The sequence below is a fragment of the Oceanobacillus sp. FSL K6-0127 genome (assembly GCF_037983385.1).
GTDB lineage: Bacteria > Bacillota > Bacilli > Bacillales > Amphibacillaceae > Oceanobacillus > Oceanobacillus profundus.
Genome location: NZ_CP150287.1, coordinates 3,517,958 through 3,633,300 on the forward strand (window position 1 = coordinate 3,517,958; position 115,343 = coordinate 3,633,300).

Below are 115,343 nucleotides of genomic sequence, written 5' to 3' on the forward strand. Positions count from 1 at the left end.
ACGCGATTACTTATAACAATCAATACATAAGCATATTTTACTATATATTTAGCATTAATTGGGTGACTTGTTTTGTCATATAGACACTAGTTTTGTAGTATAAGAAATTAAAATTGTTACTTATTTCGCACGCTATCCGTACACCTTTCCCACCTGATAAATAAGTACTATAATGCTCTTTTTCTATTGTAAAAATAGATTATCGTACCTGCTAATAACAGAATCAGCCCGATAAGAAGAAAGTTAAAAATGTCGGTTGCTGTACTTGGAAGTGGAGAACCGTCGTGAGGCGAGTTTCCTCCACTGCTAACCGCGCCAGCAATAGATTGTTCATCTCGGTCATCGCTTTCCCCTTCGGCTGTAAACAGCAGATAAAAATTTGCATTCAATCCTTGAAAATCGTTACCCAAATGTTCTGGAAATCGCACTGTGAATTCCAACGTCTCTTCACGGGAACTCTCTAACGTACGAGCGGCTAATCCATTAAAATCTTGCAGCTTACCATTGTATAGGATTTCATCCGAGTCGCTGATTTCCAGTAATAATTCATTATAAAGTTTCATTGAATCCCCATATGGTCTAACGGATACGAAATAATCAAAATCCAATATACCGTTATTTTGTACAACAACAGATCTTGGAGCCCAATCTCCAGGTTTCATGTTATCAATGTTAAGTAGTACTTCTTCTGGTAAAATATCAATTGTTATTTCATCAGCAGCAGAAACCGATGATGGATTTGTTATATTCATAGAGAAAGCACTTAGTACAATTAATAGTAACGGAATTATTTTTGGGAGTTTCATAAGCACCTTCCTCGTATCATTGACATGTATGCCTATTTTGCATCTGCAACATTCTCTTTTTCTTCTAATTTTCTTAACGCTCGCCATATCGTAAATCCAGAATAGCCTAGCATCAATATTCCCGGAACGATCATAAATACAATACTTCCATTAGGTGATTGAGCAAAACTACCGACGTATCCAACGTAAGGAATAGTGAATCCCTCATATGCACCTACAACATTATCTGCCAAAACTGGATTGCTATCTACAGCATTATTATTATCACCTTTTGTCGTATAAAGAACACCGCTTCCTGTTTCTTTTACCTCTGTAATCCTATGCGTAATCAGTTTATTATCTTCTTCCATAAACGTAATGACATCGCCTTTTACGAAATTGCTTTTTTCTTCTTCTGTAATAGAACGTACAGCAATTATTGATCCTGTTTGAATATCAGGTTCCATTGACCCAGAAAGCACCGTCTTCAATTGATAGCCAAATACCTCTGGTTCCCCACCTGTCAACTTAGTTGATAGTACAAGAGCTGCTACACAAATCAGTAAAATCACAAGAACATTTGAAACAATTCGATTTATCCACTTTAAGACTTTCCTTGCTTTCATTCTTTCTCACCTTCCTGTTCGTTTGTTATTTCTTCTTTATTCTCTGCTTCTTTAAGATTTTGTTCTTTGCTTTTCACTGACGCGTTTGCCTCTTCTTTAACTTCTTCAACTTCCGTTTCGACTTCTTCTTCAATTACCTTTTCTTCTTTATCTTTGTCTTCTTTACTTTTATCTTCCTTTTTTTCTTCCGTACTTTCGGTTTCCTCTACAGTTGATTCGGATTCAACTTGCTTCTCACCATTATCTTTCGTTTCATTCGTTTGCGGTTTTGACTCTTTTTCTTCTGTATTCTCAGTACTTTTATCTAGAGGATTTTCTTCTTTATCAGCCGTTTTCGAGGAAGGACAATTTATCTTTATCCACTTACTCCAAATCGTTTTACTACTAGAATCCCCAGCAATCTCTTTTGTCGTAAATACATAGACTCCAGGTGAACTTGCTTGGAAATTAAGTTTGGTTGATTTTCCTTTATCAAGCGGAGGGATTACCCCTTCACCTTTACCTAATTTTAGTTTCTTTCCGTGTTTTTCTGGATTTCCATTTTCAATATAATACACGTGATAAGAACTGCTTTCTTTCATATCTCCAGGTCCAGTGTTTTTTATATCTGTAGAAATTTTTACGGCCTTACAAGCTTTTATGTTGTCATTTCCTTTGGAGGTAAAACGTAAATAGCTATCCGGGTCTTCCCAAGTGCCAATCGTTACATCACCTGATGTTTCTTTCGAATTCGTAAAGTGTGCTGCTGTATCGGAAGTTACATAGTTAATTGAAAATAGAAGAACATACCAAATTAACGAAACTTTTAATAGCAGGAATAGCAATTGATTCTTTTGTTTAAATTTATTTAAACGACTCATTCGCAAACCTATCTCCGCCTTTCAAAATATCTACCTTTTATACATATTCATTAGCATGTAACTTTACGTTTTATGCTAATGAATATGTATAAATTTAATTTAGAAGGAGAATGAAAATACAATCTCCCTCTACATGCAATTACTTCATTCATTATTTATTGAAAATTAGGTTTCCCATCCCTTTGAATCGCCTCAAACTCCCATTTCAGTTTTAGGGAATCTTGTTGAAAATGATTTTGGTTCTTGTCATTTTCTACAAAACTGAATCGTACAGTAAATTTTTTAGGATTACTTTTCACCGTGAAATCTTCTAAAATCGTTTTTGGGTTATCAGTCAAATCCGCAAGCGTTTCTTTAAATACTACGTTCTCTTTTCCATTCACATGATATAAATATTCTACAAGTATGTGATCACCTAAATCGTCTCCATTATTTTTTTCGCCCTTGTCAATAACTTCGTAGGAGGAATTCAAGATAACTTCCTTCATGTCTACTGTTCCGTCATTTGTAAGTTCAAAATTTCCATTAATGGTGTCACCAGGGACGATGTTTTCTATCTTAATGATGGATTCCTTGTTTATCCCTAAGTCCAAGAGTCCCGCTGCAAACGTATTTGCAGTTTCCTCTGTATCTTTAAAGTAGGCAAATGTTCCACCCGTGACCAAACTGATACCTAGTGCAGCAGTAATGAAGCTGACGGTTAAACTTTTTTTTATGTTCAATAAGATTCTCCTCTCATGGGTTTATTGATTAGCTTATGATTATGGTATTTTTAATTTGATACTTATGTAGGAGGAGAAATACTCTCCTCCGGTTTCAACTTATCTAAGTTCGCCTTCTGTTTGATGAGCTGTAAATGTCCATTCAAGCTCTAATTTATCCCCTTGGAATTCATTTTGGTCTTCACCATTATCAACAAATTCGAATGCTACGTACATATTGTCACTTGTACCAGCTGATAAGCCACTATCTTCACCATTCAATCCAAAGAAATGAGTCACCCAACTTTGGACGTTTTCTACGCCATCAGGAGTCTGATTTTGAAGATCATATAAAGTTGTTTCAGAAATTACATCATTATAATCTCCAATAACCCAGCCATCGCCAGTTTTATCCGCATTTTCTAGGAATAGTACTTTAATATGTTTAGCAAAATCATCAGTATTGTCACCCTTCGCATCAATAACATTAGTTACTGTAGATATATCAACTGTTGAAATATCAAGTGATCCTTCATTTCCTAATACAAATTCACGAACCATTATATCTCCAGGTTTTAAATTATCTACATCAATAATTACAGTTGGATCTACTGATAAATCTAAAGTACCTGCTGCAAACGTATTATTCGTAGTTTCCGAGTCACTAAAATAAGCAAATACGCCCCCACCGATTAATCCTAATCCTAATACCGCTGTTGCTACCCCTGCACCTAATTTTTTCTTTAAACTCATTGTAAAATTCCTCCTTTAATTTTATAAAATGATTTCTTAAAAACTTGGCATGTGAAAAGATTCCTAAATGGAAACCTAAGCAACATGATGCAAAATGGGAATTTTTATATCCCACGTAGCTAACACTCAATTGTCGCTGTTCGCTCATAAGCTACTACTTTTACTGCTAAAACGAATACTATTTAACGAACGAAGCTGGATACAGCAACAACCCTCCTTTCATATGTAACCTGACAAACCGCTATCGTTCTTTATTAGCTGTTTTTAATTCTTAATAACGAACGATTTAATTGGAGTATAATTTATTTTCCTCAAATAAGAAACACTCAAATTCGTTCATTTATCCGTTATAAAGAACTATTTACTTTTAAATTCTTCCGTTTTCTTAAATATACTGACATTTTTAATTTTTTTAATTATTTAACGACCTTTATAATGAACAACAGTTTTTTTCTTTCAAACACCCTACTCTTTTTTGATAATTCGTTTAAAAATTTAGCCTTTAAAGTATCGTTTAAATTGGCTATACTTAATGTAAGCCTAATCATAAGGAGCATGTCCTATGAAGAAAATTTCGTTGTTTATTATTGTTATCGGTTTTGCATTCCTTGCTTTTGGTGGATTTCAATGGTATCAAACGGAAACAGCGCAAAAAGAAAGCATCGCTGAAGCACAAGCTTTGCTTGATGATAAAGCATCTTTCATTTCTGCCCCATCCAAAGATCAATCTGAACTAGCTAAGGATTTCTCGCCAGATACTGGGGAAACAGTTGGTATCCTACATATTCCAAAATTGGAGGCAGACCTTCCAATCGTTGAAGGTACACATGAGGACGAGCTTGCTAAAGGTGTCGGACATTATCAAGGGACTGCCTATCCTCTGCAAAACGACCAAATTGTATTATCTGGACACCGGGATACAGTGTTTCGTCGAATGGGAGAACTAGAGATTGGTGATATATTAACAATTCAATTACCTTATGAAGAATTTTCCTATGAAATTACAGATACCAAAATAGTGGATGCTGATGATCGTACAATTATTGTTCCGCATGATGAGGAAGTGTTAACATTAACAACCTGCTACCCTTTTTCATTTATAGGTAGTGCACCAGACCGGTATATTATTACTGCGCTTCCAGTTTCTAATGACATAAATGAGTAGACTTGCAATTTTCTATTAGAAACCTAAGGCAATCGCACGCCTTTAGCGAATGTCTTAGTTGCGCTGATGTGGAAAGAAATATGCAATCACTTTCTTTTCTGCCAAAAAAAATCTATACAGCACTTATGAAATCTTCATACATTTTTCATAGACTAAATTCACTATTTCGTTTATAATTTATCCAAGATTTGATATTTTTTTACATCATTCATCATTAAGAAGTCCTATAATTTTTACATTTTAATAAAGAGGAGAATACACGTGGTATCAAGATCTGACAAAAAACAAAATAAGAAAAAACGGAAATGGCTGCGATGGGTCGTAGGAATCGTAGTTGGATTATTTTTGCTAATTGGGGGATTTGTATTTTATTTATGGAATGAAGTGGGGGCAACGATTGAAACGATGCATAATCCATTAGCGAGAGACGAAGATCCGGATCGCCAAAAGCAAATCGATTCGATTTTTTCAAATAAAGACTCGCTAAATGCTTTACTTTTAGGTGTAGATGAACGTTCAGGAGATAAAGGTCGTTCTGATACAATGATTCTAATGTCCATAAATCCAAAAACAAATGAAATCATCATGCTTAGTATTCCGAGAGATACATATGTAAATATCCCGGGACGCGGTATGGATAAAATCAATCACGCGTATGCATTTGGTGGAGTTGATTTATCTGTTCAAACAGTAGAAGAAGCTTTTAATTTACCTGTTCATGTTTATGCGAGAGTGAATATGGAAGGATTTCAACAAGGAATTGACGCTTTAGGCGGAGTTACAGTTAACAACAGCTTGGCGTTTTCAAGTGGTGGACACACGTTCCCTGAAGGCCAAATTAGCCTGAATGGCGAAGAAGCACTTGACTATATTCGTATGCGTTATGAAGACCCGCGTGGCGATATGGGGAGAAATGAACGGCAACGTAATGTTATTGCTGCAGCAATGAATGAAGCAGCTAGTTTTTCCAGCATTACAAAGGTCGGAGAGATTCTTACCATTTTAGGCGATAATGTACAAACAGATTTAGATATGAAGAAAATTCAAACGTTATTTACAGACTATGCTGGTGCTAGACGAAGCATCACTACAATGGAGATAAATGGATCGGGACAAACTATTGGTGGTGTTTGGTATTATATGGTTCCAGATGAAGAGTTTAGCCGAATCACATCAGACATAACAGCTCATATGGAAGCAAAATAACAATACCCGTAATTACTAGAAAAGTCACCTGTATCTTGAAATAAACAGTGTGGCTTTTCTTCTCTGGACAAACTAATAAACTTATTTAACTAACATCTTTTCAGTTAAATAAGACTTGGGGGAATTGGTATGAAACGAATTATTATTTTATTTGCATTTCTACTCATTCTAGGTGCATGCTCTGAAAAAGATCAAGCAACACCGAATGATCGCTTTCAAGACTATGTAACACACTGGAACGAACTTAAATTTGATGAAATGTATGATTTATTTTCTGTAAATGCAGCTAATACATACTCTGAAGAACAGTCTGTATTACGCACACAAACTATCTATGAAGATATAGGTGTATCTGACCTTGAAGTGAGTTTTGAGGAATTAACGGAAGAACAGTTGGACGTAGCTATGGAAGAAGGAACGGCAACTATTCCATTTTCTGTCCAATTAGAAACACTTGCTGGACCGGTTAGTTTTGAACATGAAGCAACCCTTATTCAGCAAGATGATGAAACAGAAGATGAAGATTCAAAGAATTGGTATATTGAATGGGAAACTGGCTTTATCTTTCCTGATTTAAAAGAAAATGGTCAAATTCGTATACAGACAACGAATCCAAAACGCGGAGAAATTCTTGACCGTAATCAAATGCCACTAGCGATTAATGATACGATTTATGAGATTGGTATTGTTCCAGGCAATCTGGGTGACAATCCTGAACAATCAAAACAGAAGGTTGCGGATCTTCTAGGAATGAGCACTGAAACAATCGATACGGCTTTGAACGCGGGATGGGTTGAGGATAATTTATTTGTCCCACTAAAAAGTGTACTTCCAGAAGAATCTTTTCTGTCCGAATTGTTAGCCATTGAAGGTGTCCAATCACAGGAAATTACTGGTCGTGTTTATCCTGCAGGTGAAGCAGCAACTCATCTTGTCGGTTATATCCGTAATGTAACATCCGATGATTTAGAAACACTTGACGCTGATCAGTACAGTGCAAACGACAAAATAGGGTCACGTGGGTTGGAACAGCTTTATGAAGAACAGCTAAAAGGAAAAAAAGGTGTAAGTATTCTTATTGCAAATGAGAATGAAGAGGATATTGTTCTTGCTGAGATTCCTGTTGAAGATGGAAAGACTATTACGACGACCATTGACATTAATATACAAGAAAAAATATTCAATACGTTTGAAGAAGATGCTGGTACAGCTGCTGCAGTTGATCCAAAGACTGGCGAAACGTTAGCGCTTGTAAGCAGTCCTTCCTTCGATCCGAATGAAGTTTTATATGGTACATCTGGTAACCTTTGGGGCGAATTAGAGGAAGACGAACGAAACCCTGTACTCAACAGATTTTCCGCTACCTTCGCACCTGGTTCTGTAATTAAACCAATTACAGGATCAATTGGATTGTCAAATGGTTCCATTGTGCTTGGTGAAGGTATAGAGATTAACGGCCTAACATGGAGTAATGGAGAAGGCTGGGGAGATTATGAAGTTCGTCGAGTTTCTACTTCTAACGGTCCTGTTGATCTTGCCGATGCATTAATACGCTCCGATAATATCTTTTTTGCGAGAAAAGCAGTTGAAATGGGTGCCGAAGCATACACAACTGGATTAAAAGACTTTGGCTTTGAAGAGGACTTCCCTTTTGAATACCCAATAACCGCATCAACTATTTCATCAAGCGGCAAATTAGATGATGAAGTCTTGCTAGCAAACGCTAGTTATGGACAAGGTGAGCTGGAAATGAATGTCCTTCATTTAGCAATGACGTATGCACCATTCTTAAATGATGGAAAAATGGTGAAACCAACCTTGCTTACAAGTGAAGAAACTGGACAAGTGTGGAAAGATGAGTTAGTTACTTCTGAACATGCAAATGCGATAAAGGATGCACTAAGAAAAGTTGTTACAGATGGTACTGCTCGAAACGCACAGGATGCAGATTTTCCGATTTCGGGGAAAACCGGTACTGCTGAGTTGAAATTAACGAATGATTCATCTGGTGATGAAAATGGTTGGTTTGTTGGCTACCCTACAGATGATCAAGATATGATTATTGCAATGATGGTTGAACAGGTACAAGATAAAGAAAGTGGTCTCGCTACGAAAAAGGTTACAGATGCATTTAAGGCAATTAAATAAAGCTATTCGTATTGAACCTTTCAACCACCAAAAATCTACTTCTCAATATGTGAGAAGTAGATTTTTTTGTAAGAGAATAACCTATTTAGAATTAGTTCATTACAGTAAGCGCTTACTTTAAATCGATTTATAATAGCTTTGTCAGTTTATAAAATGCATCTTCATCATATTTATCTAAAGCAATGTCAATTAATCTTTTAACATTTTCTCTTTCCATTTCACGAATAAAAAGAAGGGTCATTTTTTCTTGCTCTGTTTTAATTATGTTAGCGTCATCGTTTTGGTAATACGTTTCCGCGATAGAATGTAGCTGCTGAAGGAAATCAGGAATGGAGATGAGCTTGGACATTGTTACATTTACAACGTCTTTTCCGTTTTGAAAAGCAAAAACCGCATCTAGATTCTCCACTTTTTTCGTTTTACGGTTAATTCGAATCTCATTAGCTTCTACAGGAATAAATTGATAAACTTTTTTATTAATCACTACCGAAAAATATTGATATGCAAGTATAACTCGGACGTATTCCTCTTCTGTTTTAATGTAATACGGCTTTAGCATTTTAACAGTTACCATAGTTTCCACCTCCTAGTTTTATAAACCTGTCAATCTAAATTTTCAGTTAATTAATTTTACACGAAATTATAGAATTATACAAGTGAAAATTTCATGGCACATACATAGATGTGCTGTACCTACTTCCCATAATTGAATACATAGTTAAAAGAAAAACCCAATCAACCTGACTGGGATTTTCTATGCTGAAACTTATACAACTGCCTGAGATACTATTTCCTACTTCATTTCCGGTATTACTCGAACTTCCCGGTCCATTGTTGAGTTACATAATGGACATGTTGGTTCTTCAGCAAAACTGAATGACTCTCTCATCCAGCCTTGACAGTCATCACTAGTACATGACCATACGTTTGTTTCCACCTCTGGAACCGGTTCTCTTGGTCCGCGAGAAAATGACATGATAGCATCCCCTTTCCTTCTACACTACTTATTATACTCCTTTTTCAGCATCAATGTAAGGGTATCTGAAATGAATAACTATGCTTCTTGCTTTACCAGGTTTTCAAATACCTGCAGTGCTTTTGGCTGGAACTCATGGTAATTTTTAATGATAGAGAACTTTCGCTTTATTGGTGTACCCTCAACAAAGATTCTCTGGATTTTTTTAAGCTTTTGTTCCTTTTTAAATGTTAGATTGGAAAGCAAGCTTATCCCAAGGCCGGATTCAACCCCTTCTTTGATCGTTTGTGTGCTTCCAAATGTTAAAATTCTTTTTGGCTCTAAATTACTTCGTTGAAAAAAATCCTCAAGCATTTTTCTCGTTCCAGAACCTTCCTCGCGAATAATCCATGTTTCATTTTCTAAATCTTTTATAGAAATACATGCTTCCTCTTTAAAGGATTGGCCTGTCCCAGCAATTATATACATTTCATCTGTCGCAAATTGCCGGGTGGAAACCTGATGATGTGTAAAATTTCCCTCAACTAATCCAATATCGATTTCATGCTGTACAAGTTTTGCTCCAATGTCTTCTGTATTCCCTATTGTTACAGTTGGAATGATATTAGGAAATTCTTCTTGCAATTTAGCTAAAAACCTCGGAAGAACATACTCGCCAATTGTGTAGCTGGCTCCAATTTTCAATTGACCGCTTGGTTCATTTTCTAAATCAGAAACAAGAATTCGCATCTGATCATAGTTACGTAAAATTTTCTGGGCATATTGATAAACAATTTCTCCAGCTCTATTCAGTTCTACAAATTTATTACTTCTTTCTAGTAGTCGAACACCAAGCTCTTTTTCTAAAGCTGCAATATATTGACTGACTGCCGGTTGTGACATGTGTAATTCCTTGGCAGCTCTTGAAAAGTTTTTCCGCTGTGCTACTTCCTTAAAAACAATCAAATGCTGATCCACTAAAATATCCACCTCTTTCAATAGTATGAATCAATGCTAGGCTAAAGAACCATTATTCTCATTACGAATGAAAGATATTCTGACCGACTCTATTAACCCTTAGGAAAGTTTAATAATAAGGTTTACTTATTATTGTTATTCTAATAATTTATTTTCCTTATTATACAACTGGATCTATAATTGTGTATAGAATAATGAAATGAGGAATGAGAATGAGTACATTAACGAACAAATCCAATCATTGGAAAAGTCTTCTGTTAGGTATTGGATTTACATTTATTTTTGCTTTGGCTGGCTATTTACTATCCTTAATTCCCGGTTTAAACCGAGTTGGTCCATTAGCTTGTGCAATCCTTTTGGCAATCGTTTATCGTCAAGCTTTTGGTTATCCGGAATTTTTTCGAAAGGGTATTGAGTTTTCATCAAAATATTTATTACGTTTAGCAATTATTTTATATGGATTAAAATTGAATATCGATGTAATTTTCCAGGATGGAATTGGTCTTCTTGTAAAAGGAGCAATAACCATTATCTTCGCTATTTTAGTCACTGTGTATTTGGCAAAATTATTTAAAGGGAACACTCAGATTGCACTGTTACTCGGTGTTGGAACTGGAATTTGTGGTGCAGCTGCAATTGCGGCAGTAGCACCTATTGTAAAGGCCAAAGCAGAGGATACAGCAATCAGCGTCGGGATTATCGCATTAGTCGGTACTGTTTTCTCCATTATTTACGCTTTATTGTTGCCGATTCTTCCAATCTCTGATGTGCAATACGGCATTTGGTCTGGTCTAAGCTTACATGAGCTAGCACACGTAGCATTGGCTGCAGATCCTGCAGGTGAAGAAGCACTCGCTATGGCGCTTTTAGCTAAGCTTGGGCGTGTATTCTTATTAGTACCGTTATGCTTTGTCATGATTCTTTGGATAAGGAGCCGTAAATCACAAGCCGGGGCTGATCATGCAAAAGTTAAATTCCCTATGTTTTTATTAGGCTTTATCGCAATGAGTATTATTGGAAGCTATGTTCTTGGAAATGCGATTCCAGTAACAGACAGTGTTATGAATGGTATTAGTATTGCTACGACCTTCATCTTAACCTCCGCAATGGTTGGATTGGGGCTAAACGTCAGCTTAAAGGATGTGAAAAGTAAAGCACTTCGTCCGTTCTATGCAATGTTAATCACATCTGTGCTCGTATCAGTATTGATGTATTGGATTGCAGGTATTTAAAATAACTCACTATCACAGAGATTGAAAAAAGTGAGCTGCATTTCATCTTGCAGCTCACTTTCATTAGCTTATTTTGATAACGCAAATTTCTCAATCGCTTTAGCAACACCATCATTATTATTCGTATCTGTCTCGTGATTTGCTACTTTTTTAATCGCTTCTTGTGCATTTCCCATTGCAACACCAATACCGGCTTCTTGAATCATCTTGATGTCGTTTAGACTATCGCCAACAGCCATTACTTCATCCATCGTTATACCGATCTTATTACAAAGGAATTGTAGTGCTCTCGCTTTACTTACACCTTTCGGATTGACTTCCACATTTATTGGCAGGGAATTCGTTAACTCCAGCTCCTCATACTTGGAAAGCTCCGAAATCATAATATCTAATTTCTGCTTTTCTTCAGATTGGCAGCCAAACTTCAACCATTCATAGTCATTGAAATTACCTGGAGTTTCTTCTCGAAATACACCGCTTGTAGAGATCATCCACATCTCTACCCCGACTTGTGTACCAAGATTATACATTTTCTCGATTAACGCCGCATCCAAAAGATGCTGATCCAATAGTTCTTTTTCTACTGTCCATATTTGTCCACCATTTGCAGTTATTAAATAAGATTGAAGCTGCAGCTGTTCTGCGTATGGGTAGCACGTATGAATCCCACGCCCTGTACTTAGGACTACATGAATCCCTTCTTCCAAAGCCTGCTTTATCGCCATTTGTGTACGATGAGATACTTCGAGATCACTTGTTAACAATGTTCCATCCATATCTAGTGCAATTAACTGAATAGCTTTCTTTTCTACTGTCATTTAAATGCTCCTTTTCTTTACATGGTTTGTCTTTTCATCTGATTATCCTTTTCAAAAAATTTCGTTGTAATAAAAGGAATAAACAGTAATACAATTACAATGATAAATAATAATTGAATATTGTAGAAATCAACTATAAATCCACCAAGAACAGGTCCAATCATTCTTCCTAATGCCGCAATACTATTAACGATTCCTTGATAAAATCCACTACGTCCTTTTGGAGAAAGCTTGTTTGCAAGTGTTGGAATGGCTGGCCACACAAGGACCTCACCTATTGTTAAGATGACCATTGCAACAGCGAACATTGTAAAATTCTCAGCAAACATGGCAATCGTGAAGGAAATTATCAAGATACAGGTGCCAATATGAATATGCTGTTTTGGTGAAGTTATTCTATCTGTAAACCATTTTACCAGAGGTTGCGCCAGAACGATAAGAAAACCATTTATTGCCCATAGAGAACTATATTGTTCAAGCGGGATGCCAATCGATTGTGTATGGGAAGCAATTGTTGACTGCCATTGACTATATGCAATCCATACAACCAAGAATCCACTACATAAAATTAGTAATGAAATAAAAGCAGTTTTATTGTGAATTTTTGCCCGCTGCTCAAGGACTGACGTATGCATTTGACGATCTTTTGACTGATCCATTCCTTTGAACGTAAACAGTACTAACAGGAAAAAGAGAATAAACACAAGCGCATTTGCAATAAAAATATAATCAAATGAAAAGCTTGCCACATAGCCCCCAAGTGATGCTCCAAGTGCTACACCTAAATTCTGGGCAACATATACGGCATTAAATGCTCGACGGCCACCGTCTGGCCATAGGGAACCAGCCATCGCAAACATAATTGGCCAAGTGATACCATTTCCAAACCCAATAATAATTAATAAAATGGAGTAAGCCACAATACCATGATTAAACGCTAGAATAACGGAAGCAATCATTGCTAGAAATGTTCCTGCAAGAATTGTTTTATACGCACTATACTTATCATAAAGTGCTCCGCCAAGCAAGTTTCCCACAATGGATGCGCCTTGATTGAACATTAAAATGAACCCAGCAAAAGCAAGACTTTTACCAAGCTCATTATGCATATATATCGTATTTAAAGGCCATAGAAAAGAGCCACCAGTTACGTTGATTACAGTTGCAATCACTAGCAGCCAAATATACCTAGGCATATTTATCATCTTCCTTCATTCATGATTAACTAGACCAGTTTAATCCATTTCAGGACGCAAATCAATACTTCCTAGCAGTTTATTTCATCCAGAGCAAGTTAAACGAATTAATTATTAAAAAGGCAGATCATAAATAGATGAATTTCCAAGAGAAACTCAGCTGTTAATAATAGATTGATTCACATGAATTCCTATCATAAACAAGCAATTGCGATTTGGATTCCTTTAATTAAATCAGCATCAGCCCAGCTTGGTATATCTCTTTCAACCGCTAGCGGATGAGATGCCGGTATATGAATAAAGCCAGAAGGCACTTTTCGACCATTCTCCTCAAAATAATGCAAACCATGATACATGACATTATTACATAGGTAAGCTCCTGCTGTGTTCGAGATTTTCGCTGGTAACCCATGCTTTTTTAACGATTCTACTATTTCATGGATTGGGAGCTTACTAAAATAACCGTCCGGACCACTTTCAAAGATTCTCTCTCCATTCGGCTTATATCCGAGATTATCAACTGGGCCATCATTACAATTAATCGCAATTCGCTCGGGCGTAATCTGATTACGCCCTGCTGCTAAACCAAGTGAAATGACAGCGTCAGGCTTATGCTTTTTCAACAATTCAATGAATTGCTTACCTGATTTATTAAATTCAACTGGTAAAACTTCACCGATAATTTGATAATCGTTTATTCTTTGACCATGCAGTTCATTAACAATCATTTCTGTTGGATTGATTGCGTTATTTAGAAAAGGTTCAAATCCAGTCAATAATAATTTCATTCTATTACTGCAACTCCCTCTTTACATTTAAATCTATTATACGATAAATTTAATAAATATTCGATTAACATATCTAATTCTTGTATCGCATCCTAATAATAAAAAAGGTGATCATTTAATAACCAGCTCAGCGTGATAAATAGTTTTCTACGAACAAAAGCGCAAGCGCCCGGTTAGCGACGTACTGACTGCGCCCCGTATTTTGGGGTGGTTCGGCTTGCCGAACATTCTTACGTAGGAGATAAAGGAAACACGGCGACCGCAGGGAGTCGATGTTGACTTATCGTACGGAGGTGAGGGAAGTCTCGCTAGTCGCTGGGCGCTGGAGCTGGACGTAGCCGTTTAGGTAACTAAGTTATCCACAGCATTCAAATTTTATAGTTTTCTACTGAAAAAAGAGATGGATTTGTACCATCTCTCGTTTTATTTCTATTATCGATTTGCATGCAACTAGGCTTATCGCACGTTTTTCTGTACGACTATTACTAAAACTAAATAAGCTACCGGTAGTATTCCTGCTATCCCCACAATTGCATTCCACCCTGCTATATTCCAGATTGGTCCGACTGCAGAACTTCCAAGCGTAACACCAACATAATATGCCACTAAATACAGGCTCGATGCTCCACCTTTATGATGTGCAGCCTCCTCTGCGACAAAGGTTGCCGTCAATGAATGTGCGGTAAAAAAACCTAAACAGGATACGCATAAGCCAATTATGATTATTGGCAAGGATAAACTGAATGTCATTAAAATACCAGTCGATAGGACAAGGATTCCTATGATACGTACGACCTTAAGCCCCATCCCACCCGCTAGCCAGCCCGCAATCGGAGCTCCTATTACTCCAAATCCATAGGCAAAAAAGGTGTAAGAAATTGCTTTTGTCGAGAGTGAAAAAGGCTCTGCTTCCAGATGAAACGGCAAATAGGTCCATATAGATGTAAACGAAAGCTGGAGTACAGCCCCCATTCCAATAATCATAATAATAGTTGGATTTTTTAAATGAAAAATCATCCCTTCCAAGTCTTTACGAAATGATAGATTGCTCGCTTTAAAGAATCGAGACTTTGGCAAAAAAATAAAAACAAGTCCTACAATTAGTAATCCACCGCCTGCAAAAATATAGAATACAGTTTCCCAGGCATATATATCTGTTAGATAGCCAGCCAAAACTCTCCCAGCCATCCCGCCAAGCGCATTGCTAGCGATGTACAACGCCGTTGCAATTCCGACACTGGAACGGTCTATCTCCTCGTTTAAATAAGCAAGAGATGCAGCAGGTAATCCAGCTAGCGCAAAACCTTGAATAAACCGTAATAACACAAAAAGGTAAAACGAATCCAACATAGGAATTAATAGAAATGGGATAACCGATCCGATTAAAGAATATTTAATAATAGCTACTCTCCCAATTCGATCGGAGAAAAAACCAAGAATGATTAAACCAATAATCAAACCTACAATCGTCGCTGATAAGGTTAACGTCGCTTCTGATACAGATACTTTGAATTCCCTAACATACAACGGTAAAAGCGGCTGTACAATGTACATGCTCGCAAAAACAAAAAAGGATGCAAATGCTAAGCTTAAAGATATTTTCCAAAAATAGTAATCATTTATATGATATTTTTGTGTATTCATTACACTACACTTCCTATGTACTTAATTATGCTAATGGTTTTAACTCTTACTATAGCACAATTTATGCAAAAATTAAAAATTATATTTCAGATTAATATGTATGGTATTTACAGTATTTCCTAGGAAATACACGGTGAAGACGGTGCAAAAGATCTACTTAAGAATCCTTGACATGAAACCGATTGGTGTTATATAGTAATTACGAAACCAAAAGGTGTTATATGGAAGGAGCAGTTAAAATAGAAAACTTACAAGATATTAAACAAACTGTTATTGTAAATGCAACGATACAAAAAGTATGGGATACTGTATCTACATCAGAAGGTATTGCATCATGGTTTATGCCGAATGATTTTGAACCAATTGTTGGACAGGAATTCCACTTACAATCCCCATTTGGTCCATCCCCATGTAAAGTACTGGAAATAGATGAGCCAAACAAAATAATATTTTCATGGGATACAGAAGGTTGGATTATTTCCTTTCTATTAAAAGACTTAGGTGAAAAAACGGAATTTACGCTTATACATAGTGGCTGGAAAACAGAGGATACCGTTATTCAAAAAGCAAACGAGAAAAGCTCTATCATTCGTGACAGGATGAGTAATGGCTGGTCGAATATTATTCATAACAAACTTCGAAAGGTTACTGAAGCATAAGTGGCAGCACTAAAATATGATGTATTCCAAGCCATTTCTGATCCAACCAGAAGAGAAATTCTTCGTTTGCTCTCGACCAAAAAACGAGCTATCTCTGAAATAGCATCTCAATTTCCCGTTAGTCGAACAGCTATTGCTAAACACCTTCACGTACTTTCTGAGGCAAGTTTGGTAAGTGGTGAAAAGATAGGCAGAGAAAAGATTTATCAATTGCAGCCAGAACCGCTCACAGAAATAAAACAATGGTTAGCTTATTATGAACAATTTTGGACTAACAAATTATCAATTCTTAAGCATGTAGTTGAAAATGATGATGAATAGCAAATAAAGGCTTATTACATGTAATAAGCCTTTTCTCACTAGATACAAAAGGTCTAATAATATCCGCCCTCCTTATTCTATGAATTCTGAACTATACTTCTTCTTTCCACTCCATTGACTATTAAAAGAAAGTTTTATACTATAAATTCATTAGTTGGTTTAGCAAACAAATTAATGATAGCGCTACATTTTGGAAGAATAGTACTTCCCTATTTCGATTTTTTTATTGTAAGCGGATTAATAAACTTAATTTTAGGAGGAAATAGCATGGATTGGATTATGAATAACATGCCGATTATCTCACTTGTACTCGGTGTTGCTTTACTCTTGTTTTTAAATATGAAAGTGAAGCTTAATAGTGTACTAGCTCTAATCATATCAGCAATATTAGTTGGACTTTTAAATGGTATGCAGCTTACCGCAATTATTGATACGATTAAAGCCGGTTTAGGAAGTACGCTTGGAAGTTTAGCATTAATCATTGGATTTGGTGCTGTACTTGGGAAATTAATGGTTGATTCAGGTGCTGCACAACGTATTGCTTCCACTCTATTAAATAAATTTGGCGTAAAAAATGTTCAATGGGCTCTCATTATTGTTGGTGCTATCTTTGGTATATCCGTATTCTATGAGGTTGCATTTATTATACTTGCCCCTCTCGTAATCAGCATTGCAATTGAAGCCAAGGTACCATATATGAAACTTGGGATTACAATGGTAGCGGCTACAACTTTATCTCATAGTCTATTCCCACCACAACCAGGACCAACAGCATTGGTTGAAGCTTATGGTGCGGATATGGGAATGGTCTACATGCTTGGAATTGTGGTGTTTATTCCAGCAGTTATTGCTGCCGGGATTATTCTACCAAGACTAATGAAAAATCTGGATCGTCCTGTTCCACCACTATTGGAAAAACCTAAGGAATTTACTGATGATGAAATGCCAGGGTTTGCTACAAGTGTTATCATTCCATTAATACCTGCAATTATGATTTCCGCAGCAACAATTATAAATATGTTTATTGATGAAGGTACTTTTTTTCATGATCTAATCAACTTCCTAGGCAGTGCGGAAACAAGTCTGCTGCTTGCTGTATTAATTGCGGTCTATGTGTTTGGTCTGCGCAGAGGACGTACAATGAATGAAGTAATGGATTCCTTCTCTGGTGCTATTAAGGGCATTGCTATGATTATCTTTATTGTTGGTGCTGGTGGGGCTTTTAAAGAAATCATTCTTGATTCAGGTGTAGGCGATTACATTGCTGGGATGATGGAAAACACGGTTGTCTCACCATTAATTATGGCGTGGTTTATTACAGCATTAATTCGTATCGCAACGGGTACTGGTGTTGTATCCGCAATTACGGCTGCTGGTATTGTAGGGCCTTTGATTACAACTTTTGATGTAAACCCTGTTTTAATGGTATTGGCAACAGCAGCTGGCAGTAACACAATTACACATGTGAATGATGCATCCTTCTGGCTATTTAAAGAGTACTTCAACCTATCCATTAAAGATACATTCAAAACATGGGGATTATTACTATTCACTACATCTATTGTCGGATTGGGTATCGTTTTATTACTAGATCTATTATTCTTCTAAAGTTAAAGAGGACTGCATTCAAACTGAACGCAGTCCTCTTACTTATATTTAGCTTTCTCTCATTATCGCTTCCCGCAGCTCATTGGATTCATTCAAATCAACTATACGCTCGAGATCAAGTAATATGAGCAGGTGATTATCAACCTTCGCAACACCCTTTAAAAACGTTTCATGAATCCCAGCAACCAGTTTTGGTGCTGCCTGAATCTGATTTTGTTCAATATCTTTTACTTCTGTCGCAGCATCAACAATTAATCCGATTTGCATATTCTCAACAGAAACAACTAAAATACGGGTATCATTTGTTGTTGCCGACTCAGTAAGCATTAGTCGTTCTTTTAAATCAATAACTGGGGTTGTTTCACCACGCAATTCGGTAACGCCTTTAATAAACTTCGAAGAACGCGGAACCGCTGTAACTTCCTGCAATCTTTCAATAGAAATAACCTGCTGCACTGCAACACCAAAGGATTGATTATTTAATTTAAACACAATAAACTTTGTTACTTCCTCAGCCATTTAACTTCCTCCACTCTACTTAGGCATCAATTCATTTGGATCAATAATTAACGCAACCTCTCCATTGCCTAGAATCGTTGCACCAGATATGGCGAAAACATCTTTCAAATAATTTCCTAGTGATTTTAATACTACTTCTTGTTGTCCAATAAAGGAATCAACAATAAGCCCGGTTAGTTTTTCTCCTTTTTTCACAATCACAACAGAGTACTCTTTACTTTCATCCTCTTTCTGTGATGGCACTTCAAAAACAGTTGCCAGTGAGACAAGCGGAACTACTTTACCACGGAAATCCATAACCTTCTTCCCATGCGCAAACATCATTTGATCTTTTTCCAGGATAACTGTTTCTATAATCGAGGAAAGCGGGATTGCATAGATTTCCTTTTGCACATTTACGAGTAGTGTTGAAATAATGGATAGCGTAAGTGGCAATTGAATCGAGAATATACTTCCTCTACCCGGTTGTGACTCGATTGCAATTTGACCACCTAACGATTCAATTTTATTTTTCACCACATCTAAACCAACACCACGACCAGAAATATCAGATACTTTATCAGCTGTACTAAAACCAGATGAAAGTATCAAGTTAGCAATTTCATCTTTTGTCAGCATGTCTGCTTCAGCTGGTGTAATAATCCCATTTTCAATTGCCTTTTTCTTAACCTTTTCATGGTTAATACCAGCGCCATCATCTTCAATTTCTATGAAAACATGGTTGCCACTATGGAAAGCTCGAAGTGTCAGTTTCCCTTCTTCCGACTTTCCTGCTTGCTTTCGTACTTCCGGCAGTTCAATGCCATGATCGACTGAATTACGAATTAAATGAACTAAAGGATCACCAATCTCATCAATTACCGTACGATCAAGCTCTGTATCGGCTCCAATAATCTCCAAATCAATATGCTTTCCTAAATCTTTTGCAAGCCCGCGAATCATTCGAGGGAAACGATTAAATACTTGGTCAATTGGCACCATTCGCATCGCTAAAATAAGACTTTGCATATCGCTTGAAACCCGACTAATGTGCTCGACCGTGTCCGTTAGTTCCTGATTCTCCATACCTTCAGCAATTACTTCCAATCTACTTCGATCAATAACAACCTCTTCAAATAAATTCAATAGATTATCAATCTTTTCCAAGTTAACACGGATCGTTTTGGAGGCATGATTCACTACAGCTGGCGCACTTTTTTCAGTAGTTGCTGCAACCTCTTCCGCCGCTGTTTGCGCATCTAGCTTTTCTTCTAAAATAGGTTCTTCTTGCTGCTCTTCAGAAACGGTTGTAGTCAAGCTCTCCATCTCTACATCTTTCACTTCTGATACTTTGCTTATAATGTCTTTTACCATCTCTGGGGCTACTGTTGATAGGAAAATCATTAAAAAGCTTTGTCCGAAATTCCCCTCCTCAATTTCTTCAACAGATGGATTGGTATGAATAATTTCTCCATGGTCCTCTAACGCTTCAAAAACCATATAAGCACGTGCACCTTTTAAAATACATTCTTCCGTCAATTCGACTGTTATTTGGTATGGTGAAAACCCTTGATCTTTTGCTTGTTCAACAATTGTAACTTGGAATTCATCAAGTCCAAGCATATCTGTTTGAACTGTGTTTACTTCTTCGGCTGTAGCAAGCCGTTCTATTTGCACATCTTGCTTGCCATTCTCGATCTGATCCAAACGATGAACTAATTCGGAAACATCTTTCTTTCCATCGTTTCCCGCTTGAATGGAACCAACCATGTCTTCCAGAGCATCAATTGCTAAGAAGATAACATCAATTATGGTCGTTGAAACATTCAATTTATGGTTGCGAATCATGTCTAGTACATTTTCCATTTTATGTGTTAGGGATGCAATATCTTCATATCCCATTGTTGCAGCCATACCCTTTAATGTATGTGCGGAACGGAAAATCTCATTCACTAAATTTAAATCTTCGGGTTGCTTTTCTAATTGAAGTATACTGTCATTAACTGCCTGTAAATGTTCTCGGCTTTCTTCCAAAAACACCTCTAAATATTGATCCGTATCCATAAAAGCATTTCCTTTCTATTTCCATTTTGTCAATTTAAGGTTGTATAAAGTGAAACTTCATGCAGTAGGGGATTCCCTTACTCCTCCACTGCATATTGGTTGAACAGAATAAGGAATTTACAGACTGTTCACCTTCACGTTTTTTGTATTTTCACAATTTGAAATTGGGGTATTACAGTCCGTTAACGCGTGATAAATTGTACCACGATTTTAAGCATAGTTAATTACTATACACAAAACCTTTATCATTATCTTATGTAGGTTAAAGTTCCTATCTTTTATATCGACAAAAAACACGATTTATAAAGGAGTATTTTAGGAATCCCGCAATTCTACCTAGAGGATAAACAGAAAATTAATATATTCTTTGACTCGTACCAATTACCATTGAAGCAATATGCATCAATCTAGTAATAAATATATATCTAATTTCCCTATTTTTTCAAATTCTACAGAGAGCTCCACTGCTTTTTCATAGCCTGATAAAGTAGTAGTTCCTTGCAAAATAGTTGGTGCTGTTATGTCTGTCTTGATACCATTTTGAACAATCGTTGTAGAAAGGTTACCAGCTAGCATATTTCCTAGCTCACCACTAAAGGAAGCAAGCATCTCCCCTTCCACAGCCATTCCAAACATCGCTTCACCTATCGCCGCAAAAACAGATGGGTCACCTGCAAGAATCAGCTTTCCTTTGGCATCTCCTGTAAATCCGATTAAAACGCCAAAAGATAGTGATAATGAGGTTCCCACCAATGTGGGCTTTGCTATTTCACATGGAATCGGAATGATTGATTTCAAAGATGTATTCATTCCATTTAATAAAAATACGACTGAACGATTACGTTCCTCTTTTGTTGATATCATTGGGTACCCCCTATTATTTATGTTTAACAAGTCAATTTGGACTGGTTAAAAAGAACTATATAATATTAATACTTTATCTATATCGGAACATACGGGAGAATTTGTAGCAAACTAGCTATATTTTTTGGAATATTTTTAGCCAGTAGTCAAGTCTTCTTTATCGTATCATGAGTCGAGTGAAGCCTCGATACGACTTTGTGGACGCTGCTGCAGCGGAATTTAAGTTATCCACAGCATTCAAATTTTATATTTTTCCACACAATAAAATGGAGCTAAACATCAGTAGTTTAGCTCCTAAGCTCGCATAAAACTCCACATTGATATAGTAGTTTTTTATTCCTTGCTGTCTTGTTAGTTTGTTAGAAATTTATTATTTAGTCTTCCACATGAATTTCATAGTTAGGTAAAATCAAAACCTCAACTCGTCTGTTTTTCGCCCTATTTTCTTTACTTGTATTGGGAACAATTGGTTTATACTCTCCAAAACCTTTTGCGCTAAAAAGCGTTGGGTCAAGCGATTCATTTTCTAAAACAAGCCGCATGAAGTTAAGTGCACGGGTAACACTCAGTTCCCAATTGGATTCAAACGGCGAGTCGCCAATTGGCACATCATCTGCATGCCCGCTAATTACAATCTGATGTGGAGGCTCTGTGTACAGTAAATTGGAAACTTCCTGTGCAATCGATATTCCTTCTTGCTTCACTTCAGCACTACCTGAATCAAAAAATACATCATTCACAATTGTAACTAATAACCCTTCTTCTGTGAGTTCTGTACCAAACGCATCGGCTAGGTTATTTTCATAAATATAGTTTTGGATTGTCGAGTTTAGTTCTTCAAGATGCAGAAGTTCACCCTCCCCATCCGAAATTGTTACATCCATTTCTTCTTCCGAATCCTCTTGATTGTCTTTTTCAAGTTCTCCAGAATCAACTGGTGTCTTGACTGGAATTTCATGATTCTCAAGAATCCCGCTGCCTCCACCAGAAAACTGATCACGAAATACACCTGAAAGCTGTTCGTACTTTTGTACGTTTATATCACTCATTGCGAACAATACAATAAATAGAGCAACTAGAAGCGTTAATAAATCAGAGTATGGGAGAAGCCAAGATTCATCAATATGTGATTGCTTCTTTTTCTTCCTTCTACTCATCTGAATTCACCTGTTTCATCGCAGCTAATTCTTTAGAAGAAAGCAGTGAACCAAGCTTCTCTCGTACAATCAGCTGGGAATCGCCAGTAGTAATAGAAAGAATTCCTTCTACCATGATTTCCTTTTGCAGTACTTCTTTTTTAGATTTCTCTCGTAACTTATTTGCAAATGGATGCCATAATACATAACCAGTAAAAATTCCTAATAATGTCGCAATAAAGGCAGCCGAAATAGCAGCACCTAATGCTTCCATATTAGACATATCACCAAGGGCCGCAATTAAACCAATAACCGCCCCCAGTACTCCAAGGGTAGGTGCATAGGTGCCAGCCTGTGTGAAAACGGCAGCCCCTTCTTCGTGTCGCTGCTCCATCGCACTAATCTTCTCCAGCATAATATCTTTAATGAAATCTGGAGATTGTCCATCAATTGCTAGTTGCAGCCCAGATGCTAGGAATGGATCCTCTACTTCATTTACCTGCTCTTCCAACGATAAGATACCTTCTCTACGTGTTTGATCTGCCCAGCTACTGAACATTTCAACTAATTCCCTCGTATTTGTTTTGTTCGTTTCCGTAAATAAAATTTTAAATAGAGTAGGTACATTTTTAAGTGTACTCGTTGGAAATGCTATTGTGACAGCAGCAACTGTCCCTAGTATAATGATTAATAGAGCAGCAGGATTTATCAGTGCTGTAACACCTACCCCTTTTAGCACCATTCCAACTCCTACTGCAATTAATCCTAATATTAATCCAATAATTGATGTTTTATCCATTGTTGACCTCCTGATAAATCTGTGTCAGATTCATATAAACTTCTATATTTAATTATCGGCAAATTTATAGAGTAATGAAGGTGTTTATTAAATGTAAAATAATAATTTATTAGGAGGGATTAAAATGAAGTTACCTGTTGAAGGATATAAAATTAAAAATAGCTTCCCTTAAAATTTAAAGGGAAGCTATTTTTATTAGTTTAGTAGGTTCTTCTCTACTTTTCCATCTTTCATTACAATCTGAATCGTATCATTGTCAGCAAGAGAGGAAATATCCTCCAGCGGGTTGCCTTTTACGATAATAATATCTGCTAATTTTCCAGCTTCAATTGTCCCAACTTTATTTTCCCATCCGAGACATTCTGCAGCAGTTTTTGTAGAAGCTACAATGGACTCCATCGGTGACATTCCAATCTCCGTCATTAAACCTAGCTCACGTAAGTTGATTCCATGTTTCACAACTCCTGCATCTGTTCCCATAGCAATTTTCACACCGGCTTGATAAGCTTTTGCAATACTTGCTTTATGAATTTCAATAACTTCCTTTGATTTTTCTACAGCAGTATCAGGCATACCTGCTTCCTCTGCTGTTTCTAAAACACCAACAGGAGCAAGTAATGTTGGTACGAGATATGTACCTTTTTCAAGCATCAACTCAATTGCCTCATCATCCAGAAAGATTCCATGCTCAATCGAATGTACTCCAGCCCTTACTGCATTTTTAATACCTTCTGCACCTTGTGCATGTGCCATTACCTTGACACCTTTTCTAAACTTTCCTTCCTCAACAATCGCTTCTAATTCTGCTTGAGAAAATTGCGTGAATTCCGGGTGGTCTGTTGCACTTGTTACACCACCAGTTGCGTGCACCTTTATAACTTCTGCACCTGCACGCAGCATTTCACGTGCTTTTTTGCGAACCTCTTCTACTCCATCACATTTTCCACTTGGCATTCCTGGATAACCCGATGGTAAAAGATCCATTTCTATACCCGAGACTGTATAACCATCCCCATGCCCGCCAGTGATCGTCAGTGCGTTAATACTTAATTGCATTCTTGGTCCTGTAATAAGCCCCTCTTCAATTGCTTTTTTCACACCTAGATCTGCTCCAAGTGCATCACGAACAGAAGTAATGCCTGCGTATAATGTTGCTTCCAGGTATTTTGCTGCTTGGTAATACATAAAAGAAAATGGAGTTGTCAGCCTTTTTGCAACCGGTGAAAACTCGAGCATCATATGAACGTGTGTATCTATTAAACCTGGCATAATCGTTCCACCCTGCGCATCCAAAACTGCTTCATTACCGTCTGCAGTATACATACTTTCGGGACCAACGTATTGTATACAATTACCTTCTACAACAACAATTGCACCTTGTTGAATTTCTCCACCATTTCCATCTATCAACAATCCATTTTTAATTATTGTTTTTCCCATTTTATTTCCCTCCAACGATTCCTATAATGTTTGAACTAATATTCCCGCGATGACTACTGATGCAATGGTAACGGTCGTAAACCCGCCAATTAGCATCGGTGTCAGCATTTCATTAAAAATGGTTTCCTCTTCCTCTTTATTCCTTGCAATACTTCTGCTTACTTCTTCACAAAGAATATAGTCAGCCGGAAACCCAAATAATGCTGTTAAAGCAACAGGCATTCCCTTATATGGGTGCCACTTCAGCAGCTTCGAAACGATAAATCCACCTAATGAAATACCGAGTGTACCAAGCAAAAGCAAAACAATGATACTAGGCAGGTTGTTTAATACATCCTGTGGACTAACATCAGCCATTGTACCAATAACAACAAATATAATTGCAATCATCGTTAAGTTAAATGAATTCGCTTTTTCCAGTGATTTATGTTCAAAGATACCGAGCTTCAATCCTGTTACACCAAATGCAAGACACCAAAGACTGTAATGGATTGGTGTTACCTCACCTAGTGCCGTACCAATTGCTGCACCTACAAATACAAAGAATAATTTTAATGTCATACTCGATTTAATTGGACTCTTCGCAGCTGTTTCCTTTGTAGCTGTAAGCTTAGTATCTTCCATCGGCTTAAATGTTCCATTATCTATCTGCTCTTGAATCGTAAACGCATATTTTCTTAGAAAATATTGCGCGAGCGGCATTCCCAATAATCCTTGAAACGCAACGATCAATGCTGGAATAACTACTAAGCTTGTCAGCCCAATCTCTGTTAACTTTTCAGAAGTAATAATTAGTGCTACAACTCCTCCACTGAGCGGCCCAATTCCCGCTACCGCAGTTGGATAGTCAAAGAGAAATGAGACAATAACCAATATGAGTACACCAGAAACTATAATCCCTCCTAATGAAATTAATACAGCTTTATACTGCGTTTTCAAGAGTGAAAAAGGAATCATTGTGCCCATGTGTAAAATAGCAGGTCCAACTAACATCGCCCCTAATGCAGCGAATTGTGATGTTGCAAGAATATCTTTAGGGAATATTCCCGTCCAAATACAAATCAAATAACCTACCATCGCGGTAAGAAGCATTGGAATTCTTGCTTTGGAGATGATCGAAAGCCACTCTCCAAGTGCAATCAATGCAAAAATAAGCGTTGTAGCTATAAGTGGATTGCTTAGCATAAAAAGACCTCCGTATCTAAGATGTAAAGTTTTATTATTATGAAAATTCACTCCATGCAAGCAGGTCCTTTATATAATAGCAACCAATGTTTAGAGCAATTTTAGATATTATAAACCCATTTCCTCTCAAAAATCAATACAATATCTGAAATTTTTGTCGAATTTCGTCATGTATTCGCTATCATTATTTAAACTCAACTCGAAATTTTCTTATATAACGAAAGTGTAGCTTAAAATAAAATGGAGAGTTACATTAAAGCGCAACTCTCCATTTACAAAGCTCTTATATAGGACTCAATAATTCACACAGATAAACGTGCTTTCATTTCTCCAGAGTCATCCTTTCGCTGTTTCTGTATATACCAAACCCCGAGAAGGAGTAATAATCCAATTAAACTAATAACCAAATCAGGTACAATAAGCATAACACCTGCAATAAACAGAATCAGACGCTCCCATGAATAGGAACTTCTTATGAAAAATCCAATCACAGCGCTACTAACTGCGGTCATTCCGATAATTGCAGTTAATAAGGAAATAATGAGTCTTATTGGTGTAATATCCTGTAACAACAATATTGGATTGTAAATGAATATATACGGTATAATGAATGCAGCTATGGCTAATTTCACAGCTGTTACCCCCGATTTAAATGGATTTGCTCGAGCGATGCCAGCCCCAGCATATGCAGCCAAGCAAACAGGTGGTGTAATATCTGCAACAATTCCGAAGTAAAAGACAAACATATGAGCTGCTATCGGTAAAACCCCAAAATCATTAATTAGAACAGGCGCTGCAATGGTCGCTGTCACGACATAGTTAGCGGTTGTTGGAAGTCCCATGCCCAAAATAATACAAGCAATCATGGTAAAAATTAAGGAGAAAAATAGTATGCCACCTGATAACGCAATGATACTTGCGGCAAATTTAGCTCCCAAGCCTGTAATACTTACAACTCCAGCAATAATCCCTGCCGTTCCAACTGCTGCAATTACCGGCAGTGCTACCCGAGCACCTTCCTCCAGAACAAGAAACACTTTTTTAACGCTCATTCGTGTGTCTTTTCGAATTAAGCTAACAAGAAAAGCAGTGAAAATCCCCATTAATGCTGCTCGTTGTGGAGTAAAACCAACCATAATCGTTCCAATAATAATGAATAGCGGCAGAAGCATGTACCCATTTTTCACCATTAACTCCTTGAAAACTGGCAGCTGAGCCTTCGGTAATCCGATAACACCTATTTTCTTTGCTTCAAAATGAGTTCCAATAAAAATACCTGTAAAATATAATACAGCAGGAACGATTGCTGCTAACATAATTGTTCCGTAGGACACACCTAAATATTCCATCATAATAAATGCCGCGGCTCCCATAATTGGTGGCATAATTTGTCCCCCAGTAGACGCAGAAGCTTCTGTCGCTGCAGCAAATTCTGGCTTAAACCCTGACTTTTTCATCATTGGAATGGTAAACGATCCAGAAGCAACTGTATTCCCAACCGAACTTCCAGATACCATACCTTGCAGTGCACTTGCTACTACAGCTGTTTTAGCAGTACCACCCGTAAATCTTCCCGTTAAAGCAAGTGCAATATCATTAAAAAACTGACCGATTTTCGTGTGCACTAAAATAACGCCAAAGAAAAGAAATAAGAAAATAAACTTGGCTGATATTTGAATCGGCGTACCAAAAATACCGATCTCCTTATACCATAAGTCTGTGGTAATCCGGTCCACGGCGAATCCTGGATGTGACAGTATTTGTGTCGGCATAAAGTTACCAAAAACAGCATACAAAATCGCAACACTCGCTACAATGACAATAGGAAGTCCTACCGTTCGACGAGTTGCTTCCAGTAATAATAAAATTCCAAGAATAGAAATAATAACATCTAACGTACCATATCCAGAAATACGACTTTGAAGAATCGATTCAAAGAAAATAATCTTATGGTACGTTACATAAATTGCAGTAAATGCTAAAAGCACATCATACCATGGAACGGTTTTTTGTTTTTTTTGTAATCCTTTTTTTGCAGGAAACAGTAAAAACATAAGACCAAGCGCTGTTCCTAAGTGAATTGCTCCTTGCTGCTGTGATGGAAGTGTACCAAAATAACCTGTATATAAATGGAATAGCGTAAGAGCTACACCTAGAAATGAAACGACCCAAGCCCACTTTCCAATGTTTACACGGTAATTGCTCTCGCGATCATATTTTTCTAAAATTTGTTTAGCATCTAGTTGGGAGTTTTCTTTCATTCGATCACACCTTTATAAAATAGTAAGAAAAGGATCCCGGTTTAATTACTAGATCCTCTTCTTTGTATTCTTATATAGCAATTAAAATATGGAACCAAGTACCTCTATATAACTTACTCTAAATCGTCCAGGCTCGTGATGTCTGTGTTTTCCCGTGTAACAATTTGAACGACTTCAGGGTAAATATGACCGATAAATGCTGCATTTGTAACTTCATTTTCTGCAAAGTCACCTTCTCCATGCACTGCATCCAGTGCCGGTACATGAACTGTCATACCAAGATCCATATTCCCATCACGTATACTGGCTAAGTTTTCAATGGAAGCACCCGTTTCTGTATTCGTCACATTTAATCCTTCAATATTCTTATTCCAAATCGTCGCTATTTCTCCACCGAGTGGATAATAGGTACCGCCCTGACTTCCCGTTCCCAAAATTAAATCATTCTTTCGTTCCGTTGCGCCTAGTACTGCAACTTCATTATCTACCGCCAACCCTTGCTCTTCGTAATAACGCTTAGCACCAGGATGAATCGGTAAGCCTTCTGCTCCTTGCAGTGCATTTTCCAACGTCATATGCACGGACTGTGCATGTGTATTTTCGTTTGCATTTTCCACCATACTTTTCGCAAGCTCATATCCAAGCTCTTCATCAATTGAATCTGTATTTGCTACTAAAACAGCAAATGCCGTAACGGTCTCAATATCTTCATCCATAAAATCATACGTATCCTGTGGAATCGTGTATCGCATGTATCCACTGTTTTCTTCCATATATGCTATCGCATCATCTGATAACCCAATCATTTTCACATCACCAACAGACGCTTGCAAACTTTCAATATTACCGGCAGGCAAACCTAGAATACCAATAGAAACATCGATGTTTCCGTCTTGTACACCATCTGCTGCGTCTCCAAAGCCTTCTTGATAGGCACTATAATCACTATCTTCAATACCATAGGCATCCAAAATTAATTTGGATACCGCATTTGTTTCACTTGCAGGCGGACCAATTGCAATATTTGCTCCTCCCCCACCACAGGCTATAAGTAAAAATAAGCATAAAATAGATGTAAGCGTTAACAAAAATATTCTTTTGAACACACCATCAACCCCTTATCATGTTTACTTTTCGGATATTCTTAAATACTATGTAGATTTCCAATGTTAGCCAATCCTTACACTAATTATATATTATTTCAGAAAAATTTCAATATTTATTCAATGGAATATCTGGACAAAATTGAAGCTAATAAACTAGTAGCCAAATCCATAGATTCGACTACTAATTATAGGGAATTTTCCAAACCGTTTGGAAGTATTCAACAATCTACTTCACATGCTAAAACTCCTTTGAGGAAAAAGGCAGAAACAATTTAATTCCCCGCTTATTAACCGGAAGAAACTTGCTATCGGCAACTAGATGGCTAATATAACCAGCTAAACAAGCATAGAAGACACCTTCGATTCCAAGAGACTCCTGTAAATGAAAAGCAATAATTCCGAAGAATATAGTACCTATAATGGAGTGTGTGTAACTCCGATGAGAAACGAAAGATGCTATTAATATGTAAACTCCAAGCAACATTAGCCATTTTTCTTGTAACGTAATACTGCCAGCAAGTATACCTATCCCCGTAATAATTAACATATGTTTTTGTTTAAGCAAAGCTGATAATGCCATCATCGCTATGCCGATCCCCATCCCAAAAAGTCGTTCTGTTGCTGTTCCTTCATAAAGACTGTACATAATCATCAATGCACCAATTAACTGAGCCGCTGATTGAATTACTTTATGGGAGAATGTTATTTTGCTTCGAAGTTTACCATCGATATCCAAATCAGGCATTAAGCCTGAAACACCTCCTAGTCCAACGAAAAGTAATGTTGTCGTAGGAGACGATGCAAATTGATTCGCAACGACAAAGCCTGCAGCCGCTCCAATTGCAACATGTGCTGTTCCATTCATATGATATATCATCTCTTTCCAAATTAATGTGGTATTTTTAGAAAACCTGGTACTTGTAAATGGGATTCGTAGAAAGCATTCTTAGTAGAACTTATACGTTAAAATGCAAGACTTTAGACGAATGCATTCGTTGCACTTATACAGATAGTAAATTTTTTATGCTTTCCTATCCTCCAAAACACCAAGCTCTATTTTACACAAAAATAACAAGTTATGTGTGTTATACAAACAAAATCGACACGTTTAACCATATTTTTGATTATCTTATCTTGCAAAATCATACTATTTCCCTAAGGACGAGCATATATTTCAGCATGATAATTTTTGTATTTATGATACTATTATTTTAAAAAATGTTTGCAAAGGGAGGAATTCTATTGAGATTTTTAACGTCATTTTTTGACAGATTAGTTCAGCGTTACTTACCAGATGCATTTTTATTTGCAATTATTTTAACCATTTTCGTCTATTTTTTAGGGGTTATCTTAACGGACAATGGTCCAATGGAAATGGTTACCCATTGGGGAAATGGTTTTTGGGATCTCCTTGCTTTTGGCATGCAAATGTCCCTCGTTGTTGTGACCGGATTTATTTTAGCAAGTACACCGGTTGTGAAACGCTTTTTAGCTAAGCTTAGTGATTTAGCAAAAACTCCAGGTCAGGCGGTTATGCTTGTTACATTTGTTGCTTTAGTAGCTTGTCTAATAAACTATGGATTTGGGCTAGTTGTAGGGGCATTATTTGCTGTTCACGTCGCAAAACGAGTTCCTGCAGTCGATTATCGGATCTTAATCGCAAGCGCATACAGTGGAATGCTTATCTGGCATGGTGGTTTTTCAGGATCGGTACCACTTCTCATAGCTACCCCTGGACACTTTTTAGAAGATACAATGGGTATAATCCCAGTCGTAGATACATTGTTTAGTCCATTTAATATATTTATTGTTATTACACTATTAATTACATTGCCATTTTTTAATCGATATTTATTAAAAGGTGCCGATCCGATAAGTCCAACAAATACGTCATTATGGAAAGAAGAATCGAAAGAAATCGTGAACGCAGCGGTTGCGCAACCAACAACACCTGCTGAACGAATGGAGAATAGCCGGGTCCTCTCACTCTTAATCGGTTTAATGGGACTGCTATTTGTAGGTTATCATTTTGTGATGAATGGATTTGACTTAAATATAAATATAGTTAATTTTATTTTTCTTTTCTTAGGGATTATTCTACACGGAACTCCCCGCCGTTTTCTCGATACAGTTAGTGATGGAGTTAAAAATGCGGGAGGTATTATCGTACAATTTCCTTTTTATGCAGGAATCATGGGAATGATGGATTCATCTGGATTATCCGAACAGATTTCATTATGGTTTGTCAGCTTTTCTACAGCAGCCACATTGCCAATTTTCACATTTATCAGCGCTGGTATTGTGAATGTTTTCGTTCCTTCTGGTGGTGGACAATGGGCTGTGCAAGGACCAATAATGATTCAAGCAGCACTTGAAATCGGTGCGGATACAGCAAAGACTGCTATGGCAGTTGCTTGGGGAGACGCATGGACAAATATGATTCAGCCATTCTGGGCTCTGCCGGTTCTTGCTATTGCAGGACTAAAAATCCGAGATATTATGGGGTTCTGTGTAATGATTTTAATGTTTAGTTTTATTCCAATTGCACTTGGCCTTTTACTATTTTAATAAGGAAACCCCGAGACGTTATACACGCCGGGGTTTCCTTATTTGTGCTACGGCAATACCAAAAATAATGAAGATAAATCCAATAATCATACTAAAACTCATCGTTTCATTTAAGAAGAAACTGCTAAACAAGAGCCCAAATAATGGGACAAGCAAGGTTGATAGTGTTGCAGTTACGATATCCACCACACTAATTATAACAAACCAAACGAAGAAACAAAGTGCGGATGCCAGTATACCTGTGAATAGAATATAATAAACACTGACTGCATTAAATTGGATAGGTTCCCCCCATTCCATAAAAAGCGTTACTATGAGAATGACGATTGCCCCAAACAGCATCTGAAATGCTGTCGCTTGTATTTTCGATAGGTGCTGGACATGAAGACGATAATAAACATTCGATACCCCCCACGATATAGCAGCAATAATTATTAATAGTTCTCCAAATATGACACCGATATCTTGCCCCATCCAAATGTCCCCACCGAGAATTGCTAACAGTCCTAGCATCCCTAGAAACAAACCAGTTAGCTTGGCCGGCGTGATTTTTTCATGCAAAAATTTTGTCGCCAGGATACTGCTCCAAATCGGCATGGAATAAAGGAGTACAGACGATTTTCCAGCATCGACAAATTTCAAAGCAAACATAACAAGCAGAAACACAATTGCTGTCTGTAATAAGCCAACTACAAGGAGATGCTTCCATGATTCTCTTGGAGGAAAACCAACTTTTAGAAAAACTACCATTAACAAGAGCGTTACAGCCCCTATCCCAAATCGAAAAGAAGAAAATGCAAAGGGTCCCATAAAATTAAGAGACTCCTTCATGAGCACCCATGCGTATCCCCAAATAACTGTTATCGTTAGTATTAAGCTCCACAAAACAAATTTATTTTCCTGTATCCGATTTAAAAATTTCCCCACCATTGTTCCCCATTTCGAATAATTCTTACAGCTTATGCTAGCAGAGACAGTGGGTAGAACCAAGGAAAATGTCCCCGCATCGTATTTTCGCAAAAAAAAATAAGCCTGCAGTTGCACGCTTTTAGCTAATTGCTTTAAAGTTTGTTGTGTTGTCTCTTGCTTTGCTCATCATACATTGAAGTACTTGAGCAAGTCTTTCATCCAGATTCTGCGCATTTTGTTCTAAGCCAAGGATTGTTATCTCAACATCATTTATATCAGATTCTAATTGATTAAATAATTGATCCATATGATAGCTATTTTCTTGTATATCTTTCAAATCCTCTAATAACAATGTGATGGCCGCTAACAACTCGTTAATCATTTCCTGGGTCAACACATCCCCCTCCTATACTGCTAGTTTACGCTTTTCGTGCACCATTTCACAAGTGTAATTAGTATGAATTTAAGATAATTAAATAGGTATTATTATCTGTACAATTTTGAGACAGTGAAGCTAAAATATGTACAGTACAGTCAAAGGAAAAAGGATTCCCCTAAAGAACATAGGAACCCCAGAGCCTTCTAAAGTAAACATTCTTCCATCATTTTATTTAAGTTATCTGCGGACCCGGAAATTGTAACTGCCGATTGTTCAATTGCTTCTATGCCCTGTTCAAATACTTCAAGATCAGTTTGAATTGTTTCATTACTGTTTTTCGTTTTATCCATAGTGTTATCAATTTTTTGGAACGCGGCTTCAGTATTTGCCATCTGCCCCTTTACATTGGTTAGAAATTGTTGAACTTCCTGTAAAGAAGAAGCACTATTAAAGATCTGTTCATTCGTTAACGTAACAAGTTCTGTCACGTTTGTAACAGAATTTCCAGTTTGCTCTGCAAGCTTCCTTACTTCTTCAGCAACAACTGCAAAGCCGCGTCCATGCTCTCCAGCTCTCGCTGCCTCTATGGACGCATTCAATGCTAAAAGATTTGTTTGGTCTGCAATCGACTTCACAATTTCAATAATGTCCTTAATCTGTGTGGATGTGTTTTCTAAGTTTGCCATATCTTCATTTACCTTTGTAGTACTCTGCTGCATATTTTCCAAAGATTGATTCATGACTGTTAAACGAGATTTTCCTTCTGCGGCTGCTTCTTTTGCTTCCTCTGCAAATTGTGTACCCGCTTTCGAATTAGAAGTAATGACATTTACTTGTGCAATCATTTCTTCAATGGAAGCTGTTGTTTCTTCAGCCAATGTTGCAAGTTCCGTAGAGTTTTCCTCTAATGTTTGAACCATGTTCATTTTTGTTTGTACATCTTGATCCTTGATTCGCATTACTTCCTCATCGTACGCCTCTAAAACAATCTGCTGTTCCAAATTCAGCAACTTATTGATAACCTTAATTGCTAAAATTTGATCTGCCGTATTTTCGAAGTTTTTTTGTACGATATCGATTAACCCATCAAAGAGCTTTTGAAAGGATGCAATATACCATTTCTGTGTAAGTCCGATTCTTACGTGGATATGGGCGATTATCTTTCTTCTCTTAATAAAGGAATCATTCATCTCACCAGAAAACATCTCAACGATATGGGTACGTAATGTTTTCTTCAGTCTTTCAATTGAGCTGTTCTTTTCAATGATTTTAATTAAATCTTGGTTGTATTCTAGATTTTTATAAAATCCCTCAACAACGAACTGATTTTCAGCCTCTATATAAGGCTTTAACACCTGTGCAATTGCAAAATCTTCCCTTGAAAAATCCAACATTTTTAATTGCTTCTCTAAATCAGACCCTGTTTCTATTTGTAGCTTAGGGTCCATTTGCTTACTCCATTCGACTAAAACAGCATCATTTCTTTGTTTTCTTTTAACAAACATGTTGCCCCCTACTTTCTACCCATGCTTTTAAACTTATCCTTTATATCGGATACAAAACCATTGATGTTTAATCTAATAATCGGAAATAAAAATCGCCTCTCACAAAGTAAGAAGCGATTGATACTGTTGTATTAAGTTTGACCGTCACCACCTAGTATCTTCCCTGCCAACGCATATAGCACGGCATACGTTACAAAGTGGGAGGAGTTATCATTTGGATCTTGCTGTGGGTAGACCTCCACATAGTCCATTCCTCTGACTCCAAGTTTGGCAAATTCATGAATGAGTTCTAATAGTTCAAAAGAAGTAAGCCCATTACCATCAACTGGACCACCAGGGTTAAAGGCAAAGTCAAGTACATCACTGCAAATACTTAAATAAACTGCATCTGTCTCCTTACTTGCAATGTCGTATGCTTGCTTTGCTAAATCGGTTAACTGATTTCCAGCCTGTCGAATTTCTCTTACAGAAATCGTTGCTGCACCGACTTCCTTTGCATATTTACCTGTCTCTGGTTGGTTTCTCGGGCCATGAATCCCCATATGAACAATACTTTCATTTCGTACACTTTCACTTTCATAAATTCGGTGAAATGGTGTACTTCTTGCATATAAGTCACCATTATAATCGGGATAATTATCATAATGCGCATCAAGATGTATGATTCCGACTTCGCCATCTACTTCCTCACTTAAAGCTTTTACAATTGGATACGTAATCCCATGGTCTCCACCAAAAACAACTGGGAACTTTTCCGTCTTCCATACCTTTTTTGCAAAACTTTCAATTCGATTCATCGTTTCTGCTGTATCTGCCGGGACAACATCTACATCACCTAAATCACCAATTTTATAATGACTTAATACATCGATATGATTCAATTCAGGTAAGTAGCCTGAATAGCGTGCTGAATTTATTCGTATCGCCTTTGGACCAAGTTCGCATCCAGTGTAATCTCCCCATGTAACCGCTCCTTCCCATGGTACACCGTAAACAAGAACATCTTTGTCTTTAAAACTATTATCCCCTAAACTAACTTTTTCTCCACCTAAATAACAAGGAGTATTCCCATAGATTTTATTATTCCTCACTCTATCTCTCCTAACCTATTTCATATCTGTGACTTTATCCTATTGGTCATAGACCTTTATCATAACCTTTACCTTAAATTCTTCATATGAAACATAAAATTTCTTATCATGTTAGGGATATGTGCAAAATCAATTAATTATGAAGTTTATTTGCAGCTTTTGGATTAGTAAGTGGGCATTTCGCTAGTTAATTAAAATGATGTGATGAATTAGATTATCTATTTGTAGGAATATGCCGGTCACGAAATGAATATATCTTTAATCGCGACCGAATATAGTTCATTATTGAAAAATAGTTATCTAATATTATATATTGGTTGATTTTTTATCATTACAGAACCTCATCAATCATGGAACATGCTTTTTCAGCAAAAGCTTCACATCGGATTAAATCGTCATCATCTGGTTCAAGCTCGACCTTTAATCGATCAGGGACAAGCTTTGCTCCAAGGTGCTCCAGATGATTTCCCATCAGTTCAATCGATTCACAAAACACATCATAAAAAGATTCTCCTGAACCGAATACTCCAATTAAACGACCGGTCAAATCGACTTCATTCAGTTCATTATAGAAGTCCTCTGCTTCATATGGAATCTGACCGTCATCTGCAGAATGTGTTCCAATCAGTACCAAATCATATTCAAGCAGCTCCTTCACGTCAATTACATCAAATTCAAATGACTTGTATACAACGTGATGTTCTTGTTTCTGTATATAATGAACAATGGCTTTTGCCATCATTTCTGTATTACCTGTACAACTAGAACAAATTACAAGAATCTTATTCATGCTACTCCCTCCATGTATTTCCTTTTTATTTCACCTTTATTATAATCGATAATGATAATCATTTTCAATTATAGTTTAAGAATACTTATCAATGTTCATATGTACTACATTTATACATTTTTTTCAAATAAAATAGAGATGCTTAGTCCAATAGGATTAAGTATCTCTATCTAAAACTGATCACTTTTTCATTGTTTACTCACCGAATCGCGATAAACAATCTGGTGCTGAATACTGATTCGTTTAATTGGTTCTGATTTATTAACGGTTTTTTCAATTAAAGCCTTAGCTGATTGGACTCCAAGTTCATGTATTTGTATATCAACTGTCGTTAGTGCTGGACGAATAATTTCAGATAAGTACACATTATTAAAACTGACTAATGAAATATCCTGCGGAACTCGGACACCAGATTCTTCTAACAAACTAAGCACCCCGACACTCATTAAATCATCTGTTACGACTATCCCTGTTGGTGGTTCGTCTAGTGATAGTAAAGTCTCCACAGCTTCTCTCCCACCAGATTTGAGGAATTCCGTATGGATTTTATAACGATCACTAACTTCTAAATCAGCTTCTTGCAATGCAGCTTTATAACCTGCTTCACGATCTATTGTAACAAATAGATCCCTTGAGCCTCCAATAAATGCAATTTTCTCATGACCGTTTTCAATTAAATGCTGTGTTATTTCCTTTCCAGCAATAAAATTGTCATTGTCTACATGTGTAATTTCGTTCATATTTTCGTATGGCTTTCCAACAATGACAAATGGAAATTTCATCTCTTTCAGGAAACTTGTTACACGGTCTTCTAATCGCGAATAAAGTAAAATCACACCATCAACATAGCTGCCGTGGACCAATCGCTGTACTTCCTCAAAAATTTCTTCCTCTGTTTGTCCGCTGGAAAGCGTCATAGAGTATTGCATACGATGTGTAACGGAACCAATGCCTCGTAAAATTTCGGGAAAGAATGGATTTTGCAACGCTTTGTCAGCAGATGATGGCATGATTACCCCGATTGCTTTCGTCGATTTGGCCACTAAGTTCCGAGCATTTATATTCGGATGGTATCCTAAATCTTTCATCGCTTTACGAACTTTTTTCTTTGTTTCTACACTTATCCTCGGATTATCAGCAATTACTCTCGATACAGTAGAGGGTGCTACTCCAGTTGCTTTTGCTACATCTTTTATCGTTACCATTATTCCCACCCTCATCTCAAAGATTGAATTTATATCATTATTATCCTTTTGTTGCCCCAGATGTCAAGCCAGATATAAGATATCGTTGCAATAATAAAAATACAAGAGCAATTGGAACTGCAATCAAAATGGATCCAGCTGCAAATCGAGTGAAGTTTGTTGAAAATTGGTCATTAATAAAGTTGTATAATCCAAGTGCCAATGTGAAATTACTTGGACTTGTTAACACAATACGCGGTAATAGAAAGTCCATAAATGGCGCCATAAAATTAAACAATGCAACCACTGCAAGTATCGGCTTCGCTAACGGCAATATAATGGTCCAAAATATTTTCAAATGACCCGCCCCATCTATCTTTGCTGCCTCATCCAGCTCTTTTGGAATGGTATCCAAATACCCTTTCACAAGCCAAGCATTAAATGGAATTTGCCCTCCCAGATAGATGATCATCAGCCCATAAAGAGAATCTGTTAACCCAATTGTATTTAATAAAATATAAAGAGCCACCATTCCCATTAATGCTGGGAACATTTGCAGTAACAAGAACATATATAAACCATATTTGCGACCAATAAATTGATAGCGTGAAAATGCATAGGCGATTAATGACGTTATAATCACCGAACCGACAGAATTCACAACTGCAATATACATACTATTTTTATACCAAAGTAGGTAATCACTATTCGGGCTTGTAAATAACCAGGCATAATGTTCCCATGTTGGATTACTTGGGAATAATTCGGTTACAAGCATATTCGACCCAGGATTCACACTCATCATTAATGCCCAAAATAATGGATAGCCTATAATAATAAACATAATTAGTAAGAACAGATAGATGAACGCTACTTCGATTTTTGATTTTTTCTTAGTAGACATAGCCATTAGTAACGTCCCTCCTCTTTAAATGCTGCTGTTTTTCTAAATTGAAAGAAGGCAAATATTGAGATAAGTAATCCCATGATAATTGTTATCGCTGCAGCCATATTATAATTATTCGTTACAAATGTCAGTTTATAAACCCATGAAATTAAAATATCCGTACCTCCAGCATTTTGACCACGAACTGCTGGTTCTCCTTCATTAAATAAGTAAATGATATTGAAATTATTAAAGTTACCCGCATATTGCATGATCAAAAGTGGAGCAGTTGCAAATAATAGATGCGGCCATGTAATATGTCGAAACTTTTGGAACCTCGTTCCCCCATCAACATCAGCGGCTTCATACATATCCTGCGGCACACTTTGTAAAACACCAGTAAACAGGGCAAATACAAATGGGAAACCTAGCCAGGTTTGAATCATAATTAAGGCAACTTTTGCCCAAAATGGGTCAGATAGCCATGGAATCATGATTTCAAATTGACTAAGTAAATCGCGGTTAATTGCCCCAAATGTCGGATTAAATAATGCAGAAAAGATTAAGATGGATACGAATGCAGGTACTGCCCAAGGTAAAATCAGTACCGTGCGAATAGTACGTTTAAATTTAACTCGTTTGTCATTAACGAGTAGTGCAAGAAATAAACCAAGACCAATTTGTAATGTCGTAGCAACAACAGTCCAAACAATTGTCCATGTGAATACACTTAAAAAAGTATCCTTCCATATATTCACACTTCCTAATGCTGCAAAATTATCTAACCCTACCCAATTCAATAGATTCCGAGGTGGTGAATTGTATTGATTATAATCGGTAAATGCCAAGCTAACCATGAATAATAATGGCAAAACTACAACAAATAATAGCATCAATAGTCCTGGCAAAATCATAAAGTACGGAAATCCATTATCATAAAAGTTTTTGATTCCTTTTAATAGTGTTGGAATTGGTTTTCCATCTGCACGGGCAATTGCATCCTTTCTAGCATCCATAATGTTATAAACATAGATTGCGATGCCGAATGCGAGTACGATTAAAGCTATTAATCCTTGGATTAACAATTGAATGGAGTGGTGTTCTCGTGGAATGGTTCCTAATGTAAACAATCCCCAAATACCTATATCAATAAGGTCCCATGTTGTGATTAAAAACGAGATAGCCACAAGTAAAAATAATATTCCTTTTAAAAAGCGCCGGTTATAGATTTGACCTAAACCTGGAATAACTATCGATAACAATGTAGCAACATTTCTACTAGTTTTGTTGGATCGACTATTCGCCATTTGTCTTCCCCCTCATGCAAAAGGCATAAATAAATATATGGGAAGAACCCTTCCCATATATTTATTTTCTAATTAATTTGCTCCAGAAGCTGCAATTTGATCTTGGATCGTTTGTACTGCTTCCTCTAACACTTCATCAACAGGCTCACCTTTAGAAATAAAACTAAGTGCATTATTAATTGGATCCCATACTTGCTGCATTGCTGGAACACTAGGCATTGGTTCTCCATATGTTGTTTGCTCAGCGAATGCAGAGAATATTGGATCATCCGCAATGATTGAGTCCTCCATGGCATCGTCACGTGCTGGAATTTCACCAGCAACATCATAGTATGTCATTGAATTATCAAAGTTTGTAATATAAGCCATCAGGTCTTCAGCCCACTCTTTATTCTCAGAGTAGTAGGAAAGCATATACGATTTTACTCCAACAAATGATTTCGGGTTTTCACCATTATCGAGTATTGGCAGTGGTGCTGCTGCTAAGTCATCACCTAAAGCCTCTGAATAATCACGAACCATCCATGGTCCATTAATTACAGATGAAACTTTTCCTTCTTGGAATAATCCATTCATAATGTCTGGTGTAAGATCTTGTGGTATATAACCATTATCAAACCAGGATTGAACTAAGTTACCACCTTCAATCGATCCTTCATTAGCTAGTCCAATATCAGCAATATCATAATTTCCTGCGTCATTTGCAAATACATATGCACCATTACCAGAGAAGAAAGGATAGACAAAATAGAAATTTGCTGCTTCCATTAAAAAACCAAATTCATCATTACTTGCATTCGTATCCCGTTCAGCAATTGCCATCAAATCTTCCATTGTTTCAATTTCTTCATCAACCAATGATTTATTATAATACATGGCATATGTCTCAATTACTGCCGGATATCCCCAATATTCTCCATCATATTGAACAGCATCCAATGCAGTTTGTGTATACTCTGTTTCTTTATCTCCTAGATTGACTGGGTCAACTAACCCGCGTAATACGAGGTCTCCAATTCGATCATGTGGCTGAAAGATAACGTCTGGTCCATTTCCAGCTGGCCCTTCCACATCAAGTTTTTCAACTTGTTCGAGCATATCAACAGGAACCATATTAACCTTTATGCCTGTCTCCTCTGTGTATTTATCAGTTATTTCTTTTACAGCTTCCTCCTGTTTTTCCTCTGCATTAACCCATAGCGTAAGCGCTTCCGGTTTTTCCGGCATTTCGCCCTCTGCTTCTGCATCCGTATTCGTCCCACCATCTGTATTTGATGGTTCTGCATCATCTGGACCACAAGCTGCTAAAATTCCCATAATAAGTAAAAATAAAACACTAATGCTCAACCACTTTTTCATCTAATTTCCCTCCCCAAAATTATAATTTGCAGCGTTTTCACCTTTTTAATGAAAACGTTTGCGCAACTATATAGTATTTATTATACATTGTTTTATGAAAATATCAATATCAAAATATAATTAATTATCGCTCTTGTTACCGGTTACAAAAATAATATGAACATATTCATAATTTTATCTGCTCACCTATTTTTTTGCTTATATTGTGCAAACGTTATTCATTAAGATTTATTGAAAGAGGACAATCATACAGATTTTTGTCCCCCTCTGGTACAAAAAGCTACAACAACCGATAAACCCTCGCCTCATATGGCCACAATACATTTTCTTCTAATTTATTATAATTACACAGAAGTAATTCTTTCTTAATAGACTTTAACTCTGCTGGAAGTTCTATTTCTACCTTTTTCGCAAATAAGTTGGTTATTACGATAACAACCTCATCATCCAATGTTCTCGTATACGCATAAACATGATCATGATTCTCTAAAATCAGTTCGTAGTTCCCATAAATAAAAACACTATTCTCTTTTCTCAACTTAATTAGTTTTTTATAATAATGATAGATTGAATCTGGATTTTGAATTTCTTGTTCCACATTTATTTCCGTATAGTTCGGATTCACTTTCATCCATGGAGTTCCATTTGTAAAACCGGCATGCTTTTCATGTGTCCACTGCATTGGAGTTCTTGAGTTATCACGACCAGTTTTCCAAATTACCTTCATGATTTTTTCAATGGGGGTTCCCTTACTCAGCTCTTCATGATAATAGTTTCTCATCCCAACATCATCATAATCATCAATGGATGGAAACTGAACATTCGTCATCCCAATTTCCTGCCCTTGATATATAAATGGCGTTCCTTGCATAAGAAAATACATTGTCGCTAAGCTTTTGGCAGATTCCACACGATATTCCCTACTATTCCCCCATGTTGAAATGGAACGAGGCTGGTCATGATTTTCTAAGAATAATGCATTCCATCCAATACCTTCCAATCCTTTTTGCCATTTAGTCAATGTTTTCTTTAAGGCATGTATATCCAAGCCTGTATCGGTATGCTTACCCCAAAGGTCTAAATGTTCAAATTGGAAAATCATATCGAATTTCCCTTTTTCCACTCCGACCCACTCTTCCGCTTCGTCCATACGTACACCATTTGCCTCCCCAACAGTCATAATGTCATAATTAGAAAAGGTTTTTTCCTTCAATTCCTCTAAAAAAACTTGAATGCCCGGTCGATTCATATGACCTTTATAGGAAGGAACATATTTCATCTTTTTCGGATTCGGCAAGTCTGGGAATCCAGCAACCTTTTTTATATGGGAAATCGCATCTACTCGAAACCCATCAATTCCTTTATTGAGCCACCAATTTACCATTGTGTACAGCTCTTCACGGACAATTGGGTTCTCCCAATTTAAGTCTGGCTGTTTTTTGGAGAACACATGTAAATAATATTCCTTTGTTTCTTTATCGTATTCCCACGCTGAACCACCAAAGATAGATTCCCAATTATTCGGCTCTTTACCATTTTTACCTGGATGCCAAATATAATAATCTCGATACGAATTACCTTTAGAAGCACGTGATTCAATAAACCAGGAATGCTCATCAGATGTATGATTAATAACCAAATCCATAATTAGCTTCATTCCACGATGATGAGCGGCTTCAAGTAGTTGATCAAAGTCTGCCATTGTCCCGAATTCATCCATGATTGCCTGATAGTCACTAATATCATAACCATTATCATCATTTGGAGATTGATAGATTGGACTTATCCAAATCACATCAATACCAAGCTCCCTCAAGTAATCAAGCTTAGAAATAACTCCCTGGATATCTCCGATGCCATCTCCGTTTGAGTCCATAAAACTTCGCGGATATACTTGGTAAGCGGTTGCTTCTTTCCACCATATCTTCTTCATTTTTATCCCCCTTTTTCTATTGCTGATTCAAATGATTTTTTAAGTTTCCACATGTCGATAAAATGCAGAAAATGGTAAACCTCTTCTATCATAGCGTATACCTTCTATTAGCTGACGTATGGTAATTTCTGATAGATTTTGCCGGGCTCTTAACCTTCAACTCAATTGACTAACGTGCTCAATGAATTCAAGTGCTTTCACATACAATATTAAAAAGCTAGTTATTGCAACTGTGCAACACCAGCGAAAACGTTTGCACTAATTGCTTCGATTACAATAGTAGCACGATAAATATAAAAGGGCAATTGTTTTTAAATAGTATCTAGATTAAATATTGCTATTTAGCAAGATTACCTAAAAAAAGATGTCATTTAAATAAGGGAGTATTACAGGAAAACGATTGCACATTTATAGAAAAATTAATCAATGGTGGGTGAAATATTGGAGGCTAGCGAAAGCTTTACGAACATTAAAATGAACTTACACTGAATAGCCCTGGACTTTAAACACACGGTCAAGTCCAAGGCTATAAGAAACGCTTATTTTACGCTGAATAATACTGCAAAAGTCGAGAGTAAACGGAACGGGCTATTCTTTTATCATGTGTTCCATGTACAATTGCACGTCCGTCCCGAAAGAAAACAATCCTAAATTCCCCAAAAACACAGGAAAGTAAGAAAGGATTGATTAATAGGTTTGTTGCATTTCCTTTTAACCTATCCATGAAGACGTTTAATTCAAACACTCTTGAAGTAGCAGGCCGAATTTGCACCGCATCTCTTCCACATAACACATCAGATTTCATTTGATTCTCAAATTTCAAGTAAGGATACGTTGGTTGCTCCCCACATGTTGGACAATGGCTATTTTTAAGACGTGTCACATCTATTTCAGCCTTTTCATCCTTCCACATATCAAGCGACCTGAGCACCGGCGATATCTGGGCTCCAGTTAAAATTTTTAAAGCATAGGTTACTTGTGTTGCAGTAACCATTTGAACAATTGGACTGATCACCCCTACCGTCTCACACGTCATGCCATCCACCGGTAAATGATTTAGTAAACAATGCAAACAAGGTGTGACATTTGGAATAACTGGAAATGTGGAACCGTAACTCGAAACACATGCCCCCATGATAAATGGAATGTCATGTTTTACAGCTGCATCATTTACGATTAGACGCGTTTCAAAATTATCCGTAGCATCGAGAATAACATCATGACCCTTTATCATTTCTTCAATATTTAAACCGTGGACATCTTCAATAAGACTGTTAATATCTATCCCACTATTGATTTGCTCAAGCCTCTTCTTTGCAGCGAATGCTTTAGGAAGCTTATCCCGGACATCCGCCTCGCTATATAATTGCTGTCGTTGTAGATTACTCCATTCAACATAATCCCTATCAACAATTGTTAGTTTACCAACACCTGCTCTTGCAAGCATTTCTGCACTGCTGGAACCCAATGCACCTGCTCCGATGATAATAACACTTCCAGATTCTACTTTCTTTTGCGATTCCTTTCCTAAAAATAATTCTTGGCGAGAGTAGCGTGTCTTCACGTTCCTACCATCCCTGTTGTCGGACTGCTTGCCACTGCATAGTCTTTTTCTTCTATTCTTCCCGCTTCATACCCCAGCCTGCCAGCTTCCAGCGCATATTTTACAGCTTTCGCCATCTTGATTGGATCTTTTGCTCCAGAAACCGCAGTATTTAAAAGCACTCCATCTGCTCCAAGCTCCATTGCATATGCCACATCCCTAGGAGATCCAATTCCCGCATCAACAATTACGGGTACATTGGATTGTTCAATAATAAATGCTAGATTTAAAGGATTAATGATTCCTTTTCCCGAACCAATAGGACTTGCACCTGGCATAACAGCATGAACTCCCAAATCTTCCAGACGTTTCGCCAAAACAACATCATCTGACGTATATGGCAGCACGATAAACCCTTCCTCAAGGAGCATTTCGGATGCTTTTAAAGTTTCTATTGGATCTGGCAAAAGCGTGCGCTTATCCCCAATGATCTCCACCTTAATCATGTCACATAAACCAGACGCTTTTGCAAGTTTCGCTATACGAACAGCCTCTTCGGCCGTACTTGCTCCAGCTGTATTCGGAAGTAACGTATATTTAGTTAAGTCCAATTGTTCCAAGAAGTTTGGCTGACTTGCTTCAAAAATATTCATCCTTCTAACAGCAAACGTTAAAATTTCTGTTTCCGATACTGCTACTGCTTCTTTTTGAACCTCAAATGATGGGTACTTCCCTGTGCCTAATAATAAACGAGATTGGAAAGTACGATTAGCAATGGTTAACATAATCATCCGCCTCCTACAAAATGAATAATTTCTACGATATCCCCATTGAAAAGCCTTTTTGTTTCGTATTCTTCCTTCATAACAATTTCCTTATTTACCTCTACGACAGCAATCCGAGATTGTAATTGATAGTGTGCCAGCAACTCTCCGACTGAATCCACTACCTCTGGAAGTTCCACCTGTTTCCCATTCAGCTGAAATTTCATTTTTATCACCTCCTAAACTACTATGCTTTGACGACGATCTACACGAAATGTCTGCATCCATCCGTTATTTATGTCTTTTCCAACAACAAAATCACGAATCATTTCCCCGGTTGCTGGAGCAAGTAAAATTCCATTTCGGTAATGCCCACAAGCAATGAGTATTCTTTCTTCCTCTGGATGCCTTCCGATAAATGGGTTGCCATCAAACGTGCCTGGTCGCAATCCTGCCTGAACGTGATCGATTTTCCATTCGATTGCAGATGGAATCATGGCTTTTGCCTTTTCAATTAAAAACTTGATTCCTTCAAGGCTTACAGTATCACTCCAATCCTTCTTGATCATGGTTGCACCAATAACAAGCTTTCCATTATTTCTAGGAACGATATAACAGCTTTCATGAAATAGGGTATACTCTAATACATGCTGTTCACTATGAACGATTAAACTTTCACCTTTAATTGGTATGAGCTCTTCATCTAATCCAATTTGCCTAAATAGCCCATTACCATATACACCTGTAGCAAAGACAACATAATTTGCTTCGACATCACCATGCATTGTTCGGACAAGATAGTTGCCATCTTTCTTTTCCACTTGATAAACACCGTTGCTTTCCATAATGGATGCACCAAGGGCTCGAGCACTTTTAGCAAAGCTTTCACAGGTTTGATCTGGTATAACACTCACATCATCCTTTATATATGCTGCTCCTAATATATTTGGAGCAATCAATGGCTCCCTTTTCTTTACTTCTTCTTTATCCAACCATTCTGCAGTTGGTTGCTTCAGAAGCGGAGTAAGCTGATGCTTATCTGTATCTGAAAATACAAGCTTTAATATTCCACCTTCTTTGTATCCAATATCAATGCCGCTTAATTGATAAAGCTCATCCTTCAACCTGAGATATGCTTGTTGACTCGATCTGGCAAACGAAAATATTGTATCCTCGCCATTGCTTTCAGAATGAGCACCGAGCATACCAGCCGCAGCACTTGTAGTCATCAAACCAATTTGTCCTTTTTCAAATAACGCAACATCAACCTTTTCTTTCGCTAAGTAGTAGGCAATCGAACAACCAATAATACCACCACCTATTACGACTACTTCATAATGCTGTTTCACTTTGAAATTGCCTCCCTATATTTTTTTATCATCACGTTTGGTGCATCGGCATGGAAAATACCGGACATGATTGCAATTCCATCTGCTTTTGTCTGTTTCATTAACGGCACCTCTTCCAATGAAATTCCTCCGATACCATAAACTGGGATGTGAATTTCTCTTTTCATTCGTTCAATTGGCAAAATTCCATTTGGAGGTATTCCCCTTTTACTGCTTGTCTCAAAACAATGACCAAATATTATATAATCCGCCCCATCCGCTTCAGCTTCTTTCGCTTTTTCGAATGAATGTACACTGCAACCAACCCTTAGATGCGGATATTGCTTCTTCACTGTTTTTACTGGTAAGCCATGTTCTGGCAGGTGAAGATTTGGGATGTCACTAAGCAGTACGATATCAAGCCGATCATTTAGAATTACTTTTTCTTTATCAACCCCATTCATTTGCAGATAATCTAGTAGCTGCAAAATTTCACGGGCTGTTTTTGACTTTTCACGAATTTGGAGAAAATCAATCTCGTCGATGATGTCAATAATGGTATCTGTTAGCTTTTCAACAGTCATGCTATCTGCGGTTACAGCAATTAGCTTCATCAAACTCCCGCCCCTTTCTTTCAGGTTTCATCAAGAATCATTACCTAATAATGCAATTACAGTTTTTATGCACACAAAAAAACCACTTTCCTGCACACAGAAAGTGGTATCGTATTTGTATAATGAAACTAACAATACAATTTGCCCTTGCCACATTCCTACGCAGGTGCTAGCCTGTTCAGGTTTTGAGGGTTTCAAAGTAACTACTTTTTTCTCAGCCCTTATCAAGGGTTCCCCTAGTGAATAACGCTACGTATTTACTTATCATTACTTTACCACAAATAGAAAAATTTGCAAAGTCTGGATTTTTCAAATAATACAGTTTAAAGACGAGTTGTAGGCTAGATTTCACACAGCTTTTTTATTTTCGAACCAAAAAAATACCATTTTCATGTATACTAAAACTAGAAAAAATAGAAAGAGGTCTCAAATAATGAAAGTAAAAATGAACGTACAGACAGCATATCATGGTGAATTGCTGCGAGCAGGCAAAGTATATGAAATTGATGAAACGACAGCAAAGCGGTGGATTGCTAGTAATTTGGCAGAAGAAGTTAAAAATGAAAAGTAAGCTATAACCTTCCGCAATTGATGCGTCCAGAACAGTTAAATTGTATGGAAAAAATGCTTACTTCTTTAGTTAAAACTGTTGGATCAGACATCGAATAACAAACTGAAGCGGGCTGGGATATCACATCGATGAAAGAAAAGAATAACACCTGGCATCATGAGGTTATAGACGCAGTAAACATTATTAGAGTAGATAACAATCTTCTTTGGGAAAAGCAATAAGCATGAGCGCGAAATAGGTATACCAGGAAGCTTAATGAGATTCAATCTTCTAAACGCAACTGTAATACAGTACAAACCTCGCATATTGCTACCCGATTTTTTCCCACTAAATACAAATGTCAACCCCGCCGGATACACTTCGTGACTCTTTACTGTGAATAGCGGGGTTGACTATTTATAATGCATATTTTTTAGCACTGCCAATCTAACAGCACTGCTAGTTGAACAAATAGACGTTTCTTCTAGAACATTTCGTCTACTATCCAATAAATCTATCTATTCGCGAAGAATTCTTCCGCCTTTTCTAAAAATACTTCTTGATCAGGAGTCAAATCGTATTCCTCCTCGATCGCTGAAACAGGACAAACTGCTTTGCACGCACCACAGTCAATGCAAATGTCAGGATCAATATAAAATTGATCTGGTCCCTCTTCTATACAATCAACCGGACAGACACTCACACATTCTGCTGCCTTTTCCGGTCCACATGGATCCAATATTACAAAAGCCATTTATGATTTACCTCCTTACATACATCACTTTCTCTCTATTAAATGATAATGCTTAAACGTCTTGAAGTAAACCATTTGACTCGAAATTCCGACAACATTATACATAAACACTTACTCCTGGGCCAAACGGAATTCCAAAGTAGAAGAAAATTAACAGAAGAATCGTAAATGTAATCAAAAAGAAAATCGTATATGGTAACATTAATGCAATCAATGTACCAATTCCTGCTTTCTTATCATACTCCTTCATAAATCCAAGCACGATAATCAAATACGGGTTCATCGGTGTGATTACGTTTGTGGATGAGTCTGCAATTCGATATGCCGCTTGAACAAATGCTGGACTGTATCCTAAAAAGTAAAACATCGGTATAAAAATAGGTGCTTCTAACGCCCATTGTGCAGATCCACTAAATATAAACAAGTTCAATAGTGTTGTTAAAAGAACAAACCCTAATATAACAGCAATTCCTGTTAAACCAATGGATTCCAGCATGTTCGCTCCACTAATAGCAATCCAAGCTCCCATGTTTGTCCATTCGAAATAGGAGATAAATTGAGCTGCCGCAAATACGAGTACGATAAATCCGGACATGTCTTTTATTGCATTTCCCATATAGGTCCCGATATCCTTCGAGCTTTTAATCTTTTTTACTGTTACCCCATAGACCGTACCAACTAGAATAAACAAAAACAAAATTAATGGCACAATTCCAGATAAAAATGGTGAAGGGATGATTCCGCCTTCCTCATTCGTCAGTGGGGAACTAGGAATAAGAATTACTGTAACAATTAATACAACATATGCAACACCCGCAAGCACAGCATTACGCAATCCCTTTATTTCCAAGGAAGTTGTTCCCTTTACTTCTTTGGCTGCTCCACCTGCATAGGTACCTAAGCGTGGCTCTACTATCTTTTCCGTAACAAATCCGCCAACAAAAGTTAAAATAAATACACATGTCAACATAAAATACCAATTATCGACAGGTGTTACATAGAGATCTGGATTTACAGTACGAATCGCTTCCGTTGAAATTCCAGATAGCAATGCATCCGTGCCAGTAATCATTAAATTAGCTGTAAAACCGGAGCCCACACCAGCAAATCCTGCAGCAAGTCCTGCGAGAGGGTGTCTGCCAATATTATAGAAAACCATTGCAGCCAGTGGTGGAATAATAACAAACGCAGCATCAGATGCGATATTTCCCAAAATACCAGTGAAAACCACTGCATATGTAACCAATGATTTTGGTGCCTTTAAAATCGTACTCTTTATTCCAGTCTCTAAAAGCCCTACCTTATCAGCCAGGCCAATTCCCAGCATCATCGCTAAAACAATCCCTAATGGTGTAAAACCAACAAAATTGTCCAGCATCGATGTTAAAATATATTGCAGCCCTTCAGCTGAGATCAAGCTTTTTATAGCGAGCACCTCAGACTCACCTGGTAATGTGAACGTGACATTAAATAGTGAGATTACCCATGATAATACGATAACGATACCTGCAAGAATGACAAACAACATAAATGGATCCGGTAATTTATTCCCCACTCTTTCAATTCCGTTCAAAAAACTTTGCATGCCAAACCTTTTTTGTCCTCTTGCCATCAAATCCATCCCTTCTATTTTCTCTTATTTCAATGCACAAAAACGAAATACTTTTTTGGGCCTGCCTCGTACATTTGATTGCACCTCTCCACATTGCTCTGTAATTGCAGCCTTTTCTAGCAGGCTGACAATCCTTCTCCCATTTCTTTCTGTGCTTTTCAGCCACCTGGCCACATCACTAGCTGTAAATTCATATCGATTATATTTTCTTGAATAAGCTCTTATCTTTGAAACGATACTTGGACTTACACCACTGTGTCTAATTTTTTCTTGCCATTCCTCATCTAACTCCATCGTTTTAAATGCAATTGTTTCATTATCTGCATTCTTTTTTGTGATTGACTGGTCTTCATCGACAATAATAATAGATGTTGATTTCTCTGTTTCCAGTTGGTGGAATCCTAGTCTTACATGGTCTTCTGCTTGGGATACTGTTTCACCAAATCCAATCGAGATAGTCAATTGAATATTCTCCTGGACTTTAACATCCTCCATTATTTCAAATATCGCCACTTCGAATTGATCATCAATTTCTCCCCGGGTTGTGAATATAAAAAATAATCCATCACCTAGCTGCATTAATGATCCATTTATTTTTTCTGTTAAAAAAAGCAATGTTTTCCGCAATTCGAGTTCTTTATGTTTCATTTTGAACGAATAATACATCGCTTCTTCATTCGTATTAAACACTACATTGCACCCGATTACAGCCAATTGGGCATTTTTATAGCGACTGGATAGCGCCCGTTGAATTAATAGTCTAAACGATTGTTCGATCGATAAATAGGATGGCATAACCCTGTAAACAGGAATTCCTTTCTCTTTCAAAGCGATATAAGTAGAACGAATAAATGTAATAGCAACTTCCGATTTACCTTTTTCATATAGTTCCTCATGAAAAGCAATTTGCTTTTCGTTATGTTCATATCCTTGGAAAGGAATATTATTATAAATCATGGAGTGTAACTGATAAAAGGATAATAACTTGTCTATTTCTTCATTTTCAATCGTATCAATGCTTATTTTTTTATAGACCTTATCCTCATTAAGCTGCGCCTCAAGCAATGTCCCTAAAAAAGCTGATCCATTCATATCTGGATAGATTGCATGATCCATTGACAAAAGCGTATGCTCCATTGCATAAGAAAAATTCATTATTCCCGAAAAGAACCATTGATCAAATTGATTTTTATTATTCTTCAATATTTCGTCTATTTCCTCGAGCGATTCATAGGTAAATGGGACAATTGATGTATCGCTAAATTCCTTTGCAACAGTCATAATTTGATTTACAGAATCAGCAGGACCGATGACCCCAATTCTTACTTTCATATTGGTTCTCCTGCTTCCTGTTGTAAAAATGTCATCATAACCTTTGTTCCTTTTTCAAGACTTTCTATCGATGCAAATTCACGTGGATGATGACTTAATCCATCTTTACACGGAATAAAAATTAAACCTGCTGGCCAGTTCGCCGCCATATTCATTACATCATGACCAGCCCCGCTATTCATTGACAATGTTTCATACCCAATTGTTTTACTTGCTTGGGTTAATTTTGCATGCATTATGTTATCCATCTTGACTGAATCATTATCTACAAGCGTCTTTACACCAATCCTAATTTGCTTTTTCACTTCAAGCTCAGAAACAAAAGTACGAATATTTTCAGCGAAATCCCGTTTTAGTCTATCGTCAACACTTCGTATATCAATACCAAGTTCAACTTCTCCAGGGATTACATTCATTGCGTTTGGATGTAAACGGATTGTACTTACTGTAGCTACAAGTGGAACTTCACTTTTTTCATTTACTTTTAGTGCTTCCTCCTGCACAAAATTTACGAGTGGTGCAATGGCTACAAAAGCATCCTGCCTTTGATGCATCCGGGTTGTACCAGTGTGATTGGCCATTCCCTTTGCAGTAATTACAAGTCTTACTGGGCACGCGATCCCCTTTACAATACCAATTTCTGCACCTGTTTCTTGCAACTCCATTCCTTGCTCAATGTGCAGCTCAATAAAGCTTTCCAATGAATCAAGTGAGAGGGCAGCCGCTTCGATAGATTCCCAGTCAAGTCCATAATCTGTCATTGCTTGTTTCATTTTAATTCCATTACGATCTTTAATTGCTTCCATTTCCTTTAGTTTTAGTTGACCCGTGATTGCTTTGCTTCCAATCGTCGACACACCAAATCGGGCAGATTCTTCAGCAATAAAACAGATGATAGCGATGTTTTTTATCGGGTGAAATCCTATGTCCTGTAATCCTTTAACAGCAGTTAATGCTGTTAACACACCTGCAACCCCATCATAGCCACCACCACAATCAACGGTGTCTAAATGCGATCCCATTGCAATTGTTGATGCAGACGGATCAACCTCCCAAACAGCCCAGCAGTTCCCTGCTTGATCTTGATATGTTTTCAAACCGAGTTCAGCAGCGATTTGTTCAAATTGGATATGCGCTGCTTTTTCTTCCTTTGTAAAGCTAAGCCTCGTAAACCCATCTGGACGTGCCATTGTATCCGTCACATTGAGGGCTAGCAGTTTGTCCTCTAGCCATTTAGTCAAATTACTCAATTCCTGACCCTCCTTCAATGATTTTGATAAATGCATCCAATGCAACAGGAAGAACTTCTTCTTGAAAATCAAAAGCTTGATGGTGATGCGGGTAATTCAACTCTGTTCCAAATAACAAATAAGTTGCTTTCCCACCCTGTTGCTGTACACGATTCATCATAAAGCTTGCATCCTCTGAACCCGAAACCTTCGCTACCGGAAGAACTTCCTTTATATAATCACTTGATTTACATGCCTCTATTATTGTTGGTATTAATGCTTCACTGCAAATCATTTCCTCTGTAATACCGACAGGAGTGATCTCACAAGTCACGTCATGCATGTCTGCTGCTGCTTTTATGATTCGGGTTGCTTCTGTTAGCATATATTCATTAATTTTTTTAGTTTCTCCTCTCGTCTCCATTTCAAGAAAGGCGTCACTAGGAATTATATTTCTACCACTACCAGCAACCATTTTCCCAACATTAATTCGAGTAATGCCATCACTATGCCTAGGAATTGTATAAAGATTTGTTGCTGATACTGCAGCAGCGAGCAAAGCATTCTTTCCTAACTCCGGGTGCATTCCTGCATGAGAAGCAACACCAGAAAATGTGACATTGAACTTTGAGGATGCTAGAAATCCATCTACCGTTGCAGCAATGGTTCCAATTGGCAAGGACTGGATGCCAATATGTCCGCTATAAAAATAATCGACATTATCTAACCACCCTTTTTCAGTCATTGCTTTAGCACCTCGTCCACCTTCTTCAGCTGGCTGAAACAATAACGTAAATTTTCCTTTTAATTTTGATTGATAGGCAGCAATGTAGGAGGCAACCCCTAGACCAATTGTCATATGGCCATCATGGCCACAAGCATGCATGGTTTGGTCGATCATAGAATGAAAACCTTCTTTTGCAGGGATATGATTCGTATCCTTTGTTTCCGTAATTGGTAAGGCATCGATATCAAATCTGAATGCCACATGGTCTCCGGGTCTTTCAGTATCCCATGTTGCTACAAGTCCTGTAAGACCTCCACGCATTTTAGCAAGCCAGGACTCTTCCACTCCTTTTGCTTTTGCTTGGAGTTCATGTTTATCCAATTCAGTTTTATTTGGAACTCCTAATCTCGCATCACGCTCTAGTGCTTCTTCTCCTAAATGAATCGTAAATCCAAGTCCCTCTAGAACTTTTCCAAGACGGTACGTTGTTACATATTCCATAAAACCAAGTTCAGGGTATGAATGAAAGGATTGTCGCCAACTAATCAACTTTGGTTCCATATGGCTTACAAAATCAGACATATACTCACTCCTCATTTAATTTTTGTAATGCATCGATTGCAAATTGGACAAATAGCTTAGTTCCCTGTGGCAAGGCACGTTCATTCAATTTAAAATTCGCATCATGAAGTGGTGTCTGCTTTTCCTTATCTTCCAATTGTGTTCCAAGCCAAATAAATGCACCAGGGTATTTATGTAGGAATCTTCCAAAATCTTCTCCTGCTAAAGACGGCTTTTGTGAAGGTGTTGCATTCTCTCCAAGGATCTTCTGTGCAGAACTTCTGGCAAGTTTAGCCCATTGTGGTGTATTAATTGTTGCTGGATACCCATCCGTGTATTCAATATATGCTTTTGTATTAAAGGCTTCCGCAATCTGGTTTGTAATCTGGTAAAAGCGTTCTTTTAATCGCTCTCTAATTTCTGAATGATACGTTCGAACAGATCCTTGCAGCGTCACTTCTCGCGGAATAATGTTCGGTACACTGCCAGCATCCAGCATACTAATTGTAACAACAGAAGACTCCATTGGATCTAGGTTTCTACTAACGATTGTCTGCAGTGCAGTAATCAAATGCCCTGCTGCTATAACAGCATCATTTGCTTGATGCGGCATGCTTGCATGACCACCTCGCCCTTCTAAAATTATTTTAAAACGATCTGATGCTCCCATTACTTCCCGGTCATGCACACCGACAGTACCCGTTCGCATATATGGCCACACATGCTGGCCAAAAATTACATCCGGCTTGTATGTATCAAATACACCATCCTCCATCATGACCTGCGCTCCACCTTTTGGTGATGCTTCTTCTGCCGGTTGAAAAACAAGCAACACTGTTCCATTAATCTCTTCCTTTAGTTGCTGAAGAACATATCCTGCACCAAGTAACATAGCTGTATGAGCATCATGTCCACATGCATGCATCACATTTGGGTGTTTAGATACAAAATCATCTTCATTTAATTCCTGTATTGGTAATGCGTCGATGTCTGCACGTAACGCAACGATGTTATCGGAATCTTTACCTTTAATAATCCCCAAAACCCCATGTTCGGCAAAGCCAGTTTTCAAGGGAATTCCATAATCTGTTAGCTTCTGTTGAATATAGTGGGATGTTTTGACCTCTTGATTACTAAGCTCTGGATATTGATGCAAATGACGTCGGTTAGCGATAATTTCCTGTTCCACTTGCTTCAAATATGTGTCTATCTTTCGTTGCATTAATCTACCTCCAAAAATATAACTCATTTACGGAAAATTACCTTTAATATTCCGTTAAAATGGATTATACAGAATTTTTAACCTGTTGTATATATTTTGTTTATATAAAGTTGATGATGTTTTAGTTTCAATACAAATGGGAAAATAAATTATATCTTAAGAAATAAAGGAGTTTTTTAATTGAAAACGTATAGTGTCACACCAAATGTAGATGCAAGTGCTTGGTTTGTAAAATTGGAGGACGTTGCACCAGAGGAAGTCTACGACACTAAGTCAGAAGCCATTGAGGCAGCAGAACAATTGGCACAGGAAAACACACCAAGCATTGTCGAAATACAAGATGAATATCATAATGTTTTGGAAGAAAAGAAGTATTAAATCACACCACACAAAAAAAGGGATAGCTTATCTACTGTAAGCTATCCCTAAACCTCTATTTCTTCAGCTTTGCCAACGCATCAGCGAGTGCATTGTTCTTAAAGCCATCATCCTGCTTTTTCAAATACTTATTTACATCTTTTTTCGATACTTTATGTTTTTTCTCTTCTTGTTTACGTGCATTAAATGTGGAAAGTTTTTCTCTGTGTCCACATTTGCATATAAACATTTGCCCTTCTCCTTCACCGCGAAGTTCCATACGTTTATGGCAGTTTGGACAGCGGGCATTCGTTTGTTTGGCAATATTTTTCTTATGCCCACAAGAGCGATCTTGGCAAACGAGTTTACGTCCATGCTTATTCTTAATTTCCAACATGAGCTTTCCACAACTAGGGCATTTCGTCCCCGTCATATTATCATGCTTGAACGTGTCCCCAGTATTTTTAATCTCCTGAACAGCTTGTTTCGTATAGGTTTTTATTTCAGAAATAAATTTATCCTTTGCAAGCTTGCCTTCTGCAATTAAGGCTAGCTTCTGCTCCCATTCCGCAGTCAAGGCCGGAGAACGCAAATCTTCTGGCACAAGATCAAGCAGCTGACGACCTGTAGGAGTTAAATAAATATATTTTCCTTTTAGCTCCATGTACATATTATTAAATAACTTCTCAATAATATCCGCTCTTGTCGCTACCGTTCCAATACCGCCTGTTTGATTAATTGTTTTCGCCAAATGTTTTTCATCCGAGCTCATATAACGAACTGGATTTTCCATCGCCTGTAATAAGGCACCCTCTGTAAATCGTTCTGGCGGCTTCGTTTCTCCTTCCGTACGAGAAATACGGATATCCGTTAGCTTATCACCTTTATGCATAACTGGTAAACGTTGGTCATCTTGAAGATCATCTTCACTTCTTCGGTTATTGTAGACTTCTTTCCAACCGAGCTTTTTAATCACTTTTCCTTTCGCAGTAAAACGCTCTGGTCCAATTTCAGCTGTAATTGTTGTTTGTTCATATTCATAGGCATCTGAAAGCACCGCTAAAAAACGTTTCACAACAAGATCATAGATTTTAATTTCCTTATCATCTAAATCCGCTAACAGAACCGGCTGTTCCGTGGGGATAATCGCGTGGTGATCCGATACCTTCGCATTATCGACAACTGCCTTGGAAAGCTTCAAATCCTTTTTTAAAATTTTCGCAGCTGATTTTGCGTACTCATCTACGCCACAAGCTTTTACGCGATCCTTTAATGTAGGAACAATATCTGAAGAAATAACGCGTGAATCGGTCCGTGGATATGTCAAAACCTTATGCTGCTCATAAAGCTTTTGCATAATCGACAACGTCTGTTTTCCAGAGAAATTAAAAATCCGATTGGCTTCTCGCTGTAATTCCGTCAAATCATAAAGCTGTGGGGCAAATTTTTTCTTATGCTGCCTATCAACTTGGACAACAGTTGCGGACTCATTTTTCAATTGATTAAGCAAAAGGTTTGCTTTATCTTCGGAAAAAATACGCGAATTATTTTTTTCATCCAGCCAAGTTAATTTAAATCCTTTGTCTGTTTTTGCTTCGATACCGTAGAATGCCCTCGGCTTAAACTCTTTGATTTCCTGCTCTCTTGCAGCAATCATCGCTAGTGTTGGCGTTTGAACTCGCCCACTGGACAATTGGGCATTATGCTTTGTCGTTAATGCACGTGTTGCATTCAGACCAACATACCAATCAGCTTCAGACCTTGCAACTGCCGATTCATACAGATGCACATACTTTGCACCAGGCTTGAGATTTTTAAAACCTTCACGTATCGCTTTATCCGTAACCGAGGAAATCCATAAACGTTTAGTCGGCTTTTTAATTCGGGCTTTCTCCAAAATCCAGCGGGCCACCAGCTCCCCTTCACGTCCGGCATCAGTAGCAATAACGACTTCACTGACGTCCTTGCGTGTTAATTGGGATTTGACAACCTGAAATTGTTTACCTGTCTTCTTAATAACGACTGGCTTTAATTTCGGCGGGAGCATTGGCAAATCTTCCATACGCCACGTTTTATATTTATCATCATAGACTTCTGGATCTGCCAATGTAACCAGATGACCAAGCGCCCATGTTACAATATACCTTGAACCTTCAAAATAACCATTCCCCTTTTTCGTACATCCAAGCACCCTTGCAATGTCACGACCAACGGATGGTTTCTCTGCTAATACAACTATTTTACTCATCAAAAAATCCTCTCTATATGAACGATCCATTCGGATTTCACTTACTTATTTCGTTATGAAATGAAGGAAACATCTAAAGATACTTTATCACAAATTAACTCTTTCGTGCAGGCATAACTGCCGCAAGCACAACGTAACCATCCTTTCCATACTATAATCTAGAACCTTGTAAAGGATATGGTTAGATGCTTTATTATACTGGATTACTCTTATTAGTTACAGCAGTTAGTTTAGATGGATTCGGCGTAGGAATCACTTATGGACTGCGAAAAATTAAAGTACCTGTGATTGCATTAATCATCATCATGCTCTGTTCAGGTATTATAGTTTATACATCCATGCTGGTTGGCGATTTGCTTAGCTTTTTTATCTCAAAAGAAGTGGCAAAGATCCTTGGAGGTATTATCTTAATCGCGATCGGTTTATTTTCATTCATTAATGTTATCCGAGCAAAATTAATAAATGCGACTTCTACTAATAAGGCTCACACGACTAGAATAGAAGATATTAAAACCGTAATGACAACACCTGATAAAGCTGATTTAGATCAATCCGGGTCCATTTCAGCCGGAGAAGCATTCCTGCTTGGCTTAGCACTTGCACTTGATGCATTTGGTGCTGGAATTGGCGCATCAATGCTTGGGTATTCCCCTGCACTGACTGCCGTTCTTACAGCGTGTATGAGTGGTTTCTTTTTATTTTTCGGTATGAAGCTAGGAATTTTTTTATCACAGCAAGAGAAACTGCAGCGCCTAACCTTTCTGCCACCCGTTATTTTAATTGCGATCGGGATTTTTAATATTTTTTAAGGGTCATTCCAAATGTCTGATAAACGTGCAATCATTAGAAAACCAAGGCATTTGCCAAGCCTTTTCATCGAATGCCTTAGTTGCGGATAAAAAAGTTTAAACTTTCTTATCTGTCAAAGATGGATCAGGCTCAATCACCTGATCCTCTTTGACGTCCATTTATAATGCTTTCACTTGTCCACCGTCAATAATGAGAGATTGTCCTGTAATGTATGTATTTGCACCAGATGCTAAGAAGACAACTGCTTTCGCAAACTCCTCTGGCTGGCCGAATCGCTTCATTGGAATCTGATTCTCCGTCTCTTCTATGATTGTTTCAACACTTACTTGACGCTTTTCCGCTCTCACCTTGTATAGCTCAAGTATCCGATCCGTTTCAACCGTTCCCGGACCAACTGTATTGACTAAAATATTATCAGCACTTAATTCCTGTGCCAATGTTTTAGAAAGCCCAACAATACCTGGACGCATTGTATTCGATAGTACTAAATTGTCTAGGCTTTGTTTAATAGATGATGATGCAAGATTTACAATATGACCACGGTTTTGTTTTTGCATGAATGGAACGACTGCTCTTATTGTTCGGACAAAGCTGAGCAGATTTAATTCAAATGCGTGATACCAATCATCATCAGACATATCCATGAATGAACCCGCTGGTGGTCCTCCTGCATTATTAATGAGCACATCAATCGTACCATTCCAGGACAATGCTTTTTCAACAAGTCGATCAATTGCCTCTGAATCCTTCATATCGCAAATAGTATAATCAACCTGTTCATTTCCTGTTTCCTGCTTAATTTCCTGAACTGCAAGATGCAATGCTTCTTCATCCCTGCTACTTAATAAAACATGAGCACCTTCCTTTGCAAACTCTTTCGCAATTGCCCTCCCAAGTCCTTTGCTTCCTGCTGTTATAATCACTGACTTTCCTTTTAATTCTAAATCCATCCGGAACAACCTCCCTATTTACCTTTTTTTCAATTATAGCAAAAATCATAATGAATACGAGTAAACTTAATCACTTAATCCTTAACATGAACACAACGCGAAAATGCCCGAGACAAATTGTCTTCGGGCAAGTCACGTGTTTATTCTTTTTTCATTAAAGCAATGAAATAATAAACCCGATTACTACTATTGCTCCAATTATCATTAGTATTGTTCGAATCATATTAATCTCCCTTTTCTGGAATGCATGAGCTTAATAAGAAGTTTCCCCTTATAATTCCATACCAAACATCTAAATTAAACAATGATATTTAACAGAATACTAAGTGTTACAATACTAACTAATGTTGCAATGAATGTAATACTTGAAACTAGGTCTGGTTCTGTATCAAACTCAATGGCGTACATTGTTGTTGTAGCAGCCGTTGGCATTGCAGAAATGATAATGATAACAGCGGCAATTACTGGATCTACATCAAGAATTGAAACAAAGATTATCCCAATTATCGGAGCAGCAATCATTTTCAATGTCACTGCAGAAATAACAACCTGCCAATTAAGTTTCAGTGCTGTTATCGAAGCTAACTGCATTCCAAGCATAATCATCATTACCGGAATAGCCGCACTTCCAACCATGTCTAATGTCGAATGAACCGAATCAGGAATTTCAACAGAAAAAAACTGGAAAACAAATGCCAAAACCGCCGCATAAGTAGTAGGCATTTTCAATACATTCTCAAACGCGCGTCGAAAACCACTTTTACTTCTGGAAGCATAATAAACACCAAAAAAGTTATTTTGTAATGCTTGAACAACCATTATGAAAATAGCATACGGTAATGCAGCGTTTCCTACTGTATACAGTACAACAGGCAAACCATAATTACCTGAATTCATAAAACCTGAAGCTAGAATCGAAGCACTTTCTGTGTTTGGATCCCATTTGAATATTTTTGCCAATATTTTATTGATGGCAACCATTATGTAAAATAATACAAGCATGTAAACTACAATCACCATATAGCCACTATTAAACTCAGTATCATATAAGGTTACAAATATAAGTGCTGGTGACAATATGTAAAGCGAAATAGCTGATACCGACCTTACATCTAGAATACGAATTCGTTGCAATATAAAACCTGAAGCAAAAACTGCCATAATCGGTACAATAATATTCAGAAATAAACTCATCCATGACATCTCCATTTTATTAGAACTATTCACTAGTTTATCACAATTTTTGGCACTTCTAGAATGAAAGACTATTTATCTTATTTTCTAGCATCTAATATTTCATTGTGTCTCCCTTTTTTTATCGTAAGCTCCTTGCCCTCTCGTTCAGGTGTAAAATTATGATTTGACAGAAGTACTCATGCATGGTATGATTACTCATCTAGTAACAAATAAGTAATTCTGGCATTCTACAATGTTTTTGAAGATGCTTATTCACACTGGCGCGACTTAGGGGTCGCAAGGACGTAGAGCAGGTAGGGCTACGTTGCTTAAGTTAGAGGACATCCAGTGGAACACGTACCGCGGTTAAGTGAAATTCTTGGCAGATAGAAAAGAATAAATGCTGCTATCTGTATATTGCAATGAATATTTGCATAGAAGACTTGGTAAATACTACGTTTTTGAAAAATAACTTTATTGAATAAAACAAGTAATACACTTTCTCACGCTATCAATTAATAGCTGATGAACAAGAATTTCCCACCCGAAACAATCGGGATAATAAAATAAAATTAAACTTATGTGTTACTTTTAAATCAAAGGGGTACTCTTAATAATGAGGGTACTCCTTTTCCAATACATACTAGGATTGCGCACATTTAGGACACTTTAGAAAAGAATGAAAGTAGGTAAATATATGCATACATTACCAATAGGCAAGGTACAAACAATGACTGTTTCTCGAAAAATTGACACCGGCTATGTATTAGAAAAAGACGGACAAGAGGCGCTTTTACATCATAATGAAGCCAATCATACTTACGACGAAGGAAGAGAAATTGATGTTTTTCTCTATAATGACAAAAAAGGAAACATTGCAGCTACAGCGACATTGCCATCCGTTCAAATGGATGTCTATGATTGGGCTGAAGTAGTAGAAGTTATTCCTAAATTAGGAGCTTTTGTTAACATTGGTATCGCAAAGGAAATGCTAGTATCTGTTGACGACCTTCCATTATTCGAAGCTGTTTGGCCAAATCCAGGAGATAAACTTTTTATTACTCTAGGTAAAGATCAAAATGGACGTCTGCTTGCAATACCTGCTACGGAGGGTGTCATTGCTAGAGAAATCGAACTAGCACCAGAAGAACTATACAATCAGCCGATAAGCGGAACCGTTTATCATACAAGCAAAGAAGGATCCGCTATTATAACCGAAGATGATTATCGCGGATTCATTCATCATACAGAACGTAAAGAAGAGCCAAGACTCGGTGAATTCGTTCATGGGCGTGTGATTGATGTGAAGGAAGATGGGACATTAAATGTTTCCCTTCGCCCATTAAAACAGGATAGTATCGGAGAAGATGCTACGAGCATTTTAGCACATTTGGAAGAAAACAATGGTGTTATTCCCTTTAACGATAAGAGTGATCCAGAAGACATCCGTGGAACATTTCGTATCAGCAAGGCAGCATTTAAACGAGCTTTAGGCAGACTTTTAAAAGAAGGTAAAGTGGAACAACGTGATGGAATGACTTATTTAAAGTAAAAAACACAGCATCTTTCAAAAGATGCTGTGTTTTTTATGCAGTTACATTTTGGTAAGCGTCAATAATTGATGTAATAATAAATCCAATTGCTGCTGAGAATAATGCTGCAATTCCCCAACCACCAAATCCTGCTCCTAGTATGTCTACTTTAGGAGCAATCGATGCTACTCCTAGTAGTAATAATCCAACAATCACTAAGAAGATATTTGGATAATAGCAAGACCTTGATTCTTTTGCGGTCATTTTAACAAGTAGAACGTTTGCAAGAAGTGTTACGATTGTTAAAATTCCCCCGATTGTAAAAACTGCCAAAATCATAACTTTCACCCCATAAATATTAAATGACATTACCTATAGTCTACAATTGAAAGAAATCAAAGTCAATTAGAATATCGCTTTTCAGGTAGATCGTGTCATCTTTTTGGAAGCGGTTCCTCTGGTTAAGTCATCCCTATTTTACATGGATTCGTCCAACTTGACCGTCCTCTAATCTAACTTTAATTCCATGTGGATGAAATTCTGATTTTGTCAAAAGATCTTTCACAACTCCTGCCGTTGTTTTTCCTGTGCGTTGATTTTGCTTCAATACGATTTCTGCTTTTTGCCCAGGATAAATATTTTTTCGATATCTTCCATCAACTATCATCTTGCTATTCCCTCCCCTAACTTCATTTCTTTAACAAAAATCTGATTTTAAGCATCTCATTTACTTCTACCGTTAGCCATAATATACTAAAATAAAGAAAAATGCACGGTTATCATTCATAGCGTGTATGACTATTTTCGTAAAACTTTCTGCTTTTAGTATACAATATAATGCACTAGAAATTGATGAAGGGAATAAACAAGACATATGGCCACTATTACACAGCTTCATATTTTTTCAAAAGTTATTGAAATCGGCAATTTCACGAAGGCAGGTCAAGCCTTAAAAATGACACAACCAGCTGTCAGTCAGGCTGTTTCCAGTCTTGAGGCTGAACTTGGTGTGTCACTATTGATCCGAGATAAATCAAGGGGACTCATTCTGACAGACATCGGTGAAAAGATTCTTCTGCAAATCCGTACGATTGAAAACAGCCTTAAAATAATTGATCAGGAGGTTGCGGCAGAAAAAGGCCTTGAAACTGGCACAATCAAAGTCGCTGGTTTTCCCGATGTATCCGCACGTTTTCTGCCTAAGATTATTCAGGCAATCCAGCAAAAATATCCGAATATAACCATCGAATTATTTGAAGGGTCTGTCGAAGAAGTTTTTAACTGGATCACATCACGTATGGTTGATATTGGATTTATTTACTCTCCACATAGCAGCCTGGATATTATTCCATTAGTGGAAGATAAATATATGGCAGTATTTCCTCCTGAACATCATTTACTTAAAAAGTCATTAATTACGTTGTCAGATCTATCAAATGAATCATTGATTGTTGGTAAGTGGGGAGATCCAAAAGCGATTGAACAACTATTTATCGATAAAGGACTTCCCTATCATCAAAAATATACCGTTTCAAACTTAAATACAATGCTCGGAATGATTCAGGAAAGGCTTGGTTTATCCATACTCCCTGAACTTGCTATAAAAGATACGGAAATGTGGAAATACGCTCGTCCAATTTTGACCGATTATCGTCGAAATATCGCATTAGCTGCTATTTCACTACAGCACGTTTCGCGAGCGACCAAGCTGTTTATTGACATTGTGAAGGAACAGGTCAATTAAGAACAAAATGCACGTTACTGAAAGAACAAGCCTCCCCCCTTCTCCACGGGGGCCTTTTTTATAGAAGTCACAATGCTTATACTTCTTCATACCTCCTCAATCCTATTAAAGGTTCAAGATGATCACCTATATGACCTAGTGTTTGTTATGAGCTTGATTAGCTGCTCATTCAGTATCTCTATCGGTGTTGTATAGTTTTGTTTATGCCACTCAATGATAATTCCGATTATTGCATTGGCGTGGTAGCTTATGAGGTAATCGAAGTCAACATCCAAATACACTGCATTATTATCTATGCTCAAGGATTCTTCCATAAATTTACGAATTGTATCAAAGACGAGATAATAATAAGTCATTGGAGATTTTCCATCAAATATAATCTGATAAAAAGCTTTATATTTTTTTACATGATTAAAAATATCAATCATATCAGGTGTCATATTATTTATATTAAAATTTGTATTCAAATATGGTTTCTCATATGCCTTTCTAAAATCTTCCACAATCACTTCAAAGTAATGACGAAACACATCATGGACATCACGATAATGCAGATAAAAGGTCCCTCGATTAATTTGCGCCAACCTACATAGCTCTGAAATGCTTATTGTTTCTAAAGTCTTTGTTTTTAATAGTGTGAGCAGTGCCTTTCGCAAGCTTTCCTCAGTCTTTATAATACGTAAATCTTTTTTCACTTTTTCTCCACCTTTAATCAACATATTTCTTAATAAGCGTATATTAATCAGCATTTCTCGATTTTCTGTTGATTGCGCTTTCTTATTAGACCATATATACTTTTATTGTACAGGTGTTCATTATCTTCATCAATATGAAGGAGGAAATTAAATGAAATTACAAGAAAAAGTTGCGATTGTAACTGGTGCTGCTTCAGGTATGGGAAAAGCAATTGCGAAGTTATATGCTAAGGAAGGTGCTAAAGTAGTTGTAGCTGACCTTAATTTTGCAGGTGCTGAAGAAGTTGTAAAAGAAATCATTGCAGATAATGGGGTTGCTGTGGCCGTTCAGGTTAATGTGGCAAACCAAGAAGATATTGATCACATGATTGATACAGCTGTTAATGAATACGGTAAATTAGATATTTTAGTAAATAATGCAGGAATTATGGATGGGTTTGAGCCAGTTGCTGACATTACGGACGAACGCTGGGATTTAATATTCGATGTAAATACGAAAGGTGTTATGCGTTCGATGCGTAAAGCAATTCCGTTATTCCTTAAGCAAGGCGCTGGTGTCATTGTGAATATCGCATCAACAGGTGGCTTAAATGGGGCACATGCGGGAGCAACCTATGGTGCTTCCAAGCATGCAGTTGTTGGTTTAACGAAGAACACAGGTTATATGTACGCACAAAAGGGTATCCGCTGCAATGCAATCGCTCCTGGTGCAGTAAATACAAATATTTCTGCTTCCATGAAAAATATTAATCCGTTTGGGATGGAGCGAACCAAAACAGTTCAAGGTGTTATTCCGAAAGTTGGGGAACCAGAAGAGATTGCAAATGCTGCACTTTTCCTTGCTACAGATGAAGCGAGCTTTGTAAATGGAACAGTTCTTACAGTTGATGGCGGCTGGACTGCTGCATTCTAATATGGATAAGGCAAAAGCACTTTCTTTTTTCACAAAAAAAGAAAGTGCTTTTAATTCTAATATATTAATACTTGCACTTCAACAGCTGTCACACAGTGAAATATTTTGGGGAATATATTCTAATGAACAATTAAACGAGTGATCCGCCACCATCTTTAAGATATTTTATAATGCCTTCTGAAGCTCTGTAAGATAGCGCACCAATCGTACCTGTCGGGTTAAATGAACTGTTATGCGGAAATGCGGAAGCACCAATAACAAATACATTCTCGGCTTCCCACATTTGTAAATAAGAGTTTACTGCCGATGTTTTCGAATCAGCCCCCATAATTACGCCACCAGTGTTATGAGTATTTGTATCCACATTCACATTAAAGGTTGCTTGTTCTTCAGTAGTTTCATAATGATCCGCGCCAATTTTCTCCGCAATTTTACGAGTTACTTTAGACATATATTTTACTAATTCTTTATCTTGTTCGGTATAGTCATATGTCATGCGTAATAATGGCATGCCATATGCATCTTTATACTCAGGATCAAGATCAAGATAATTGTCTTTATGTGGCATGCTTGCACCTTGTGATTTCACCTGTAACGTACTATTTGCGTATTTAATCGATTGCTTTTTAAACTCTGCTCCCCATGACGGTGTTCCGCTTGGTACTTGATTAATGGCAATTGGTCGGTTGCCATATTGCGTCATGCGAATCCCTGAACCATGAATAAAGTTTACATCTGAATGGTCAAAGTTATCTCCAGCGAAATCAGGAATTTCAATTCCTAAGGCCCCAGCCCCAGCATAGTTATTAAACGCTTTATCCTCATAGAATAACGTAGTAGCACCTGCACTTACTTGATAGCAATAGTTTTTGCCAATTGATCCTTCCCCAGTCTCTGGGTTATATGGTGTACCTAAGTTAGAGTTTAATAGTAAACGAACATTATTAAATACATAGCTTGTTACAATAACAACATCAGCTGGCTGTTCAAATTCTTCACCAGTAATTGTATTTACATAAACAACTCCTGTTGCTTTTGTTCCATCATTTAAAATGCGCGTTACATTGGAATGTGTTCGAAGATCGAGGTTACCTGTTTCCTTAGCAACCGGGATAACCGTAACTACTGGATCGGCCTTCGCTCCATACTCACACCCAAAGTTTTCACAGAATGCACAGTATTGACATGCTGATCGTGAGATACCATCAGGATTCGTATAGTTTTCCGATAGGTTAGCTGATGGCAACATATACGGATGATAGCCTAATTTTTTCGTTGCTTCCTCAAACAATTCAAAAGTAGGTGTCTTCACCATTGGTCCTGTTGGATAAGGATTTGAACGGTGTCCATACATTTCTACCGTTTCACCAGAAATCCCAGCCATTTTTTCGAATGTATCATAATATGGCTCAATTTCATCGTATGTAATTCCCCAGTCCTGTAATGTATACTCTGAACCTAGTTTATTTGTGCCATATTTCTCTTCAGTCAAGGATTTAATTTCAAAATCATATGGAAGAAATCGATAGGTTTGACCATTCCAGTGACTTCCTGCTCCACCAACACCATCTCCAACAATAAATGTTCCGTAACTGCGCATTGGAAGTGCACGCATATTGGGATCATTACGATGTGTAATGGTTTCTTTCGATAAGTCTTGCATTAATTCTGTTCGATGTTGAAAGCGAAGCTCATCATGTCCCATTAAATAGTCATTTGTAGTTCGCTCTTTCCCACGCTCAATGCCTACAACTTTAATTCCTGCTTTTGTCAGTTCAGAAGCAATAATGCCTCCTGCCCATCCCATTCCAACAATAACCGCAGGCACTTTAGGTAGTTTTGTGCTCATGTTTGTCAATTCCTTTCTTCAAGTCCCTCTTCAATTTAGTGCCCCATATGGCTTTGTAAACTTTCAGGTTCCAATTCAATAAATTCTTTGCTTACCACTTCATTGTTATAGTTCATTCGAGAACCCGGGAATTTGCGCATTGCCCAGCCTTCCATGTCTTTGTTCCCGCCATACATTGGATCTGCGTACGCACCTTCGATCGTTAATATACGAAGCAAGTCAAAGAAAATACTGCTCGATACACCGGAAAGTTTGTATTCCCCATTTTCAAACTCGGTCAAAATCTCATCCTGCTGTTCGCCTTCTAATGAAGTAAATTTACTGTCAAATTTATTCCCACTATAGTCATCCAGTCCCTTTAACCCCAATAAGAATAAATCTTTCCGTAAAATACGTACTTGTTCCTGTTGAGTGGCCTCTGCTTTATAAAATGCACCTAACATATAGTCCTTTGCATTAATTCCCCAAGGACTCGCCAATTGATGGTCAATATAAATAGCTACATTTAAATCAGCTGCACCTGGTCCATTCTCATCTGCAGGGAAAATCCGCTCTGTTGCAGCAATTGTAGTTTGGTACTGATCAGGTGTGAAAAACATTAATGCAGCATTTGGATTTGCTGCAGGAGCGGCATGTTCGTGCTCAGTTTTTGGTGCTTGGTGCTGTTTTTCACCACCAAAACCAATTAAGCCTCCAAGCACACTACCAACTACTACCCCGCCAGCTGCTACTCCAGAATTTCTAAGGAATTTACGCCTTGAAGACCCCTTCTCGTCAAGTCCATATTTCTCTGATTCTTCCATCATATAACCCCCAGTAAATAGACTGATAATATTTGATTTGGTTGCTTATGAAAGGAATTAATTACCCATTCAAAAGCACTACAAAGAAACTCTCACCCATTTCGGATGAGAGAGCTTCCATTTTACTATGTAGTAGAAAGCTTTTTTTAATCTCAGTTAAAAGAATTATAGCATAGTAATCCTTCTAAATAACAATGCGAATTTGGTTATATATCATAATCAAATACTTATGAAAACGTTATATATCATAATTTTAGAATTTTATGTAATCATAAATTTTAAAAAGGATTACTTAAATTTAGAGGTTTCTTTACACAAGAAGTCGAATTATTAAATGATATATATTTGAGGGGGTCCACCATGCTAAAATTTGAAGAATATGTTTATGAAAGACCTATACTCCATGAGGAACAGGCGACATTTAAAGTGCTATTAAAGAAATTTACAGATGCACAATCAGCTGAAGAAGCAATTGCTGGCACAGAAAGCATCAATGCTTTTCGTAACAGACTATCAACTTTATTTAATTTGGTCTATATACGTGCATCAATCGATACAAAAGATGAGTTTTATCAAAAGGAACGTGACTATTTCGATGAGATTCAACCAAACCTAAAAGAAATGACCACCGAATTTTATAAAGAACTGGTTAACTCTCCCTATCGCAAGAATTTAGAAAAGCAGTTCGGTTCTCAGCTCTTTCAGCTTGTCGATAACGAAATTAAAGCTTTTTCACCTGAAATAATTAGCTTATTACAAAAGGAAAACAAGCTTTCTTCAGAATACTCAAAGCTTGTAGCCTCAGCAGAAGTAGCCTTTCAAGGTGAAACCTATACATTGGCACAGCTTGCCCCATTTGCACAAAACGAAGATAGAGAAGTTCGGAGGCAAGCAGTCACTGCATATGCAGGCTTTTTCGCGAGCCATGAGGATCAATTTAATTCCATTTATGATCAGCTCGTAAAAGTGCGACATGAGATTGCCGGGAAGCTTGGTTACAAAAATTTTGTGGAAGTTGGTTACTTACGAATGCAGCGAATTGGTTATAATGCTGAAATGGTTGCCGCATTCCGTAAGCAAGTTCGGGACTACATCGTTCCACTTGCTACAAAGCTATATGAGAAACAGGCAGCACGCATCGGTGTTGATACATTAAAATTTTATGATGAAAGCTTTCAATTTAAAAGTGGAAATGCTAAACCAAAAGGTTCCCCAGAATGGATTATTGAAAACGGCCAAAAAATGTACAAGGAATTATCCAATGAAACAAATGAATTTTTCCATTTTATGCTTGATCGTAATCTGATGGATCTTGAAGCAAAAAAAGGAAAAGAAGCCGGCGGATACTGTACATTCATTGAGGATTACGAGGCTCCATTTATCTTCGCCAATTTCAATGGAACCTCTGGTGATATTGATGTGCTAACACATGAAGCAGGACATGCTTTCCAAGTTTATACTAGTCGGAATCTGAAAGTGCCAGAATACGTTTTTCCTACAAGTGAAGCTGCAGAAATTCATTCCATGAGCATGGAATTTTTAACATGGCCATGGATGGAGCTTTTCTTCAAGGAAGATACCGATAAATATAAGTACTCCCATTTAACTGATGGCCTACAATTTCTTCCTTACGGGGTTGCTGTTGATGAATTCCAGCATCTTGTATACGACAATCCAGACTGGACACCAGAACAACGTAAAGATGCTTGGAGAAAACTTGAAGAAATCTATTTACCACACCGTGATTACGACGGCAATGCATATCTAGCTTCTGGTGGGTATTGGCATCGTCAAGGACATATCTATGATATACCTTTCTATTATATTGATTACACGCTTGCTCAAATTTGCGCTTTCCAATTTTGGAAAAAGTCGCGTGAAAACCATGAGGATACATGGAAAGACTATCTAAACCTCTGTAAACAAGGCGGCTCACAGTCCTTCCTTAATCTTGTAAAGACAGCAAAACTGAATTCTCCGTTCGAGGCAGGAACAGTCCAAGCAGTTATTCAAACAATTGAAGATTGGCTCGATTCTGTGGACGATAAATCATTATAATATTATTTTAAAGCAGTATTCCGAATTGGGTACTGCTTTTTTTAGTGTATCTAAAACCCAAAAGTTAATATTATGTAAACGTAATTGGTATTAGTACAATCCAAATTTCCTTTATGCTAGAATAGACTACAAAGCATACATAAAGGAGAACATTATGAGTTATAAAGTACTTTTTCTAGATATCGACGGTACCATCCTAAAACCAGATCACACATACACAGATTCAACAAAAGATGCTATTGAACAAGCAAAGCAAAATGGGGTTGAAGTTTTTATTGCAACCGGCAGACCATATATTGAAATTCAGGATCTTGCTGAAGAATTAACTATTGATTCATTTATTGCTTATAACGGCGGATATGCAATCTATCAAGATCAAACCGTGGTCAATGAACCAATGGATCCAACGATTGTAAAAGAATTCATCGAAATCGCTAAACAGCATAATCATGAACTTGTTCTTTATACAAAGGAAAAAAACTACTTCACAGATCTTAACCATCCATTTGTTAAAAAATTCAATGACATTTTCCAGTTGAAACAAAATGCGTTATTTACTGAGGAAGTTGCAGATCAAATCATAGGTGCTACCGTATTGAATATTGAACCAGGAGATGCATCACTTTATGAAATAGAAGAAAATATTCGCTTGTCACAAGTAAATGTAGAAGGGGCAACAAAGGCCTTTGATATTATTCGAAAGAACGTCAATAAAGGAGAAGCCGTTACAAAAATTCTTCAGCGCATCGGTATACCAATGGAGCAAGCTATCGCTTTTGGAGATGGAATGAATGATTGTGAAATGCTGCAAGCTGTAGGCGAAGGATTCGCAATGGATAATGCACATCCAGAACTATTTACTTACGCAAAGCACCGTACCACATCTGTTAGTGATTCTGGTATCTATAACGGCTTAAAAAAGCTCGGGGTTATCGAGTAATGGGAATATAAAAAGCAAAACCCAACAATCAAGGGGTTTTGCTTTTTTTCATAAGTTGAGGCTTATGGAGACGATAAGGGCTAGATCTATTTATAAAAGAAAGCCACCGTAAATAAGAGCTCCGGCAATTACAAATGCAGGGTGTATTTTAAAACGCTCGATTAATAGAAAACTAACGCCAACCAGTAGTACCGTCTGCCAAATTCCAATTCCTATATAAGATTCACTGAAAAACCTCCATGCCATAACACCGAGCAATATAGCAATGACCGGCTGAACAAAAAGCGTTAACCGCTTTACTTTAGGAGAGTCCTTATATTTTAACAACAGTCCACCAAGGAATATTAATAAAATTAGAGATGGAGCCACAGTAGCAAATACGCCTACAATCGACCCAATAACCCCTCCTACTTCATAGCCTATGTACCCTGCCATCTTCGTTGCAATTGGACCTGGTAAAGAGTTTCCAAGCGCTAAAATCTCACTAAATTCCTGCACTGACATCCAACCATATCGTAATACCACTTCATTTTCAATAAGGGGAATGGAAGCAGGTCCTCCCCCATAGCCCAGAATACCCGGAATAAAAAAGGCGACAAAAATATCAATATAGATCATACATCTTCACCTTCTTTATTCTTTTTTTGCTTCTTGTGGACTGGCAGAGACAGCGCCAGGATGAGTAGAACAGCAATCAAAATTCCTGGATGCACCTGAAGAATTTGCAAAGTGATAAAGAAAATGGCAAGAAATATACATGTCTTTACCCATCCCAAGCCAATAGCAGCTTTTTGGGCAAATTGCCATGTCAAGACAGCCATCATCATCCCCACTACTGGAACGACTGCTGCCGTCATTCCTTGCACCCAATCAAATTCTTTAACTTGTGAAAGTGTAGTGAGTAAAACAATCATTAATAAAATCGTAGGTACAATCGTTGCAAGAACGGCATTTATCATTCCTAGTGTACGGGCAACCCGATAACCAATATAACCAGGTAGCTTCGTTGCAATTGGACCCGGTAATGTGTTTGCTAAAGCAAGAATATCACCAAATTCCTCGTTATCCATCCATTTATAGTGATCAACTACTTCCTTTTGAATAAGCGGTATCGAAGCAGGTCCTCCCCCAAATCCGAGTATACCAACACGAAAAAAAGCAATAAATAAATTCCAATGTGTTTTCATTTGTCACAAACCTTTTTCTATTTTTAGTATGTTGCCAGCCTATCCAGTGATGAGCTTTCGAGTAAGCCCGTGAATCCAGTAAATAGGCCCCAAATGTTGATGCTCTCTTAATGCTGGAACCCCATTCGCTTTAGATAATCAAATAACTCACTGCGCCAAGAAGCTCATAGCCTACATAACTTACAGAATGAACTTATCATTCCTTTGATTGGTAACTCATCTTTGACCAATCAAAGGAGCCTACTCTCTTCCCATTAGGACTCTCATCACTTCTATGAACGACCAAATAAACTTACTCTCTTCTCATTCGGGCACTCATCACTTCTATGAACGACCAAATAAACTTACTCTCTTCTCATTCGGGCACTCATCACTTCTATGAATGACCAAATATACTTACTCTCTTCTCATTAGGGCACTCATCCATTTATGATTTCCTTAAATATGACGTTCAAATCATTTATACCATTATACGTGAATGAAACATATTTTTAAATATTTCATTCCTTCTTCATCGACACGATATAGTTACAATTCTGACACACTTCTTTAACATTTTAAATAACTTCATCTAAAAATATGTGATATGATAAATATATAAAGAATGCTCAATGTTTCACAATATCTTTTTTAGGAGGGTTATTATGGTTGTAACTGCTCAAAACAAAATGGATTTTAAAAGTGGAAAATGGCAAGAGGAAATTAATGTTCGCGACTTTATTATGCAAAACATTACTGTCTATACTGGTGATGAAAGCTTTTTAGCAGGATCGACAAGGAACACGACAATTTTATGGGAACAAGTGATGGATTTAACAAAGCAAGAACGAGAAAATGGTGGCGTATTGGATATGGACACATCAATTGTATCAACCATTACGTCACATGGAGCAGGCTATTTAAATAAAGGTATTGAAAAAATTGTTGGTGTCCAAACAGACAAACCTTTTAAGCGCTCTCTTCAACCATTTGGTGGTATTAGAATGGCAGAAGATGCTCTACATGCATACGGATATGAGTTAGATGAAGAAGTAAAGCATGTCTTCAACAATTATCGGAAGACACATAACCAAGGTGTTTTTGATGCATACACACCTGAAATGCGAGCAGCAAGAAAAGCTGGAATTATTACAGGTCTTCCTGATGCTTATGGACGCGGACGGATCATTGGCGATTACCGAAGAGTTGCTTTATATGGTGTTGACAGGCTAATCGCAGATAAACAAAAAGAACTTGCAGCAACCGGAGTTAATGGTGTGATGTCCGAGAAAATCATTCGTGACCGCGAAGAGCTTTCTGAACAAATTCGTGCCTTACAAGAGTTAAAACAGCTCGGTTCAGATTATGGATATGATATTTCCAATCCTGCTACAAATGCAATCGAAGCGTTCCAATGGTTATATTTTGGTTATTTAGCAGCTATCAAGGAGCAAAACGGCGCAGCTATGAGTCTTGGCAGGGTTTCTACCTTCTTAGATATTTATATTGAGCGTGACATTCAAAATGGTGTCATTACAGAAGAAACAGCACAAGAGCTTGTCGATCATTTTGTAATGAAACTACGACTTGTAAAATTTGCAAGAACTCCAGATTACAATGAATTATTTAGTGGCGATCCAACTTGGGTTACAGAATCAATTGGTGGTATTGCTAAAGATGGTACACCGCTTGTGACAAAGAATTCGTTCCGATTTTTACACACATTAGACAATCTTGGGCCTGCACCCGAACCAAACTTAACGGTTTTATGGTCTGATCAATTACCACGCCCTTTTAAGGAATACTGTGCATCTATGTCCATTAAAACAAGTTCAATTCAATATGAAAATGATGACCTCATGAGGAAACAATTTGGAGATGATTATGGAATTGCATGCTGTGTTTCTGCAATGGAAATTGGCAAGCAAATGCAGTTCTTCGGTGCACGAGCTAACTTAGCCAAAGCATTGCTATATGCACTTAATGGCGGGGTAGATGAACAATCCTTCACTCAAGTAGGACCGAACTATGAACCAATTACTTCCGAATATCTACACTATGAGGAAGTAATGGAAAAATATGACCAAATGCTAGAATGGCTTGCCGGATTATATATTAATACACTAAATGTGATTCACTACATGCATGACAAATATAGCTATGAACGAATTGAAATGGCATTACATGATAGAGACATTCTCCGGACAATGGCAACTGGGATTGCAGGATTATCAGTTGCAGCTGATTCACTAAGTGCCATTAAGCACGCAAAGGTAAAAGTAATCCGCAATGAAGCTGGCTATGCCATCGACTACAAAATAGAAGGAGATTTCCCGAAATACGGAAACAATGATGACCGAGTTGACGCTATTGCAGTCGAACTTGTCACAGCCTTCATGAATAAAATCAAAAAGCATCAAACATACAGAAATTCTGTACCAACACTTTCTGTATTAACAATTACTTCCAATGTCGTTTATGGGAAGAAAACTGGAAACACACCAGATGGACGAAAAGCTGGAGAGCCCTTTGCTCCTGGAGCGAACCCATTGCATGGACGTGACGAAAAAGGAGCACTTGCATCCCTCAGCTCTGTCGCAAAATTGCCTTACGAATACGCATTAGACGGAATAAGCAACACCTTTTCCATTGTACCAAAAGCATTAGGGAGAGAAGAAAGTACACGAATTCAAAATCTAGCAGGAATGCTAGACGGATATACGATAAAAGGTGGACATCATTTAAACGTCAATGTGTTTGATCGAGAAACATTGCTCGATGCAATGGAGCATCCAGAACAATATCCACAGCTAACCATCCGTGTATCTGGATATGCGGTAAACTTTATTAAATTAACGAGAGAACAACAATTAGATGTTATTAATCGAACATTCCATAAAGGGATGTAAGCAAACCACTTGTAAGGAAAAAAGCATGCAATAGTTAGATGATATAGGTTCTCGCTTCCCTGTTTAAGGGGAGCACCCTATTACGTCAACAATTTTAATGGGGAGGTTTTTCAAGTGAAAGGTCGAATTCATTCTATCGAAACATGTGGAACCGTCGATGGTCCAGGTTTGCGCTATATAATTTTTATGCAAGGCTGCCCGCTCCGCTGCCAGTTTTGCCATAATCCAGACACATGGAAAATGGGCGATGGCAAGGAAATGACGGTAAATGAACTCGTCACGGACATCAAGGATTACCTCCCCTTTTTCCAAGCATCTGGTGGAGGCGTTACCGTAAGTGGCGGAGAACCATTGCTCCATGTTAAGTTTCTGATAGCCCTTTTTAAAGAACTAAAAGAATTAGGTATCCATACAGCAATTGATACTGCCGGTGGCTGTTTCTCCAAATCTCCTGCATTTCTGAAGCAGCTTGACGAACTCTTGGAACTAACTGATCTAGTGTTAATGGATATCAAACAGATTAATCCAGTGAAGCATAAAATACTAACTGGCATGTCTAACGATCATATTCTCCTACTTGCTCGTTATTTAGATAAAAAAAATATTCCTGTCTGGATCCGTCATGTGCTTGTTCCTGGACATAGTGATAATGAAGAGGATTTAAAGGATTTATCTCATTTTATTCATACACTAACTAATATCAAGAAAATCGAAGTATTACCTTATCATAAAATGGGCGTATATAAGTGGGAAGCACTAGGGTTAGAATATCCGCTTGACGCTGTCGAACCGCCAACAGATGCACGCGTTCAAAATGCAATACAAATTTTAAATGCATAACAAAAAGTCAGGACTCTCCTTTGAAAAAGGGCCCTGACTTTACATGTAATCTACTTTCCTGGTAAAACTGCTTCCGTAGTCATTTCCCATTCATGAATATCATACCCTCTTGCTCCATAAACAACATATGGATCGTTTTTCACAATTTCTTCAACCTCTTCAAAGCTTTCCGCGATGTAAATAACAAGTCCACCAGTACTATCCGTAAAACGACCTTTAGCAAAAACTTTCCCCTGTTCGGCTAACTTGCCTAAATAGTCTAAATGATCTTGACGATACTGCCTGCTTTTTTCAGCATTCTTCATTGGTGAAAATGCAGCATAATACTTCATATGTATCCCCCTCCTAATTGAAACTAGCATTATTATATCGCAATTTTCAAAGAGTTACATAATAAAAGGTTCTTTTAAAAGGGAGCCAATCCTTTTAAGAGAACCTTTCTATCATACTTGAATCTTCACATCATATTTACGTAGCCAATAATCAATTTGACATAAGTGTGCAATTAATTGGGGGCCGCGCATTAACTGACCATACCATGGCTCCTTAAATTCCTTGCCTTCACTGTTTACAATAGCTTCCACTTTTTCACGCTTCATAAATTCAAATAAACGAGCATTCGGATCTGCTAAAATTGTTTCCATCCACGCTATTACCTGCTTCGTATATTCTGGTTGAAAGGTCCTCGGATATGGACTCTTTTTTCGATATAAAACATCATCTGGTACAATACCTTCCAGCGCCTTGCGTAAAATTCCTTTTTCACGTCCATCGAGATTTTTCATTTCCCATGGGATATTCCAAACATATTCCACAATACGATGATCTGCATAAGGGACACGTACTTCTAGACTGGCTCCCATACTCATCCGATCCTTCCGGTCAAGCAGCTGCGCCATAAACCATTGCATATTTAAATAAAAAAGCTCTCTGCGCTTGGCTTCTTCAGGTGATTCACCATCCAGCCTTGGCGTTTCCAGAATAGTTTCCTGATAACGATTTTGAACATAGCTTTTTAAATCTAATTTCTTTTGCCATTGGGAATGAAGCAAGTCGATTCGCGCATCTAAAGAACGCATCCAAGGAAAACCATCTTGAATGGCCGACGGATCATGAAACCATGGATAGCCACCAAAGATTTCATCAGCACACTCACCGGACAATGCCACCGTTGTTCTTTCTTTAATCCGACGACAAAACCATAATAAAGATGAATCAATATCCGCTTGCCCTGGCTGATCTCGAACATCTACCGCTTCCTTCAGTAAAGCAGCAAGCTCAAGTCCAGAGATAATTTCATCATGATGATCTGTCGAAAATACATTAACCATCTGTTCAATCCAAGGCTTATCACTAGAGGGCTGGAAGGTACTTGACTGAAAATGTTGCTCATTTCCAGCATAATCTACTGAAAAAGTCGTTAATGTTCCCTTTCCTTTTTCCTTAAAATAGTCTGCAGCTATAGCTGTAATCGCGCTAGAGTCTAATCCACCAGATAACAAAGTAGATACAGGTACATCTGCTACAAGCTGCCGTTGCACTGCATCTACAACTAGTTCTCTTACCTTTTGCGCAGTATCTTCCAGTGAATCAATATGTGGCTTACTGACCATGTTCCAATAACGCCAAACTTTTAACCCATTTTTGGAAAAGATTAATGAATGCGCTGCACGAAGTTCACGTATACCTTTAAATAATCCGTGTCCAGGTGTTCTCGACGGCCCTAGACCAAAGATTTCCGATAAACCTTCATGATCTATTGCTGCATCAACAGCATCATGAGCTAGAATTGCTTTCAACTCTGAGCCAAAAATGAACTGCTCTTGTTCCTCATAAAAAAACAACGGTTTTACACCTAAACGGTCTCTCGACATAAAAAGCTGTTCTTTTTCTTCATCCCAGACACCAAATGCATAAATGCCATTGAGATAATTGACGCAATCTTCTTTCCACTCCAAGTAAGCTGTCAGCAAAACCTCTGTATCAGATGAGGTCTGGAATACATAACCTTTTTGAAGAAGCGTTTGGCGTAATTCCTCCGTATTGTAAAGCTCTCCATTATAAACAATCGTATAAGTAAAATCATTCTTTTTCTTATGCATTGGTTGTTTTCCGCCTTCTAAATCAACAACCGACAGCCGCTTATGTCCAAACCCAGTATGTTCATAGATCCAATGATTTGTTTCATCAGGTCCCCGTAATGATAACGTATCTGTCATTTTCTCCAAAACCGCTAGTCGTGTATGCGCATGCCTCTTCCAGTCAACAAATCCAGTTATTCCACACAAATGATGCCACCCTTTCCACCCACATTTTTAAGTCTACTTCTCATCGTATGCAAAAAAGTCGGATAAAGTGATAAAGTGAGACTTCATTTAGCGGGGAGACTCCTTCCAACTAAATATTAGTACCACAAGGGTATGACCTAAAGGCCCTTGAACAGAATCAGGAATTTACGGGCTGTTTTATCCCCTATCCTCAGCATTTTGATTTTCTTCAGGATTGGAGGTCGAGATATCACAGTTCGTTAATGCGTGGTAAAAACACCCAAAGAATCTCTTCTAGGGTGTCTCTTCTATTACATCATTTTACTCGACAACAGTAACCGTTTCTTTATTTCCAATAATTACTTTCGTTGTCATATCGATAAATAAGCCAGTTTCTATTACTCCAACAATTTGCTTCAATTGTTTATTTAATTGATCTGGATCTGGTATTTTATTGAACGGACAATCCAATATGTAATTCCCATTATCGGTAACTAATATTTCTCCATCAAGCGTACGCAGCTTTGGCACACAGCCAAGTTTCGAAATTTCATTTGCTGTTCGTTCCCAAGCAAATGGAAGCACTTCGACAGGCAATGGATACTCTCCCAAATGTGAAACCATTTTTGATTCATCCACAATAATAATCAGTTCCTTAGCAGCCTGTGCAATAATTTTCTCACGAAATAACGCTGCACCTCCACCTTTGATGAGTTGATGATTTTCATCTACTTCATCCGCACCATCAATTGTAATATCCAATTCCTTTACTTCCCGAAAATCAGTAAGTGGTACGCCAAATTCCTGCGCCCATTTCTCTGTTTGTTTTGATGATGGAATTCCCTCAATATTTACACCAGCATCAACAAGCTCACCTAGCTTCCGTACCATCCAATATACAGTTGATCCCGATCCAAGACCTATTTTCATACCATCTTTTACAAAAGTCGCAGCTTTTTCTCCAACTGCTTTTTTCATTTGATCTTGTTCCGTTAGCATTACTTACGCCTCCTTGATTATATATCTATTAATTATTATAGCTTATTCGACCCGTCCAGCAAAATCAGGAGAAATTTTATAAATACACTCAAATCGCAAGTTTGATAAATTTATATTAGATACGTAACCGCACAAAAAGAAGACTCACAAAACGAGCCTTCTTTTCATTTACTATTTATTCAGCTACAATTGGTTCTTCTTGCGTAACTGCAATATCATAACGATACATGTTTGTTCCATCACCGATATAGTAATTATGAACTCGATTATTTACAGGTACAAGCTCTGAACGGTATAATGTTGGGAATACAGGAACTTCATCAATCATGAATTGCTGCCACTCATTGTATACTTTTTGACGATTCTCTAGTTCAAAGGCATCCTCCGAAACTCCAGCAGCCAGTAATTCATCGTTTTTGTCACTTGAATAACGAGAGAAGTTGAAGATCGCGTCTCGGCCATACAATCCTCTAGGATCTACGTCGATTCCAACGCCCCAAGCTGCTGAGTAAATATCAACCGCTGGGTCATCATCACCATTTTGACCTACACGATCGTAGAATGAATTAAATTCTTGTAAACGTCCATCTAAAAGCTGCACATTTAAACCAACTTGTTCCCAAGCCTGGATATAGTATTGAGCTAATGGTTCTGCCACTTCTCCTCCAGACATAGAAGCAAAATTAATAACAAGCTCTTCGCCATCAGGATTTTCGCGGAAGTTATCTCCATCTACATCTACATAACCAGCCTCATCCAAAAGTTGTTTTGCTGCTTCTGGATCATATGAAACTCCAGCGTTTGAATCATCATGGAATTCTGGATGTGACGGTGGAATGAGTGTTGTTGCATTCCAACGTAGACCGTTATAGAAACGTTCACCAACAGTCGTGTTATCTACTGCATGCCACATTGCTTTACGTAGATTAACATCTGCCATTTTTGCTTCAGGATCTGTCACAACTTCACCATTTTCTTTGTCCCAAGTACCTAATTTAAATCCAATATATGAATATGACCTATCAATTCTTCCTAAATATTCAACATTGGACATTTCTGCATTGTCAGGGTATTGATCCACCTGGAATGCACTCACGGTATCAACACCACCGGATTCAAGCTCTTGTACTACCACATTCGGGTTAATTACTTTTACAGTAACACCATCTAAATTTGGCTCGCCTCTCCAGTAGTCTTCATTTTTAACCATGGTTACGGATTCCCCCGGTACAATGCTTTCTACCTTAAACGGACCAAATCCAATTGGGTTTTCACGTACTTCTGGTGATGCAGACATTTCTGCTACTTCCATATCACCAAAAATATGCTTCGCTAATGGATATGTCCAAATACTACCAGTTACTAGTGATGGTGTTGCTTGAATATAGGTGATCTCTAATGTTTTATCGTCAATCACTTTGATACCTGAAATCGTATCCGCTTCACCTGCATGGTACTCTTCCATTCCTTCAATATTAGTAAAATCTGAACCATATCGTGGGCCATCATAGTCTGGATGGCCAATTACTTCATGCGCGAACAACCAATCTTCAGCAGTGACTGGCTCACCATCATGCCAGTTTACATTATCACCAATCGTGAACGTAAAGACATGCCCATCTTCACTGATTTCATACGTAGCTGCTCCATCATTTGTATACACATAGTTTTCATCCCAAGTTAGCAAAGCCTCATCAAACCAATCTAAGATTTGAGCATCTGGGTCTCCTGAGTAGAAATTCCAGTTTAGCGTTCCTTCAAATGCAGTATCCGAAACTAAACCAAATGTAAGTGTTCCTCCATCAATTGCTTCCCCTTCATTTGTCTTAATTTGATTAAAATCTTCAATTGAATAAAGTTCACTTTCACTATCACTTTCTCCTCCATCATCAGCCTCTGCTGAATCCCCAGAATCAGAACCACTATCAGTCCCTTCACTTTGACCATCATCAGAGTCCCCGCTACAAGCAGCTAATGCAACTAAAAGAACCAACATTAGTGCTAACAGCGCCTTCATAAGTTTTGACTTACCCATAACTCTAACCTCCCCTTTTTTTAAAAGCTTTTTCTTAATTTCAGTTTTTAATGACTGAAATTATATATCTAACATTAATACGATTTGAATAAAGGTATTAATGTAGGTACCAAAGTAAGATGTGTACACAACCATCCTTTATTAACCTCTTCGCTGCCTTGCATCAGTAGCGCGTTTTAATGCCTGGCCAACATTATTTATAGCAAGCATCAAAATTAGAATGAGTATTGCTGCCGGTAGCCAAATCCACCATCTAAATTCAAGCGTTTGCGGATTTCTAGCATAACTGATAAGTGTTCCAAGGCTTGGTGTACTTTCCGGGAAGCCAAATCCAAGGAAAGAAAGACCAGATTCAATTCCAATATTCGCTGCTAAGTTTAATGTCATTGTAACAATAATTATAGAACTTAAGTTAGGCAGAACTTGTGCAAACATAATTTTAAAATTGGACGAACCCAAAGTCTTCGAAGCTTGAACATAATCGAGCTCCCTTTCCTGTAATGCTTTCGAACGAATAAGCCTAGCAATCCCCATCCATAAAAAGGCGGACATAATAAGAGAGAAAGACCAAATGCTATAATCAGATACAATGGTTACAAAAACAATAACGATCATTAATGTTGGCAAAACCATGAAAAAGTCAACTAACCGCATAGCAGCGTTATCAATATGGCCTCCAAAATACCCAGAAATTAAGCCGAGCAAAATCCCAACTGTTCCTGATATTAAAGTAACTAATATTCCAATAGATAACGAGTTTCTCGTTCCAATAATTAATTGGCCAAACACATCACGACCACCATAATCCGTACCTAATATAAATTGATCATTTGGAGGTTCATGTATTGCAAATAAATCAACTTTTACAATTTCCCCTTGATCTAAAAATAAAGAAATACCATATACAAACATGCATGTAAGTATCAACAGGATTAAAGATATTAACGCAACTTTATCTCGGACAATTTCCCTCCATAAAATTGAAAATCCGGAGGGACTTCTTACTTGATCAGACGCTTGAACGTCTGCATTAACCTTGTTCATTTCCATTTTAACTCACCTCAGTGTCTCTCGGATTCTACTTGATGCGTATCCTTGGATCAACGATACTTAAAATAATATCAGAAAGCAAAGCACCTAATATGGCAGCAATACCAAAAATTAATACAACTGAAGTTACGACACTATAATCTCGTAAAAGTACCGAATCAAGGAATAATTGCCCCATTCCCGGAAAAGAAAATATACTTTCAATAAATATAGATCCTCCGATTAACCCTGAAATTTCATAGCCAAAAAAAGCAGCAATTGGCAATAATGAATTCCTGAAAATATGTCGATTATATACTCTCGATTCAGGAGCTCCCTTAGCCCTCGCAGTTACAATAAAGTCTTTCTGTTTCGTATCAATTATTTCACTTCGCAAATATTGAACCGTAGAAACTGTGGTAATTACTGCCATTGAAAATGCAGGTAATAATAAATGTTGTAACTTACTTATAAAATACTCAAATGTTCCTGGTGTTAGTCCTGGTGCAACACTTCCACCTGTTGGAAACCAACCAAAATGAAAACCGAAAACCCAAACCATCAATAAGGCGGTAATAAACAGTGGGGCTGCAAATCCAATATAGGTATAGCCTGTAATTGCACGGTCTAACCACGTATCGTTCCAGCGTCCGCTAATAATGCCCAACGGAATCGCCATTGCATATGTAAAAATTAGTGTAAGAAGTGACAACCAAAATGTGTTAATCATCCGTTGTTCAATCAGATCAGATACGGGCATCTTATATCGAAATGATTGTCCAAGATCCCCTTGTACGACGCCTTTAACCCAGTCACTATATTGAACATACCATGGATTGTTGAGACCTAGCCGTTCACGCTGCTCTTCGATTGCAGCCGGATCAATATTTGGATCGATTAAGCCAGTAAGTGCATCTCCCGGCATCATTTGCGCTAGAATAAAAATAATAACACTAAGTATTACAATTTGAGGAAAAGTTACAAAAAGTCGTCTAACAATAAATTTCCACATAGAATCAACCTCTCTTCGGCAAAGCAACTTTATGTGTATCCGATATCGATTGCAAGCTGTACGCTAATCCTTCATGATCAAAATAATCATTATAGGAACTGTTGTATTCTTCTTGTACCTCTTGACGATATCGATATTGCTTTTCACGCATTCGCGGATTAATATCAGGAATTGCAGCAACGAGACGTTTCGAATAAATATGATGAGGTTTCGTAAAAATCTCTTCTTTTGTCCCTTCTTCCACGTAACGTCCCTTATACATAATTCCTATGTGATCACACATATGTTTAATGATACCTAAATCATGACTAATTAATAGGTATGTCAAGTTTAGCTGATCTTGAATTTCTCGCATGAAATTAAGTACCTGGGCTTGAACAGAAACATCTAATGCTGAAACAGGCTCATCAGCAATAATTAACTTTGGTTTTAAAGCTAGTGCCCTTGCAACACCAATCCGTTGCCTCTGTCCACCAGAGAATTGATGGGGATATTTCAATATACTCTCTGGACTCAATCCTACAAGTTCCAATAAGTCTTGTACTTTCTTTTTTTCCTCCTGTTTAGAATGCATTTCGAAATTTCGCAATGGTTCTGCAATAATATCGAGAACACGCTTTTTAGGATTCAAAGACGAATACGGATCTTGAAAGATCATTTGAATATCTTTTCTCAAATCTTTTGTCTTACTTTTCATTGATGTAATATCTTTACCTTCAAATAATATCTGTCCAGAAGTTACATTTTCTAAACCAATAATTGCTCTTCCAGTGGTTGACTTCCCTGAACCTGATTCTCCAACTAGCCCGTATGTTTTACCTTGTTCCAGAGAAAAAGAAACACCATCAACGGCTTTGATATGGCCAACGGTGCGATTGAAAACTCCGCCTTTAATCGGAAAATATACTTGTAAATCCTTAACCTCAAGAAATGCCATTCTTCTCAGCCTCCTTACTTTCTTCAGAGAAGTAAAAATGCGTGTGACAACTGCACCTTACAAAATGACCTGGTTTAACCTCATGCAATACAGGATTTTCTTCGTGGACAGAGGCGTCAATCCAAGGTATTCTTGATGCAAAACGGCACCCTTTACGCGGTAAATTTTTTAACGATGGGACAATCCCTTGAATGACGTGAAGCTTGTCTTGTCCTTCCGTTGGTACTGAATTCAGTAATGATTTGGTATAAGGATGTAATGGATTTTCGAACAATGTATGTACTTCAGCAATTTCTACAATTTGTCCAGCATACATAACAGCTACCCGGTCAGCCATTTCAGCAACAACACCTAGATCATGCGTAATTAGAATAATTCCGGCATTCATTTCTTCTTTTAGCTTGCGAATTAAATCCAGTATTTGCGCCTGAATCGTTACATCTAGTGCTGTAGTCGGCTCATCTGCAATTAATAATTCTGGTTTATTCGAAATTGCAATCGCTATAACAACTCGTTGTCGCATCCCCCCAGATAATTCATGCGGGAATTGCTCATATACAAATTCCGGACGTGGAATTCCTACTAAATTTAATAATTCTATAACTCTTTGCTTACGTTGTTTCTGTGTCATTCTAGGATTATGTAAAAGTAATGCTTCACTAATCTGTTCTCCAATTTCCATTAGCGGATTTAATGCTGTCAGTGGATCTTGGAAAATCATTGCCATATCGTCACCACGTAATTTATTTAAATTAGCAGCAGACATGTCTACAATATCCTGATCATTGAGCAGAATACTTCCTTCTATTTTTGCCCGATTGTGGAGTCTCATTATGGAGAATGCAAGTGCACTTTTTCCCGAACCCGATTCTCCAACAATACCTAATACTTCGTTTTTATTTAGCGTTAATGTAACATCATCCACTGCAGCATAATAATCATCACCGATGCGGAATGAGGTTGATAGGTTTTTAATTTCCAATAATTTATTACTCAAATTAATCCCCCTAAAGTATTAATTTACCTCTACTATGAAGTATGATTGATATAAAAGAGCTACATGGTACTTAAAAAAATTTGATCTACTGCACCCCCTCTAAACAGAAGGTTCTGATAATTATTAAAAAATAAAAAGTCTTCCTAACTAATAAATATAATAGACTTATAACTATTTTGTAATTATTTTTAGCATATTAGCTTTTGTGATTTTTCTAATAATTCACATCCTGAGTCAATACAAAGACAAAAAAGTTGTATTTCTTTATCGACTTATTCGGAAACTTATATTTGTTTTTTAAACATTTTGTATTATCCGAAATCAAATCGTAAATATTTCTTAATATATTAGAAGATTATAAGTGAATATTTTTATAAAAGCAATATCTTTTGATAAAATTTAACAGTAATAAATTCTGATAATTTTCGTTATTAATAAGAATTCTCTTTATAAAGTCTTTACTATTAAGGGTTTAACAAGTAAACATATAAATATTTTTTTAATTAATTTTTTTCGCATTATATGAAAATTTTAAATCTTAATAGCTAATTTTGCAGATAAATTTAATTGACTAAATCAATTTTTTTCGCCTGAAATCTGACAAACTTTGACAAATCAACGGATGTATCCGCTTACCGTTTTTCCTGAAAACAGAAAAAAAGCCTCTTGGAAAATAAATGCCAAGAAGCTTTTTCTTATAATGCCATGTAAGCTTTTTCTTTTTTTGGGGTTTTTTGTTCGGCAAGCTGCTGAATATTGGACATTGCACCAATATCCAAATTTCCTCCACTTACAATCACACCGCAGTGCCTTGATTTTATTTTATCATTATGGGCGAATAAGGCTGCCAAGGCAGCTGCTCCCGCTCCTTCCATTAGTGTTTTATTTCGTTCGAGCATATACACAATGGCTGAAGCAATTTGCTCATCTGTCACTGTAACTATATCGTCTACATACTCCCTGATAACTGGTAAGGTTAGACTTCCTGGTTCTTTAACAGCAATTCCTTCTGCTATAGTTGAAACCTTATTCGATTTCATCACCGAATTAGCATGGTAGCTCTCATATATTGCCGGGGCCCCTTCTGCTTGAACACCGATTATTCTAATATTACGGTTCACATGCTTCGCAGCAACAGCAATACCGCTAATTAATCCTCCCCCACCGATTGGGACGAGGATCGTATCCATTCTGTCTTCTTGCCGAAGCATCTCCATTGCAATGGTTCCCTGTCCTGCCATAATATCATAGTCATCAAAAGGATGGATATAAACTGCCCCAGATACCGATTGATGTTCGATGGATGCCTGATATGCTTCCTGGAAGCTCTCACCAATTAATACTACTTCAGCACCATAGTTTCGTGTAGCATTCACTTTCGCAAGTGGCGTACCTTCTGCCATAAAGATGGTTGCTTTCACGCCAAGCTTCGCTGCTGCATGCGCAACCCCTTGTGCATGATTTCCTGCAGAGGCAGTAAGCACACCTTTAGCAAGCTGTTCTTTTGACAGCTGCATCAGCTTAAAGCTTGCTCCACGAAACTTAAATGCTCCTGTTTTTTGCTGATTTTCCATTTTGCAATAGACGTGTTTTCCTACTATATTATCTGTCGTATGTGATGTTAATAATGGTGTACGATGAACAATGGGGGTCAGCCGCTTCATTGCATGGTAGACCTTATCACCGTTTAAGAAATCCCCAAGACCATTCACTCCTTCTTCTCGTTCAAAATTCATTTAATTTCTGTTGGCTTCATATGCTAATATTTTATTTTCTTGAAGCAAGGTTAATGCAATATCATCCCAGCCATTCAACAGCTTTTCCTTATGATATTCAGGGATATCAAAGGTTATGACATTCCCCTTCTCATCAGAAATTTGTTGGTTCCGTAAATCAACATGCAAAACAAATTGTGAATCTGCAGCATCTTGCATCCATTCATGAAGTTGCTCTTCTTCCATCTTAATCGGAATAATTCCATTTTTCAATGCATTATTATAGAAGATATCAGCAAAGCTTGGTGCAAGAATCACCTTAAAACCAAAGTCTGTCAGTGCCCACGGCGCGTGTTCTCTTGAAGAGCCACAGCCAAAATTCTCACCTGCTATTAAAATCGATGCGTTTTTGTATTGCTGTTGATTTAACGTAAAGTCTTCTCTTGGGTTACCGTCATCATCAAATCGCCAGTTATAAAATAAAAATTCTCCAAAACCTGTACGCTCAATTCTTTTCAAAAACTGCTTAGGAATAATTTGATCCGTATCCACATTTGAGCGATCTAATGGGTATACTAATCCTTTATGCTCTTGAATTGCTTCCATTGTTCGTCATCTCCTAGCTAAGTACTCCTGCAAAGTTACGTACATCTACAAATCGCCCTTCAATCGCTGCGGCTGCTGCCATTTCGGGACTGACAAGATGCGTACGTGCTCCATTTCCTTGCCTTCCTTCAAAATTACGATTCGAAGTGGAAGCACAACGTCCTCCAGCTGGAACAATATCATCATTCATTCCAAGACACATACTGCACCCTGATTCTCGCCATTCAAATCCTGCTTCCGTAAAAACTTTATCCAAGCCAGCTGCTTCAGCTTGTAATTTTACACTAAAGGAACCAGGAACGACGATTGCTTTAATATGATCCTTCACTTTTCTACCTTTAACAATTGCCGCTGCTTTTTCTAGGTCACTTAATCTTGAATTTGTACATGAACCAATAAACACATGATCAATTTCAATAGAAGTAATTGGCTGATTTTCTTCCAGACCCATATATTCAAGAGCTCGCTTCACATCTTCTTTATGGTCCGAATCTGCAACAACCGGTGTATTCCCACCAACAGGTACACACATTCCTGGATTTGTCCCCCATGTAACCTGTGGTTCAATTTCATCAGCTTGAATGGTCACGGTGTGATCATACGTAGCACCTTCGTCTGTTGCTAAAGCAAGCCATTCTTCTGCTGCTTTATAGAATGCTTCTCCATTAGGAACATATTCTCTTCCTTCTAAATAATCAATCGTTTTCTGATCCGGGCTGATCAATCCTGCCCTCGCACCTGCTTCAATTGACATATTACAAACAGTCATTCTTCCTTCCATGGATAAGTTACGAATTGCTTCACCTGTATATTCCATGACATACCCTGTACCAAAGCGAACTCCAAATTTCCCTATAATAGCTAGAATCAAATCCTTTGCAGTTACACCTGGACCGAGATCACCAATAACTTTAACATTCAATGATTTTGGGCGTTCTTGCCAGATCGTTTGAGTTGCAAGTACATGCTCCACCTCACTCGTGCCAATCCCAAAAGCTAACGCGCCGAATGCACCATGCGTAGAAGTATGACTATCCCCGCATACGATTGTCTTTCCTGGCTGTGTCAACCCTAGCTGTGGTCCGATTACATGAACAATACCTTGGTCTGGGTGAAACATATCTGCAAGTTTAATTCCAAAATCGGCACAATTCTGCTTTAATGTCTCCATTTGCTTTTTTGAAATCTCATCTTTGACAACTTGTCGATTTATAGTTGGCACATTGTGATCCATCGTCGCAAATGTCAAATCAGGGCGACGAACCTTTCGATTGTTCATCCGTAAACCTTCAAAGGCTTGTGGCGAAGTTACTTCATGAACAAGGTGCTGGTCAATATATAGAAGGTCTGGTTTTCCCTCTTCTTGGTGTACCACATGCTTCTTCCATATTTTATCAATGATTGTTTCCGGTTTTCCCATTTCCTAACACCTCACTCTTTAAAATACGTATGAATCTTTTACACGTACATATTGCAAATTGAATCTGAAATACTCTTCGTAGTTAAATTCTCTAGTACGATTTCTGTTATTTTCTTAGTTCCAACCTGTTTTCCGTTTTGTATCTGCAAATCAGCCGTATGGTAGCCTTGTTCAAGACATTCATTTACTGCTCTTTCAATTTCAGAAGCTTCCTCCTCCAATCCAAAAGAGAAACGCAGCATCAATGCAGCAGATAAAATCATCCCAAATGGATTCGCAATCCCCTTACCTGCAATATCAGGTGCAGATCCGTGAACTGGCTCATACATTCCAACACCATCTGTCCTGAGACTAGCAGACGGTAACATACCAAGTGATCCAGTTAATACGGATGCTTCATCACTTAAAATATCTCCAAATAGATTTTCCGTTACAAGAACATCAAATCGATTTGGTTGTGTAATCAATTTCATTGCGGCTGCATCTACTAATACGTGCTCAACCGTAACATCTGGATATTCCTGCTTTTTTTCCTCAACAATTTCTCGCCACATACGACTGGATTCTAAAACATTTGCTTTATCTACAGAGGTTAAGTGCTTATTCCTAATCCTTGCACTTTGGAAACCTTTATCAATAATTCGTTCCATCTCTGCCCGCTTATAATAGAGTGTATCGACGACTGCATTACCATTCTCTCTTCTTTCACTCGGTTCACCAAAATATAAACCACCGGTTAATTCACGTATGATCAAAATATCACTGTCTTTTATGATTTCTTCCTTTAATGGAGAAGCATGCAACAGAGGGGAAAATCCTTTTACAGGACGAATATTTGCGAATAATCCAAGGGCTTTACGGATACCTAATAAACCTTTTTCTGGCCTTAAATGAGCCGGATTAGAATCCCATTTTGGACCTCCAACAGCACCAAGCAAAACCGCATCTGCGCTCTTACAAGCCTGTATTGTATCCTCCGGTAACGGGTTATTGTGCGTATCAATCGCACTTCCACCAATTGCATGTTCCTCGAAAGTAAAATGATGGTTATACTCAGCTGCAATTGCTAGTAACACAGCCTTAGCAGAATCCATAATTTCTTTCCCAATACCATCACCAGGAAGTAATATGATTTGCTTTTCCATACTCGGGGTCCTCCTTTTTCAAAGTATTTTTAAGAAAGCTCACGCCCGATTTTATAACTAGCTCCGGGCGCTTGCGCTCTTGGTTATTTCACAAGTTCTTTCTTTTCTATTGTTTTTACTTTGATAATATAACGATTTACTGCATTCAAAAATGCTGATGCAGATGCTTGAAGCACATCTTGTGCTGAACCTCTTCCATTTACGGTTTCACCATTTACAATTAGTTGAACATGTGATTCTGCTAAAGCATCCTTCCCTCCACCAACTGAGTTCAATTGGTAGTCTACTAGCTTTACATCTTCTTCCACTAAACTATCAATGGTTTGATACAAAGCTTCAACACTACCTGGAGCAGAGCAAGAATTCTCTACAACATCTCCTGCTGGTGTTTTTAAAATGACAGTAGCTGTTGGAACATTCTCTGTTCCATACTGTACTTGGAAGTTTTCTAATTGATACTTACTCACTGCTGAAGAATCTGTCTTGACTTCCATTGCAATTGTATATAAATCATCATCTGTAACTTCTTTTTTATGATCCGTAAGCTTTTTGAATTGATCAAAGGCTTGCTTCAATTCATCCTCTGTAAATTCGATTCCAAATTCTTTTACACGATCTTTAAACGCATGGCGACCAGAGTGTTTACCTAAAAACAGATTGTTTGAGCTAACGCCAACCATTTCTGGTGTAATAATTTCATAGGTTTCAGCATTTTTCAGCACGCCATCTTGATGAATTCCAGATTCATGGGCAAATGCATTTCTTCCTACAATTGCTTTATTTGCTTGAACGTACATACCAGTAAGTTTGGAAACAAGGTCACTCGTACGCTTTATCTCATTTAATTTCAAGCCTGTTTCAAAGGAATAAAAATCCGAACGAATTTTGAATGCAACTGCAAGTTCCTCTAAGGATACATTTCCAGCACGCTCTCCAATACCATTAATTGTTCCTTCGACCTGAGTGGCCCCATTTTCAACAGCTGCAATGGAGTTTGCTACTGCCAATCCAAGATCATTATGACAATGACAGGATAATGCAACTTGATCAATGTTCGGGACGGTTTCACGGATAAATCGGAATAGTTCACCATATTCTTTTGGTGTCGTATAGCCAACCGTATCCGGTAAATTTATGACCGTTGCACCAGCATCAATAACCTTTTCAATTATTTGGGCTAGAAAGTTCCAGTCCGAACGTGTAGCATCTTCGGCAGACCATTCGACCTCAGAAAACCTTTCTTTTGCGTAGGTGACCATACTGACTGCTGTCTCCATTACTTCTTCGGGAGTCTTCTTCAATTTATAAGTCATATGAATTGGTGATGTTGCAAGAAATACATGAATCGCAGGCTTCTCCGCCCCCTTTAATGCATCCCAAGCAATGTCAATATCGGATTTAACCGCTCTTGCAAGTGCAATAACGGATGTATTTTTAATCGTATCGGCGATCGCTTTTACTGCCTCAAAGTCACCTTTGGAGGAAGCAGGAAATCCTGCTTCCATCCGATCAACTCCAAAACGTTCAAGCTGTCTTGCAATTTCCAGCTTTTCTTGCTTATTCAAGTTAACCCCTGGTGATTGTTCGCCATCTCTTAGAGTCGTGTCAAAAATCTTAATTAGTGACATGTTCCTTCACATCCTTCTGTTTTGATTTAACGGATTGTTTAACAAAAGGCATTAAGTCACGGAGCTCCCTTCCAACAGTCTCAATTTGATGTTTATTTTCTTGGTTATTGATTGCATTAAATTGTGGACGACCTGCCTGGTTCTCAAGAATCCAACCTTTTGCAAATTTACCATCTTGAATATCTGTTAGAACATCTTTCATACGTGCCTTTGTATCTTCATTTACAACACGTGGTCCAGATACGAAGTCACCCCATTGTGCTGTGTCTGAGATGGAATAACGCATGTTTTCTAGTCCACCTTCATATAGAAGATCAACGATTAATTTCATTTCATGCATACATTCGAAGTAAGCAACTTCTGGCTGGTATCCAGCTTCCACTAATGTTTCGAAGCCAGATTTGATTAAGCTTGTAACCCCGCCACATAGTACTGCTTGCTCACCGAACAAATCTGTTTCTGTTTCCTCTTGGAAAGAAGTTTCCAAAACTCCTGCTCTTGCTGCTCCAATTCCTTGTGCATATGCTAATGCAAGCTCTTTTGCATTACCTGTTACATCTTGATACACACCATATAGAGCTGGTACTCCTGCACCTTCTTCATACGTTCTTCTTACAAGGTGACCAGGTCCTTTTGGAGCTACTAGAAATACATCTACATCAGATGGAGGTACAATTTGTGAAAAGTGAATATTGAACCCGTGTGCAAAAACAAGCGCATTTCCAGCCTTAAGATTTGGTTTAATGCTTTCTTCATAAACCTTTTGCTGCATTTCATCTGGAAGAAGAATCATGACAACGTCCGATTGTTCAACAGCTTCAGCTACTGAATATACATTAAAACCATCTTCCTCTGCTTTAGCTTGAGATTTTCCTGGTCTTAAACCAATAACAACATCATAACCACTTTCACGGAGATTCAATGCATGCGCATGCCCTTGTGAACCATATCCTACTACCGCAATTTTCTTTCCTTGTAATACCTCTTTTTGGATGTCTTTTTCATAAAGTACTTTAGCCATTAATATCTTCCTCTCATTAATTAGTAGTTTTTTTATTAGTAAAGTATAAATACTTAACTCGCAATTTATTTGTTTCAAGCCTGAATTGTTACAAAAATCAGTTAATTATATTTTGCATTCAATTTAGATGGACAACGAATTTAGTTCTGTTACCTGTTCTGGCTGCTGTCCTCTTAAAAATGCTGTAACACCAGTTTTCGTTAATTCCTTTATGCCATATGGTCTGAGTAATGCGATAAGTGCATCCACTTTATCAGGACGCCCTGTAACTTGTATGATTAAGCTGTCCTTGCTTACATCAATGACAGATGCTCTAAACGGAGTGATAATCCCCTGTATTTCAGCACGTGTCTGCCCAGTACTAACAACCTTAATGAGTGCTAATTCTCTCGCGACCATTGCTCTATCCGTTATGTCGGATACTTTTAACACATCAATTTGTTTGTTTAATTGCTTTGTCAGCTGTTCTAATTTCTGATCATCACTGACTTCTACTACAAATGTCATCTTAGAGACACCCTCTACCTCCGATGCTCCGACAGATATACTTTCAATGTTGAATTGACGTTTGTGTAACATACCCGTAATCCGATTCAGAACCCCGCCACGGTCTTGAACCGTAGCTGTTATAATTCGTTTCATTTTGTCACCCCAACCATCTCATGAATTCCTTTTCCTGGTGCGATCATCGGATAGACACAGGTTTTTCGTACAACTCGGAAATCAGCAACCACAGGACCATCATAAGCAAAGATGTCTTGTAATGTTTGGATTACATCTGCTTCCTTGTCAACTTTCACACCGCGGACACCATAGCTTTCTGCCAATTTTACGAAGTCCGGGTTTTCTGAAAACAGTGATTCTGAATAACGTTCTTCATAAAAGCTTTCCTGCCATTGTCGAACCATACCTAATGCCTCGTTATTAACAATAATTACTTTCACCGGGAGATTTCGTTCCTTGATTACGGATAATTCCTGTAACGTCATTTGGAATCCACCGTCACCAACGATCGAAATAACTAAATCATCTGGTCTTCCTAACTGTGCACCAACTGCTGCTGGAAAACCAAAGCCCATCGTACCAAGCCCACCTGAAGTTACCCAATTATTTGGCTTATCAAATTTATAGAACTGTGCTGCCCACATTTGGTGCTGACCTACATCAGTAGTAACAATCGCTTTCCCACTTGATATGTTATAAATTTGCTCAATCAGCCATTGTGGTGATATTGGTGAATCTGTGCGTTCGTACCACAGTGGATAATCCTGCTTATTTTTGGATAGCTCCTCAAGCCATTGGATATTATTTTGCATATCAATTTTACTATCTAATAATGCAATCAAGGTTTTCTTCGCATCAGCTACAACCGGAATATCCGTTTTGATATTTTTTCCGATCTCTGCCGGATCGATATCGATATGTGCAACTTTAGCGTTTGGTGCAAAGTCAGCAATCTTCCCAGTTAATCGATCATCAAACCTTGCACCAATATTGATTAACAAATCGCATTCATAAATTGCCATGTTTGCTGCATATGTTCCGTGCATCCCTGCCATACCTAGCGAAAGCTCATTCGTACCCGGAAAAGTCCCTAGACCAAGCAACGTGGTCGTGACAGGAAGCTTATATTTTTCAGCAAATTGCTTCAGTTCCTCTGAAGCATTTGCAAACAATGTACCTGCTCCTGCTAGCAGCAGTGGACGCTTTGCACGACTTAGGGCTTCTGCAAGTTTAACAATCTGTAATGGATTCGGGTTAATTGTCGGTTGATAACCTGGTAGATAAAAGTCATCTTCAAAATCATTTATCGTGATGTTCGCTGAAATATTCTTCGGTATATCAATTACGACTGGGCCAGGTCTACCTGTTGTCGCTATATGAAATGCCTCTTTAACAATTCTCGGCAAATCCGCAACGTCACTTACCTGATAATTGTACTTGGTAATCGGTGTTGTTATCCCCATTACATCTGCTTCTTGAAAGGCATCGGTCCCGATAACATTTTTAGCTACCTGACCAGTGAAGATAACAAGTGGTATAGAATCCATCATGGCATCCGTAATCCCAGTAATTAAGTTTGTTGCACCAGGACCTGATGTTGCTAGAACTACTCCAGGCTTACCTGTCACACGAGCATATCCTTCTGCTGCATGAATGGAGCCTTGCTCATGACGCGATAGGACATGCTCAAATGGTGTCTCGTTACGATACAACGCATCGTAGATCGGTAATACCGCGCCACCCGGATAACCGAATATGGTGTCCACTTTAGCGTCCACTAATGTTTTAATTAATAAATCAGCACCTGTTATCAAATTCCCCTTCATTTCCACTTCGTGACTAGCCTCAACTTTCACTACTGCTACCTCCTTAGGTTCATATTAATTTTAGAAAACTTGGCATTCAGTATGTTGCACTTATGCAGTAAGGAAATTGTGAGTTTTCCTTCCAGTAAAAAAAGACCCTTCTCTCCCCTATAATCTGCATAACATCAGAATTATTGGGGAGAAAAGAGTCTTCTTTTCACGGTACCACCCATGTTCATAGCATCCTCACGAATACTACCTCGGCAGGCTGATAATCAGCCTACTTGGATAACAGGTACACAAAAACTGCACCTGACCGAATCTAATAAAAGCATCGTTCTTACGCTCCGTTCAAAACGGCACTCAGAGAAGATGTCAGAACAATATGTATTTCTGGGCTTCCAGCAACCCCAGCTCTCTGTGAATACACGTGGCATGTTCTTTTTTTCTCGTCATCGAGTTATTGTATTTAGTTTTAAACCAACAGTTATAAGATTTTGAAAATTCATAGTAACAACTATAATTCGTTATTCAGAAAAATAGGTTTGTTAATTGAATTCTTGATATTGCGGTCAATCATATAATGTTTTCCGGGAAGAGTCAAGAGTTTTTCAGAAGTTTTTAGATAATTTTATTTAGTTCGTCTTTTTGTATGCGTTTACAACATTGAAGCCTCATACTCTCTTAGATTTGTAAATTTTTCTTAGCAGATTTGGGATTTTCATATCCTTTAGGAAAATAATTTTCTTTCACTAATGCAGATAAAAGTATTTTCATCTGTTTTCTACCTACTAAAAAACGAGCGTCTTCAAACAGACGCCCGCAATGAATGTTATCTATTCAAATAATCTGTAACAGCACCTTTGGATGAACAGGAAACATTATGTGCGTACTTGCCTAGTATCCCTTTACTGTATAACGGTGGGGCTATCCAGTCTTTACGACGTTTCTCCAGATCAGCTTCAGAAAGATCGACAGAAATTAATTTTTCACCCGAATCAATCGTTACCATGTCACCTTCTTGTAAGAGTGCAATTGGACCACCTGCTTGTGCTTCTGGTGAAATATGACCAACTACAAGACCATGTGTACCACCAGAAAATCGCCCATCGGTTAATAGCGCAACCGATTCACCCATTCCTTTACCAACAAGAATACTAGAAATGGAGAGCATTTCAGGCATACCAGGTCCGCCTTTAGGCCCCACATAACGAATTACAAGAACATCCCCATCCTTGATTTCATTCGCCATAACGGCTGCAGTCGCTTCTTTTTCGGTATCGAATACACGTGCCGGTCCTGTATGACGTGTGACTTTCACCCCGGATACTTTAGCAACAGCTCCTGTTGGCGATAAGTTCCCTTTTAAAACAATTAATGGTCCATCTTTACGTTTTGGACTATCAAAAGGCATTATGATTTCCTGACCATCTGCAAGTGATGGTGCGTCCGCTAGGTTTTCAGCGATTGTTTTTCCTGTCACCGTTAAACAATCTCCATGCAGATAGCCATTTTCAAGAAGCAGCTTCATAACTGCTTGCACCCCGCCTGCTCGATGCAAGTCTTGCATCACAAAACGTCCACTAGGTTTCAAATCTGCAAGATGCGGTACTTTTTCCTGCATTCGATTAAAGTCATCAATTGTTAAATCTACTTCTGCTGCATGAGCAATTGCAAGCAAGTGAAGAATTGCATTGGTCGATCCTCCAAGTGCCATCACAACTGTAATCGCATTTTCAAATGCTTCTCTTGTCATAATATCTTTAGGATAAATATCGTTTTCCAGCATGGAATAAACAGCTTGTCCAGCAGCTTTTACATCTTCCTCTTTCTCTTTAGATTCTGCTGGATTGGAAGAGCTTCCTGGGAGACTCATTCCCATTGCTTCTACGGCCGAAGCCATTGTATTAGCAGTATACATTCCTCCACATGCACCAGCACCAGGGCATGCACTGCATTCAATCGCTTTTAATTCGTTATCATCAATATCACCATTGTTATGCTTACCAACGCCTTCAAAAACGGAAACGATGTCAATGTCTTTTCCTCGATGTGTTCCAGGTGCAATAGTTCCCCCATAAACAAAAACGGATGGGACATTCGAATTCGCGATTGCAATCATGCATCCTGGGATATTTTTATCACAAGCACCAATTGCCACAAGTCCATCTAAGTTTTCTGCTCCGACAACCGTTTCAATCGAATCAGCAATTATGTCACGACTTGGTAATGAATATCGCATTCCTTGTGTCCCCATCGAAATTCCATCAGATACTGTTATCGTATTAAAAATCAATGGAACACCACCAGCTTCTCGCACTCCTTTTTTAGCACGAACAGCCAGTTCATCAATATGGATATTACACGGTGTTACTTCCGCCCAAGTACTTGCTACACCTACCATTGGTTTTTTAAAATCTTCATCTGAAACACCAACAGCCCGCAGCATTGCACGATTTGGGGCTCGCATAGTTCCGTCAAAAGCATTACTTTTGATTCGCAAATCCTTACTCATTTGAGGATACCACCTTTCTTTCGCACTATTATATGATTAATCAATCTATACTTCAATCAAATTGTAAAAATAAACAGAATGTTCATAGCATCAAAATATTAAAATGGACAATGTTAAATTAATTACGGATCCAACCACATACATACATAAAGCGATTACATTTATTGCAGTTATTTTTACTGAAAAATATTACTTCGCAAAATTTGTTGACAACAGTTGTATACTTGTTATATTGAATAACTAATATGGGTTGCTATATGAATGAATTCGTTTCTCAAAAAATGACATCCGTACAAGAGTAAATGAATCATATAAACTCAAAAAAAGGAGCAGTGCAACATGCTAGCAGATCAGCATCTATTAAGAATACCCGGACCAAGCCCAATTCCACCAAGTGTGCAGCGGGCTATGAACCAAACGATGATTGGACATCGTGGAAAAGAAACAAAAGATTTAATCCAGCGAATCAAACCAAGATTAAAACCGATTTTCGGAACAGAACAAGACGTATTAATTGTTTCTGGAAGTGGTACAGCAGGACTTGAAACTGCTGTTGTTAATACAGTTAAACCTGGTGATGAGGTACTCGTTATTGTTACTGGAGCTTTCGGTGATCGTTTTGTGAAAATCTGTCAGGCATATGATGTTGCCGTACAGCGCTACGATGTAGAGTGGGGTGCAGCATTTGATCCAGCATACATAAAAACATACTTAAAGGATCATCCGAATATAAAAGCCGTTTTTGCTACTTATTGTGAAACTTCCACAGGTATATTAAATCCGATTCAAGAATTGTGTACAGTTGTTCACGAAAATTCGAATGCACTTGTGATTGTTGATGGTGTCTCTTGTGTTGGCGGAGTCGATACAGAAGTAGATGCATGGGGAATTGATGTACTCGTTACAGGCTCACAAAAAGCAATGATGCTTCCAGCAGGATTAACTTTTATTACAGTGAGTGAAGAAGCATGGAAAATCATTGAGCAAAACAAACAAGCCCGTTTCTACCTCGATTTGCGAAAATATCGCAAGAGTCTTGCCGATGATTCTACGCCATTCACACCTGCACTATCCTTATTGTTTGGATTAGATCAAGTGTTGAATCTTGTAGAAGAGGAAGGTCTGCAAAATGTCTATACAAGACATGAATTAATGAAAAAAATGACACGTTCAGCATTTAAAGCAATGGGAATTCCTTTGCTGACAGCGGATGATGCAGCTTCACCGACGGTTACTGCAATTAGACCGAATGATTTTGCTGCAGAGGATTTAAGAAAAGTAATGAAGCAAGAATTTAATTTATCAGTTGCTGGCGGGCAGCAGCATCTACAGGGTAAAATTTTCCGAATTGGCCATATGGGCTATTGTTCTCCTGCAGATGTGCTGCAAATTATCGGTATCGTAGAAATCAGCTTAAGAAAAATCGGCAAGCAGATTGAGTTGGGACAAGGCATACGCGCCGCTCAGGAAGTTTATTTACAACAGGGGGTACTAGCATAATGTTTAACATTTTAATCAGTGATCCGCTAAGTGAGGATGGTATCGGACCACTACGTGAAGCGCCGAATATGAATCTTGTCATCGAAACACATTTAAGTAAAGAAGAACTGGAAGATCGAATCGGCGAATTTGATGCTTTGCTCGTTCGAAGTCAAACACAGGTAACGCGTGAATTAATTAATAAAGCTAAAAAGTTAAAAATCATTGGTCGTGCTGGTGTTGGAGTTGACAATATTGACCTCGATGCTGCTACTGAGAATGGTATTATCGTTGTCAATGCGCCAAATGGAAATACCAATTCAGCAGCAGAGCATACAATTGCGATGCTTATGTCACTATCACGAAATATTCCACAAGCGTACCATGCATTAAAACATAAAAAGTGGGACCGTAAAAAGTATGTCGGTGTAGAACTAAAAAATAAGACACTTGGTGTAGTTGGTCTAGGTAGAATTGGTGCAGAAGTTGCTTTCCGTGCAAAAGGTCAGCGTATGAACGTCATTGCCTATGACCCATTTTTAACAAAAGAAAAAGCAGATAAAATGGGTATTGGTTATGGGACACTAGAAGAGGTTATTGAGCAAGCTGACTTTATTACAGTTCATACGCCATTGATGAAAGAGACAAGACATCTTATTAACGCTGAAGCCTTTGAACGCATGAAGCCAGGGGTTCACATTATAAATTGTGCACGCGGTGGAATTATTGATGAAGATGCATTATATGATGCAATTATTTCAAAAAAAGTGGCTGGGGCCGCATTAGATGTCTTTGAAGAAGAGCCTTTTATCGATCATAAATTATTAGAACTGCCAGAAGTAGTAGCGACACCACATTTAGGTGCAAGCACCATTGAAGCACAGGAAATTGTAGCTGTTGATGTCAGTCACGACGTGCTCAGCTTTTTAAATGGAGATGTCGTGAAAAATCCAGTCAACCTTCCCTCTGTTCCAAGTGAGCTGATGCATAAAATTGAACCTTATTTCCATTTAGCTGAGAAATTAGGAGTTTTCTTAATTGATTTGACGAAGGATGTAGCAGAAGAAATTAATATCTCCTATTCTGGTGACCTATCCGATATGGAAGTAGCGCCATTAACACGCAACACAATTAAAGGGATTTTAAAACGTCACTTAGGTGATCACGTAAATGACGTCAATGCATTATATCTTGCAAATAAAAAAGGAATTATCGTTAATGAAAATAAAACCTCTTCAACAAAAGGATTTACGAATTTAATCACAGTAGAAGTAAAGAGCAAATCAGGAACACGTAAAGTTGCCGGTACCTTGCTGAATGGATTTGGACCGCGGATTGTGAAAGTCGACGAATATAGTATTGACGTTACTCCAGAAGGTCACCTTGTTGTTATCCAGCATGTTGACCAGCCTGGTGTTATTGGTCGAATGGGAAGCACCATTGCAAAGCATCAAATAAATATTGCTACGATGCAAGTAGACCGTTCAGATATCGGCGGGAATGCAATCATGGTACTGACGATCGATAAACATTTAGAAACAGAAGCAATGGAAGAATTAAAGAGTCTTGAGGAGATTAAAGAAGTAACATCGATTGATTTATAGCAGATTAAAAGCACACCTCTATTTTTGGACGGTGTGCTTTTGTGTATTACCTAATCTTCAAGAATTGGCAAAAGCTCTAATAAGTTTGTGATTTCATACGTTGGTTTAACATCTTCTGGTTTTCTGTCATGTCGATTTAACCATACAGATGTTATCCCAGCCCTTTTTGCTCCAAGTATATCAGTATTCAGGTTGTCACCGACCATGACTACTTCACCTTTATCGAGCGAAAGCAATTTTAAAGTATGATCAAAAATCGTTGGATCCGGTTTTCCTTTTCCAAAGTCACCAGAGATCACGATTTGATCAAAATAGGTAACTAATTCCGGTGTTAGTGTCAGTTTTGTATTTTGTAACTCTGGAGATCCATTCGTTAACATGAGCAGTTGATAGTGCCCTTTCAATTTATCCAGTACTTGAATCGTATCATCAAATAAAAGTGCTGTTTTCTTTCGCTCCCGCGGGAAAGCTTCTGCTAGCTCCAAGCCAAATTCAGGATCATCAACACCTAGCGCTTTTAGCCCTGCTGTCCATGCTTCCCTACGATACAGGGGAGCAATTTCCTTCAATTTAGCAAAGTCCTCCCCTTCATCCAAGAAATTCGCCCAAAGTCCCTCAAATGGATTAATTCCGATCATTTGTGTAAATTCATATGTATCGTACGAAGCATAAAGCTTTCTAGCATGCTCTCTAACAGCAGCTTCCAGCTCATCTGGGTTGAGATCATATTTCTTAACTGCCAGCTCACAAGTCCTTTCAAAAGCGTGTTTAACACTTTTTTCATCCCAAAGCAATGTATCATCTAAGTCAAAAATTACTGCTTTAATCATTTTTCATCTCCTTTAAACCTTTTTTTCATTTTAACATATCGAAATAAAACTAACTTAACAAAATTAATTAAAAATTAAGTCTTGCACAAATTCTAAATATCTATTATGATATATAGAAACTTTTAGAACAAGGAGATAATTGATATGGAAGACAAAACAATTCGCTTACAACTAAGTGAAACAAAAAAAGAGAAGCCCAATTCTGATCAGCTTATTTTCGGCAGAGCTTTTACAGATCATATGTTTGTGATGGATTATTCTGATCCATTAGGGTGGCATAATGCGAGCATTGTACCATATCAACCTCTAATGATCGATCCTTCTTCCATGATATTCCATTACGGGCAATCCGTTTTCGAGGGATTAAAAGCATTTCGCACGGAAGACGGAGATGTACAATTGTTTAGACCAGAAAAGAATTTGGAACGATTAAACCGTTCAAGTGACCGACTTTGCATTCCGCCTATTGATGAGGAATTCGGATTAAAGGCAATTAAACAGCTTGTAGCAATGGATAAAGACTGGGTTCCTGACGCTGATGGAACATCGCTTTATATTCGACCATTTATTATTTCAACAGAGCCCTATCTTGGTGTTGCACCATCACGCAATTATAAATTTATCGTTATTCTATCCCCAGTTGGCGCTTACTACAAAGAAGGGATTAACCCTGTTAAGATTGCTGTTGAAAACAAGTACGTTCGTGCGGTTAAAGGCGGTACTGGTGAAGCAAAAACCGGTGGAAACTATGCTGCTAGCTTAAAAGCACAGGAGGATGTTGCTAAAGGCGGGTTCGCCCAGGTACTTTGGTTAGATGGTGTCGAACAAAAGTATATTGAGGAAGTTGGTAGCATGAACGTATTCTTCAAAATCAATGGAGAAGTTGTAACACCAAAGCTTAACGGAAGTATTCTTGCTGGCATAACTAGAGATTCTGTAATTGAACTTCTTAAACATTGGAATATACCAGTATCAGAACGTCGAATTTCTATGGATGAACTATATCAGGCGCATCAAGAAGGTTTATTAGAAGAAGCATTTGGTTCCGGAACTGCCGCTGTTATCTCCCCTATCGCGCAATTGTCATGGGAAGGTAAGGATATGGTAATTAACGGAGGAAAAACTGGGGAAGTTTCCCAAAAGGTTTATGACACAATAACTGGCATCCAATATGGAAAATTAGAGGATCCGTTTAACTGGATTGAGAAAGTTGAAGCAAAAAGCCCTGTAAAACAATAATTTCAAAAAGAAACCGGCATTCTGCCGGTTTCTTTTTGAAAAAAACTATCCTATACCTATGCTAAAAAAGGATACCCAACTATATAACCGGGTATCCTCAATTACTACCAACTAATTACGTTTATTAACCATACTTTCCTCAGCGATTTTGATCATTCGTTTGACCATCTCGCCACCCACCGAACCGTTTTCACGTGCAGTTGTATCAGCTCCAAGTTCTACTTTGAACTCATTTGCAATTTCTTCCTTCATGTTGTCCACTGCATTTTCCGCACCAGGCACTAACAATTGATTTCTGTTGTTACGAGCCATCATCGATCACTCCTCGGTGTAGTTGAACAGAATTAAACTGCTCCATTTTATTATGAATAGTTAAGGTTATTTCTATACTACTTAGTCTAAAAATGGCATTTGCATCATATATTAAATTTGCATGTATTCATTACATAGGCAAAGGAGGTCAGTACGCATGGCACAAAGCATCCATCATGTCGAATTAGATATGCCAAGTAAAAGGATTTGGAATTTTGTTAGTGACATGAATAACTGGGCGCCCCTTGTTCCAGGTTATACGGAACATGAAATTATTAATGAGCGTCAATCAACATGGAAATTACACGGTGATATTGGAGTAGTTCAAAAAGATGTACGTGTGAAAGTCCGGATTACTGAATGGACAGAACCATCACACATTATATTTGAATTAAGTGGTTCAAGCGAAAGCTGGGTAGGTGACGGATATTTTAAAGCAACCCCCTTATCCCAAGCAAAAACACAAATAACCGGAAGCTTAAATATTACGGTTAAAGGCATGATGGGAGCGATGATCAATCCCGTATTAAAAACAGTCTTACCAAAAATCGGCAAAGAATTCACAGAGAAAGTTGCGGCAAAAATCGCTGAAACGGAAAAAATGACAGCAACTGTATAATAAGATAGCTTACACGGGTTCAACTTGAATCCGTGTTTTTATATACCCTTTCCTTTTGACCAACGCTTAGTTATATGCTATTTACTCTAATGCTCGCAAATGATAAAGTAAATAAGGTTAGGTTGAAAACGGAAAGGAAATAAGCGAATGAAAAAATTAAAACAGAATAAATCAATGATGGAATATATCTATATTATCCTTGGCGCCACACTTGTCGGACTCTCTTATAACACATTTTTTCTGCCAGCAAAGCTTGCGGCAGGTGGTATATCAGGAATTAGCACCATCCTATTTGAAATATACGCACTAAGTCCAGCACTTGTTCAACTCGTGATTAACATACCAATCTTCTTTATTGGCTGGTTTGCGTTAGGTAAAGACTTCAGCTTCAAAACACTGCTAGGTACATTTTGGGTTCCTTTGATTATTTATCTTTCAGCGGATATTCCGATTGAAATTACGAATCCACTGCTAGGAGCTCTTTACGGTGGAATCTTACTCGGTATTGGACTAGGTATTGTTTATAAAGGAAATGGATCAACAGGTGGAACGGCAGCAATCGCACAAATCGTAAAGAAGTTCACCGGTATATCAAGCGGGTATTCTCAATTTATTGTGGACGGGCTTGTCGTAATTGCCTCCATCATCGTATTTAGTTTAGAACTCACTTTATTTGCGCTATTAGCTATCTACATTAGTGGAAAAGCAATTGATTTTGTTCAATTACGAACAACAGCGACAAAGTTAATTTTAATCATTACCGATGAAGAAGAAAAAATTCAAACTCTTATTCATGAAGGAATCGACCGTGGTTTAACGAAAGTTCGATCTGTCGGCGGGTATTCTAACCTTGATAAGACAATGATTCTCTGTGTAACTGAACAACAAGAGGCCGTGCAGCTGAAAAAACTGTTGCAAAAAGAAGCTCCTTCAACTTTTGTTATTTTTATTAATGCATCTGAAATTTTAGGCCGCGGTTTTTCTCTAGATCGTTATTATGGTCAAAAATTATAAGGTTTCTAGTGGCATGCACTGTAGCATGCCTTCTTTAAGTTCACTTCTCTTTTCTGTGCATAATTTTAGCATCATTATTAAAAATAAACGATAATAAGTATTGTCACAATTATAACCTTGTTATTAGGGAACGATTTATTATGCGTGTTTAAAAGAAAATTAAGACCGGCCTCTATTATGAAAAAAGGTGGAGCACAATGACAGCAAGCAACAATACAGTAATTCAGTTAAACCATGTGAATTATTTTGATGGAGACGTACATATCTTAAAGGATATTACCGGCTCCTTTCCTGAAGGGAAAATAACAACATTGGTTGGACCTTCAGGCGCTGGGAAAACAACATTATTTAGATTATGTAATGGACTTATATCACCAAAATCCGGTGAAATTTATATTAAAAATAAACCGATTATGGATTATGAACCAACCACATTACGTCGCAATATCGGGTTAGCATTACAAAGTGCAACTATGATAAGTGGTACGGTTTTTTCAAACTTAGCCCTGCCTTTAACATTACAAGGTAAACAGTTAAAAGAGGAAAAAGCAAAGGAATTACTGCGCGATGTTCGCTTAGATGAAGAATTTTTATATCGAAATGTCAAGGATTTATCTGGTGGACAGCGACAAAAAGTTTCAGTAGCGAGGACGCTTGTAAATCGACCAAAAGTTTTATTGCTTGATGAGATTACTTCTTCACTTGACCGTGTTTCACAACAAGATATTGAGGAATTGATTGTGAAAATTAACCAGAAATATCGTACAACAATTATATGGATTACCCACAATTTACAGCAGGCCTTATCAGTTGGGGATTATACATGGGTGATGATGAACGGAGAAGTTGTTGAAACTGGAGAAACTAGCCTTCTGGATAACCCTCAAGATGAAAGAGTAAAACAATTTGTAGAGGGGGTTAATGTATGAGCTATTTGACATTAGCCTTAGCTCTTATTTTCGTCTTGATACCAATTTTATTATCAAAAACGCTTAATCTAGGATTAGAAAAAGATACCATTGTCGCAGTGATTCGCTCAACGATACAATTATTAGCAGTTGGCTATGTTCTGCAATTCGTATTTGACTCAGAAAGTATGATCTTTATCATACTCATGATTATGTTGATGATTTTTGCTGCAACACATAATGCAAGGAAAAAAGGTGTTACGATAAAAGGGATTACATGGAAACTCATTTCGACATATGTTTTCATCGAAGTATTAACTCAAAGTATTTTACTCGGGTTCCACATTATACCACCCACGGCTCAATATATTATTCCCATTAGTGGTATGATGATCGGGAATTCGATGGTGCTTTCGATTCTATTTCTTAATCGGTTTACAGCTGAAATTGATACCCATCAAGATAAAGCAGAGCTAATTCTATCCCTTGGCGGAACACCGAAGCAAGCAATTCATAAACAACTTATTACATCGATTCAAGCAAGTACAATACCGACAATTGAAAGCCAGAAAACAATTGGGCTCGTTCAGCTTCCTGGAATGATGAGTGGACAAATCATTGCGGGTGCAGATCCTATACAAGCAGTACAATTTCAATTACTTATTCTTTTTCTAGTTTTAACTTCTGCTGTCGTTACAAGTGCCATGCTAGGATTCTTATCCTATCCAAGTCTATTTAACAATCGGATGCAATTGTTGAAGATTGATAAGAATACTTAAACTGATTTGCAGTAGCTTTTATAATTTAACCTCGTGTTTGAATGTTATTATGAACGGAAATTATAGAGGCATGCAGCAGACATGCCTCTACATATTATCTGGTTTTTAATGCTGAATATTTAGACTCCGGCATTAACAAACCTAAATGGCCCCGAAGTGTACTGTAATCATATTCCTTTCTAAATAGTCCGCGCTGTTGAAGTATTGGAATAACTTGTTCAACAAATTCGCTTAAGCCACCAGGTAAATATTGAGGCATCAAATTAAAACCATCCGCACCTTCAGCTACAATCCAAGCTTCTAATTGGTCTGCAATCTGTTCCGGTGTACCGAATATCGTGAAATGTCCTCTTGCACCAGCAATTCGTTTATAAAGCTCCCTAATTGTTAAGTTTTCTCGCCTCGCCAGTTCAATTATTAATTCTCTTCTGCTTTGGTTTCCATTCGTTTTCGGGATTTCATCCGGAAGTTGATCATCAAGTGAAAGATTTGAGAAATCCATACCACCAAGATAATCGGATAAGAAATCAAGTCCAATCTCTGAAACAATCAGGTCTTGTAATTGCTCATATTTCTCTTTAGCCTCAGCCTCTGTCCTGCCTATAAAAGGGGAAACACCTGGCATAATTTTTACTTCATCCGGTTTTCTTCCAGAGGCAATTACCTTTTTCTTTACTTTTTTATAAAATTGTTGTGCCCCTTCAAGCGTCTGCTGTGCTGTGAAAATAACATCCGCTGTCTGGGCCGCAAGCGTTGTGCCAGCTTCTGAAGACCCCGCCTGAACGATAACTGGATGACCTTGCGGTGAACGCGATGCATTTAATGGTCCTTTTACAGAAAAATGCTTTCCTTCATGATTCAATGAATGCAACTTATCAGAATTAAAGTAAACACCAGATTCTTTATCACGAATAAGTACTCCGTCTTCCCAACTATCCCATAAACCTTTCACGACTTCGACAAATTCACCTGCTCGTTCATAGCGTAGGTCATGCGCTAAATGTTCCTTCTTACTAAAATTGCTTGCTTCGTGCTCATAATAGGACGTCACCACATTCCATGCTGATCTTCCATTGCTTATATGATCTAGTGAAGCAAATTTTCTAGCTAGATGAAATGGCTCATTGTATGTTGTTGATGCTGTAGCTGCAAGACCAATTTTTTTTGTAACAGCAGCTAATGCAGGAAGAAGTGTAAGCGGATCTAGCCTTACTAATTCTGCAGGGTGTGATAATCGATGAAAAGAAAGACCATCACTTAAAAAAATCATATCTAGCTTTCCTTTCTCAGCAATTTCAGCAACTTCACGATAAAAGTTAAAATCTTCAAATCCATCGGCTGGAACATCTGGGTGTCTCCATGAGGCCATATGATGACCTGTTCCCATAAGAAAAACACCTAAAGCTATCTGTTTTTTCTCCACTGTTTTCAATCCTTTCATACTATTTCTTTTGATAAACTGGATTCCACTTTAGGAGTCTGCTCTCTAATAGCTTCGCAAGAGAATCTGCCAGCTTCCCTAAAAGTGCGTATAGTAATATCGCTAGAACAACGATATCAAGTTGCATAAATTCTCGGGCATTATTTGACATGTAACCAATTCCAGAGGAAGCTGCTACTGTTTCTGCTACGATTAACGTTACCCACATTGTTCCCAGTGCATATCGAATTCCAACTAAAATAGATGGCAGTGCTCCCCTCAGTACAATTTTTGAAAAAAGCTTCTGCCTTGATAATCGATAAACATTCCCCATTTCAATTAGCCCCTTATCAACCGAACGAATGCCGTGATACGTGTTTATATAAATTGGAAAAAAGACACCAATAGCTACCAAAATAACTTTGGGCTCTTCACCAACCCCAAACCATAATATAATAAGTGGAATTAAAGCTAAATGTGGGATATTACGGAACATTTGAACGGTAGTGTCTAAATGTTTCTCCGCAATCGGATATATTCCATTTAATAAACCAAAAATTAACCCTAATCCACCACCGATTATAAAACCGGTTAATGCACGGTTAAAGCTAATAAAAATATGAGTCCACAGATCTCCATTCACAGCCATTTGAGCACCCGCTTGAACAACTTCCAAAGGGGGAGGCAATATGCTGCCTGAAATTGATCTGTTCATTGTAAATAACTGCCAACCCAATAACAATGCTACCGGAATTATCCACGGGGCTATTCGGTCATAAAAACTACTAGTTTTTTCTTTCACTTTTTTCACTTCCTTTTACTTACATAATTCATCCGTGAACTTATGAACTATGAATAGAATGTTTGGTGGTACACACCTAGATTTCACTTATGCAGATAGGAAGGTCTATACTTTCCTATCTGCTAAGCTAGCCATTAATTAACTGATTTTAATTATTTATTTTCTGGATACCAAATGTTCTCTGTGAAGTCTATTTCATTATTAATTAACCCAATGTCTAATAAATCTTTTGCTTCGACTTGTAAATCTTCTATTGCTTGATTGTCTATAAACTGTACATTGGATTGTTTTCTTGCTAAGACCGTTCCCCATGTGGCCGAAGGAATTTTGGTCGCTTCTTCTAATAGCTCAGCTGCTTCAGTAGGATCCGCATCAATACTCTTGCCAACTTGTGATAAGTGTTCAATGAATAATTCGACTACCTCAGGAGCTTCCTCGGTTATCTCAGAAGTCGCAAAGTAAAATGATCTGTATGGAACAATATCTTCTGCTGTCTGTAAAACCACATTCCCTCTAGATTCAGCATCAGCTAAATATGGATCCCAAACAACCCATGCATCTACCTCTCCTTTTTCAAAAGCAAGACTAGCATCTGGTGGATTAAGAATGACAGATTCAATATCATCAATCGATAAATCGACAGCGTGAAGCGATTTCGTTAATAAATATTGAGCAATCGATGCGTTATTATAAGCAATCTTCTTCCCTTTTAAATCTTCAAGAGACTGTATATCGGAATTTTCGCTTACTAAAATCCCCTCCGATGTTGGGGCAGATGGTTCACTAGCAATATATTTAAAGTCACTTCCTTTATCTAAAGCAAAAATAGACGGAATATCCCCGGCTCCTGCAAAGTCAATACTTCCAGAATTTAATGCTTCAAGAATTGAGCTACCAGTATTAAACTCCGACCAAGTAACTGTATAACCTAGATCTTCAAGTTCTTTTTGAAGCTCCCCATCATTCTTTAGAGTCAGTGTTGTGCCATTTTTCTGATAACCGATTTTAATTTCATCCGAGGAACCTGCAATCGCACTGCACCCTGCAAATAGAACGGATAGCAATAATATACTGAACAAAATGAACATGTTCCTTTTCGAAAAATAATCCATTTTATATACTCCTCTCACCTATACTGTTTGCCGTATGCTAATAATCTCATGCACCTTGGGTATAACCTTTTCACCTATTTCTTGTATTGTTTCTAAATGCGGGAAACCCCGTAACAATACTTTATCGAATCCTAAATCAGCAAATTCCACAATCCGTGCTGCAACCTGATCTGGCGTTCCAACGAGTGCAATCGAATTTCCAGACAATACCTGGGTCAGTCCCGCCCACAAATTAGGGCCAATCTTAAAATTATTTTCTCGCCCTTCTTCCATTAATTGGTGCAGCCTTTTTACACCAACGGAATCACCTTTTGCTGTTGCCTGCTTTTTCTCGTTTAACAAATCAATTTCAGCCTTTGTGAGCAGTCTATCAGCATTCTTATAAGCTTCTTCTTCTGTCTGACCTAATACAACTTGAAAAGAAACACTATAACTCAATTCCCGATTGTAAGCTGCTGTCCGTTTCTTCATTTCGTTAATTCGTTCTTTCGTATTTTCCAGTGTTTCCCCCCATAACATATAAACATCAGATTCCGCTGCTGCTACGTCCTTACCAACATCTGATGCGCCACCAAAATATATTTTTGGTATAGCTTCAGGCTTTGGAAATAATGTTGATCCTAGAAGTTTATAAAATTCACCTTCATGATTAACGGTTTCTTCTGTAAATAGTCGTTTCAATACTTGAATATACTCCCGAGTTCTCCGGTATCTTGTTCCATGATCCAAAAAATCACCATCAGCAGCTAAATCCACTGGAGAACCTCCTGTTACCACATTAACGAGCGCTCTTCCTCTTGACCAATAATCTACTGTAGCAAACTGTTTAGCAAATATAGATGGTTGAATCGAACCCGGGCGAATCGCAAAAAGAAATTTTAAGCGATCTGTCTGACCGATCAAATTAGCTGCAACAACTAGGGAATCCAGGCACCCTCCACCTGTTGGCAATAACAATGTTGAGAATCCTCCTTTTTCTGCTGCTTGTGCAATATCCCTAATATATTCAAATGTAGGCAGTCTTTCCGAACTTTCATCTGTCCCTGTCCAAGGGTTCACTTTTCTGCGTGAAGCATTATTGCTGGATGCGCCAACAAACTCCCCATCGCCTGATGTTGGTGCCATTGTAATAAATTCAACCATGTTAAAACCTCCACAATGTTATATATTTAACTTCTTTTTTCAAAGCCGTTGATATAAGAATAAAACTGCAATCAATCACATAGTAAAGTTATTCATTTCCAACTTTTCTCATCCTGTGTTCCTGTAAATCAAGCTTTTGTTTTCCAAGTACACTCGATAAAAGTTCTTCTTCTAACTTTGCAAATTTTGGATTTGATCGAGTTCTTGGTCTTGGGAGATCTATTCGCAAATCCAGTTTCACCGAACCGTTTTCAATTAAAATAACACGGTCCGCAAGCTTAATTGCCTCACTCATATCATGAGTAACCAGAATCGTTGTAAATTTCTGTTTCAACCAAAGTTCCTCAATAAGTAACTGCATTTCTAACCTAGTCAACGCATCAAGCGCTCCCAATGGTTCATCAAGAAGCATCAATTTTGGTTTTGATGCCAATGCTCTAGCTAAAGCAATCCGTTGCTTTTGTCCTCCTGATAAAACGGCTGGCCACTCTTTTGCCCTCTCTTCTAAGCCGACTTGTTGTAAAGCCCACTTCGCTTGTTCCATCCATTCTTTCTTTAAACCTAATCCAACTCCAACATTCTCCAGAACTGTTAACCAAGGCAATAACCGAGCATCTTGAAACATAATTCGTGCCTGTTTATTTAAACCATCTAATAGGATATCATCCTGCTTAACCTCTCCAGTGGTTGCTTTCTCAAGGCCAGCAATATGTCTAAGCAAGGTACTTTTTCCGCATCCACTCTTTCCAACAATTGCAATAAATTCACCAGGATTGATACGTAGATCAACTTCACGCAATACTTCTAAATGTCCAAAGGATTTTTCGAGTTGGTTGATTTCCAATTCGACACCTAAATTTGTCATTCTAGAGAGAGCCTCCTTCTCATTCATTTTTAAAAACTAGGAGCAATTTCATTTTCTGGCAACTCTGATTGATGCAAAAGTAAATTGGACTTAATTCTATCTTCAAATTGGTTAAATGAGATTGAATTGCTTAACTGAAAAAACTGAATACCATCATTTCTAGCTTTTTCATATGACAGTTCACAGAATGTCTGTGGTGGGGCAACGAATGCCTCCACACCTTGCTTTTCAGCAAATTTTAATGCTGCACCCCTTCTTCCTTCTTTTAAATGTACAGCTGGATTTTCATAGTCTGCAACCTGTTTAGTTTTTGAATTATAAATCCGTAAAACCTTTCCTTCCACAATTGGTACGATAAACTTCCTTTCATCCAGTACTGCAGCAATAATCATACTTTTCTCTCCTCACTTCTTTGTATTTTTCTTTATTCTACAAAACTAGCTCCCAGGCTTTTCCGTAAAGCGGAATTAATATCAGCTTTTATATCCTCAGCATCTTCTAATCCGACCGATATTCGAATTAATTCTGGTGTAACACCGGTAATTCGCTGCTCTTCTGGTGATAATCTAGAGTGGGTCGTACTTGCCGGATGGATAACAAGTGTTTTTGAATCACCTACATTAGCGACATGTGATAAAAGCTTTACCGATTGGATAAACGTTTTTGCCGCTTCAAGTCCTCCTTTTATGCCAAATGTAAAGATTGCTCCTGCTCCACGAGGTAAATAAGTTTCCGCAAGCTCAAATTGACCATCTCCTTTTAAACTAGGGTAGTTTACCCATGTTACCAGTTCATGCTCATTTAAATACGCAGCAATCTGTTTCGTATTTTCGACATGCTGTTTCATTCGAAGCGGCAGTGATTGAAGCCCTTGAATAAATAACCAACCATTAAAAGGAGATAAGGCTGTTCCAAGATCATGCCCTAACTCAAATCTAGCTTTTGAAATAAAAGCACTCTCACTAGTCAATTCCACATATGATTGGTTATTTAGTGAATCTTTGGGTGTTGTAAATTCTGGAAAGTTACCATTTGCCCAGTTAAACTTTCCTGCATCGATAATGATTCCGCCAATCGATGTTCCATGCCCACCAATAAATTTCGTTGTCGAATGAATAACAATATCTGCTCCAAATGCGATCGGGCATTGGAGATACGGTGTCGTGAAAGTAGAATCTACAACTAAAGGTATACCGTGTTCATCAGCTATTTGGCCTAATTTTTCGATATCAGCTATTTGCAGCCCAGGATTCCCAATTGTCTCCGTAAAAATTGCCTTTGTATTTGCATTAATCGCATTGGTTATTTCTGAGAAATTTGTTCCATCAACGAAACGAACCGTTACACCAAAACGTTTAAACGTTTCAGAGAAAAGATTGTACGTTCCACCGTATAATGCATTTGTTGTCACAATCTCATCTCCTACTTTTGCAAGTGTTAATAAAGCGATTGTGATTGCTGACTGTCCAGAAGAAACTGCAAATGCATCCACACCACCCTCTAACCCTGCTAGGCGTTTTTCAAGAACACGGTTAGTTGGGTTCGCATTACGTGAATAAATATATCCTTCCCCCTGCATTTGAAATAGGGACGCAGCATGATCTGTGCTTTCAAACCCATAGGATGTTGTTTGATAGATAGGTACAGCCCTAGAATGTGTTACCGCATCAAGTTCTTGCCCCCCGTGCTGTGCAATAGTATTAAAATTTAAAATACCACCATGTTCATTCGTCATTTTTTATATCTCCTTTTCATTATTTAATGGCAGCAAAACTAATTTAATTAAACAGATAGGTTAACTTGGTTTAATGGATAAAAAAACATCGCTTTTAATAACTATTTTTCAATAACAAAGAGGCTGAAAGTGTTTTTATCAATAAACATTCAAACATGATTGACAAAAATATCCGATTCGGAAATACACTTAGAGCATCAAGCGACAGATGGTGAGCACCCTTGTGATATGTACCCCAATGTCTCACCCATGCCCCTTCTGTCTACGTATATTTTCTGCGCTAAGTTTGTCTATCGTTCTTCATTTATTTAAATACTTTAGATATCTCGCAGCCTCTTTGAATTATCACATACACCCTCCTTATTTTCAGTGGAATTAAGAATTGGCACCTTGCTACTCAACTTATGACATAATTGCTGCCGCAGGATCATTAGACCAGATTCTTCCCCAGACTCTAGATAAGGATTTTTTATGGGTCAACTTATTTTGCACTGGGGGAACTCCCTACATGTTCTCTCAATTTCTCCAGTTCACTCCCTAAAAACCTCGCTACTTCCAGCATACCGTATTTTCCGCTTTTTGCTTCTGCTTCGCTATTGTAGTTCGTATTTGTGTTAATATCGTACGTGTAAATATTCCCATCCTTATCCTCAATAAATTCGATTCCTGCAATACGAATATTATTCGCCGCTAGGACACGCTCATATTTTTCTAATACTGGATGATTAAATCCCTCACGAATTTGAAACTTAGCTGGCTGGGCACTTTCTTCACCCACCGGGCAAAAAAGATCATCGATTGTGCAAGCATCTGCCGGACATAATTCAAATCCCTCTGATGTATCCACACGCATAGCATAAAGGAACTTTCCATTAACAAACTCACATCGCGTAATATAGGACTCCGGAGATTCA

At 37.8% G+C, this 115,343-nt stretch carries 105 protein-coding genes and 2 riboswitches (1 of these 107 cut by a window edge); of the genes, 25 read left to right on the plus strand and 80 right to left on the minus strand.

Annotated features, from left to right (window positions below; all coding sequences use genetic code 11):
* Nucleotides 1–167: 167 nt before the first annotated feature.
* The 5 genes from MHH64_RS17405 to MHH64_RS17425 form a co-directional block, all read right to left on the minus strand.
* Nucleotides 168–806: an LPXTG cell wall anchor domain-containing protein gene (locus tag MHH64_RS17405; RefSeq protein WP_251659212.1), complete on the minus strand. Its 639-nt coding sequence runs from the start codon at nucleotides 804–806 to the stop codon at nucleotides 168–170.
* 32 nt (nucleotides 807–838) lie between these two features.
* The gene (locus MHH64_RS17410) at nucleotides 839–1,411 is read right to left on the minus strand and encodes a signal peptidase I (RefSeq protein ID WP_095311107.1); all 573 of its coding nucleotides are present in this window, start codon (nucleotides 1,409–1,411) and stop codon (nucleotides 839–841) included.
* Nucleotides 1,408–2,271, minus strand: a complete 864-nt coding sequence (gene tapA, locus MHH64_RS17415; RefSeq protein ID WP_251659213.1) for an amyloid fiber anchoring/assembly protein TapA — start codon at nucleotides 2,269–2,271, stop codon at nucleotides 1,408–1,410. The genes MHH64_RS17410 and tapA overlap by 4 nt, the downstream gene beginning before the upstream one ends.
* 155 nt (nucleotides 2,272–2,426) lie before the next feature.
* Nucleotides 2,427–2,993 (minus strand): TasA family protein, encoded by a 567-nt coding sequence (locus MHH64_RS17420; protein ID WP_158586316.1) that lies wholly within the window; start codon nucleotides 2,991–2,993, stop codon nucleotides 2,427–2,429.
* 99 nt (nucleotides 2,994–3,092) lie between these two features.
* The gene (locus tag MHH64_RS17425; RefSeq protein WP_118890443.1) at nucleotides 3,093–3,725 is read right to left on the minus strand and encodes a TasA family protein; all 633 of its coding nucleotides are present in this window, start codon (nucleotides 3,723–3,725) and stop codon (nucleotides 3,093–3,095) included.
* 562 nt (nucleotides 3,726–4,287) lie between these two features.
* Between MHH64_RS17425 and MHH64_RS17430 the strand changes: the two genes are divergently transcribed.
* The 3 genes from MHH64_RS17430 (at nucleotide 4,288) to MHH64_RS17440 (ending at nucleotide 8,244) form a co-directional block, all read left to right on the plus strand.
* Complete coding sequence (locus MHH64_RS17430) at nucleotides 4,288–4,890, plus strand: class D sortase (RefSeq protein ID WP_340002107.1); 603 nt, start codon at nucleotides 4,288–4,290, stop codon at nucleotides 4,888–4,890.
* A gap of 261 nt (nucleotides 4,891–5,151) precedes the next feature.
* Nucleotides 5,152–6,096 (plus strand): LCP family protein, encoded by a 945-nt coding sequence (locus MHH64_RS17435; RefSeq protein WP_095311098.1) that lies wholly within the window; start codon nucleotides 5,152–5,154, stop codon nucleotides 6,094–6,096.
* A 129-nt stretch (nucleotides 6,097–6,225) separates the two neighbouring features.
* Nucleotides 6,226–8,244, plus strand: a complete 2,019-nt coding sequence (locus MHH64_RS17440) for a penicillin-binding transpeptidase domain-containing protein (protein ID WP_095311096.1) — start codon at nucleotides 6,226–6,228, stop codon at nucleotides 8,242–8,244.
* Between the two features lie 127 nt (nucleotides 8,245–8,371).
* Here the strand turns inward: MHH64_RS17440 and MHH64_RS17445 are convergent, their stop codons facing one another.
* From MHH64_RS17445 to MHH64_RS17455, 3 genes are all read right to left on the minus strand, one after another.
* Entirely contained in the window at nucleotides 8,372–8,818 is a 447-nt protein-coding gene (locus MHH64_RS17445) for an IDEAL domain-containing protein (protein ID WP_095311094.1), read from the minus strand.
* A gap of 219 nt (nucleotides 8,819–9,037) precedes the next feature.
* Nucleotides 9,038–9,220 carry a cold-shock protein gene (locus tag MHH64_RS17450; protein ID WP_095311092.1) on the minus strand — a complete coding sequence of 61 codons (183 nt, stop codon included), beginning with the start codon at nucleotides 9,218–9,220 and terminating at the stop codon, nucleotides 9,038–9,040.
* Nucleotides 9,221–9,298: 78 nt separating this feature from the next.
* A complete protein-coding gene (locus MHH64_RS17455; RefSeq protein ID WP_095311090.1) occupies nucleotides 9,299–10,177 on the minus strand; it encodes a LysR family transcriptional regulator in 879 nt (292 codons plus the stop codon).
* Nucleotides 10,178–10,389: 212 nt separating this feature from the next.
* Here MHH64_RS17455 and MHH64_RS17460 point away from each other — a divergent pair, with 212 nt between their 5' ends.
* On the plus strand, nucleotides 10,390–11,409 hold the full coding sequence (locus tag MHH64_RS17460) for a putative sulfate exporter family transporter (protein ID WP_340002108.1): 1,020 nt from the start codon (nucleotides 10,390–10,392) through the stop codon (nucleotides 11,407–11,409).
* Nucleotides 11,410–11,477: 68 nt separating this feature from the next.
* On the opposite strand, the gene MHH64_RS17465 is transcribed toward MHH64_RS17460, so the two are convergent.
* The 4 genes from MHH64_RS17465 to MHH64_RS17480 all read right to left on the minus strand — a co-directional run bounded on the left by MHH64_RS17465 (nucleotide 11,478) and on the right by MHH64_RS17480 (nucleotide 15,855).
* Nucleotides 11,478–12,227, minus strand: a complete 750-nt coding sequence (locus MHH64_RS17465) for a Cof-type HAD-IIB family hydrolase (protein ID WP_095311086.1) — start codon at nucleotides 12,225–12,227, stop codon at nucleotides 11,478–11,480.
* Nucleotides 12,228–12,244: 17 nt separating this feature from the next.
* A complete protein-coding gene (locus MHH64_RS17470) occupies nucleotides 12,245–13,423 on the minus strand; it encodes an MFS transporter (RefSeq protein WP_118890441.1) in 1,179 nt (392 codons plus the stop codon).
* Between the two features lie 194 nt (nucleotides 13,424–13,617).
* Nucleotides 13,618–14,211: a pyroglutamyl-peptidase I gene (locus MHH64_RS17475; RefSeq protein WP_340002109.1), complete on the minus strand. Its 594-nt coding sequence runs from the start codon at nucleotides 14,209–14,211 to the stop codon at nucleotides 13,618–13,620.
* Between the two features lie 456 nt (nucleotides 14,212–14,667).
* Nucleotides 14,668–15,855: an MFS transporter gene (locus tag MHH64_RS17480; protein WP_095311081.1), complete on the minus strand. Its 1,188-nt coding sequence runs from the start codon at nucleotides 15,853–15,855 to the stop codon at nucleotides 14,668–14,670.
* 221 nt (nucleotides 15,856–16,076) lie between these two features.
* Here MHH64_RS17480 and MHH64_RS17485 point away from each other — a divergent pair, with 221 nt between their 5' ends.
* The 3 genes from MHH64_RS17485 (at nucleotide 16,077) to MHH64_RS17495 (ending at nucleotide 18,443) form a co-directional block, all read left to right on the plus strand.
* The gene (locus MHH64_RS17485) at nucleotides 16,077–16,514 is read left to right on the plus strand and encodes an SRPBCC domain-containing protein (protein WP_340002110.1); all 438 of its coding nucleotides are present in this window, start codon (nucleotides 16,077–16,079) and stop codon (nucleotides 16,512–16,514) included.
* The gene (locus tag MHH64_RS17490) at nucleotides 16,515–16,835 is read left to right on the plus strand and encodes a metalloregulator ArsR/SmtB family transcription factor (RefSeq protein ID WP_095311077.1); all 321 of its coding nucleotides are present in this window, start codon (nucleotides 16,515–16,517) and stop codon (nucleotides 16,833–16,835) included. It begins immediately after the preceding gene.
* Nucleotides 16,836–17,102: 267 nt separating this feature from the next.
* Complete coding sequence (locus MHH64_RS17495; protein ID WP_095311075.1) at nucleotides 17,103–18,443, plus strand: gluconate:H+ symporter; 1,341 nt, start codon at nucleotides 17,103–17,105, stop codon at nucleotides 18,441–18,443.
* 48 nt (nucleotides 18,444–18,491) lie between these two features.
* Here MHH64_RS17495 and MHH64_RS17500 read toward each other — a convergent pair whose 3' ends face one another.
* The 10 genes from MHH64_RS17500 to MHH64_RS17545 all read right to left on the minus strand — a co-directional run bounded on the left by MHH64_RS17500 (nucleotide 18,492) and on the right by MHH64_RS17545 (nucleotide 30,661).
* Nucleotides 18,492–18,962, minus strand: a complete 471-nt coding sequence (locus MHH64_RS17500; protein WP_095311073.1) for a chemotaxis protein CheW — start codon at nucleotides 18,960–18,962, stop codon at nucleotides 18,492–18,494.
* A gap of 15 nt (nucleotides 18,963–18,977) precedes the next feature.
* Nucleotides 18,978–21,005 carry a chemotaxis protein CheA gene (locus MHH64_RS17505; RefSeq protein WP_095311072.1) on the minus strand — a complete coding sequence of 676 codons (2,028 nt, stop codon included), beginning with the start codon at nucleotides 21,003–21,005 and terminating at the stop codon, nucleotides 18,978–18,980.
* 402 nt (nucleotides 21,006–21,407) lie between these two features.
* Complete coding sequence (locus MHH64_RS17510) at nucleotides 21,408–21,869, minus strand: chemotaxis protein CheX (protein ID WP_095311070.1); 462 nt, start codon at nucleotides 21,867–21,869, stop codon at nucleotides 21,408–21,410.
* 374 nt (nucleotides 21,870–22,243) lie between these two features.
* On the minus strand, nucleotides 22,244–23,026 hold the full coding sequence (gene motB, locus MHH64_RS17515; RefSeq protein ID WP_095311069.1) for a flagellar motor protein MotB: 783 nt from the start codon (nucleotides 23,024–23,026) through the stop codon (nucleotides 22,244–22,246).
* Entirely contained in the window at nucleotides 23,019–23,804 is a 786-nt protein-coding gene (motA, locus tag MHH64_RS17520) for a flagellar motor stator protein MotA (protein ID WP_095311067.1), read from the minus strand. The genes motB and motA overlap by 8 nt, the downstream gene beginning before the upstream one ends.
* 195 nt (nucleotides 23,805–23,999) lie before the next feature.
* On the minus strand, nucleotides 24,000–25,244 hold the full coding sequence (locus MHH64_RS17525) for an amidohydrolase family protein (RefSeq protein WP_095310626.1): 1,245 nt from the start codon (nucleotides 25,242–25,244) through the stop codon (nucleotides 24,000–24,002).
* Nucleotides 25,245–25,265: 21 nt separating this feature from the next.
* Entirely contained in the window at nucleotides 25,266–26,429 is a 1,164-nt protein-coding gene (locus MHH64_RS17530) for a hypothetical protein (RefSeq protein WP_095310628.1), read from the minus strand.
* 302 nt (nucleotides 26,430–26,731) lie between these two features.
* On the minus strand, nucleotides 26,732–28,690 hold the full coding sequence (locus tag MHH64_RS17535) for a TRAP transporter permease (protein WP_095310630.1): 1,959 nt from the start codon (nucleotides 28,688–28,690) through the stop codon (nucleotides 26,732–26,734).
* A gap of 113 nt (nucleotides 28,691–28,803) precedes the next feature.
* Nucleotides 28,804–29,796: a TAXI family TRAP transporter solute-binding subunit gene (locus MHH64_RS17540; protein ID WP_118889930.1), complete on the minus strand. Its 993-nt coding sequence runs from the start codon at nucleotides 29,794–29,796 to the stop codon at nucleotides 28,804–28,806.
* A 238-nt stretch (nucleotides 29,797–30,034) separates the two neighbouring features.
* A complete protein-coding gene (locus tag MHH64_RS17545) occupies nucleotides 30,035–30,661 on the minus strand; it encodes a metal-dependent hydrolase (protein WP_095310635.1) in 627 nt (208 codons plus the stop codon).
* 377 nt (nucleotides 30,662–31,038) lie between these two features.
* Between MHH64_RS17545 and MHH64_RS17550 the strand changes: the two genes are divergently transcribed.
* Nucleotides 31,039–32,364 (plus strand): short-chain fatty acid transporter, encoded by a 1,326-nt coding sequence (locus MHH64_RS17550; RefSeq protein ID WP_118889929.1) that lies wholly within the window; start codon nucleotides 31,039–31,041, stop codon nucleotides 32,362–32,364.
* Nucleotides 32,365–32,382: 18 nt separating this feature from the next.
* Here the strand turns inward: MHH64_RS17550 and MHH64_RS17555 are convergent, their stop codons facing one another.
* The 15 genes from MHH64_RS17555 to MHH64_RS17625 all read right to left on the minus strand — a co-directional run bounded on the left by MHH64_RS17555 (nucleotide 32,383) and on the right by MHH64_RS17625 (nucleotide 47,956).
* Nucleotides 32,383–33,291 (minus strand): DMT family transporter, encoded by a 909-nt coding sequence (locus tag MHH64_RS17555; RefSeq protein WP_340002111.1) that lies wholly within the window; start codon nucleotides 33,289–33,291, stop codon nucleotides 32,383–32,385.
* Between the two features lie 121 nt (nucleotides 33,292–33,412).
* Entirely contained in the window at nucleotides 33,413–33,667 is a 255-nt protein-coding gene (locus tag MHH64_RS17560) for a hypothetical protein (protein ID WP_187393169.1), read from the minus strand.
* 188 nt (nucleotides 33,668–33,855) lie between these two features.
* The gene (locus MHH64_RS17565; protein WP_303450497.1) at nucleotides 33,856–35,157 is read right to left on the minus strand and encodes a globin-coupled sensor protein; all 1,302 of its coding nucleotides are present in this window, start codon (nucleotides 35,155–35,157) and stop codon (nucleotides 33,856–33,858) included.
* Nucleotides 35,158–35,288: 131 nt separating this feature from the next.
* Nucleotides 35,289–36,248: an agmatinase family protein gene (locus MHH64_RS17570; protein WP_118889926.1), complete on the minus strand. Its 960-nt coding sequence runs from the start codon at nucleotides 36,246–36,248 to the stop codon at nucleotides 35,289–35,291.
* Nucleotides 36,249–36,579: 331 nt separating this feature from the next.
* Nucleotides 36,580–37,038, minus strand: a complete 459-nt coding sequence (locus tag MHH64_RS17575; RefSeq protein ID WP_095310643.1) for a flavodoxin domain-containing protein — start codon at nucleotides 37,036–37,038, stop codon at nucleotides 36,580–36,582.
* 188 nt (nucleotides 37,039–37,226) lie between these two features.
* Nucleotides 37,227–38,243: a LacI family DNA-binding transcriptional regulator gene (locus MHH64_RS17580; RefSeq protein WP_340002112.1), complete on the minus strand. Its 1,017-nt coding sequence runs from the start codon at nucleotides 38,241–38,243 to the stop codon at nucleotides 37,227–37,229.
* 40 nt (nucleotides 38,244–38,283) lie between these two features.
* A complete protein-coding gene (locus MHH64_RS17585) occupies nucleotides 38,284–39,126 on the minus strand; it encodes a sugar ABC transporter permease (protein ID WP_095310829.1) in 843 nt (280 codons plus the stop codon).
* Nucleotides 39,127–39,131: 5 nt separating this feature from the next.
* A complete protein-coding gene (locus tag MHH64_RS17590) occupies nucleotides 39,132–40,415 on the minus strand; it encodes a sugar ABC transporter permease (RefSeq protein ID WP_095310647.1) in 1,284 nt (427 codons plus the stop codon).
* A 72-nt stretch (nucleotides 40,416–40,487) separates the two neighbouring features.
* Entirely contained in the window at nucleotides 40,488–41,774 is a 1,287-nt protein-coding gene (locus MHH64_RS17595; RefSeq protein ID WP_095310650.1) for an extracellular solute-binding protein, read from the minus strand.
* Between the two features lie 280 nt (nucleotides 41,775–42,054).
* Entirely contained in the window at nucleotides 42,055–43,707 is a 1,653-nt protein-coding gene (locus MHH64_RS17600) for an alpha-glucosidase (protein ID WP_339316507.1), read from the minus strand.
* Between the two features lie 544 nt (nucleotides 43,708–44,251).
* The gene (locus tag MHH64_RS17605; RefSeq protein ID WP_303450483.1) at nucleotides 44,252–45,271 is read right to left on the minus strand and encodes a ThiF family adenylyltransferase; all 1,020 of its coding nucleotides are present in this window, start codon (nucleotides 45,269–45,271) and stop codon (nucleotides 44,252–44,254) included.
* Complete coding sequence (locus tag MHH64_RS17610) at nucleotides 45,268–46,041, minus strand: thiazole synthase (protein WP_095310656.1); 774 nt, start codon at nucleotides 46,039–46,041, stop codon at nucleotides 45,268–45,270. Before MHH64_RS17610 ends, MHH64_RS17605 begins: the two co-directional genes overlap by 4 nt.
* Entirely contained in the window at nucleotides 46,038–46,241 is a 204-nt protein-coding gene (gene thiS, locus MHH64_RS17615) for a sulfur carrier protein ThiS (protein ID WP_118889920.1), read from the minus strand. The genes MHH64_RS17610 and thiS overlap by 4 nt, the downstream gene beginning before the upstream one ends.
* A 12-nt stretch (nucleotides 46,242–46,253) precedes the next feature.
* The gene (gene thiO, locus MHH64_RS17620; protein WP_118889919.1) at nucleotides 46,254–47,363 is read right to left on the minus strand and encodes a glycine oxidase ThiO; all 1,110 of its coding nucleotides are present in this window, start codon (nucleotides 47,361–47,363) and stop codon (nucleotides 46,254–46,256) included.
* The gene (locus MHH64_RS17625; RefSeq protein WP_118889918.1) at nucleotides 47,360–47,956 is read right to left on the minus strand and encodes a thiamine phosphate synthase; all 597 of its coding nucleotides are present in this window, start codon (nucleotides 47,954–47,956) and stop codon (nucleotides 47,360–47,362) included. The genes thiO and MHH64_RS17625 overlap by 4 nt, the downstream gene beginning before the upstream one ends.
* 138 nt (nucleotides 47,957–48,094) lie before the next feature.
* A riboswitch (TPP riboswitch) is annotated at nucleotides 48,095–48,204 on the minus strand.
* A 185-nt stretch (nucleotides 48,205–48,389) separates the two neighbouring features.
* Here MHH64_RS17625 and MHH64_RS17630 point away from each other — a divergent pair.
* Nucleotides 48,390–48,527 (plus strand): hypothetical protein, encoded by a 138-nt coding sequence (locus MHH64_RS17630; protein ID WP_168927295.1) that lies wholly within the window; start codon nucleotides 48,390–48,392, stop codon nucleotides 48,525–48,527.
* Between the two features lie 493 nt (nucleotides 48,528–49,020).
* Here MHH64_RS17630 and MHH64_RS17635 read toward each other — a convergent pair whose 3' ends face one another.
* The 6 genes from MHH64_RS17635 to MHH64_RS17660 all read right to left on the minus strand — a co-directional run bounded on the left by MHH64_RS17635 (nucleotide 49,021) and on the right by MHH64_RS17660 (nucleotide 55,943).
* Nucleotides 49,021–49,260 (minus strand): 4Fe-4S binding protein, encoded by a 240-nt coding sequence (locus tag MHH64_RS17635; protein WP_095310664.1) that lies wholly within the window; start codon nucleotides 49,258–49,260, stop codon nucleotides 49,021–49,023.
* 97 nt (nucleotides 49,261–49,357) lie between these two features.
* A complete protein-coding gene (locus MHH64_RS17640) occupies nucleotides 49,358–50,872 on the minus strand; it encodes an AbgT family transporter (RefSeq protein ID WP_095310666.1) in 1,515 nt (504 codons plus the stop codon).
* A gap of 24 nt (nucleotides 50,873–50,896) precedes the next feature.
* Nucleotides 50,897–52,204 carry a hypothetical protein gene (locus tag MHH64_RS17645; RefSeq protein ID WP_340002113.1) on the minus strand — a complete coding sequence of 436 codons (1,308 nt, stop codon included), beginning with the start codon at nucleotides 52,202–52,204 and terminating at the stop codon, nucleotides 50,897–50,899.
* Nucleotides 52,201–53,454: a M20 family metallo-hydrolase gene (locus MHH64_RS17650; RefSeq protein WP_095310670.1), complete on the minus strand. Its 1,254-nt coding sequence runs from the start codon at nucleotides 53,452–53,454 to the stop codon at nucleotides 52,201–52,203. The genes MHH64_RS17645 and MHH64_RS17650 overlap by 4 nt, the downstream gene beginning before the upstream one ends.
* On the minus strand, nucleotides 53,447–54,742 hold the full coding sequence (locus MHH64_RS17655) for an amidohydrolase (protein ID WP_340002114.1): 1,296 nt from the start codon (nucleotides 54,740–54,742) through the stop codon (nucleotides 53,447–53,449). Before MHH64_RS17655 ends, MHH64_RS17650 begins: the two co-directional genes overlap by 8 nt.
* Before the next feature lie 4 nt (nucleotides 54,743–54,746).
* Entirely contained in the window at nucleotides 54,747–55,943 is a 1,197-nt protein-coding gene (locus tag MHH64_RS17660; RefSeq protein ID WP_340002115.1) for a M20 family metallopeptidase, read from the minus strand.
* A 180-nt stretch (nucleotides 55,944–56,123) separates the two neighbouring features.
* Here MHH64_RS17660 and MHH64_RS17665 point away from each other — a divergent pair, with 180 nt between their 5' ends.
* Nucleotides 56,124–56,321 (plus strand): DUF2188 domain-containing protein, encoded by a 198-nt coding sequence (locus MHH64_RS17665; protein ID WP_095310674.1) that lies wholly within the window; start codon nucleotides 56,124–56,126, stop codon nucleotides 56,319–56,321.
* Nucleotides 56,322–56,376: 55 nt separating this feature from the next.
* Here the strand turns inward: MHH64_RS17665 and topB are convergent, their stop codons facing one another.
* On the minus strand, nucleotides 56,377–58,548 hold the full coding sequence (gene topB / locus MHH64_RS17670) for a DNA topoisomerase III (protein ID WP_095310676.1): 2,172 nt from the start codon (nucleotides 58,546–58,548) through the stop codon (nucleotides 56,377–56,379).
* Between the two features lie 185 nt (nucleotides 58,549–58,733).
* Between topB and ytaF the strand changes: the two genes are divergently transcribed.
* Nucleotides 58,734–59,357, plus strand: a complete 624-nt coding sequence (ytaF, locus tag MHH64_RS17675; protein WP_095310678.1) for a sporulation membrane protein YtaF — start codon at nucleotides 58,734–58,736, stop codon at nucleotides 59,355–59,357.
* A gap of 159 nt (nucleotides 59,358–59,516) precedes the next feature.
* Here the strand turns inward: ytaF and MHH64_RS17680 are convergent, their stop codons facing one another.
* Nucleotides 59,517–60,308 carry an SDR family oxidoreductase gene (locus MHH64_RS17680; protein ID WP_340002116.1) on the minus strand — a complete coding sequence of 264 codons (792 nt, stop codon included), beginning with the start codon at nucleotides 60,306–60,308 and terminating at the stop codon, nucleotides 59,517–59,519.
* A gap of 297 nt (nucleotides 60,309–60,605) precedes the next feature.
* The gene (locus tag MHH64_RS17685; protein WP_095310682.1) at nucleotides 60,606–61,502 is read right to left on the minus strand and encodes an AEC family transporter; all 897 of its coding nucleotides are present in this window, start codon (nucleotides 61,500–61,502) and stop codon (nucleotides 60,606–60,608) included.
* A 679-nt stretch (nucleotides 61,503–62,181) separates the two neighbouring features.
* On the opposite strand from MHH64_RS17685, the gene MHH64_RS17690 reads away from it, so the two are divergent.
* On the plus strand, nucleotides 62,182–63,036 hold the full coding sequence (locus tag MHH64_RS17690) for a S1-like domain-containing RNA-binding protein (protein ID WP_095310684.1): 855 nt from the start codon (nucleotides 62,182–62,184) through the stop codon (nucleotides 63,034–63,036).
* Nucleotides 63,037–63,070: 34 nt separating this feature from the next.
* Here the strand turns inward: MHH64_RS17690 and MHH64_RS17695 are convergent, their stop codons facing one another.
* Complete coding sequence (locus MHH64_RS17695) at nucleotides 63,071–63,355, minus strand: hypothetical protein (RefSeq protein ID WP_095310688.1); 285 nt, start codon at nucleotides 63,353–63,355, stop codon at nucleotides 63,071–63,073.
* A 133-nt stretch (nucleotides 63,356–63,488) separates the two neighbouring features.
* Nucleotides 63,489–63,683 (minus strand): YwbE family protein, encoded by a 195-nt coding sequence (locus MHH64_RS17700; protein WP_095310690.1) that lies wholly within the window; start codon nucleotides 63,681–63,683, stop codon nucleotides 63,489–63,491.
* A 207-nt stretch (nucleotides 63,684–63,890) separates the two neighbouring features.
* On the opposite strand from MHH64_RS17700, the gene MHH64_RS17705 reads away from it, so the two are divergent.
* Nucleotides 63,891–64,760: a LysR family transcriptional regulator gene (locus tag MHH64_RS17705; protein ID WP_118889908.1), complete on the plus strand. Its 870-nt coding sequence runs from the start codon at nucleotides 63,891–63,893 to the stop codon at nucleotides 64,758–64,760.
* Nucleotides 64,761–64,882: 122 nt separating this feature from the next.
* On the opposite strand, the gene MHH64_RS17710 is transcribed toward MHH64_RS17705, so the two are convergent.
* Nucleotides 64,883–65,455 (minus strand): TetR-like C-terminal domain-containing protein, encoded by a 573-nt coding sequence (locus tag MHH64_RS17710; protein WP_118889907.1) that lies wholly within the window; start codon nucleotides 65,453–65,455, stop codon nucleotides 64,883–64,885.
* A 151-nt stretch (nucleotides 65,456–65,606) separates the two neighbouring features.
* On the opposite strand from MHH64_RS17710, the gene MHH64_RS17715 reads away from it, so the two are divergent.
* Nucleotides 65,607–66,368, plus strand: coding sequence for an SDR family oxidoreductase (locus MHH64_RS17715; RefSeq protein ID WP_118889906.1), 762 nt, complete (start codon nucleotides 65,607–65,609; stop codon nucleotides 66,366–66,368).
* Between the two features lie 130 nt (nucleotides 66,369–66,498).
* Here the strand turns inward: MHH64_RS17715 and MHH64_RS17720 are convergent, their stop codons facing one another.
* Both MHH64_RS17720 and MHH64_RS17725 read right to left on the minus strand, forming a co-directional pair.
* Nucleotides 66,499–68,217 carry a GMC family oxidoreductase gene (locus MHH64_RS17720; RefSeq protein WP_118889905.1) on the minus strand — a complete coding sequence of 573 codons (1,719 nt, stop codon included), beginning with the start codon at nucleotides 68,215–68,217 and terminating at the stop codon, nucleotides 66,499–66,501.
* Between the two features lie 35 nt (nucleotides 68,218–68,252).
* The gene (locus MHH64_RS17725) at nucleotides 68,253–69,020 is read right to left on the minus strand and encodes a gluconate 2-dehydrogenase subunit 3 family protein (protein WP_095310700.1); all 768 of its coding nucleotides are present in this window, start codon (nucleotides 69,018–69,020) and stop codon (nucleotides 68,253–68,255) included.
* 360 nt (nucleotides 69,021–69,380) lie between these two features.
* Here MHH64_RS17725 and MHH64_RS17730 point away from each other — a divergent pair, with 360 nt between their 5' ends.
* Both MHH64_RS17730 and MHH64_RS17735 read left to right on the plus strand, forming a co-directional pair.
* Nucleotides 69,381–71,078 (plus strand): M3 family oligoendopeptidase, encoded by a 1,698-nt coding sequence (locus tag MHH64_RS17730; RefSeq protein ID WP_095310702.1) that lies wholly within the window; start codon nucleotides 69,381–69,383, stop codon nucleotides 71,076–71,078.
* Nucleotides 71,079–71,232: 154 nt separating this feature from the next.
* Entirely contained in the window at nucleotides 71,233–72,018 is a 786-nt protein-coding gene (locus tag MHH64_RS17735; RefSeq protein ID WP_095310704.1) for an HAD family hydrolase, read from the plus strand.
* A 90-nt stretch (nucleotides 72,019–72,108) separates the two neighbouring features.
* On the opposite strand, the gene MHH64_RS17740 is transcribed toward MHH64_RS17735, so the two are convergent.
* Complete coding sequence (locus tag MHH64_RS17740; protein WP_095310705.1) at nucleotides 72,109–72,636, minus strand: chromate transporter; 528 nt, start codon at nucleotides 72,634–72,636, stop codon at nucleotides 72,109–72,111.
* On the minus strand, nucleotides 72,633–73,205 hold the full coding sequence (locus MHH64_RS17745) for a chromate transporter (protein ID WP_095310707.1): 573 nt from the start codon (nucleotides 73,203–73,205) through the stop codon (nucleotides 72,633–72,635). Before MHH64_RS17745 ends, MHH64_RS17740 begins: the two co-directional genes overlap by 4 nt.
* A 644-nt stretch (nucleotides 73,206–73,849) precedes the next feature.
* On the opposite strand from MHH64_RS17745, the gene pflB reads away from it, so the two are divergent.
* Nucleotides 73,850–76,093 carry a formate C-acetyltransferase gene (gene pflB / locus MHH64_RS17750; RefSeq protein WP_340002117.1) on the plus strand — a complete coding sequence of 748 codons (2,244 nt, stop codon included), beginning with the start codon at nucleotides 73,850–73,852 and terminating at the stop codon, nucleotides 76,091–76,093.
* Nucleotides 76,094–76,207: 114 nt separating this feature from the next.
* Nucleotides 76,208–76,933: a pyruvate formate-lyase-activating protein gene (gene pflA, locus MHH64_RS17755; protein ID WP_095310710.1), complete on the plus strand. Its 726-nt coding sequence runs from the start codon at nucleotides 76,208–76,210 to the stop codon at nucleotides 76,931–76,933.
* Between the two features lie 50 nt (nucleotides 76,934–76,983).
* On the opposite strand, the gene MHH64_RS17760 is transcribed toward pflA, so the two are convergent.
* The 17 genes from MHH64_RS17760 to ilvD all read right to left on the minus strand — a co-directional run bounded on the left by MHH64_RS17760 (nucleotide 76,984) and on the right by ilvD (nucleotide 98,568).
* Nucleotides 76,984–77,265 carry a YciI family protein gene (locus MHH64_RS17760; RefSeq protein WP_095310712.1) on the minus strand — a complete coding sequence of 94 codons (282 nt, stop codon included), beginning with the start codon at nucleotides 77,263–77,265 and terminating at the stop codon, nucleotides 76,984–76,986.
* Between the two features lie 111 nt (nucleotides 77,266–77,376).
* Nucleotides 77,377–79,221 (minus strand): asparagine synthase (glutamine-hydrolyzing), encoded by a 1,845-nt coding sequence (gene asnB, locus MHH64_RS17765; RefSeq protein ID WP_340002118.1) that lies wholly within the window; start codon nucleotides 79,219–79,221, stop codon nucleotides 77,377–77,379.
* A 300-nt stretch (nucleotides 79,222–79,521) separates the two neighbouring features.
* Nucleotides 79,522–80,199 carry a ribose-5-phosphate isomerase RpiA gene (gene rpiA / locus MHH64_RS17770; RefSeq protein ID WP_095310715.1) on the minus strand — a complete coding sequence of 226 codons (678 nt, stop codon included), beginning with the start codon at nucleotides 80,197–80,199 and terminating at the stop codon, nucleotides 79,522–79,524.
* A gap of 175 nt (nucleotides 80,200–80,374) precedes the next feature.
* Nucleotides 80,375–82,234, minus strand: a complete 1,860-nt coding sequence (opp4A, locus tag MHH64_RS17775) for an oligopeptide ABC transporter substrate-binding protein (RefSeq protein WP_095310717.1) — start codon at nucleotides 82,232–82,234, stop codon at nucleotides 80,375–80,377.
* Between the two features lie 141 nt (nucleotides 82,235–82,375).
* Nucleotides 82,376–83,278, minus strand: coding sequence for an ABC transporter permease (locus MHH64_RS17780; protein WP_095310831.1), 903 nt, complete (start codon nucleotides 83,276–83,278; stop codon nucleotides 82,376–82,378).
* A gap of 34 nt (nucleotides 83,279–83,312) precedes the next feature.
* Nucleotides 83,313–84,275: an oligopeptide ABC transporter permease gene (gene opp4B / locus MHH64_RS17785; RefSeq protein ID WP_095310719.1), complete on the minus strand. Its 963-nt coding sequence runs from the start codon at nucleotides 84,273–84,275 to the stop codon at nucleotides 83,313–83,315.
* Nucleotides 84,276–84,279: 4 nt separating this feature from the next.
* Complete coding sequence (locus MHH64_RS17790) at nucleotides 84,280–85,212, minus strand: ATP-binding cassette domain-containing protein (protein WP_095310721.1); 933 nt, start codon at nucleotides 85,210–85,212, stop codon at nucleotides 84,280–84,282.
* Nucleotides 85,199–86,209, minus strand: coding sequence for an ABC transporter ATP-binding protein (locus MHH64_RS17795; RefSeq protein ID WP_118889899.1), 1,011 nt, complete (start codon nucleotides 86,207–86,209; stop codon nucleotides 85,199–85,201). The genes MHH64_RS17790 and MHH64_RS17795 overlap by 14 nt, the downstream gene beginning before the upstream one ends.
* 695 nt (nucleotides 86,210–86,904) lie before the next feature.
* Nucleotides 86,905–87,945 carry a threonine ammonia-lyase gene (gene ilvA / locus MHH64_RS17800; RefSeq protein ID WP_240033814.1) on the minus strand — a complete coding sequence of 347 codons (1,041 nt, stop codon included), beginning with the start codon at nucleotides 87,943–87,945 and terminating at the stop codon, nucleotides 86,905–86,907.
* Nucleotides 87,946–88,530, minus strand: coding sequence for a 3-isopropylmalate dehydratase small subunit (gene leuD / locus MHH64_RS17805; RefSeq protein WP_095310725.1), 585 nt, complete (start codon nucleotides 88,528–88,530; stop codon nucleotides 87,946–87,948). It lies immediately after the preceding gene.
* Nucleotides 88,531–88,543: 13 nt separating this feature from the next.
* Complete coding sequence (leuC, locus tag MHH64_RS17810) at nucleotides 88,544–89,950, minus strand: 3-isopropylmalate dehydratase large subunit (RefSeq protein ID WP_095310727.1); 1,407 nt, start codon at nucleotides 89,948–89,950, stop codon at nucleotides 88,544–88,546.
* 38 nt (nucleotides 89,951–89,988) lie between these two features.
* Entirely contained in the window at nucleotides 89,989–91,095 is a 1,107-nt protein-coding gene (leuB, locus tag MHH64_RS17815; protein WP_095310729.1) for a 3-isopropylmalate dehydrogenase, read from the minus strand.
* 83 nt (nucleotides 91,096–91,178) lie between these two features.
* Nucleotides 91,179–92,723, minus strand: coding sequence for a 2-isopropylmalate synthase (locus MHH64_RS17820; protein ID WP_095310731.1), 1,545 nt, complete (start codon nucleotides 92,721–92,723; stop codon nucleotides 91,179–91,181).
* Complete coding sequence (gene ilvC / locus MHH64_RS17825; RefSeq protein WP_095310733.1) at nucleotides 92,710–93,744, minus strand: ketol-acid reductoisomerase; 1,035 nt, start codon at nucleotides 93,742–93,744, stop codon at nucleotides 92,710–92,712. Before ilvC ends, MHH64_RS17820 begins: the two co-directional genes overlap by 14 nt.
* 123 nt (nucleotides 93,745–93,867) lie before the next feature.
* Nucleotides 93,868–94,386, minus strand: a complete 519-nt coding sequence (gene ilvN / locus MHH64_RS17830; RefSeq protein ID WP_095310735.1) for an acetolactate synthase small subunit — start codon at nucleotides 94,384–94,386, stop codon at nucleotides 93,868–93,870.
* Nucleotides 94,383–96,104: a biosynthetic-type acetolactate synthase large subunit gene (gene ilvB, locus MHH64_RS17835; RefSeq protein ID WP_118889894.1), complete on the minus strand. Its 1,722-nt coding sequence runs from the start codon at nucleotides 96,102–96,104 to the stop codon at nucleotides 94,383–94,385. The genes ilvN and ilvB overlap by 4 nt, the downstream gene beginning before the upstream one ends.
* 781 nt (nucleotides 96,105–96,885) lie before the next feature.
* Complete coding sequence (gene ilvD / locus MHH64_RS17840) at nucleotides 96,886–98,568, minus strand: dihydroxy-acid dehydratase (RefSeq protein ID WP_251659233.1); 1,683 nt, start codon at nucleotides 98,566–98,568, stop codon at nucleotides 96,886–96,888.
* Nucleotides 98,569–98,907: 339 nt separating this feature from the next.
* Here ilvD and MHH64_RS17845 point away from each other — a divergent pair, with 339 nt between their 5' ends.
* Together MHH64_RS17845 and serA are read left to right on the plus strand one after the other, a co-directional pair.
* Nucleotides 98,908–100,068: an alanine--glyoxylate aminotransferase family protein gene (locus MHH64_RS17845; RefSeq protein WP_340002119.1), complete on the plus strand. Its 1,161-nt coding sequence runs from the start codon at nucleotides 98,908–98,910 to the stop codon at nucleotides 100,066–100,068.
* On the plus strand, nucleotides 100,065–101,651 hold the full coding sequence (gene serA, locus MHH64_RS17850) for a phosphoglycerate dehydrogenase (protein ID WP_095310744.1): 1,587 nt from the start codon (nucleotides 100,065–100,067) through the stop codon (nucleotides 101,649–101,651). The genes MHH64_RS17845 and serA overlap by 4 nt, the downstream gene beginning before the upstream one ends.
* Nucleotides 101,652–101,701: 50 nt before the next feature.
* On the opposite strand, the gene MHH64_RS17855 is transcribed toward serA, so the two are convergent.
* Nucleotides 101,702–102,481, minus strand: coding sequence for an HAD family hydrolase (locus MHH64_RS17855; RefSeq protein ID WP_340002120.1), 780 nt, complete (start codon nucleotides 102,479–102,481; stop codon nucleotides 101,702–101,704).
* Nucleotides 102,482–102,625: 144 nt separating this feature from the next.
* On the opposite strand from MHH64_RS17855, the gene MHH64_RS17860 reads away from it, so the two are divergent.
* The gene (locus MHH64_RS17860) at nucleotides 102,626–103,720 is read left to right on the plus strand and encodes a branched-chain amino acid aminotransferase (RefSeq protein WP_340002121.1); all 1,095 of its coding nucleotides are present in this window, start codon (nucleotides 102,626–102,628) and stop codon (nucleotides 103,718–103,720) included.
* Between the two features lie 111 nt (nucleotides 103,721–103,831).
* Here MHH64_RS17860 and MHH64_RS17865 read toward each other — a convergent pair whose 3' ends face one another.
* Nucleotides 103,832–104,032, minus strand: a complete 201-nt coding sequence (locus MHH64_RS17865; RefSeq protein ID WP_095310751.1) for an alpha/beta-type small acid-soluble spore protein — start codon at nucleotides 104,030–104,032, stop codon at nucleotides 103,832–103,834.
* 157 nt (nucleotides 104,033–104,189) lie between these two features.
* On the opposite strand from MHH64_RS17865, the gene MHH64_RS17870 reads away from it, so the two are divergent.
* The 4 genes from MHH64_RS17870 to fetB all read left to right on the plus strand — a co-directional run bounded on the left by MHH64_RS17870 (nucleotide 104,190) and on the right by fetB (nucleotide 107,352).
* A complete protein-coding gene (locus MHH64_RS17870) occupies nucleotides 104,190–104,651 on the plus strand; it encodes an SRPBCC family protein (protein ID WP_118889890.1) in 462 nt (153 codons plus the stop codon).
* A 147-nt stretch (nucleotides 104,652–104,798) separates the two neighbouring features.
* Nucleotides 104,799–105,665 (plus strand): YitT family protein, encoded by an 867-nt coding sequence (locus MHH64_RS17875; RefSeq protein ID WP_095310755.1) that lies wholly within the window; start codon nucleotides 104,799–104,801, stop codon nucleotides 105,663–105,665.
* A gap of 197 nt (nucleotides 105,666–105,862) precedes the next feature.
* Nucleotides 105,863–106,594, plus strand: a complete 732-nt coding sequence (locus tag MHH64_RS17880) for a phosphate ABC transporter ATP-binding protein (protein WP_251659235.1) — start codon at nucleotides 105,863–105,865, stop codon at nucleotides 106,592–106,594.
* Entirely contained in the window at nucleotides 106,591–107,352 is a 762-nt protein-coding gene (gene fetB, locus MHH64_RS17885; RefSeq protein WP_340002122.1) for an iron export ABC transporter permease subunit FetB, read from the plus strand. The genes MHH64_RS17880 and fetB overlap by 4 nt, the downstream gene beginning before the upstream one ends.
* A 94-nt stretch (nucleotides 107,353–107,446) precedes the next feature.
* On the opposite strand, the gene MHH64_RS17890 is transcribed toward fetB, so the two are convergent.
* The 8 genes from MHH64_RS17890 to MHH64_RS17925 all read right to left on the minus strand — a co-directional run.
* Complete coding sequence (locus MHH64_RS17890; RefSeq protein ID WP_339316451.1) at nucleotides 107,447–108,775, minus strand: LLM class flavin-dependent oxidoreductase; 1,329 nt, start codon at nucleotides 108,773–108,775, stop codon at nucleotides 107,447–107,449.
* Between the two features lie 19 nt (nucleotides 108,776–108,794).
* Nucleotides 108,795–109,574, minus strand: a complete 780-nt coding sequence (locus MHH64_RS17895) for an ABC transporter permease subunit (RefSeq protein ID WP_303447595.1) — start codon at nucleotides 109,572–109,574, stop codon at nucleotides 108,795–108,797.
* Nucleotides 109,575–109,726: 152 nt separating this feature from the next.
* Entirely contained in the window at nucleotides 109,727–110,686 is a 960-nt protein-coding gene (locus tag MHH64_RS17900) for an aliphatic sulfonate ABC transporter substrate-binding protein (protein ID WP_340002123.1), read from the minus strand.
* An 18-nt stretch (nucleotides 110,687–110,704) separates the two neighbouring features.
* On the minus strand, nucleotides 110,705–111,829 hold the full coding sequence (locus tag MHH64_RS17905) for an LLM class flavin-dependent oxidoreductase (protein ID WP_340002124.1): 1,125 nt from the start codon (nucleotides 111,827–111,829) through the stop codon (nucleotides 110,705–110,707).
* 88 nt (nucleotides 111,830–111,917) lie between these two features.
* Nucleotides 111,918–112,694, minus strand: a complete 777-nt coding sequence (locus tag MHH64_RS17910) for an ATP-binding cassette domain-containing protein (protein WP_095310765.1) — start codon at nucleotides 112,692–112,694, stop codon at nucleotides 111,918–111,920.
* Nucleotides 112,695–112,723: 29 nt separating this feature from the next.
* The gene (locus MHH64_RS17915) at nucleotides 112,724–113,086 is read right to left on the minus strand and encodes a hypothetical protein (RefSeq protein ID WP_095310767.1); all 363 of its coding nucleotides are present in this window, start codon (nucleotides 113,084–113,086) and stop codon (nucleotides 112,724–112,726) included.
* 32 nt (nucleotides 113,087–113,118) lie between these two features.
* Nucleotides 113,119–114,429, minus strand: coding sequence for an O-acetylhomoserine aminocarboxypropyltransferase/cysteine synthase family protein (locus MHH64_RS17920; RefSeq protein WP_340002125.1), 1,311 nt, complete (start codon nucleotides 114,427–114,429; stop codon nucleotides 113,119–113,121).
* Between the two features lie 357 nt (nucleotides 114,430–114,786).
* A riboswitch (SAM riboswitch) is annotated at nucleotides 114,787–114,894 on the minus strand.
* Between the two features lie 16 nt (nucleotides 114,895–114,910).
* Nucleotides 114,911–115,343: the end of an alpha-L-glutamate ligase gene (locus tag MHH64_RS17925; RefSeq protein WP_340002126.1), read on the minus strand. 536 nt of this gene lie beyond the right edge of the window; only the last 433 of its 969 coding nucleotides appear in the window; its start codon lies beyond the right edge, outside the window — the gene reads right to left on this strand; it ends in the stop codon at nucleotides 114,911–114,913.

Bases quoted from the DNA above. Each gene is read 5' to 3' on its own strand.
- MHH64_RS17410 (WP_095311107.1), bottom strand. From the start codon at position 1,411: ATGAAAGCAAGGAAAGTCTTAAAGTGGATAAATCGAATTGTTTCAAAT.
- leuB (WP_095310729.1), bottom strand. From the start codon at position 91,095: ATGGAAAAGCAAATCATATTACTTCCTGGTGATGGTATTGGGAAAGAA.
- MHH64_RS17510 (WP_095311070.1), bottom strand. From the start codon at position 21,869: ATGATATCAACAAAAGAGGAACGTAATCGTTCAGTCGTATTTTTATTA.
- MHH64_RS17440 (WP_095311096.1), top strand. From the start codon at position 6,226: ATGAAACGAATTATTATTTTATTTGCATTTCTACTCATTCTAGGTGCA.
- motA (WP_095311067.1), bottom strand. From the start codon at position 23,804: ATGGATAAAACATCAATTATTGGATTAATATTAGGATTAATTGCAGTA.
- MHH64_RS17475 (WP_340002109.1), bottom strand. From the start codon at position 14,211: ATGAAATTATTATTGACTGGATTTGAACCTTTTCTAAATAACGCAATC.
- MHH64_RS17735 (WP_095310704.1), top strand. From the start codon at position 71,233: ATGAGTTATAAAGTACTTTTTCTAGATATCGACGGTACCATCCTAAAA.
- leuD (WP_095310725.1), bottom strand. From the start codon at position 88,530: ATGGAAGCAATTCAAGAGCATAAAGGATTAGTATACCCATTAGATCGC.
- MHH64_RS17480 (WP_095311081.1), bottom strand. From the start codon at position 15,855: ATGAATACACAAAAATATCATATAAATGATTACTATTTTTGGAAAATA.
- MHH64_RS17580 (WP_340002112.1), bottom strand. From the start codon at position 38,243: ATGGTAACGATAAAAGATGTAGCAAAAGCAACTGGAGTAGCACCCTCT.
- MHH64_RS17625 (WP_118889918.1), bottom strand. From the start codon at position 47,956: ATGAAGCTAATTGCTGTAACCGCAGATAGCATGACTGTTGAAAAGCTA.
- opp4A (WP_095310717.1), bottom strand. From the start codon at position 82,234: ATGGGTAAGTCAAAACTTATGAAGGCGCTGTTAGCACTAATGTTGGTT.
- MHH64_RS17660 (WP_340002115.1), bottom strand. From the start codon at position 55,943: ATGCAACGAAAGATAGACACATATTTGAAGCAAGTGGAACAGGAAATT.
- MHH64_RS17820 (WP_095310731.1), bottom strand. From the start codon at position 92,723: ATGTCACTAATTAAGATTTTTGACACGACTCTAAGAGATGGCGAACAA.
- fetB (WP_340002122.1), top strand. From the start codon at position 106,591: ATGAGCTATTTGACATTAGCCTTAGCTCTTATTTTCGTCTTGATACCA.
- rpiA (WP_095310715.1), bottom strand. From the start codon at position 80,199: ATGCTAACGGAACAAGATCAAATGAAAAAAGCAGTTGGAGAAAAAGCT.
- MHH64_RS17715 (WP_118889906.1), top strand. From the start codon at position 65,607: ATGAAATTACAAGAAAAAGTTGCGATTGTAACTGGTGCTGCTTCAGGT.
- MHH64_RS17590 (WP_095310647.1), bottom strand. From the start codon at position 40,415: ATGGCGAATAGTCGATCCAACAAAACTAGTAGAAATGTTGCTACATTG.
- thiS (WP_118889920.1), bottom strand. From the start codon at position 46,241: ATGAAATTTCAGCTGAATGGGAAACAGGTGGAACTTCCAGAGGTAGTG.
- MHH64_RS17700 (WP_095310690.1), bottom strand. From the start codon at position 63,683: ATGATAGTTGATGGAAGATATCGAAAAAATATTTATCCTGGGCAAAAA.
- MHH64_RS17645 (WP_340002113.1), bottom strand. From the start codon at position 52,204: ATGAAAGTAAGAATTGGGGTCATCGGTCCTGCTGATTCTGTAAATCAA.
- MHH64_RS17685 (WP_095310682.1), bottom strand. From the start codon at position 61,502: ATGAGTTTATTTCTGAATATTATTGTACCGATTATGGCAGTTTTTGCT.
- MHH64_RS17855 (WP_340002120.1), bottom strand. From the start codon at position 102,481: ATGATTAAAGCAGTAATTTTTGACTTAGATGATACATTGCTTTGGGAT.
- MHH64_RS17585 (WP_095310829.1), bottom strand. From the start codon at position 39,126: ATGTCTACTAAGAAAAAATCAAAAATCGAAGTAGCGTTCATCTATCTG.
- topB (WP_095310676.1), bottom strand. From the start codon at position 58,548: ATGAGTAAAATAGTTGTATTAGCAGAGAAACCATCCGTTGGTCGTGAC.
- MHH64_RS17690 (WP_095310684.1), top strand. From the start codon at position 62,182: ATGCATACATTACCAATAGGCAAGGTACAAACAATGACTGTTTCTCGA.
- ytaF (WP_095310678.1), top strand. From the start codon at position 58,734: ATGCTTTATTATACTGGATTACTCTTATTAGTTACAGCAGTTAGTTTA.
- MHH64_RS17740 (WP_095310705.1), bottom strand. From the start codon at position 72,636: ATGATCTATATTGATATTTTTGTCGCCTTTTTTATTCCGGGTATTCTG.
- MHH64_RS17405 (WP_251659212.1), bottom strand. From the start codon at position 806: ATGAAACTCCCAAAAATAATTCCGTTACTATTAATTGTACTAAGTGCT.
- MHH64_RS17610 (WP_095310656.1), bottom strand. From the start codon at position 46,041: ATGATTATGTTAACCATTGCTAATCGTACTTTCCAATCTCGTTTATTA.
- MHH64_RS17865 (WP_095310751.1), bottom strand. From the start codon at position 104,032: ATGGCTCGTAACAACAGAAATCAATTGTTAGTGCCTGGTGCGGAAAAT.
- MHH64_RS17445 (WP_095311094.1), bottom strand. From the start codon at position 8,818: ATGGTAACTGTTAAAATGCTAAAGCCGTATTACATTAAAACAGAAGAG.
- MHH64_RS17845 (WP_340002119.1), top strand. From the start codon at position 98,908: ATGCTAGCAGATCAGCATCTATTAAGAATACCCGGACCAAGCCCAATT.
- MHH64_RS17870 (WP_118889890.1), top strand. From the start codon at position 104,190: ATGGCACAAAGCATCCATCATGTCGAATTAGATATGCCAAGTAAAAGG.
- MHH64_RS17635 (WP_095310664.1), bottom strand. From the start codon at position 49,260: ATGGCTTTTGTAATATTGGATCCATGTGGACCGGAAAAGGCAGCAGAA.
- ilvN (WP_095310735.1), bottom strand. From the start codon at position 94,386: ATGAAACGAATTATAACAGCTACGGTTCAAGACCGTGGCGGGGTTCTG.
- MHH64_RS17915 (WP_095310767.1), bottom strand. From the start codon at position 113,086: ATGATTATTGCTGCAGTACTGGATGAAAGGAAGTTTATCGTACCAATT.
- MHH64_RS17880 (WP_251659235.1), top strand. From the start codon at position 105,863: ATGACAGCAAGCAACAATACAGTAATTCAGTTAAACCATGTGAATTAT.
- MHH64_RS17575 (WP_095310643.1), bottom strand. From the start codon at position 37,038: ATGAATAAGATTCTTGTAATTTGTTCTAGTTGTACAGGTAATACAGAA.
- MHH64_RS17500 (WP_095311073.1), bottom strand. From the start codon at position 18,962: ATGGCTGAGGAAGTAACAAAGTTTATTGTGTTTAAATTAAATAATCAA.
- MHH64_RS17535 (WP_095310630.1), bottom strand. From the start codon at position 28,690: ATGAAAGAAAACTCCCAACTAGATGCTAAACAAATTTTAGAAAAATAT.
- MHH64_RS17630 (WP_168927295.1), top strand. From the start codon at position 48,390: ATGAAAGTAAAAATGAACGTACAGACAGCATATCATGGTGAATTGCTG.
- MHH64_RS17730 (WP_095310702.1), top strand. From the start codon at position 69,381: ATGCTAAAATTTGAAGAATATGTTTATGAAAGACCTATACTCCATGAG.
- MHH64_RS17780 (WP_095310831.1), bottom strand. From the start codon at position 83,278: ATGAACAAGGTTAATGCAGACGTTCAAGCGTCTGATCAAGTAAGAAGT.
- MHH64_RS17900 (WP_340002123.1), bottom strand. From the start codon at position 110,686: ATGGATTATTTTTCGAAAAGGAACATGTTCATTTTGTTCAGTATATTA.
- MHH64_RS17910 (WP_095310765.1), bottom strand. From the start codon at position 112,694: ATGACAAATTTAGGTGTCGAATTGGAAATCAACCAACTCGAAAAATCC.
- MHH64_RS17495 (WP_095311075.1), top strand. From the start codon at position 17,103: ATGGATTGGATTATGAATAACATGCCGATTATCTCACTTGTACTCGGT.
- MHH64_RS17745 (WP_095310707.1), bottom strand. From the start codon at position 73,205: ATGAAAACACATTGGAATTTATTTATTGCTTTTTTTCGTGTTGGTATA.
- MHH64_RS17465 (WP_095311086.1), bottom strand. From the start codon at position 12,227: ATGACAGTAGAAAAGAAAGCTATTCAGTTAATTGCACTAGATATGGAT.
- MHH64_RS17530 (WP_095310628.1), bottom strand. From the start codon at position 26,429: ATGCTAAGCAATCCACTTATAGCTACAACGCTTATTTTTGCATTGATT.
- MHH64_RS17485 (WP_340002110.1), top strand. From the start codon at position 16,077: ATGGAAGGAGCAGTTAAAATAGAAAACTTACAAGATATTAAACAAACT.
- MHH64_RS17565 (WP_303450497.1), bottom strand. From the start codon at position 35,157: ATGTTTGTTAAAAGAAAACAAAGAAATGATGCTGTTTTAGTCGAATGG.
- ilvA (WP_240033814.1), bottom strand. From the start codon at position 87,945: ATGAATTTTGAACGAGAAGAAGGAGTGAATGGTCTTGGGGATTTCTTA.
- MHH64_RS17680 (WP_340002116.1), bottom strand. From the start codon at position 60,308: ATGGATTTAGAATTAAAAGGAAAGTCAGTGATTATAACAGCAGGAAGC.
- MHH64_RS17425 (WP_118890443.1), bottom strand. From the start codon at position 3,725: ATGAGTTTAAAGAAAAAATTAGGTGCAGGGGTAGCAACAGCGGTATTA.
- MHH64_RS17525 (WP_095310626.1), bottom strand. From the start codon at position 25,244: ATGGGAAAAACAATAATTAAAAATGGATTGTTGATAGATGGAAATGGT.
- MHH64_RS17725 (WP_095310700.1), bottom strand. From the start codon at position 69,020: ATGGAAGAATCAGAGAAATATGGACTTGACGAGAAGGGGTCTTCAAGG.
- MHH64_RS17600 (WP_339316507.1), bottom strand. From the start codon at position 43,707: ATGAAGAAGATATGGTGGAAAGAAGCAACCGCTTACCAAGTATATCCG.
- MHH64_RS17450 (WP_095311092.1), bottom strand. From the start codon at position 9,220: ATGTCATTTTCTCGCGGACCAAGAGAACCGGTTCCAGAGGTGGAAACA.
- MHH64_RS17430 (WP_340002107.1), top strand. From the start codon at position 4,288: ATGAAGAAAATTTCGTTGTTTATTATTGTTATCGGTTTTGCATTCCTT.
- MHH64_RS17545 (WP_095310635.1), bottom strand. From the start codon at position 30,661: ATGAATGGAACAGCACATGTTGCAATTGGAGCGGCTGCAGGCTTTGTC.
- MHH64_RS17860 (WP_340002121.1), top strand. From the start codon at position 102,626: ATGGAAGACAAAACAATTCGCTTACAACTAAGTGAAACAAAAAAAGAG.
- MHH64_RS17905 (WP_340002124.1), bottom strand. From the start codon at position 111,829: ATGGTTGAATTTATTACAATGGCACCAACATCAGGCGATGGGGAGTTT.
- MHH64_RS17470 (WP_118890441.1), bottom strand. From the start codon at position 13,423: ATGCCTAGGTATATTTGGCTGCTAGTGATTGCAACTGTAATCAACGTA.
- MHH64_RS17920 (WP_340002125.1), bottom strand. From the start codon at position 114,429: ATGACGAATGAACATGGTGGTATTTTAAATTTTAATACTATTGCACAG.
- opp4B (WP_095310719.1), bottom strand. From the start codon at position 84,275: ATGTGGAAATTTATTGTTAGACGACTTTTTGTAACTTTTCCTCAAATT.
- pflB (WP_340002117.1), top strand. From the start codon at position 73,850: ATGGTTGTAACTGCTCAAAACAAAATGGATTTTAAAAGTGGAAAATGG.
- motB (WP_095311069.1), bottom strand. From the start codon at position 23,026: ATGAGTAGAAGGAAGAAAAAGAAGCAATCACATATTGATGAATCTTGG.
- MHH64_RS17720 (WP_118889905.1), bottom strand. From the start codon at position 68,217: ATGAGCACAAAACTACCTAAAGTGCCTGCGGTTATTGTTGGAATGGGA.
- leuC (WP_095310727.1), bottom strand. From the start codon at position 89,950: ATGGGAAAACCGGAAACAATCATTGATAAAATATGGAAGAAGCATGTG.
- MHH64_RS17705 (WP_118889908.1), top strand. From the start codon at position 63,891: ATGGCCACTATTACACAGCTTCATATTTTTTCAAAAGTTATTGAAATC.
- MHH64_RS17790 (WP_095310721.1), bottom strand. From the start codon at position 85,212: ATGGCATTTCTTGAGGTTAAGGATTTACAAGTATATTTTCCGATTAAA.
- MHH64_RS17460 (WP_340002108.1), top strand. From the start codon at position 10,390: ATGAGTACATTAACGAACAAATCCAATCATTGGAAAAGTCTTCTGTTA.
- MHH64_RS17760 (WP_095310712.1), bottom strand. From the start codon at position 77,265: ATGAAGTATTATGCTGCATTTTCACCAATGAAGAATGCTGAAAAAAGC.
- MHH64_RS17595 (WP_095310650.1), bottom strand. From the start codon at position 41,774: ATGAAAAAGTGGTTGAGCATTAGTGTTTTATTTTTACTTATTATGGGA.
- MHH64_RS17655 (WP_340002114.1), bottom strand. From the start codon at position 54,742: ATGTCTGATTTTGTAAGCCATATGGAACCAAAGTTGATTAGTTGGCGA.
- ilvD (WP_251659233.1), bottom strand. From the start codon at position 98,568: ATGAGTAAGGATTTGCGAATCAAAAGTAATGCTTTTGACGGAACTATG.
- MHH64_RS17505 (WP_095311072.1), bottom strand. From the start codon at position 21,005: ATGGATACGGATCAATATTTAGAGGTGTTTTTGGAAGAAAGCCGAGAA.
- MHH64_RS17875 (WP_095310755.1), top strand. From the start codon at position 104,799: ATGAAAAAATTAAAACAGAATAAATCAATGATGGAATATATCTATATT.
- MHH64_RS17695 (WP_095310688.1), bottom strand. From the start codon at position 63,355: ATGATTTTGGCAGTTTTTACAATCGGGGGAATTTTAACAATCGTAACA.
- ilvC (WP_095310733.1), bottom strand. From the start codon at position 93,744: ATGGCTAAAGTACTTTATGAAAAAGACATCCAAAAAGAGGTATTACAA.
- MHH64_RS17640 (WP_095310666.1), bottom strand. From the start codon at position 50,872: ATGGCAAGAGGACAAAAAAGGTTTGGCATGCAAAGTTTTTTGAACGGA.
- tapA (WP_251659213.1), bottom strand. From the start codon at position 2,271: ATGAGTCGTTTAAATAAATTTAAACAAAAGAATCAATTGCTATTCCTG.